The 96602-nt window shown below is 70.6% G+C and carries 78 protein-coding genes and 1 pseudogene; 39 read left to right on the top strand and 40 right to left on the bottom strand.

Features of this window, described 5'->3' with window-relative positions; genetic code table 11:
* Window positions 1–145: 145 nt before the first annotated feature.
* Window positions 146–1231 (bottom strand): alcohol dehydrogenase catalytic domain-containing protein, encoded by a 1086-nt coding sequence (locus ACFOYY_RS03130; RefSeq protein WP_386187599.1) that lies wholly within the window; start codon window positions 1229–1231, stop codon window positions 146–148.
* 14 nt (window positions 1232–1245) lie between these two features.
* Entirely contained in the window at window positions 1246–1440 is a 195-nt protein-coding gene (locus ACFOYY_RS03125) for a ferredoxin (protein ID WP_352015137.1), read from the bottom strand.
* 235 nt (window positions 1441–1675) lie between these two features.
* Between ACFOYY_RS03125 and ACFOYY_RS03120 the strand changes: the two genes are divergently transcribed.
* Window positions 1676–2308 carry a class I SAM-dependent methyltransferase gene (locus ACFOYY_RS03120; RefSeq protein ID WP_352015208.1) on the top strand — a complete coding sequence of 211 codons (633 nt, stop codon included), beginning with the start codon at window positions 1676–1678 and terminating at the stop codon, window positions 2306–2308.
* Here the strand turns inward: ACFOYY_RS03120 and ACFOYY_RS03115 are convergent.
* The 6 genes from ACFOYY_RS03115 to ACFOYY_RS03090 all read right to left on the bottom strand — a co-directional run bounded on the left by ACFOYY_RS03115 (window position 2215) and on the right by ACFOYY_RS03090 (window position 9122).
* Window positions 2215–3105, bottom strand: coding sequence for a hypothetical protein (locus tag ACFOYY_RS03115; protein ID WP_386187596.1), 891 nt, complete (start codon window positions 3103–3105; stop codon window positions 2215–2217). The genes ACFOYY_RS03120 and ACFOYY_RS03115 overlap by 94 nt on opposite strands.
* A gap of 14 nt (window positions 3106–3119) precedes the next feature.
* Entirely contained in the window at window positions 3120–4739 is a 1620-nt protein-coding gene (locus ACFOYY_RS03110; RefSeq protein ID WP_386187593.1) for an FG-GAP repeat domain-containing protein, read from the bottom strand.
* A gap of 44 nt (window positions 4740–4783) precedes the next feature.
* A complete protein-coding gene (locus ACFOYY_RS03105; protein ID WP_386187590.1) occupies window positions 4784–5914 on the bottom strand; it encodes a DUF1702 family protein in 1131 nt (376 codons plus the stop codon).
* Between the two features lie 107 nt (window positions 5915–6021).
* Window positions 6022–7098: a prenyltransferase gene (locus ACFOYY_RS03100; protein ID WP_386187587.1), complete on the bottom strand. Its 1077-nt coding sequence runs from the start codon at window positions 7096–7098 to the stop codon at window positions 6022–6024.
* Between the two features lie 40 nt (window positions 7099–7138).
* Window positions 7139–7852, bottom strand: coding sequence for a class I SAM-dependent methyltransferase (locus tag ACFOYY_RS03095; protein ID WP_352015142.1), 714 nt, complete (start codon window positions 7850–7852; stop codon window positions 7139–7141).
* A 25-nt stretch (window positions 7853–7877) separates the two neighbouring features.
* On the bottom strand, window positions 7878–9122 hold the full coding sequence (locus tag ACFOYY_RS03090; RefSeq protein ID WP_352015143.1) for a glycosyltransferase family 4 protein: 1245 nt from the start codon (window positions 9120–9122) through the stop codon (window positions 7878–7880).
* Between the two features lie 298 nt (window positions 9123–9420).
* On the opposite strand from ACFOYY_RS03090, the gene ACFOYY_RS03085 reads away from it, so the two are divergent.
* A complete protein-coding gene (locus ACFOYY_RS03085; RefSeq protein WP_352015144.1) occupies window positions 9421–10449 on the top strand; it encodes a GDP-mannose 4,6-dehydratase in 1029 nt (342 codons plus the stop codon).
* Window positions 10440–10997 carry an AAA family ATPase gene (locus tag ACFOYY_RS03080; RefSeq protein WP_362780480.1) on the top strand — a complete coding sequence of 186 codons (558 nt, stop codon included), beginning with the start codon at window positions 10440–10442 and terminating at the stop codon, window positions 10995–10997. The genes ACFOYY_RS03085 and ACFOYY_RS03080 overlap by 10 nt, the downstream gene beginning before the upstream one ends.
* 39 nt (window positions 10998–11036) lie before the next feature.
* Here ACFOYY_RS03080 and ACFOYY_RS03075 read toward each other — a convergent pair whose 3' ends face one another.
* The 3 genes from ACFOYY_RS03075 to ACFOYY_RS03065 all read right to left on the bottom strand — a co-directional run bounded on the left by ACFOYY_RS03075 (window position 11037) and on the right by ACFOYY_RS03065 (window position 15653).
* Window positions 11037–11789 (bottom strand): TraR/DksA family transcriptional regulator, encoded by a 753-nt coding sequence (locus ACFOYY_RS03075; RefSeq protein ID WP_386187583.1) that lies wholly within the window; start codon window positions 11787–11789, stop codon window positions 11037–11039.
* Window positions 11790–12087: 298 nt separating this feature from the next.
* Window positions 12088–12453 (bottom strand): hypothetical protein, encoded by a 366-nt coding sequence (locus ACFOYY_RS03070; RefSeq protein ID WP_386187580.1) that lies wholly within the window; start codon window positions 12451–12453, stop codon window positions 12088–12090.
* A 74-nt stretch (window positions 12454–12527) separates the two neighbouring features.
* Window positions 12528–15653, bottom strand: coding sequence for a bifunctional cytochrome P450/NADPH--P450 reductase (locus ACFOYY_RS03065; protein WP_386187577.1), 3126 nt, complete (start codon window positions 15651–15653; stop codon window positions 12528–12530).
* A gap of 75 nt (window positions 15654–15728) precedes the next feature.
* Between ACFOYY_RS03065 and ACFOYY_RS03060 the strand changes: the two genes are divergently transcribed.
* Both ACFOYY_RS03060 and recD2 read left to right on the top strand, forming a co-directional pair.
* Window positions 15729–16295 carry a TetR/AcrR family transcriptional regulator gene (locus ACFOYY_RS03060; RefSeq protein WP_386187574.1) on the top strand — a complete coding sequence of 189 codons (567 nt, stop codon included), beginning with the start codon at window positions 15729–15731 and terminating at the stop codon, window positions 16293–16295.
* Between the two features lie 67 nt (window positions 16296–16362).
* On the top strand, window positions 16363–18537 hold the full coding sequence (gene recD2 / locus ACFOYY_RS03055) for an SF1B family DNA helicase RecD2 (protein ID WP_362780487.1): 2175 nt from the start codon (window positions 16363–16365) through the stop codon (window positions 18535–18537).
* Window positions 18538–18584: 47 nt separating this feature from the next.
* Here recD2 and ACFOYY_RS42500 read toward each other — a convergent pair whose 3' ends face one another.
* The 5 genes from ACFOYY_RS42500 to ACFOYY_RS03030 form a co-directional block, all read right to left on the bottom strand.
* On the bottom strand, window positions 18585–19022 hold the full coding sequence (locus tag ACFOYY_RS42500; RefSeq protein WP_449343608.1) for a cytochrome P450: 438 nt from the start codon (window positions 19020–19022) through the stop codon (window positions 18585–18587).
* An 862-nt stretch (window positions 19023–19884) separates the two neighbouring features.
* The gene (locus ACFOYY_RS03045) at window positions 19885–20877 is read right to left on the bottom strand and encodes an Lrp/AsnC family transcriptional regulator (protein ID WP_352015152.1); all 993 of its coding nucleotides are present in this window, start codon (window positions 20875–20877) and stop codon (window positions 19885–19887) included.
* A 77-nt stretch (window positions 20878–20954) separates the two neighbouring features.
* Window positions 20955–21629, bottom strand: a complete 675-nt coding sequence (locus ACFOYY_RS03040; protein WP_352015153.1) for a FadR/GntR family transcriptional regulator — start codon at window positions 21627–21629, stop codon at window positions 20955–20957.
* A gap of 37 nt (window positions 21630–21666) precedes the next feature.
* Entirely contained in the window at window positions 21667–22701 is a 1035-nt protein-coding gene (locus ACFOYY_RS03035; protein ID WP_362909560.1) for an MBL fold metallo-hydrolase, read from the bottom strand.
* A gap of 118 nt (window positions 22702–22819) precedes the next feature.
* Window positions 22820–23428: a TetR family transcriptional regulator gene (locus tag ACFOYY_RS03030; protein WP_352015209.1), complete on the bottom strand. Its 609-nt coding sequence runs from the start codon at window positions 23426–23428 to the stop codon at window positions 22820–22822.
* 614 nt (window positions 23429–24042) lie between these two features.
* Between ACFOYY_RS03030 and ACFOYY_RS03025 the strand changes: the two genes are divergently transcribed.
* Window positions 24043–24450, top strand: a complete 408-nt coding sequence (locus ACFOYY_RS03025; RefSeq protein WP_352015155.1) for an acyl dehydratase — start codon at window positions 24043–24045, stop codon at window positions 24448–24450.
* A 17-nt stretch (window positions 24451–24467) separates the two neighbouring features.
* On the opposite strand, the gene ACFOYY_RS03020 is transcribed toward ACFOYY_RS03025, so the two are convergent.
* Entirely contained in the window at window positions 24468–26216 is a 1749-nt protein-coding gene (locus ACFOYY_RS03020; RefSeq protein WP_386187564.1) for a hypothetical protein, read from the bottom strand.
* A gap of 280 nt (window positions 26217–26496) precedes the next feature.
* Here ACFOYY_RS03020 and ACFOYY_RS03015 point away from each other — a divergent pair, with 280 nt between their 5' ends.
* The 5 genes from ACFOYY_RS03015 (at window position 26497) to ACFOYY_RS02995 (ending at window position 30445) form a co-directional block, all read left to right on the top strand.
* The gene (locus ACFOYY_RS03015) at window positions 26497–27600 is read left to right on the top strand and encodes an ABC transporter ATP-binding protein (protein WP_386187561.1); all 1104 of its coding nucleotides are present in this window, start codon (window positions 26497–26499) and stop codon (window positions 27598–27600) included.
* Window positions 27593–28255, top strand: coding sequence for an ABC transporter permease (locus ACFOYY_RS03010; protein ID WP_386187558.1), 663 nt, complete (start codon window positions 27593–27595; stop codon window positions 28253–28255). Before ACFOYY_RS03015 ends, ACFOYY_RS03010 begins: the two co-directional genes overlap by 8 nt.
* Window positions 28252–28923: an ABC transporter permease gene (locus tag ACFOYY_RS03005; RefSeq protein ID WP_386187555.1), complete on the top strand. Its 672-nt coding sequence runs from the start codon at window positions 28252–28254 to the stop codon at window positions 28921–28923. Before ACFOYY_RS03010 ends, ACFOYY_RS03005 begins: the two co-directional genes overlap by 4 nt.
* A gap of 38 nt (window positions 28924–28961) precedes the next feature.
* Entirely contained in the window at window positions 28962–29888 is a 927-nt protein-coding gene (locus tag ACFOYY_RS03000) for an ABC transporter substrate-binding protein (RefSeq protein ID WP_386187552.1), read from the top strand.
* A gap of 74 nt (window positions 29889–29962) precedes the next feature.
* Entirely contained in the window at window positions 29963–30445 is a 483-nt protein-coding gene (locus ACFOYY_RS02995) for a flavin reductase family protein (protein WP_352015161.1), read from the top strand.
* A 22-nt stretch (window positions 30446–30467) separates the two neighbouring features.
* On the opposite strand, the gene ACFOYY_RS02990 is transcribed toward ACFOYY_RS02995, so the two are convergent.
* On the bottom strand, window positions 30468–30974 hold the full coding sequence (locus ACFOYY_RS02990) for a MarR family winged helix-turn-helix transcriptional regulator (RefSeq protein ID WP_352015162.1): 507 nt from the start codon (window positions 30972–30974) through the stop codon (window positions 30468–30470).
* Between the two features lie 179 nt (window positions 30975–31153).
* Here ACFOYY_RS02990 and ACFOYY_RS02985 point away from each other — a divergent pair, with 179 nt between their 5' ends.
* The gene (locus ACFOYY_RS02985) at window positions 31154–32413 is read left to right on the top strand and encodes a multidrug effflux MFS transporter (RefSeq protein ID WP_386187547.1); all 1260 of its coding nucleotides are present in this window, start codon (window positions 31154–31156) and stop codon (window positions 32411–32413) included.
* On the opposite strand, the gene sppA is transcribed toward ACFOYY_RS02985, so the two are convergent.
* The 4 genes from sppA to glgB form a co-directional block, all read right to left on the bottom strand.
* The gene (gene sppA, locus ACFOYY_RS02980; RefSeq protein ID WP_386187544.1) at window positions 32382–34082 is read right to left on the bottom strand and encodes a signal peptide peptidase SppA; all 1701 of its coding nucleotides are present in this window, start codon (window positions 34080–34082) and stop codon (window positions 32382–32384) included. The two genes, ACFOYY_RS02985 and sppA, sit on opposite strands and share 32 nt — an antisense overlap.
* A gap of 74 nt (window positions 34083–34156) precedes the next feature.
* The gene (locus tag ACFOYY_RS02975) at window positions 34157–36130 is read right to left on the bottom strand and encodes a S8 family peptidase (protein WP_386187541.1); all 1974 of its coding nucleotides are present in this window, start codon (window positions 36128–36130) and stop codon (window positions 34157–34159) included.
* Window positions 36131–36317: 187 nt separating this feature from the next.
* A complete protein-coding gene (locus ACFOYY_RS02970; protein WP_386187538.1) occupies window positions 36318–37958 on the bottom strand; it encodes a glycosyl hydrolase family 18 protein in 1641 nt (546 codons plus the stop codon).
* 283 nt (window positions 37959–38241) lie between these two features.
* Window positions 38242–40494 (bottom strand): 1,4-alpha-glucan branching protein GlgB, encoded by a 2253-nt coding sequence (gene glgB / locus ACFOYY_RS02965; RefSeq protein WP_386187535.1) that lies wholly within the window; start codon window positions 40492–40494, stop codon window positions 38242–38244.
* 187 nt (window positions 40495–40681) lie between these two features.
* Here glgB and ACFOYY_RS02960 point away from each other — a divergent pair, with 187 nt between their 5' ends.
* Window positions 40682–41422, top strand: a complete 741-nt coding sequence (locus ACFOYY_RS02960) for a DUF4328 domain-containing protein (RefSeq protein ID WP_352015168.1) — start codon at window positions 40682–40684, stop codon at window positions 41420–41422.
* Window positions 41423–41427: 5 nt separating this feature from the next.
* Here ACFOYY_RS02960 and ACFOYY_RS02955 read toward each other — a convergent pair whose 3' ends face one another.
* Window positions 41428–41955 carry a hypothetical protein gene (locus tag ACFOYY_RS02955; RefSeq protein WP_386187531.1) on the bottom strand — a complete coding sequence of 176 codons (528 nt, stop codon included), beginning with the start codon at window positions 41953–41955 and terminating at the stop codon, window positions 41428–41430.
* Between the two features lie 303 nt (window positions 41956–42258).
* Between ACFOYY_RS02955 and ACFOYY_RS02950 the strand changes: the two genes are divergently transcribed.
* Both ACFOYY_RS02950 and ACFOYY_RS02945 read left to right on the top strand, forming a co-directional pair.
* Window positions 42259–43278, top strand: coding sequence for a helix-turn-helix domain-containing protein (locus tag ACFOYY_RS02950; protein ID WP_352015170.1), 1020 nt, complete (start codon window positions 42259–42261; stop codon window positions 43276–43278).
* A 357-nt stretch (window positions 43279–43635) separates the two neighbouring features.
* A complete protein-coding gene (locus ACFOYY_RS02945; protein ID WP_352015171.1) occupies window positions 43636–44055 on the top strand; it encodes a hypothetical protein in 420 nt (139 codons plus the stop codon).
* 185 nt (window positions 44056–44240) lie between these two features.
* On the opposite strand, the gene ACFOYY_RS02940 is transcribed toward ACFOYY_RS02945, so the two are convergent.
* Window positions 44241–44498: an ATP-binding protein gene (locus tag ACFOYY_RS02940; RefSeq protein WP_352015172.1), complete on the bottom strand. Its 258-nt coding sequence runs from the start codon at window positions 44496–44498 to the stop codon at window positions 44241–44243.
* Window positions 44495–45016, bottom strand: a complete 522-nt coding sequence (locus tag ACFOYY_RS02935) for a hypothetical protein (RefSeq protein WP_386187527.1) — start codon at window positions 45014–45016, stop codon at window positions 44495–44497. Before ACFOYY_RS02935 ends, ACFOYY_RS02940 begins: the two co-directional genes overlap by 4 nt.
* 693 nt (window positions 45017–45709) lie before the next feature.
* Here ACFOYY_RS02935 and ACFOYY_RS02930 point away from each other — a divergent pair.
* Window positions 45710–45889: a DUF397 domain-containing protein gene (locus tag ACFOYY_RS02930; protein ID WP_352015174.1), complete on the top strand. Its 180-nt coding sequence runs from the start codon at window positions 45710–45712 to the stop codon at window positions 45887–45889.
* Window positions 45890–45936: 47 nt separating this feature from the next.
* On the opposite strand, the gene ACFOYY_RS02925 is transcribed toward ACFOYY_RS02930, so the two are convergent.
* The 6 genes and pseudogenes from ACFOYY_RS02925 to ACFOYY_RS02900 form a co-directional block, all read right to left on the bottom strand.
* Window positions 45937–47184, bottom strand: a complete 1248-nt coding sequence (locus tag ACFOYY_RS02925; protein ID WP_386187524.1) for a glycosyltransferase — start codon at window positions 47182–47184, stop codon at window positions 45937–45939.
* Between the two features lie 342 nt (window positions 47185–47526).
* Window positions 47527–47682 (bottom strand): annotated as a pseudogene (locus tag ACFOYY_RS02920) (mycothiol transferase); the annotation flags it as partial.
* Entirely contained in the window at window positions 47681–48019 is a 339-nt protein-coding gene (locus ACFOYY_RS02915) for an XRE family transcriptional regulator (protein WP_362780523.1), read from the bottom strand. The gene ACFOYY_RS02915 and the pseudogene ACFOYY_RS02920, both read right to left, overlap by 2 nt.
* Window positions 48016–48216: a type II toxin-antitoxin system RelE/ParE family toxin gene (locus tag ACFOYY_RS02910; protein WP_352015210.1), complete on the bottom strand. Its 201-nt coding sequence runs from the start codon at window positions 48214–48216 to the stop codon at window positions 48016–48018. The genes ACFOYY_RS02915 and ACFOYY_RS02910 overlap by 4 nt, the downstream gene beginning before the upstream one ends.
* A 16-nt stretch (window positions 48217–48232) precedes the next feature.
* Entirely contained in the window at window positions 48233–48739 is a 507-nt protein-coding gene (locus ACFOYY_RS02905) for a DinB family protein (RefSeq protein ID WP_352015177.1), read from the bottom strand.
* Window positions 48740–48871: 132 nt separating this feature from the next.
* Window positions 48872–50386 (bottom strand): alpha/beta hydrolase, encoded by a 1515-nt coding sequence (locus tag ACFOYY_RS02900; RefSeq protein ID WP_386187519.1) that lies wholly within the window; start codon window positions 50384–50386, stop codon window positions 48872–48874.
* A 484-nt stretch (window positions 50387–50870) separates the two neighbouring features.
* Here ACFOYY_RS02900 and ACFOYY_RS02895 point away from each other — a divergent pair, with 484 nt between their 5' ends.
* The 3 genes from ACFOYY_RS02895 (at window position 50871) to ACFOYY_RS02885 (ending at window position 54185) form a co-directional block, all read left to right on the top strand.
* On the top strand, window positions 50871–51140 hold the full coding sequence (locus ACFOYY_RS02895; RefSeq protein WP_352015179.1) for a hypothetical protein: 270 nt from the start codon (window positions 50871–50873) through the stop codon (window positions 51138–51140).
* The gene (locus ACFOYY_RS02890; protein ID WP_362780529.1) at window positions 51133–51768 is read left to right on the top strand and encodes a DUF6879 family protein; all 636 of its coding nucleotides are present in this window, start codon (window positions 51133–51135) and stop codon (window positions 51766–51768) included. The genes ACFOYY_RS02895 and ACFOYY_RS02890 overlap by 8 nt, the downstream gene beginning before the upstream one ends.
* A 77-nt stretch (window positions 51769–51845) precedes the next feature.
* Window positions 51846–54185, top strand: a complete 2340-nt coding sequence (locus ACFOYY_RS02885) for an ATP-binding protein (protein WP_386187514.1) — start codon at window positions 51846–51848, stop codon at window positions 54183–54185.
* A gap of 57 nt (window positions 54186–54242) precedes the next feature.
* Here ACFOYY_RS02885 and ACFOYY_RS02880 read toward each other — a convergent pair whose 3' ends face one another.
* Window positions 54243–55367: a right-handed parallel beta-helix repeat-containing protein gene (locus ACFOYY_RS02880; RefSeq protein WP_386187511.1), complete on the bottom strand. Its 1125-nt coding sequence runs from the start codon at window positions 55365–55367 to the stop codon at window positions 54243–54245.
* Window positions 55368–56870: 1503 nt separating this feature from the next.
* On the opposite strand from ACFOYY_RS02880, the gene ACFOYY_RS02875 reads away from it, so the two are divergent.
* Window positions 56871–57686 carry an AfsR/SARP family transcriptional regulator gene (locus ACFOYY_RS02875; RefSeq protein ID WP_386187508.1) on the top strand — a complete coding sequence of 272 codons (816 nt, stop codon included), beginning with the start codon at window positions 56871–56873 and terminating at the stop codon, window positions 57684–57686.
* 32 nt (window positions 57687–57718) lie between these two features.
* Here ACFOYY_RS02875 and ACFOYY_RS02870 read toward each other — a convergent pair whose 3' ends face one another.
* Window positions 57719–58717 carry a hypothetical protein gene (locus ACFOYY_RS02870; protein WP_386187505.1) on the bottom strand — a complete coding sequence of 333 codons (999 nt, stop codon included), beginning with the start codon at window positions 58715–58717 and terminating at the stop codon, window positions 57719–57721.
* 105 nt (window positions 58718–58822) lie between these two features.
* On the bottom strand, window positions 58823–59377 hold the full coding sequence (locus ACFOYY_RS02865; RefSeq protein ID WP_386187502.1) for a hypothetical protein: 555 nt from the start codon (window positions 59375–59377) through the stop codon (window positions 58823–58825).
* A 387-nt stretch (window positions 59378–59764) separates the two neighbouring features.
* Between ACFOYY_RS02865 and ACFOYY_RS02860 the strand changes: the two genes are divergently transcribed.
* Window positions 59765–60964, top strand: a complete 1200-nt coding sequence (locus ACFOYY_RS02860; protein WP_386187499.1) for a serine hydrolase domain-containing protein — start codon at window positions 59765–59767, stop codon at window positions 60962–60964.
* A gap of 7 nt (window positions 60965–60971) precedes the next feature.
* Here the strand turns inward: ACFOYY_RS02860 and ACFOYY_RS02855 are convergent, their stop codons facing one another.
* The 3 genes from ACFOYY_RS02855 to ACFOYY_RS02845 are packed head-to-tail and all read right to left on the bottom strand — an operon-like array spanning window position 60972 to window position 66124.
* A complete protein-coding gene (locus ACFOYY_RS02855) occupies window positions 60972–62285 on the bottom strand; it encodes a maltokinase N-terminal cap-like domain-containing protein (RefSeq protein ID WP_362780539.1) in 1314 nt (437 codons plus the stop codon).
* 4 nt (window positions 62286–62289) lie between these two features.
* On the bottom strand, window positions 62290–63993 hold the full coding sequence (gene treS / locus ACFOYY_RS02850) for a maltose alpha-D-glucosyltransferase (protein WP_352015185.1): 1704 nt from the start codon (window positions 63991–63993) through the stop codon (window positions 62290–62292).
* 43 nt (window positions 63994–64036) lie between these two features.
* On the bottom strand, window positions 64037–66124 hold the full coding sequence (locus tag ACFOYY_RS02845; RefSeq protein ID WP_362909524.1) for an alpha-1,4-glucan--maltose-1-phosphate maltosyltransferase: 2088 nt from the start codon (window positions 66122–66124) through the stop codon (window positions 64037–64039).
* Window positions 66125–66490: 366 nt separating this feature from the next.
* Between ACFOYY_RS02845 and glgP the strand changes: the two genes are divergently transcribed.
* The 17 genes from glgP (at window position 66491) to ACFOYY_RS02760 (ending at window position 92593) form a co-directional block, all read left to right on the top strand.
* Window positions 66491–69073, top strand: a complete 2583-nt coding sequence (gene glgP / locus ACFOYY_RS02840; RefSeq protein ID WP_386187494.1) for an alpha-glucan family phosphorylase — start codon at window positions 66491–66493, stop codon at window positions 69071–69073.
* A gap of 740 nt (window positions 69074–69813) precedes the next feature.
* The gene (locus ACFOYY_RS02835) at window positions 69814–71790 is read left to right on the top strand and encodes a M48 family metalloprotease (RefSeq protein ID WP_386187491.1); all 1977 of its coding nucleotides are present in this window, start codon (window positions 69814–69816) and stop codon (window positions 71788–71790) included.
* Between the two features lie 74 nt (window positions 71791–71864).
* Window positions 71865–74024, top strand: coding sequence for an amylo-alpha-1,6-glucosidase (locus ACFOYY_RS02830; protein WP_362780551.1), 2160 nt, complete (start codon window positions 71865–71867; stop codon window positions 74022–74024).
* A gap of 54 nt (window positions 74025–74078) precedes the next feature.
* Complete coding sequence (locus ACFOYY_RS02825) at window positions 74079–75185, top strand: glycosyltransferase family 4 protein (protein WP_386187487.1); 1107 nt, start codon at window positions 74079–74081, stop codon at window positions 75183–75185.
* A gap of 52 nt (window positions 75186–75237) precedes the next feature.
* Window positions 75238–75591, top strand: a complete 354-nt coding sequence (locus tag ACFOYY_RS02820) for a hypothetical protein (RefSeq protein WP_352015191.1) — start codon at window positions 75238–75240, stop codon at window positions 75589–75591.
* A complete protein-coding gene (locus ACFOYY_RS02815) occupies window positions 75588–76835 on the top strand; it encodes a DUF6395 domain-containing protein (RefSeq protein ID WP_362909517.1) in 1248 nt (415 codons plus the stop codon). Before ACFOYY_RS02820 ends, ACFOYY_RS02815 begins: the two co-directional genes overlap by 4 nt.
* Window positions 76832–78421, top strand: a complete 1590-nt coding sequence (locus ACFOYY_RS02810; RefSeq protein ID WP_386187483.1) for a flavin monoamine oxidase family protein — start codon at window positions 76832–76834, stop codon at window positions 78419–78421. The genes ACFOYY_RS02815 and ACFOYY_RS02810 overlap by 4 nt, the downstream gene beginning before the upstream one ends.
* Window positions 78422–78470: 49 nt before the next feature.
* Complete coding sequence (locus tag ACFOYY_RS02805) at window positions 78471–78989, top strand: YbaK/EbsC family protein (protein WP_352015194.1); 519 nt, start codon at window positions 78471–78473, stop codon at window positions 78987–78989.
* A 116-nt stretch (window positions 78990–79105) separates the two neighbouring features.
* A complete protein-coding gene (locus ACFOYY_RS02800; protein WP_386187478.1) occupies window positions 79106–81313 on the top strand; it encodes a serine/threonine-protein kinase in 2208 nt (735 codons plus the stop codon).
* A complete protein-coding gene (locus tag ACFOYY_RS02795; protein WP_386187475.1) occupies window positions 81310–83349 on the top strand; it encodes a serine/threonine-protein kinase in 2040 nt (679 codons plus the stop codon). The genes ACFOYY_RS02800 and ACFOYY_RS02795 overlap by 4 nt, the downstream gene beginning before the upstream one ends.
* 250 nt (window positions 83350–83599) lie before the next feature.
* Window positions 83600–84022 carry a hypothetical protein gene (locus tag ACFOYY_RS02790; protein ID WP_386187472.1) on the top strand — a complete coding sequence of 141 codons (423 nt, stop codon included), beginning with the start codon at window positions 83600–83602 and terminating at the stop codon, window positions 84020–84022.
* A 153-nt stretch (window positions 84023–84175) separates the two neighbouring features.
* Window positions 84176–85744 (top strand): outer membrane protein assembly factor BamB family protein, encoded by a 1569-nt coding sequence (locus ACFOYY_RS02785; protein ID WP_386187469.1) that lies wholly within the window; start codon window positions 84176–84178, stop codon window positions 85742–85744.
* Window positions 85741–86631, top strand: a complete 891-nt coding sequence (locus ACFOYY_RS02780; RefSeq protein ID WP_386187466.1) for a hypothetical protein — start codon at window positions 85741–85743, stop codon at window positions 86629–86631. The genes ACFOYY_RS02785 and ACFOYY_RS02780 overlap by 4 nt, the downstream gene beginning before the upstream one ends.
* The gene (locus ACFOYY_RS02775) at window positions 86616–89090 is read left to right on the top strand and encodes an outer membrane protein assembly factor BamB family protein (protein ID WP_386187463.1); all 2475 of its coding nucleotides are present in this window, start codon (window positions 86616–86618) and stop codon (window positions 89088–89090) included. Before ACFOYY_RS02780 ends, ACFOYY_RS02775 begins: the two co-directional genes overlap by 16 nt.
* Window positions 89091–89247: 157 nt before the next feature.
* Window positions 89248–90543, top strand: a complete 1296-nt coding sequence (locus ACFOYY_RS02770; RefSeq protein ID WP_386187460.1) for a serine/threonine-protein kinase — start codon at window positions 89248–89250, stop codon at window positions 90541–90543.
* Between the two features lie 298 nt (window positions 90544–90841).
* The gene (locus ACFOYY_RS02765) at window positions 90842–91621 is read left to right on the top strand and encodes an electron transfer flavoprotein subunit beta/FixA family protein (RefSeq protein ID WP_362780575.1); all 780 of its coding nucleotides are present in this window, start codon (window positions 90842–90844) and stop codon (window positions 91619–91621) included.
* Window positions 91622–91639: 18 nt separating this feature from the next.
* Complete coding sequence (locus ACFOYY_RS02760) at window positions 91640–92593, top strand: electron transfer flavoprotein subunit alpha/FixB family protein (protein ID WP_362780577.1); 954 nt, start codon at window positions 91640–91642, stop codon at window positions 92591–92593.
* Window positions 92594–92754: 161 nt separating this feature from the next.
* Here the strand turns inward: ACFOYY_RS02760 and ACFOYY_RS02755 are convergent, their stop codons facing one another.
* The 3 genes from ACFOYY_RS02755 to ACFOYY_RS02745 form a co-directional block, all read right to left on the bottom strand.
* On the bottom strand, window positions 92755–93210 hold the full coding sequence (locus ACFOYY_RS02755) for a BP74-related protein (protein WP_352015204.1): 456 nt from the start codon (window positions 93208–93210) through the stop codon (window positions 92755–92757).
* A gap of 196 nt (window positions 93211–93406) precedes the next feature.
* Window positions 93407–94597, bottom strand: coding sequence for an MFS transporter (locus tag ACFOYY_RS02750; protein WP_352015205.1), 1191 nt, complete (start codon window positions 94595–94597; stop codon window positions 93407–93409).
* A gap of 138 nt (window positions 94598–94735) precedes the next feature.
* Entirely contained in the window at window positions 94736–95242 is a 507-nt protein-coding gene (locus ACFOYY_RS02745) for a TetR/AcrR family transcriptional regulator (protein WP_352010178.1), read from the bottom strand.
* A 111-nt stretch (window positions 95243–95353) separates the two neighbouring features.
* Here ACFOYY_RS02745 and ACFOYY_RS02740 point away from each other — a divergent pair, with 111 nt between their 5' ends.
* Window positions 95354–96517: a cysteine desulfurase family protein gene (locus ACFOYY_RS02740; RefSeq protein WP_386187453.1), complete on the top strand. Its 1164-nt coding sequence runs from the start codon at window positions 95354–95356 to the stop codon at window positions 96515–96517.
* Window positions 96518–96602 lie beyond the last annotated feature (85 nt).

Below are 96602 nucleotides of genomic sequence, written 5' to 3'. Positions count from 1 at the left end.
TTTCCCTCGTCACTGCGTCGCTTCGCTCCTGCGTTCCTCAGTCCAAGCACCGACGCGCCCAAGCCGAAACTCCTCACACTTGGCGCCGGTACGGCACAGGACCAAACCCTTCACGGGCGACGCCGGGGGGAGGCGGGGCTGAGAGTCAGTCCATGAGGATGATCTGGCGGAGGGGTTCGCCGGTTTTCAGGGCGGTTATCGCCTCGTTCAGGTCGGCCAGGGAGATTCGGGAGCTGATCAGGCCTTCCAGGTGGAGTTTGCCTGCCTTGTGGAGCTCGGCGAGGAAGGGGAAGTCCCTGCGGACGTCCGCGCCGCCGTACAGGGAGCTGAGGATGTTCTTGCCCTCGAACAACAGGTTGAAGGCGCTCAACGGGACGAGGTCGTCGGAGGCGCCCGCGCCGACCACGATGACGTCGCCGCCGCGGCGGGTCGCCTTCCAGGCGGTCATGATGGTCGCGGAGCCGCCCACGGCCTCGAAGCCGTAGTCGAAGCCCCGTCCACCGGTGATCGTGCGGACGGCGTCGGAGAGCCGGTCGGGGGTGACGGCGTGGGTGGCGCCAAGCTTGAGGGCCAGTTCGTGCTTGGACTCCAGGGGGTCGATCGCCAGGATCGTCGTGGCCCCGCAGACACGGGCGCCCTGCACCACGGACAGGCCGACGCCGCCGCAACCGACCACGGCCACGGTCGAGCCGGGCCTGACGCGGGCGGTGTTGAGCGCCGCGCCGACACCGGTCGTGACGCCGCAGCCGATCAGCGCCGCGATCTCGAAGGGCAGCTCGGGGTCTATCCTGACCGCGCCCTGCCAGGGGACGACGATCTCCTCCGCCCAGGTACCGCATCCGGCCATGCCGTACGCCGGGGTCCCGCCGTCGTAGCGGAAGCGGGCGTTGACGAAGGTGTCCTTCATGTACGTCATGCACAGGAAGGGCTGGCCCGCCAGACAGTTCGAGCAGGTGTCACAGGCCGGGGTCCAGTTGACGACCACGTGGTCGCCGGGGGAGACCGAGGTCACGCGCTCCCCGGTCTCGACGACCACGCCCGCGCCCTCGTGCCCCAGCACGACCGGCAGCGGCATGGGCAGCACTCCGCTGATCACCGAGAGGTCGGAGTGGCAGACGCCGGTCGCCCTGATCCTGACACGGACGTCGGCGGGCCCGACGGGGGCGAGGGTGAGGTCGTCCCGGATGTCGAGACGGTCGTCGCCGACGGCGTGCAGCAACGCACCACGCATGGGGGGAAGCCTTCCTAGTTGCCCTCGATGGAGAGGGCGGCCTTCGGACAGGACCGTACGGCGTGCCGGACACGGTCCTGTGCCTCCGGCGGCGGTTCGGGCAGCAGCACGTGGAGCTGGTCGTCGTCGTCGAGTTCGAAGACCTCGGGGGCGAGTCCGGTGCAGACGGCGTTGGCCTCGCACACCATGTGGTCGACTTTGACCTTCATGTGAACCTCCTACGCGGGGGACAGGTCAGATGAGGGAACCCGTCCCTGGATCAGACCGTAGGGCACGGACGTCGCGTGTGGTCTGTCACGGGGGGTTCTTCGCGGCCCGCTCCGGGGCCTGACGGCGGGCGCGCTGGTTCACGGTGGAAAGTAGAACATGTTGCATAACGGTGGGCAAGGGCCGTGTGGAACGCCGATCGGTCCCCGGTAGCCTGCTGCGGTGAGCGACGTGACCATGCCCGAGGACCTGCTGGACGCCGCGCTCGGCGCCAAGGGGTTCATGCCGCACGCCGAGGGCCTCGCCCTCTTCGAGACGGCCGTCGAGTACGGCCCGCGCGGTCCGATCTGCGAGATCGGCACCTACTGCGGGAAGTCGGCCGTCTACCTCGGGGCGGGGGCAAGGCTGGCCGGTTCCGTGGTCGTCACCGTCGACCACCACCGGGGCTCGGAGGAGATCCAGCCAGGCTGGGAGCACCACGACCCCACGCTGATGGACCCGCGCTTCGGCAGGATGGACTCCCTGCCGACCTTCCGCCACACGATCGCCGCCGCGGGCCTCGAAGAGGAGGTCGTCGCCGTCGTCGGCCGCTCCGAGCGAGTGGCCGCGCTCTGGAGCACCCCGCTGGCGATGCTCTTCATCGACGGCGGCCACTCGCGGGAGCCGGTGACCGGTGACTACGAGGGGTGGGCCCCGCACGTCCTCCAGGGCGGGGCACTGGTCTTCCACGACATCTACCCCGACCCGGCCGAGGGCGGGCAGGAGCCCCACCGCGTCTATCTGCGCGCCCTGGCCTCCGGGGCGTTCAGGGAGGTCAGACGGGAGGGCTCACTGCGGGTCCTGGAGCGTGTCGGCCCCGGCATCGGCTGACCCCGCCGCCCCAGCACGGCCAGACAGGCCCCCCGCAGCGCGCAGACCGCCAGCAGCGCCGCCATGGGCCCGGGGCCGGGCAGCGCCAGGTACAGCACGACGGCGGACAGGCCGAACACGACCTGCTCACGTGGCCGGGACGGCGTCGTGCGCGCCTCGGGCAGCACGAAGCAGGTGTGCAGGACGAACGCCGCGTCCGTCACCGCCAGAAGGCCGTGACCCAAACCGGGACCCAAACCGTGACCCGCGACCAGTCCGGCCAGGGCCACGCCCCCGGCCCAGGCCAGCACCAGCGGCAACCGCCCGGAAGACCGTACGAACGTCATGCCGAGGGCCAGGAGCACCAGCGGCACGAACGACTGCAGGGCCTCCGGCACCCACGCGGTGAACTGGTACGGCGGCGCCATCTCGACCCCGGGGCGCAGCGCCGCGACGGTCACCCCCAGGGCGACCGGGTTCACGAAGGGCGTCCCCGGCCGCCCGGCCCGCAGGATGTGCCTGCTCGCGACCCCCACCAGGGCGGCCAGCGCGATCCCGGCCAGGTGGGCCTGGCCGTACAGGAGCATCGCGCACAGCAGGCTCTCGGCGTAGGACGGCAGCAGGAAGGCGCGGTCGGCCAGGTAGCGGGGTCTGTCGCGGGATGTCCAGGCCCGCACGGTCTCCAGCGCCAGTTCGGCGGTCACGCCGGTGAGGACTCCGACGACCGGTGCCAGGTAGGCCTGCTCGAACCTGAGCAGGAGGTGCCCGGCGAGGGTGACGACGGTCACCGAGACCGCCAGCCGGCGCGAAACGGGCACCCTTGTAGGAGCTGTCATGGGTTCCTCAGTTCCGTCACGCCCTGGGGGGTCAGCAGGAGGTCGTGCCAGCCGGGGTCGAGGGAGACGGTGGCGGTGCGCGGGACGCCGCACTCGTCGCGCCAGGACAGGGCGACGGGCAGGGCCGCCTCACCCGTGTCGGTCTCGCCGAGACCGAGGAGCAACTCTGGGGCGGAGGCGGCGGGGTAGAGCTGCCCGGCGAGTGTGCCGCCGTCCGGCAGCCGCAGTCTGGCCTCCGCCCCGATCGCCGGGCGCGTCACGCCTGCCGCGCCGTGCGCCGTGCCGCAGGGACCGGCGGGCAGGCGGGGACGCAGGCCGACGAAGGGGGCGGTGACACCGTGGTTGCGGTACAGCGTGGCCGGGGTCAGGGGGCCGGAGACCGCGACGTCGAGACGGCCGTCGTCGTCCACGTCGCCGACCGCCAGGGCCGTCGCGTCGCCCCCGGGAGGCACCGGTCCGGCCACGTTCGTGTGACGGCCGTCCGCGCCCGGCGTGAAGAGGGCGACGCCCCCGGGCGCCGCGACCGCGTACATGATCTCGTCGTGGCCGTCGTTGTCGAGGTCGGCGGTCTCGACGTCCCACACCCGTCCGGTACGGCCGAGCCCCAGCTCCCCGGCCCGGTCCTCGTACGGCGCCTCGCCCTCGTGCAGGTGCTCCCGCAGTCCGGGCAGGACCGTGGAGACGAAGACGGGCCCGATCTCGTCGGGGCCCCGCCCGATGAGGATGTCCTGCGCGCCGTCGGCGTCGAGGTCGGTGAAGGCGACCGCCCCGCTGTCCGAGGAGTCCCGGCCCAGGACGGACGACCTCGGCGTGGTCAGGTCCCGGGTGCCCGACGCCACCCGGAAGGCGGCCCTGCCCGGTGCCGACTCGTTGACGAGCAGCGTGTCGGGTCCGAGGCCGTTGGCGAGGTACAGCTCCGGCAGCCCGTCGCCGTCCAGGTCCCGGGTGCCGAGCGCGAGCGTCCCGCCCGTCCGCCCGGCCTCGCCGAACGCCTGCGGCGCCTCGGTGAACGTGCCCGTCCCCGTCCCGAGGTACAGCCGCGCCCCGCCGTCGTGGACGTCCGGCGACGAGCCGCCCAAGGCCGTCCCGGCGGCGAGGACCAGGTCGAGGTGGCCGTCGCCGTCGAAGTCGCCGACGCTCGCGGCGGCCGCGTTCCACGGGCCGGGCCGTACGGCGGGCTCACGGTGGGCGAAGGCGGTGGCGGAGGGGCGGGTCCCGGGAAGGCGGACGAACAGGGAGGGGGAACGGTCCCGGTAGAGGACGACCAGGTCCTGCGCGCCGTCCTCGTCGAGGTCGGCGGGCAGGCATCCGACGGGCACCCCGCGCGGGCCGGGGGCGGTCAGCCTGAACGGCCGGTAGCCGCCGTGGGTGCCCGGCACGGGGGCCACGGTCACCCCGCCGTGACGGGGGTCGGCCAGGCAGACGTCGTCGGAGACGATCTCGCCGTCGAGGTCGAAGAGCGCCACTCCCGTCGCGGAACCACCGAGCCGGTCGGCGGCGAAGGAGAAGACCGGGGTGGTGGGGGAGGGGGCGGGGGGTTCGGCCGTACCGGTCAGCGCCCACCCGACGGCGACGGCCGCCAGCGCCACCAGGGCGGCCGGACGGACCGGGGACACGGCATCGGCCGTGTCCCTGGACGTCGCGCCTGGCCGTACTTCGGTCACGAGCCGCGGTTGCGCCTCGCCCAGGCCTTCCTGACCCCGGCCCGCCATGCCTGGTAGTGGTCGCCGGTGTGCGCGTTGTGCCCGAGGGCGACGAGCGCGGTGTCCGTCCAGCCGCCCGCCTCCTCGACGCCGACCTCGCACAGGGCGAGGACGGCCTCGGCGGTGTGCTCGGGCACGGTCCTTGAGATCAGATGGGCCGAGCAGGCGAAGGCGGCGCCCTGCACGAGGTGGGCGCGGAAGCCGTCCTCGGCCGCCGCGGCGCTGAGCCGTTCCAGCTCGCAGGCCCGCGCGCCGCCCGCGTAGGCGGCGGCGAGCCCGATCCCGCTCCACAGGTCGGCGCGGCGGCCGAGGGGGAACTCGGCCAACCGGAGGACGACGTCCTCGACGCCCGCGCACTCGTGGAACCAGAGCATCCGGCCGACCCCCTGGTCGAAGATCGCCCGCCTGGTCCGGTCGAGCAGGCCCGCCGTACGCTGACGCCCGACCGTCCGGTCGGCGGCGTAGAAGCCCTGGTGGAAGCCGAAGCCGTCGAAGGCCAGCCAGCGCAGCAGGGGGTGGACGGAGTGGATGCCCCACATCGGGCGCATCCGCAGCCGGGCGTATCCCCGGCCCGCACCCAGGTGGATCATGTGCGGGTAGCGCACGCCCTGGCCGCTGAGCAGGTTCCTGAGCCGTTTGCCGCCGGACGCGGTGAGCACGTCGAGGGACGCGCAGGCCATGCCCGCCCCCTCGTAGGCGAAGCCGCGCAGTTCCTCACGCAGGCCGTCGATCCGTTCGGGCTCGCCCGCGATCACCGCGTTGTGCCCGGCGACGCACGCCCGCCCGGCGTTCTCCAGGTGCTCCCTGGCCGGGCCGAGCCGGAAACGCCGCACTCCGAACCCGGTCCGATCGGGGTCCTGCCAGAACAACCCGGGCAGGCCACGCGGCCTGCCCGGTGCCGGATCGCCAAGTGGCAGGGCGGGCGACGGGGCACGGGGCGCAGGGCAGGGAGAGCGGACGGGGACGGTGCGCTCGCCCGTCTCCGGCTCCGGTGCCCCGGGACCGGGCACACCTGGAGGGGGTGCGGCGACCGTCGTCACGCCGCCGTCGCCCCCCGCGATCTCTCCGTCGCCCTCCGTGTCGCTCACGTGCCCGAACGTAGTGAGCCGTCCCCGAGCCTTCAAGCACCGCCTCGGATTCGGGCGAAGAGATTCAGGCGAAGAGATTCGGGGGAGGGGATTCGGACGCGGGGTCGTCAGGCGGGTGAACCGGCGTGGCTGCAGCCGCAGTCCTGGGCCGGGCGGTCGGTGGCCCGGTCTTCCGTGGAGCCGGGCATGGCGCCGGGCATGGCGCCGCGCACGTCCCTGAACAGCCCGGAGGCCGGGGTGAGGCCGTACAGGGCGTCGGCGGCGAGAACCACGGCGGCGGCGGTGTAGGCGGAACGCTCGTGCGGGAACCACTTCTGGTTGGCGAACTGCCAGCCGGTCCAGTAGGAACCGTCCTCGTGCCTGAGGTGCTGCATGTCGGTGAAGATCCGCAGCGCCTCGTCCCGGTCGCCGAGGGCGTCCAGGGTGAGCACCAGCTCGCACGACTCGGCGCCGGTCACCCACGGCTGGTCGGAGACGCAGCGCACGCCGAGGCCGGGTTCGACGAAGACGGCCCACTCGGCGGCGAGCCGCGCCCGCGCGGCGGGACCCCGCACCGCGCCGCCGAGGACCGGGTAGTACCAGTCCATCGAGAAGCGGCTCTTGTCGGCGAACGCCTCGGGGTGGTCGGACAGCACGTGGGCGAGCCGGTCGGCGGCCAGCTCCCAGTCGGGCTGCGGGTCGCCGAGACGTTCGCCGAGCAGCACGCCGCAGCGCAGCCCCTGGTGGATGGAGGCGCAGCCGGTCAGCAGGGCGTAGCCCGCGGGCTCGCCGTCGGAGGCGCGTTCCCAGACGACCTCGCCCCGGGCGGTCTGCAGCCCGACCACGAAGTCCAGCGCGGACCTGACGACGGGCCACATCTCACGGGCGAAGCCGTCGTCCCCGGTGACCAGCAGCTGGTGCCAGACGCCGACCGCGACATAGGCGGCGTGGTTGGACTCCCCGCCCCGCTCGACGGCCAGGCCGCCGACCAGCTTCATCGGCCACGAGCCGTCCGCGCGCTGGTTGCGCACCAGCCAGTCGTAACCCCTGCGCACGGGACCGCTCAGCCCGGCGACGCCCATGGCCATCAGGCACTCGACGTGGTTCCAGGCGTCCACGTGCCCCTCGGGCCAGGGGACGCCGCCGTCGGCCTCCTGCACGGCCGCGATGCTCAGGGCGGTCTCGACGACCAGTTCCCGCCTCATCGGCCGCTCCGGTCGTCTCGGGGCGCGGGGCCGTACCGGGTCACGCGGGCTTCCGCACGTAGAGCACCACGCTCTTGCCGATGAACGGGTTCAGCAGCGTCTCGGCGATCCGGGTGACGGCGGGGCGTTTCATGATGTCCCACACCAGCAGCTCGTGGTAGGCCTTGGCCAGCGGGTGGTCGTCGTTGCCGACACCGACCGCGCACTTGATCCACCAGTACGGCGCGTGCAGTCCGTGGGCGTGGTGGTGGGAGCCGATCTCCATGCCGACGGCCTTCAGCTTCGCGCTCAGCTCGGCGAGGGTGTAGATGCGCACGTGCCCGCCGGGGGCCGTGTGGTAGGCCTCGTCGAGCGCCCAGCAGATCCGTTCCGGCAGGAAACTCGGCACCGTGATCGCGGCGCGGCCGCCGGGCTTGAGCACCCGGAAGATCTCCCGCATGGCGCTCATGTCGTCGGGGATGTGTTCGAGCACCTCGGCGGCGATCACCCGGTCGAAGGTGGCGTCCTCGAAGGGCATCTTCAGCGCGTCGCCGGTCACGGTCTCGCCGACCGCGCCCTCGGGCACCTCGCCCTCCTTCGCCATCGCGGCGAACATGCCCGCGACGCCTTCGAGCTCCTCGGCGTCCATGTCGAAGGCCACCACGTCCGCGCCCCTGCGCAGCACCTCGAAGGCGTGCCGTCCCGCCCCGCAGCCCAGGTCGAGGACACGCAGGCCGGGTCCGACGGGCAGCCGGTCGAAGTCGACGGTCAGCACTTGCCGCTCCTTGTGAAGTGGTCGGTCACCGGGCGTTGTGCGCGGCGATGGCCTCGCGGTAGGCGTCCACGGTGCGCTGGGCGACGACGCGCCAGGTGTAGCGCTCCATGACCCGGTCGTAGCCCCTGCGCCCGACCTCGGCCCGTTCCTCGGGGGAGTCGAGCAGGCGCCGCAGTACGGTGGCCAGCTCCTCGGGGTCTCCGGGGGCGACCTGGACGGCGGCGTCGCCGACGACCTCGGGCAGCGCCCCCGTCCGTGAGGCGACGAGCGGGGTGCCGCAGGCCATGTGCTCGACGGCGGGCAGGGAGAAGCCCTCGTAGAGGGAGGGCACGACCGAGACCTCCGAGGTGGCGATCAGTTCGCCCAGCTCGGTGTCGGAGATGCCGTGCACGAACCTCACCCGCTCACGCAGGGAGAGTTCGGCGACCAGCTTCTCCGTCGGTCCGCCGGGGGTCGGTTTGCTCACCACGGTGAGGTTCACCTCGCGCTCGGTGGCGAGCTTGGCGACCGCCCGCAGCAGGGTGGCGACACCCTTCATGGGGGAGTCGGCGCTGGCGACCGCGACGATCGAGCCAGGCCGTTTGGGCATCTCGGGGCGCGGGTGGAAGTAGCGGGTGTCGACCCCGAGCGGGATGAGCCGCATGTTGGCCTGCGGCACGTTGAAGTCGCGGTGGATGTCGGCCAGCGAGGACTCGCTGACGGTCAGGATCGGGTTCAGCCTGGGGGCGACCCTGGCCTGCATCCTGACGAAGCCGTACCACCTTCTGAGCGTGAGGCGTTTGCGCAGCGGGGCCTCGCTCAGCTCGATCCTGCGGTCGACGCTGATCGGGTGATGGATGGTGCCGACCACGGGGAACAGCTTCTGGATGTCCAGCAGGCCGTAGCCGAGCGTCTGGTTGTCCTGCACCACGTCGAAGTCCCCGACGCGTTTGGCCAGCTCGCGGCGGGCCCGCAGGGTGAAGGTCAGCGGCTCGGGGAACCCGGCGGTCCACATGGTCCCGACTTCGAGAAGGTCGATCCAGTCGCGGTACTCGCCCAGCTTGGGGGTGCGGAAGGGGTCCTCGTCACGGTAGAGGTCCAGGCTGGGGATCTTGTTGAGAACGACCCCTTCGTCCAGTTCGGGGTACGGCTGGCCGGAGAAGACCTCGACGTGGTGCCCGAGGGCGACCAGTTCACGGCTGAGGTGACGCAGGTAAACGCCCTGCCCGCCACAGGTCGGCTTGCTCCGGTACGACAGCAGCGCGACCCGCAGGGAGTCCGCGTCAGGCACGGCAACCCCTTCCTCAGCCTGTCCGGAAGGGGACAGGTACCGTGAAAGATGACCTCAGTATTCGGATCTTACCATTCGGTATCTCTCTTCCACCTAATGTGGAAACGGTGCTAAAGCCACTTCTGTCGCGCGCCAACTGCGGCATCACGCCAACCGAACGACGTTCGGTGGAACGTGTTCTAGGGTACTGGGGCCCTGAGTCGTGCCCGGGGACGGGAGGGGCGATACATTCGCCGTCACACGGCACTCAGCCGAGCGGAAGTCCCACTTCACGAGCTTCACAAGCGAGGAGGACGCCTTGGCCAGGCGCGCGCTGATCACCGGTATCACCGGGCAGGACGGTTCCTATCTGGCCGAGTGCCTGCTCGATCGGGGTTACGAGGTCTGGGGACTCGTCAGGGGACAGGCCAACCCCCGTGTCTCCCGGGTGCGCAGGCTGCTGCGGGACGTCCGCCTCGTCCGGGGCGACCTCCTCGACCAGGGTTCGCTGATCTCCGCCGTTGAGAAGGTCCAGCCCGACGAGGTCTACAACCTGGGTGCCATCTCGTTCGTGCCGATGTCGTGGGAACAGGCCGAGCTGACCGGCGAGGTCACCGGGATGGGCGTGCTGCGCATGCTTGAGGCCATCAGGGTCTGCTCGGGTGTCTCCTCCTCACGCACCCCCGCGGAATCCGGCCAGATCAGGTTCTACCAGGCGTCGTCCTCGGAGATGTTCGGCCAGGTCAGGGAGACTCCGCAGACCGAGATCACCCCCTTCCACCCCCGCTCGCCGTACGGCGTCGCCAAGGCCTACGGCCACTTCCTCACCCAGAACTACCGTGAGTCGTACGGGATGTTCGCGGTCTCGGGGATCCTGTTCAACCACGAGTCCCCGCGTCGGGGCGCCGAGTTCGTGACCCGCAAGGTCTCCCTCGGGGTCGCCCGCATCAAGCTCGGGCTCGCCGACCGGCTCCGCCTGGGCAACCTGGAGGCCCGCCGCGACTGGGGATACGCGGGCGACTACGTGCGGGCGATGCACCTGATGCTGCAGGCGGGCCCGCCGGAGGACTACGTGATCGGCACCGGCCGTACACACACGGTTCGTGAGCTGGTCGAGGCGGCCTTCGCCGCCGCCGGGCTCGACTGGGAGCGGTACGTGGTCACCGACCGTTCCCTGCACCGCCCGGCCGAGGTCGACCTCCTGTGCGCCGACCCGAAGAAGGCCCGTGAACAGCTCGGCTGGGAGCCCTCGGTCTCGTTCGAGGAACTGGTCACGATGATGGTCGAGTCCGACCTGAAACTGCTGTCCGAGGGCGGCGACCCCGAGCAGGACTCCTCATGGCCCTGAGCGAGGAGGCCGGGCGGCGGGCCGTACTGTTGGTCACGGGCATCCAGGCGGCGGGCAAGTCAACGGTGGCGCAGCGACTGGCCGAGCGGCTGCCCCGCTCGGCGCACGTGCGCGGCGACGTGTTCCGCCGCATGGTGGTCGGCGGCAGGGCCGAGATGACTCCCGAACCCTCCGCCGAGGCGCTGGCGCAACTGCGTCTGCGGCACCGGCTGACCGCGGCCACCTGCGACGAGTACTTCGCGGCCGGGTTCACCGTGGTGGCCCAGGACGTCGTGCTGGGCGAGCATCTCGTGGAGATGACCCGGCTTGTCCGCGCCCGTCCCCTGCTGGTGGTCGTGCTCGCCCCAAGGGCCGAGGTCGTCGAGGCGCGTGAGGCCGCGCGGGCCAAGGACGCCTACGTCCACTGGAAGGCCGGTCCGCTCGACGCCGTTCTGCGCGAGCGGACCCCGCGTCTCGGCCTCTGGCTCGACACCTCGGAACAGACCCCCGAGGAGACCGTCGAGGAGATCCTCGCCCGTGCGTGGACCGAGGCCCGCGTCGGCGGCTGAGCTGACCGCCTTCGACGGGCCCCGGTCGCCGGGGCCGGGTCAGCCGTTCTCGTGGCGGCGCTGGCACTGCATGCAGAAGCGCGCCAGCGGACGGGCCTTGAGCCGCTCGAACGGGATGCCGGAGCCGCAGCCGTCGCAGCGGCCGTAGGTCAGCTCGGCGATCTCGCCCAGCGTGGCGCGCAGGACGGAGGCGCTGCGCTCGGCGGAGACGATGTCGGCCAGCAGGGCCGACTTCTCCGAGACCTCGACCGAGTCGTCGCCGACCGCGGCCTCCAGCTCGGAGAGCTGCCTGGTCCACCGCAGGAGCTGGCCTTCGAGCTCCTCACGGATGCTGTCGAGCTGGACGCTGCTGAGGTGGACGTCGGAGATCATGGTGTTCTGGTCCTTTCTGAGGGTCGGGAAGCTCGCCAGGGCCGGCCCCGAGGGGCGGGCGCGCGGGGTTTCGCAGTCGTCGCAGTGCCGGGTGTACGGCACCTGCCGCAGCCGTCGCAGCGCGATGAAGGCCCCGCAGTGCTCGCAGGTGCCGTAGACCCCGAAGTCGAGCCGCTCGATCGCGGCCTCGATCTCCACGACGGTCCGCGCCGCACGGGCGGCACGCCTGGCGGACAGGGAGACGGGCTCCCCCGGGTCCTCCGGGGACGTCGGCTCGCTCCCGGGTTCGGTCTCGTTCTCGGTCATGGCGTCCCGCGCGGCGCCGAGCCGTTCGTGCAGGAGCGCGCGCAGTTCCTCCAGATGCGTCGTGTGACGCTGGTAGTCCTCAAGCAGCCTGCTTGTCGACCTGATGTCGCCCATGGGACATCGACTCCTTGGATGACTCACGGCGGTCGTGGCCGGTCACGGCTGGACACGGTCTCCGCCGGGAAAGCCGGAACTCGAAAGGCAGGGCGGCGCGAAAGCACCGCACGACTGTGGGACCCCGGTCGGCCACCGCTCGACGCGGTCCCCGTCGGGGCAGGAAAGAAGAGAAAAGGGGCAGCGGGCCCCCTCAGGCCGTCGTCGTTGACGCGATCATGGACGTGGACTGCCCGGGGACGGGCCTTCCACGCGTCGTCTCGCCTACGGAGAGCCGGTGGCCTTCAAGAGGGCGCCGTCAGGCGGACGGCGGGCTGCGCGAGGTGACGGCGCGCTGGACGTCGTGTCTGGGCGCGGCGGCGGGGCCGGTCGGGCGCCAGGTGGAGGGCGGCGGCCCGGGGGCCGCGACCGTGGCGCCGACGGCGAGGAGGGAGCGGAGCTGTCCCGGCGTCGGCAGGTGCTCGGTCCCACCGGCGAGCAGTCTCGGCGCGGTGGAGTGACCGGCGGTGTCGGTGCCGGGGACCCAGAAGCCGGTGCCCGCGTCCGCAGGCCTCCAGCCGCCGGACCACGGGGAGGGGGAGACGGCGGCCAGCAGAAGAACGAGAAGCAGACCCACCGCCGTGACCGCGGTGGGCCTGGGTGTGCCCCACCGCGGTTCCCTCATCACCTCGACCATAGTCGACGTTCCGCGAAAGGGCACTTTAGATATGGGGTGGAATGTCCTATCTCACCGCCGGGTCAGGCGAAGACGTCCTGCTGGTACCGGCCCTGGGCCTCCAGCTCGCGCAGCCACGCCTCGCCGTCGCCTCCGGTCCTGTCGTGGTGGATCTCCGCCAGGGCACGCCGTACGGCGGGAGCCATGCGGAGGCCGTCCCCGCAGACGTAGACGTGGGCACCCTGTTCTAGCAGCTCCCACACCCGGTCCGCCTCGGCGGCGACCGCGTCCTGGACGTACTTGAAGGGGTGTCCGTCGAGCGCGGAGAAGGCCGTGTGCACCCGGGTGATCCCGGCCTCCTGCCAGCCGAGCAGTTCGGCGCGGTAGAGCCAGTCGTGCTCGGGGTGGCGGCAGCCGTAGAAGACCTCGGCGGGTCCGGACGCCCCGGTCAGGGCCCGCTCCTCAAGGAAGCCGCGCAGCGGGGCGAAACCGGTGCCGGGGCCGACGAGGATCACCGGCGTCGCCGGGTCGTCCGGCAGCCGGAACGGCGGGCTGGGAACCCGTACGTATCCGTAGAAGACGTCGCCGGGCTCCAGGCCCGCCAGGTAGGCCGAGCACATGCCCCGGTAGGAACCGCCGCCCGACCAGGAGGGGCCCTCGACCAGGCCGACGGTGATCCTGATCCGCCGGGGGTCGGCCAGCGGCGAGGAGGAGACGGAGTAGTAGCGCGGCCTGATCGGCCCGGCCATCTCCAGGAAGGCCGGCAGCGGCAGGGTGATCGCCGGGAGGCGTTCGAGCAGCGTGAGCACCGAGACCCGCTTGGCGAGGATCTCGTCGGCGTAGGAGGCCTCAAGCTCGGTGAGCTGGCCCCTGGTCCAGGGGCACCGGGTGTGCTCGGCCAGGGTCGCCAGGTCGGAGCGGGTGGCCACCTCCTGGAGCTCGGCGAACTCGGTCAGCAGCAGCCCCGCGGTCACCGGGGTGTCGACGGGCAGGTGGGTCGTCCCCCTGGCGCGCAGCCGTACGACCTGGTCGCGGGGGACGTGGAGCTGACGCAGCGCCCACTCGACGAGTTCGGGGGCGTTCTTGGCGAAGACGGCGATGTGGTCGCCTGCCGTGTAGGACGTCCCCTCGGGCAGTTCGGCCACGATCGAGCGCACCCCGGGCCTGGGCAGCTCGCGGGAGAAGTCCCACAGGCCGGTGGGGTCGCCGGTCAGCTCCTCGGCCGAGACCACGGTCAGCGGGACCGCCTGCGGGGAGACGACCGCGGGCCGCACGTCGGCCTCGGTGAGGACGTCCATCTCGTAGCGGGGACCGGCCTTGGCCGCCGACGTGCCGTACTCGGCCGCCAGCGCCGCCCAGAGCCCTGAGGTCCACGCCGAGACGTCGCCGTCGAAGTCGCCGTCGGCGTCCGCCTCACCCCGCTCGACGAGCGGTACGGCTCCCGCCGCGGTGAGCTTGTCGAAGACGCGCCTGGGGAAGGCCTGGTAGGTGGGCCACTGGGTGTTGCCGCAGCCGAGCAGCGCGAAGCGCACCCCGTCCATGGCGGGCAGCCCCTCCAGGGCGTCGAACCGCTGGGCGTTGTCGGGGGCCTTGCCGTTGTAGGTCGAGGTGATCACCACGAGCAGCCCCTCGGAGGGCGGTTCGAGCTCGTCCAGGGTGGTCAGCGTGGTCGCGAAGCCGGAGCGCCCCGCGACCTCGGCCAGCCGTTCCGCGACGTCGGCGGCGGTGCCGAGGTTGGAACCGTACGCCACGGTGAGGCCGACTCCCGTGACGGCCACCTCCACCGGCTGTTCCCGGACGGTCTCCGCCGCCTCCACCGTCTCCGCGGTGCCCCGCTCGTGGGCCCTGCGCTCCCTGACCCGGATGGTGAAGTCCTCGGGCTTGAGGGTGAGCATCTGCTTGATCTTCATCCGGTAGGCGTCCGGGTCGGAGATCGCGAAGCGCTGCAGCACCATGGCCAGGGCCAGCCTGGCCTCGGTCAGCGCGAACTGGCGGCCGATGCAGGCCCGCTCGCCGTTGCCGAAGGGCTTGTAGGCGGCCGGGTGGTGGCCCTTCCTGTTCTCGGGGAGCCAACGGTCGATGTCGAACTCCTCGGGACGCTCCCACACCCCGGGGTGCTTGTGCAGCTGACCGAGCAGGACGACGGCGACATGGTCCTTGGTGATCGGATAGCCGCCGAGCTCGGTGTCCTCGAAGGGCTTGACGGCGAACGCCGGGATCGGGGACCACAGGCGCAGCGTCTCCTCCAGGACGCGCGGGATCACGTCGAGCTTCATGATCGTGTCGTAGGTCGGGACGGTGTCGCCGGGCAGTAGCCGGTCGACCTCGGCGTAGGCCCTGGCCAGCACGTGCGGGTTGCGCAGCAGGTTGTACAGCGCGAACGACAGCAGGCCGCTGGTGGTCTCGTGCCCGGCGATGAGGAAGGTCAGGACCTGGTTGCGGATGTTCTCGTCGGAGAGCCGCTCACCGCTCCGCGGGTCGGCGGCCTTGAGCATCAGGCCGAGCAGGTCCTTGGTGTCGCCCCTGCCGGTGCTCCTGCGCTGCCTGATGACGTCGTCGACCAGGTCCTGCATGACCTGGATGTCGGACCGGTAGGCCGTGTCCTGCCGCTTCTTGAGCTTGGTGACCAGGGGGAGCTGCCGGTTGCGGAGCATCGCCTCGGTCAGCGAGCGGCCCATCGCCTGCAGGAACGGGTGCAGCTCCGGCGACTGGAAGGAGTTGAACCGGTAGTCGAACCCGGTGAGGGAGATCGTGTCCAGGGCCAGCCTGGTCATGTCGTCGGGCACGTTGACCTCGTCGGAGATCGCCCACTTGCCGACCAGGTTCTGCGCGATCTCCAGCATCTGCGGGAAGTAGGCCTTCATCGAGCGCTGGCTGAAGGCGGGCATCAGGATGCGGTGCGCGTGGCCCCAGACCGGCTCGTCGTGGCGGGCGGTGAACAGCCCGTCGCCGCCGAAGTCGCGGACGATGGACAGCGGCGGGTCGATGCCCTTGTAGAAGCGTGTCTCGTCGCACATCTCGGCGACCATGTCGGGGTCGTAGACGAACAGGACCTTGCGGCCGAGCAGTTCGAGCTGGAAGAGGCCTTCCTCGGCGTATTCGGCGGCGAGCTTCCTGAAGTGCTCGTCGGGCGAGTGCGAGGGGATCTGGAGCGTGTTGCCGAGCAGAGGGAGCCCCTGGGGGGAGGGGATGGAACGGGTCACCGACATGGAACTCCTCCTTTACCGGGCGGCCTCCCGGAACCGCCAGCCATACACTGTATGTCTCAAGCTACCATACGGTGTATGGCAGTGAGTGCGCGAAGGGGACAACCCCTGACAACCCAGGAGATATACGCGGCCGTTCTGCGGCTGGTCGACGAAGGCGGGGTCGAGGGCCTGTCCATGCGGAAGCTGGCGGCCGAACTCGACGTCAACCCCATGTCGCTCTACCACCACGTGGAGAACAAGGACGCGCTGCTGCGCGGAGCCTGTACGGCCGTCGCCCTCGGGCTGCGCCTGCCCCCCGACGACGGAACCCCGTGGCGGGAGCAGCTGCGCGCGCTGGCCCACGCCTACCGCTCCATCGCGCTCTCGCACCCGGCCCTGTGGTCCTACGTCAACGCCCACCCCGACCTCGTCGAGCACGAGGGTGGCATGTGGGAGGTCTTCAACCGGGTCCTGGCCGCCGCCGGGGTCCCCGCCGGGGAACTGGTGCGCGTCCGCACGGTGCTCTACACCTTCGTCTCCGGCCTGCTGACCGCTGAGACAGGCGGCCTGCTCGCCGGGCTGGACCCGGATGGGGACGCCGAGACCACCTTCGACGCCGCGATCGACCTCATCCTGGACGCGCTGGAGTCCCGCGCCACCTGAGACTTGTCGCAGTCGCCCGCTAGTGTCCTGGAGAAGAGGTGCCGCACACGATTCCCGGGAGCGCACGGTGACCGTGCTCGCCACAGCGCGCGCGACGGAGCTCGAAGCCTCCGTCGAGCAGCTGGTCTACGTCCGCGACGACGAGTACACCGTCGCGCGGATGAGCGCGGACGACCAGGAGGGCGCCCCGGCGGCCTTCGTCGCCTCGGGGCGCGCCCTGGCCGGCGTGCAGCCGGGCGAGACGCTCAGGCTGACCGGTGAGTGGGACGAGCACCCCCGTCACGGCAGCCGCCTGCTGGTCAGGCGGTGTGAGCGGGTCGTCCCCTCGACCGTGCGCGCGATCAGGCTCTATCTCGGCTCCGGCCTGGTCCGCGGCATCGGGCCCCGCCTGGCCCACGCCATCGTCAGCCACTTCGGCGAGCGGACGCTCACGGTCATCGACACCGAGCCGGAACGCCTCACCGAGGTCGTCAACATCGGCGCGACCCGGCAGGCGCAGATCGTCCAGGCGTGGGCCGAGCAGAAGGCGGTCGCCGAGCTGATGGTCGTCCTGCAGGGCTTCGGGATCAGCCCGCTGCTCGCGGCCAAGATCTACCAGGTCTACGGAAACGACGCCCGCGAGATCCTCACCCGTGATCCGTACCGGCTGATCGGCCAGGTCAGAGGCATCGCCTTCCACACCGCCGACCGGATCGCGCTGCGCTCGGGGGTGCCGGAGAACAGCCCGCGCCGCCTCCAGGCCGCGGTGCTCGACCGCCTGGAGACGGCCGCGGCCCGCGACGGGCACTGCTACCTGCCGCTGACCGTCCTGCTCCCCTCGGCCGCCGCCCTCGTCGAGCAGGAGGAGGAGTCCGTACGGCGGGCCGTCGACGCGCTGGCCGCCGAGCGCGCGGTCGTCGTCGAGGAGTCACCCGCGGGGCCCGGCCTCGTGGTCTACGCCAAGGAGCAGCACGGCCGCGAGGTCGCCTTCGCCACGCACCTGACCAGGCTGCTGCGGGCCGCCTCGACGCTTCCGTTGCGGCCCTTCCCCGACGACGAGAGCCTGCACGAGGACCAGCGGGCCGCGGTGAACCTCGCGCTGACCAGCACCGTCTCGGTCATCACCGGAGGTCCCGGCTGCGGCAAGAGCCATACGGTGCGGGTGATCGCGGCGACCGTGCGGGCGATGGGCGGCGGGGTGACCCTGACCGCGCCGACCGGCAAGGCGGCCAAGCGCCTGTCCGAGCTGACCGGCCTGCCCGCGATGACCGTGCACCGGATGCTCGCCCAGCGGGCGGACCCCGAGGAGGGGACGCTCTTCCAGCGGCTGCCGACGGAGGCCGACCTCATCGTGGTCGACGAGGCGTCGATGCTCGACCTGCAGCTGGCCACCCGCCTGGTGGCGGCCATCCCCTCGGGCGGCCACCTGCTGCTGGTCGGGGACGGGGACCAACTGCCCAGCATCGGGCCGGGCAACGTGCTGGCCGACCTGCTCGGGGTCGAGGAGATCCCACGCGTCCGGCTGACCCACGTCTTCCGGCAGGCCCAGGACAGCGGCATCGTCAGGGCGGCCCATCGGATCAGGTCGGGCCGGCTGCCCGACCTGCCCGGCGGGGGCGGCTTCTGGTTCGAGGAGCTGGACGACCCTGAGCTGGTCGCCGACCGGGTGGTCCACCTGGCCACCGAGGCCATCCCCCGCAAGCAGGGCGTCGGCGGCGACCAGGTCCAGGTGCTGTGCCCGATGCGCAAGGGCGCGACCGGTACGGCCGAGCTGGGCCGAAGCCTTCAGGAGCGGCTCAACCCCGCACGCGAGGGTACGGCCGAGCACTGGTCGGGCCCGTCGGTCTTCCGGGTCGGCGACCGGGTCATGCCGATCCGCAACAACTACGACAAGGGCGTCTTCAACGGGGAGACCGCGACCGTCACGGCGGTGCTCCCGCAGGACCGGGTGCTGGAGCTGCGCACCGGCGACGGGGAGACCGTCCGCTACACCTTCGACGAGCTCGACGAGCTGACCCACTCCTACGCGATCAGCGTGCACCGCTCCCAGGGCAGCGAATATCCCTTCGTGGTCGCGCCCGTCGTGGCCGAGGCCGGGGGAGTGATGCTGCGCAGGGGCCTGCTCTACACCCTGGTCACCCGGGCGAAGGCGTGGGTGGTGCTGGTCGGTCAGCGCGAGGCGCTCGAACTGGCCGTGCGCCGTCTCGGCCTGCGCCGCAACACCGGCCTGACCCTGCGGCTCACGCTGGGCCTGCGCGCCTGAAGGCCCGCGGCGGACCGGTGGGCGGCCGCCGCAGGCGCGGGAGCGGGTCAGGAGAGGGTGACCGGCAGCTCCTTGATGCCGTTGATGAAGTTGGAGCGCAGCCGCCGGGCGGGACCCGCCTGGGTCAGGCCGGGGAAACGCTCGGCGAGGACCTCGAAGAGCACCCGGAGCTCCATCCTGGCCAGATGGTTGCCGAGGCAGAAGTGGGCACCACCCCCGCCGAAGCCGATCTGCGGGTTGGGGGAACGGCCGATGTCGAAGACGTCGGGGTCGGCGAAGACCTCCTCGTCCCGGTTCGCGGAGCCGTAGAACACCACGACCTTGTCGTTCTCCTTGATCTCCTGGTCGCCGATCACCGTGTCGGCGGTGGCCGTACGGCGGAAGAGGTTGACGGGGGAGACCCAGCGGACGATCTCGTCGGCGGCCGGGGCGGCGAGCGCGCGGNCCCCCCGCCACTGCTCGGGATGCTCGAAGAGGGCCAGCATCCCGCCGGAGGCCGCGTTGCGGGTGGTCTCGTTGCCGGCGACGACCAGCAGCAGCACGAAGAGGTCGAACTCGTTCTCGTCGAGGGTCTCCCCGGTGACGTCCGGCAGGAGCAGTTTGGTCGCGATGTCCTCGCGGGGCCGTTCGCGCCGTTCCGCCGCCAGCGCGTTGGCGTAGGCGTACACCTCGGCCGCCGCCGCCTGACCGGCGGAGGGGCCGGAGGAGTACTCGGGGTCGTCGGCCCCGATCATCTGGTTGGACCAGTTGAAGATCTTGTCACGGTCCTCGACGGGCGCGCCGAGCAGCTCGCAGATCACGTAGAGCGGCAGCGGGGCCGCGATGTCACGCACGAAGTCCACCGCCGGGAGCCCGGTGACCTCGTCGAGAAGCTGGTGACAGATGTCGCGGATGTGCTGCTCAAGGGCGTTGATCATGCGCGGGGTGAAGCCCCGGTTGACCAGGGAACGCCGCCGGGTGTGCTCGGGCGGGTCCTGGTTGAGCATCATGAGCCGCTGGAGCTCGCGCTGCTCCTCGGGCATCTCGTCGAAGAGCGCGAGTCTCCTGCTCGACGAGAACAGGTCGGAGCGCCGCGACACGTGCACCACGTCGGCGTGCCTGGTCACCGCCCAGAACGGCGGCCAGTCCCGCTCGGGCTCGCCCTCGTGCAGGTAGACGGGGGCGTTGGCGCGCAGCCAGCGGAACTGGTCGTGGGGTGCGCCGTCGCGCGCGTAGACGTCCTTGTCCACAAGATTGATGTCCATTTGAGTCCCTCCTAGGGCGAACCGTATGCGCATCTTCCCTGCGGCGCGCGTGCCTTCCGGTCTGCGAGAACCGGTGCCCCCGCACCGGTCTGAGGGACCCGGGTCAGCCGATCGGGCCCGCCCAGCGGTCGGCGACGCCGTCCCGCTTGATGATGAAGCCGCGTTTCAGCGGCAGGAGGGTCATCGTCGTCTCGATCGCCCTGATCCCGGTCAGTCCGCCGATCTCCCTGAGGATCTCGTAGAGCTCGGAACGGCCGGGGACGGCCACGTGGGCCACGAGCTGGTGGTCGCCCGCCACCGCCAGGACGTATCTCACCTTCGGCAGCCTGGCCAGGGCGTGGCCGACCGTCTCGACCTCCCGCTCCGCGACCCGCAGCCAGAGCGCGGCCTCGATCGGCAGGCCCAGGTAGGCGGGCTCGATCTCCGCGCGGATGCGCAGGATGCCCCTGCGGAGCAGGGAGTCCAGCCTGCGGCGGGCGGTCGACTCGCTGATCCCGGTGGCCGCCGCGATCTCCGCGTGGGTGGCCCGGCCGTCCGCGGCGACCGCGGCGATGATCCGCTCGTCCTCGGCGGAGGGGGTGTCACCGGCGCGCTGGAAGCGCTCGGGCAGCGGCGTCCACTGTTCGAGGAGTCCCTCGATCTCCTGCGGGGTGAGCACGTCCACGTGCCACTCCTGGGGGGTCTTGAAGTAACGCAGCGCCGGGTAGGTGGTGCTCTCGACCACCCCGTCGATCGAGGGGATGTCCCGGAAGATCAGATCGACCAGGGCGTCGTCGGCCACGCACAGTTCCGCGGTGCAGTCGGCGGAGCCGGAGACCAGCGAGACGAACCGGGTCTGGGGCAGCTCGGCCAGCGCGGCGCCGACGTCGATCACCGAACCGGGCCGGCAGCGCAGCCGCAGGATCGCCGAGCCGATCCGGCGGTCGTCGACCACTCCGACGACGGACAGGACGCCCGCCTCCGTCAGCCGGGTGGCCCGTCTGGCCACGTTGCGGGTCGACTCGTCCAGCACTCTTCCGATGCGGTCCCAGGTGGCGCGTCCGTTCACCTGAAGGGCGGCCACCACCCGTAAGTCGGCTCCATCGAGTGGCTGCATGGGGGGCATCCTCGTCGTCGGGGAATCGTTCCGCCCCAAGAGTACGGCTTTGTGATCTTTTATGATGCGATATCCGCTCAGGCGAGCACGCTACGAAGCCACTCCTCGACTCCGGCGACATGGACCGTGGCCCAGGCGCGCGCGACCTCGGGCTGCCGGGCGGCGATGGCCTCGTAGATCGCGGTGTGCTGCTCACGCGTCCTGGTCAGGGCGTTCTCCCTGGTCAGGGCCCGCCAGAGCCTGGCCCGCGTGGTCGGCCCCGACAGGCTCTCGATGAGGGAGCACAGCACCGAGTTCCCCGAACCCGCCGCGATGCGCCGGTGGAACTCCAGGTCGTTGGCGGTCAGCTGCTCGACGCTCGGGTTCTCGGGCAGCCGGGTGAGGATCTCGTGCAGCTCGGCTATCTCGGCCTCGGTCATCCGGGTGGCGGCCATCGCGGTCGCCTCGGGCTCCAGGATCCGGCGGACCTGGAAGAACTCAAGCGCCGTGTCGTCCTGGTGGAAGTCGACCACGAACGCCATCGCGTCCAGCAGCAGGCGAGGCTCCAGGCTGGTCACGTAGGTGCCGTCGCCCTGCCGTACGTCCAGCACGTTGATCAGCGCCAGGGCGCGGACGGCCTCGCGCAGGGAGTTGCGCGACAGGCCGAGCCGTTCGGCCAGGTCGGCCTCCTTCGGCAGCCTGCCGCCAGGGGGGATCTCGCCCTCCAGGATCATCTGCTTGATCCTGTCGATAGCGGTGTCGGTGACCGCCACGCTTCGTCCTCCCTGGTCACGCTCAGACATCGGATGTCTATGAGTGTACGGTGAAGCGCACCATATCTTCCTTGGGGTCCCCCTCGGCGGTACGGCGGACCCGGCCCCGCACCTCAAGGGCGCGCAGGTGGGCGGCGGCCTCGGCGGCGGCCATGCCGCGCAGCATGGAGGGCAGGTCGTCCCAGGAGCGCTTCCAGGTCATCCGTGAGGCGATCTCCCAGATGGTGAGCGGCTCGCCCGCCTCGGCCAGCAGGGCCACCAGGGAGGTGAGTTTCTCCTCGTGATGCGCGCCGATCGCCCGCGCCCGCTCCGCCGTGTCCTGAAATATCCACTCATGGGCGGGCAGGGCTTCGAGCGGTCCCAGCTCCGCCACCTTCTCCAGCGAGGCCAGGAAGTCCCCGAGCGGGTCCATGTCGGTCCGGTCGTAGGGGTAGACGCCGATGTGCGGGGTGATGCCCGGCAGCACGTGGTCCCCGGTGAAGAGCCGGTCGGCGTCCTCCAGGTGCAGGCAGACGTGACCCGGGGTGTGACCGGGGGTCCAGACGGTGCGGAGCCTGCGCCCGGGAATGTCGATCATGTCGCCGTCGCGCAGCGTCCTGTCCGGTGCGGCGGGGGGCTCGGGACGGTAGGCGGTGGTCACCGCCTCGATCTCGGCCGCGCCGGCTCCCGCCCGGCGCAGCATCCCGGCCCGCTCGGTGCGCTGGGCGTCCTCCTCGGCCTCGCGCATGGTCCCGACCAGCTCGGCGTCGGCCTCGTGCATGGCGATCCAGGCCCCGGACTCCTGCCGCACCTGACCGGCGAGTCCGGCGTGGTCGGCGTGGAAGTGGGTGACGACGACCCCCCTGACCTCGCGGATGTCCATGCCCGTGGCGGCCAGCCCGTCCCGCAGGGCCAGCCAGGCGTCGGGGTGGTTCCAGCCCGCGTCGACCAGCACCGGCCCGGCGGGGGACTCGATCGCGTAGATCAACGTGTATCCGAGGGGGTTGCCGGGGATCGGCACGGGCACGCTCCACACCCCGCCACCGATGTCGGTCGGACGCTGTTCGCTGTAGGGCCTGCGGAGGGATTTCAACGGCGGCGCTCCCTGTCTGTCGGCGTCGTCCCGGCGGCTCCACGGTCCAGGGGGTTCCCGGCGCGTCGCTCTAGAACGTTAGTCTGTTCGCCTCGCCGACAGTAACGCGTGCCGGCCTTCAGGGTGAAGGCGGGGCGGGGAAATCGGCGAGCAGCCGGGTGGCGGTGATCTCCAGATGACGCTGGACCTGGTCGTAGGTCCGCTGCCCCCTGAGCATCGCCAGCAGTTCGTGCACCCAGACACTCGTCAGCGAACCCGCGAGGACGCGCTGCTCCTCGGTCACCGTCCGCGCGTCGGGCTCGTGCCCGGAGACACGCAGCAGCAGGCCGGTCACCCGCTCGGCGAACGGGGTGTCGATCTCCGCCATGATCAGCGAACGGACGAGGGCGTCGGCCAGCTCGGGCTCGCGCATCAGACCCCGGGTCGCGCGCATCAGCACGTCCACGGCACGGCCCGAGGGGGTGGTCGTGGCCGGGGGCCTGCGCTCGACGCTGCCCTCGATCAGGTCGATCTCGTCACTGACGACCGCGACGACCAGGTCCATCTTCGAGGGGAAGTAGCGGTAGAGCGTGCCGAGGGCGACCCCCGCGCGCTCGGCGACGGTGCGCATCTGCATGGCCTCGACGCCGCCGAGGGAGGCCAGGGCCGCGGCGGCCTGGACGATGCGCCTGCGGCGCTGGTGCTGGCTTCTCGCGCGGACACCGCTCGGGTGCGGTTCGCTCTGCATGCCGGATGCCCCCTCGATCGTGGCCGGTCCGGCGCCGCCGGTGGCCGGGGCTCCGCCGGGGCGCGGGGCGACCGGGAGACCCACGGCCGCACGCGGGGTACGCATGAGAACACGTTATCTGACCTTCGCCCGCTCCGGTGGGTTATCTGTCAGTTACAGGGGATCTCTGTCTCCACATGTCACGCGTGTTATGGAGCCCTGTCGTCACCATGGGGCAGGTATGGGGCGGGGTGAAAAATGTAATTGGTTCTACCCCACTGCGCGGAAGTCCTCGGGTACTGGATTTTCGCCCTGGGGAGGGAAAAACCAGCCCGACACATGCGAGCCGTACCCTCCGGAAGGCAGGGGGAAAGGCGGGACCGCCTTCTTCTGGAAGGGTGTGCCGGGGGCGGGACGCGTCGGGTGCGGTCCTTCCCCCACCGACCGGGCCGCCGGGCCGTACGGCGTGGCACGTCGCGGGAGCGCGGTTGTCACGGCGAGGACCCGCGGCCTCGCCGTGCGCCGTGACCCCCGGCGCCGGGAGGACGGTGGTGGTAACTGCCGGAAGGTGTGTGGGCGGTGGCGGCGTCGTGGGCCGCCCACCTGGAGAAGTGGGTATCGGTATGCCGTCGTGTGTGACGTACCGCCAGCAGGATGACGAGTCGGCTCGCAGGTGCGGGCCTCCCGGGAAGGAGGCGGCGTTCGTCGAGGTCGGAACCCTTCTGCCCACCGCCACGATCACGCTGACCTCGACCGCGGGCCTCGCCCCGCCGCACCGTGACCGCCCTGAGGGCGGCCTCCTCGACATCCTGACCACGATGGGCCTCGTCGAGCGGTACGTCACCGACTGGGCGGGACCGGAGGCGCTGGTCCGCGGGATCAACGTCAAGCTCGGCCTTCCCGCCCACGCCGGGGAGACGCTGGCCCTCACCGGGACCGTCATGTCCCGTGAGGGCGAGAGGCTCACGGTGCGGGTCCTGGGACAGATCGGCCTCGGAACACACGTCTCGGGCACCGTCCGTCTCGCCTTCCCCGACCACTGAGGGCGCCGGGCCGGGCGTCAGGGCGTCAGCGGGGTGGGCATCGCGAAGAAGACGAGCATCGCGATCGCCACGCAGACCACGCAGATGACGAAGCCGAACAGCTCCCACGCCCAGTCGTGGCGCTGCCCGCCCCGCCTGGCCTGCCCGCGCCTGCGGCGTGCCCTCCCGCCCAGCCGCGACAGGCGTGTGGCGGGGGCCTTCTCCGAGACGCCGGCGGTCTCGGGTTCTGCGGGGATCTCCCGAGGGGAGTCCGGCACGCCGGAAAGGTCTTCGGGAAGGCCCTCGGGGAGGGGCGCGCGGGCCGGGGCGTCGTCGCCGGGCTGCTCCGCGTGCGCGCCGCGGTGCGCGCCCGTTCTCCTGGCGCTCCGGCCCGGCCTCCTCGCGTGCCTGGCACGGTCCCCGGAGTCCGTGAAGTCCGAGGAGTCCACAGGGGCCTCCGCAGAGGCCTCCACGGTGCCCAGCTCGTCGGTCCGCAGCGGCCAGCCGGCCGGGGCGGGCCGTACGGCCTCCGGTTCGGGGAGGACCGGGGCGGCGGCGTCCAGTTCCTCGGCCCGCAGCGGCCAGCCGGGCAGCGGCGTCACGACCCCGGAGGCCTCGAAGACGGCGAAGTCCTCGGGGGCCGTCTCCCTGGGAGCGGCGGCGACCAGTTTGTCGGAGTGCTGCCTGGGCCTCGGCTCGGGGGTGAACGGCTGGAACAGGTCCTCGGGGGCGCCCTCATGGCGGGTGGCGGGCGCGTCGTCGAGCACGTCCCCCGGGATCGGGGCGGACAGCGGCTTCGCCCCGCGCGGCTTGGGCCGCTGGAGCCTGCGCCGGGGAGTGCGCGGGACGATCTCGTCGAGCGCGCTCAGCACCGAGTCCTTGAGCTTGGGCATCGGCTCGGTCGTCGCCTCGTGCGCGGAGACGACGTCGGGGTCCGGCGGGGAGAAGGGGTCGGGGAAGTTGTCCCGCGCGGGCGCGGCGGGGAAGAAGTCCGCGGGGGAGAAGGGCGGCGGCAGCTCCGGCGTGGCGAAGACGCTGGTGCTGGTCAGGGCGTCGGTGTCGGCCAGCGGCAGCGGCCAGGCGGGCGGCGTCGGCCACAGGGGCCTGAGCGAGACCGGCAGCGCCGGGGTCCGCGTGGGGGAGGCCGGGGGAAGCGCCGGCGCGCCGGGGAGCCCCAGAACGGCCGCGCGCAGTCCGGCGGGCGGGACGGCCCACGGGGCGCGGACGAGCACGTCCCTGATCGGGGCCACACCGAGCGCGCCGAAGGCGTCGGCCAGGTGGGCCGGGACCCTGGCAGAGACCAGGGCGAGCTGGAGGGACTGGGCGAAGCGGCGGCAGGCGCTCACGGTCAGCTCGTCGGCCGTGTCGGCGGCCACGTCGAGCACCCAGGACAGCTCGGCGGTGTCCATCTCGCGCACGCCGGACAGGTACAGCACCTCGCGCTGGTGCGGGCGCAGGTCGTGCAGCACCCGGTCGACGAAGAGGGAGACCGGGTCGGCGCCGGGCAGCGGGGCGGCGTGGACGACGTCCCGCTGGTGGATCTCGCGGCGGGCGAGCGCGTACAGCGCGGCGCGCGGCGGCCGTGCGTCGGAGACGGCACCCGAGGAAGCATGAGTGGAGGCGCCAGAGGAGGTGAGGGTGGCGAAGACGGCCGCCAGCGCCGTGCCCGCGGCCCCCGGATCGCCCAACTGGTCGTGGCAGTAGGCGAACAGCCCGGCGGCGTGTGTGTCATAGAGCTCGGTAATCAGTTCGCCGCGCGAGCGCTGACCGAGGATCGGTTGGTTCACGAGACCGGTTCCTCTGGGGTCGTGGTGAGAAGCGAGGGCGAAAAGCCCGTGGTACGTGTGACTGGAGGGGTCGATGTCCACGATATGGGTAATCGTGGTGAGACGCCGAGATTCTGGGCACTATTGAGTGCTCTTTTGCTCGATATCTCACGATCCCGGATGACTTGGCCGGGGGGACGGGGTCGAATGTCGGAGGGCCACCGTAGGCTGTCGGTCGGACAGATCATGGGGCGGTTGTGGCAGGGGGGCCGCGGCCCTGCCGAGAAGCATGGGGTTGCGCATGATCACATTTGACGGGGTCACCAAACGCTACGCCGACGGGACCGTGGCCGTCGACCGTCTCAGCCTTGAGGCGCCGACGGGCGAGATCACGGTCTTCGTGGGCCCCTCGGGATGCGGCAAGACCACCTCACTCCGCATGATCAACAGGATGATCGACCCGTCGGAGGGCCGTGTCCTCCTCGACGGCGTCGACGTCACGACCATCGACCCACCGGCCCTGCGCCGGGGCATCGGCTACGTCATCCAGCAGGCGGGCCTCTTCCCGCACCGCAAGATCGTCGACAACGTCGCGACGGTGCCCCACCTGCTCGGCTGGAACAGGAAGAAGGCCCGCGACCGCGCGATGGAGCTGCTCGAACGGGTCGGCCTCGACCTCGGGCTCGCCGAGCGCTACCCCTTCCAGCTCTCCGGCGGGCAGCAGCAGCGTGTCGGCGTCGCCCGCGCGCTGGCGGCCGACCCGCCGGTGCTGCTGATGGACGAGCCGTTCAGCGCGGTCGATCCCGTCGTGCGCACCAGCCTGCAGGAGGAACTGCTGCGGCTGCAGGCCGAGCTGAACAAGACCATCGTCTTCGTCACCCACGACATCGACGAGGCCGTCAAACTCGGCGACCGGGTGGCCGTGCTGCGCGTCGGCGGCCACCTCGCCCAGCTCGACGACCCCGCGACCCTCCTGTCCAGGCCCGCCGACGACTTCGTCCGCGAGTTCCTCGGCCGCGACCGGGGCATCAGGCGCCTGTCGTTCGTCCCCGGCCAGGAGGTACGGCTGCGCACCGACCTCACCGCGCCCGCCTCCGCCGAGGTCGCCGGGCTGCGCGCCGCGGCCGGTCCCTGGCTGGCGGTGCTCGACGAGGACGGCAGGCCGCTCGGCTGGGTCAAGGTCGCCGACCTGCCCGCCTCGGGCACGCTCGCCGACGTGCGGCCCGCGCCGTACGGGACGTTCGTCAGGGGGCGCGACTCGCTGCGCGCGGCGCTCGACGCGACACTGCTGTCCCCGTCGGGGTGCGCGATCGCGGTCGACGACGCCGGGCGGGCCGAGGGCGTGGTCACCCGCGAGGCGCTGAACGAGGCGCTCGACCGGGTCGCCGGGGGCGCCCATGCGTGAGGAGCCGCTGGTCCGCTGGGACTGGATCGGGCGTAACTGGCCCTCCATCCAGTCCCTGCTCGAAGATCACATCGTCATGTCGCTGGTGCCGATCGTCGTCGGGCTGCTCGTCGCGCTCCCGCTTGGGCTGGCCTGCGTCCGCTGGCGCGGGATCTACCAGCCGACCATGAGCGTCATGAACGTGACCTACTCGCTTCCCTCACTGGCCGTCTTCGTCATGCTCATCCCGGTCACGGGCCTGGCCACCAGGGCGACGGTCATCGTCCCGCTCGCCTTCTACTCGCTGGCGGTGCTCATCCCGGCGGTGGTCGACGGGCTCGGCTCGGTTCCCGACCACGTGCGCCAGTCCGCGGTCGCCATGGGCTTCACCCCGCTGCGCAGGCTGTTGCTGGTCGAGCTGCCGATCGCGGTCCCGGTGGTGCTGGCCGGGCTGCGCGTGGCCGCGGTCTCCAGCATCAGCCTGGTCAGCGTGGGGGCGCTGGTGGGCAGGGGCGGTCTCGGCTACCTGTTCATCGACGGCTGGCAGCGGCAGTTCTACACCCCGATCATCGTGGGCGTGGTGCTGGTCGTGCTGCTGGCCGCGATCGCCGACGCGCTGCTCGTGCTGGCCCAGCGGCTGCTCACCCCGTGGTCACGGGCGAGGGGGACGACATGAACTGGCTGGTCGACTTCTTCGGCGACCCGGCCAACTGGTCGGGCCCCGACGGCATCCCGGTACGGCTGGCCGAGCACCTGCAGTTCTCCGCGATCGCGCTGCTGCTGGCCATGCTGGTGGCGCTGCCACTCGGGCTGTGGATCGGGCACACCGGCAGGGGGGCGCTGCTGGTCGTGCTGAGCGCCAACGCCGCCCGCGCCCTGCCCACGCTCGGCCTGCTGGTGCTGGTCGTGCTGCTGGCAGGCCTGGGCACCGACCTGCCGGTGCTGATCCCGCTGGTCGCGCTGGCCGTGCCGCCCATCCTCGTCAACACCTACGAGGGCGTCAGGGGTGTCGACCCCGACCTGAGGGACGCCGCGTACGGCATGGGCCTGCGCGGCGGCCAGGTCCTGGGGCGGGTGCTGGTGCCGGTCGCGCTGCCGCTGATCCTGCTGGGCCTGCGGCTCGCGGCGATCCAGGTGGTGGCGACCGCGACCGTGGCCGCCTTCGTCGGACTGGGAGGCCTGGGGCGCTACGTCGTCGACGGGTTCGCCACCAACGACTACCCCCGCACCCTCGCCGGGGCGGTGCTCGTCGCCCTGCTCGCCCTGCTCGTCCAGCTCGTCTTCGTTCTGATCCAGAGACTGGTGGTCTCACCGGGGGTGAGGCGGCGTAACGCCGTACGGTAATGTCACCTTTACCTCCCGCCTTAGAAGGGAAAAGCACGATGAAGCGCCTTTTCAGCACCGTGGTGGTCACCCTCGCCGCGGCGCTCACACTCAGCGCGTGCGGTGGCGGTGATCCGCTCACCAACACCTCCCCGACCCCGGCAGACTCCGGGGCCGCGCCGGCGTCCGGGGGTGGCGGGGGCAAGGTCGTCGTCGGCTCGGCGAACTTCCCGGAGAACGTCCTGCTCGCCGAGATCTACTCCCAGGCCCTTGAGGCCAAGGGAGTCCAGGTCGAGAAGAAGCTCAACATCGGCAGCCGCGAGGTCCTCTACGGGCAGGTCAAGAGCGGCGGCCTGACCATCCTGCCGGAGTACGTCGGCTCGCTGCTCGCCTTCATCGACAAGTCGGCGACCGCCAAGAGCAAGGAAGACGTCGTCGCCGCGCTCAAGGAGAAGCTCCCCGCCGAGCTTGAGATCCTCGAACCCGCCGCGGCGGAGGACAGCGATTCACTGACCGTGACCAGGGAGAACTCCCAGAAGATCGGCCTGGTCACGATCGAGGACCTGTCCAAGATCGCCAAGAACTCCACCGTCGGCGGCCCGCCGGAGTTCCAGGCCCGCCAGGAGAAGGCCCTCAAGGACGTCTACGGCCTGGAGTTCAAGGAGTGGAAGAAGACCGGTGACGCGACCGCCGACGCCATCAAGGACGGCACGATCGAGGTCGGCAACGTCTTCACCACCGACCCCAAGGTGATCATCAACGGCCTGGTGACGCTGCAGGACACCAAGCACGTCTTCGGCGCGGGCAACGTCGCGCCCCTGGTCAACAAGGCCGGGGTGAACGAGACCGTCACCGGCACGCTGAACGCGGTCTCCGCCAAGCTCGACACCGCCGGGCTGCTCGGGCTGATGAAGCGCGTCTCGATCGACAAGGCCGACGCCGCCGCGGTGGCCAAGGACTGGCTGACCCAGAACGGTCTCGCCTGATTCTCGCCGGTCTTCCAGCACGGCCCGTGCCGCCCCGCGGCGCGGGCCGTGCGCCGTTTCGGAATGATTGACCCATGAACGAGTTCGTCGAGGCCATGGGTCAGGTGCCGACCGCTGTGACGGTCGTCACGGTGAAGGACGAGCGCGACGACGTGGGGGCGACCGTCGGCACCTTCACCTCGGTCTCGCTCGATCCGCAGCTGGTCATGGTGAGCATGGACAGCGGCGGCTACCTCAACGAACTGCTGCTGCGTCGTGACCGCTGGGCCGCCAGTGTGCTGTCCGGCGGGCAGAAGGCGATCGCCAGCCGGTTCGCCACCGCCGGCCGTCCCGGCGCCCGGCTCCTGCTGGCCGGAACGCCGCACCACCGGGGCGAGCTGAGCGAGGCACTCGTCGTGGACGGCGGCGTGACCGCCCTGGAGGCCGAGACGATCAAGGTCGTCCCCGCCGGGGACCACACGCTCTTCGTCGCCAGGGTGCTGGCCGTCGACTACGTCACCCCCGGCCTGACCCCTCTCGTACGGCTACGCGCCCGCTACCGCCCGGCCGGCGGCTGAGCCCGCCGTACCGGGGGCGCGTTCAGGGGGCCGTCATGTCGCGCAGGCCCGCCTCCATGACCTTGACCAGCTGGGTGAGCCCCTCGATGATCTGGGCTCGCTGCTGGGCGGTCATGCCGCTGAGGAGGCGCACCTCGACGGCGAGCTGCTGCGGGAACAGCGTGTTCACGACCTCGCTGCCCTCGTCGGTGAGGTGGACCAGGGCGGCCCTGCGGTCGGCGGGGTTGGCGGTGCGGCTGATGTAGCCACGCCGTTCCAGCTTGGCCAGGGTCTTGCTCAGTGCGGCGGGGGAGCGGCTCATCTGCCTGGCGAGCTGCCTGGCGATCGTCGGCTGTTCGGCGTACCGCAGCCGGAGCAGCACGTCCAGCTCGGGGGAGGTCACCGAGGCGCCGGCGAAGAGTGGCTCGATGGCCAGGTCGAGCAGCGCCTGAACCCGTTTCAGCGGGCCGACGACCTCCATCGAGGAGGTGTCGAGGCCTGGATACATCTGCCGCAACCGCTCGTACACCTGCTGGGCGGGGGCTTGCATGAGCCCTCCAATTCGTTAACCTATAAACTACTTATATCCGTTAACTAGTTAACTACCTGTTGCCGATGTCGCCCATCGTAGCGGCGTCACGTTCGCCCGGTGGCGAGAAAGCAGTTCGTGCCATGCCCAAGGACCCCCCTCTCGCCGCCCCCACAGCGACAGACACAGTGACAGACGCAGTGACAGACGCAGCGACCGGTGAACGGCCGCCGGAACACGTCGGACGGCTGCTTGTCGTGCTCGCCGCCCTCGGCGCCGTCGCCCCGCTGGCCACGGACATGTACGTCCCCGGCTTCCCCGGGCTGGTCCGGTCTCTCGGCACGACCGAGTCGTCGGTCCAGCTGTCCATGACGGCCTTCCTCATCGGCCTGGCCGTCGGGCAGATCCTGCTCGGCCCGGTCAGCGACGCCGTCGGCCGCCGTAAGGTCCTGCTCGGCGGCGCGACACTGTTCACGGTGTTCTCGCTGGTCTGCGCGCTGGCCCCGAACGTCGACGTGCTCAACGTCGCCCGCCTGCTCGAAGGCGTCGCGGGGGCGGCGGGCATGGTCGTCGGCCGCGCCGTCCTCACCGACCGCTTCCACGGTACTCCCGAGGCCCCGCGTCACTTCGCGACCCTGTCGGTGATCGTGTCCTTCGCCCCGATCGCCGCCCCGGTGCTCGGCGGAGCCATCCTCGGCGTCGCCTCCTGGCGGGTCGTCTTCGCGGCGCTCGCGGGCTTCGGCGTCCTGCTGGTGCTGGGCGTCCTGGCCTGGGCGCCGGAGAGCCTGCCCGCCTCCCGCAGGCACTCGGGCGGGATCGGCACCACCTTCAGGGCCATCGCCGGGCTGTTCGGCAGGCGCGCCCTCATGGGGTACGTCCTCACCTCCTCCTTCTGCGGCGCGGCCCTGTTCACCTACATTGCGGGCTCGGCGTTCGTGTTCCAGGACGTCTACGGCGTCTCACCCACCCAGTACAGCCTCATCTTCGCCGTCAACGCCCTCGGCATGCTGGTCGGCGGGATCGTCTTCGGGCGGGTCGCCTCCCGGGTCAGGATCAACGCCCTGCTGACCGTGGGCCTGGGCACCGCCCTGGCGGCGACGGCCGTACTGCTCGTGGTGCTCCTCACCACGGGCGGCGGGCTCGTCGTCACCTGGGTCTGCTTCTTCCTGGTCATCGTCGGCTTCGGCCTCGTCCTGCCCGCGAGCACGACCATCGTCCAGGCCCTCGGTCACGACGCCCCGGGAGCCACCTCCGGCCTCCTCGGCGGCACCCAGTTCGTGCTGGGCGCCGCCGCCTCCCCGCTGGCGGGCCTGTTCGGGACGGACAGCCCGACGCCGACGGCCGCGGTCATGCTGGTCGCTCTCGCACTGGCCGCCCTGGCCCTGGCGTTCGCCCGTCCGTGGCAGGGCCACGGAGAGCCGGTACGGCTCAGCGGATCGTCCACGACCCGGGAAGCATGAGCGGCCCGTAGGACGGCAGGCCGAGCTCGGCGGCCAGGTGGGCCAGCGGCCCCCACGACTCAAGGCGCAGCCGCGTCATGGCGGCGGCCTTGTCCTCGCTGGAGTCCGCCGGGCGCAGGCGCTCGATCGGGTTGAGCCGGGGGTAGGCGCGCACCGGGGCGTCCTCGGCCAGACCGCCCTTGCGCCGGGCCAGGGCGAGGGCGTCCTCAAGGCCGCCGAGCACGTCGACGAGCCCGCCCTCGTGGGCGTCGGCGCCCGTCCAGACCCGGCCCCTGGCCAGCTCGTGGACGCGCTCCCGTGACAGGCCGCGCCCCTCGGCCACCTTGTTGACGAAGTCGTCGTAGACCCGGTCGAGCCAGACGTTGATCCGCTCCCACTGGGCCTCGGAGAAGGCGTGCGTCGAGGAGAACATCCCGGCGTTGGCGCCCTCCCCGACCGACTCGGTGGAGACACCGATCTTGTCCAGCAGGCCGCCGATGACGGCCTTGCCGCCGAACACGCCGATGGAGCCGGTGAGCGTGCCAGGCTGGGCCACGATCGCGTCGGCGGACATCGAGACCATGTAGCCGCCGGAGGCCGCGACGTCGCCCATCGAGACGACCACGGGCTTGCCCGCCCTGCGGGTGAGCACGACCTCACGCCAGATGGCGTCGGAGGCCACGTAGGACCCGCCGGGGCTGTCCACCCGGAAGACGACGGCCTTGACGTGCTCGTCGCGCCGGGCGGCGCGCAGCGCGGCGCAGACGGTGTCGGACCCCATCGCCTCGCCGCCGCCCAGGGGGCTGCGTCCGCTGCGGCCCAGCCGGATCGGGCCGCTGCCGTGCACCAGGGCGACCGTCTGGCCGCCCGGCTGCGGGAGCTTGCCCGCGATCGGTCCCTTGGCGTAACGGCCGACGTAGAGCAGCAGGGGCTCCTCGCCCGCGGCCCTGCGCACCTCGTCGTAGACCTCGTCGCGGTAGGCGAGCCGGTCGACGAGCCCGGCCTCGACCGCCTCGGCGCCGATGAACGGCCCCCGGTCGATCAGCTCCCTGACCTTGGCGGGTTCGAGGCCGCGACCCTCGGCGACACCCGCGACGACCTGCTCGACGACCGACTCGGTGATGCGGCCCAGCGACTCGCGGTGGGCGTCGGTCATGCGGTCCTGGGTGAAGGTGTTGGCGGCCGTCTTGTACTCGTGTCGCTGGCCGATCTGGTACTCGACGCCGAGCTTGCCGAGCGCGCCCCGCAGGAAGCGCTGTTCGAGGGAGACGCCGGTCAGCCCGACGTCGCCGGAGGGCTGCAGGTAGACCTTCTCGAAGGCGGTGGCCAGGTAGTAGGGGACGGTGCCCGCGCCGAACTCCCCGAAGGTCTCGGAGAAGGCCACCGTCAGCTTGCCCGCCTCCCTGAGCCGGGTCACCGACCGCCGTAGCTCCTGAACCGTCGCCAGGCCGAGGGGCCGGGTGCCGACCTTGACGATCAGCGCCCTGACCCTGGGGTCCTTCGCCGCGCGCCGCAGACCGGAGAGCACGTCGGCCAGCCGCGTCTTGCGCATGGACAGGATCGCGCCCAGAGGGTCGGCGGGAGGCCCCTCGAAGAGCCCCTCGGTGAGGTCGAGCTCAAGGACAAGCGGAGCGGTCCGCCGCTGCCTGAACCGGTCGACGGTGTCGATGATCACCTTGGTCGCATCCATGCTTGACACCCTAAGCGACGTCTTGGCGACAGGGTCCTGTGGCGGAGAACCTCTCCGAACCGGTGCCGGGGGCGTCAGGTACGGCGGGCGTTGACGTGCCTGCCCAGCAGTGAGGCCGACGCCGAGGGGAACGACCCCCGCAGCCGCCTGACCTCCGCCGTGGTGAGGGCGTCCCCGACCGACGTGGTCTCGTTCACCCTGGCGGTGAGGTTGACGGAGCCGCTGGCCCAGTTCAGCCAGGCCGCCAGCAGTTCGCTCTCGAACACCGTCCGCTTCGTCCGCTTGGCGGGCTTGAGCACCCGGCGGGCGGCGGCCGGGGTCGAGGCCCCGCCCAACTCGGGGAAGACCCTGCTGGCCTTGCCCACCATGCCGAGATAGCACCGGAGCGTCGCGTCCGTCAGCGTGCCCTTGCCCGTGCCGAACTCGGCGGCCCACTTGGCGGCGCTCAGCGTCTTCTTCGATGTCCCGCGCACGCACATCGTGGGCCTGACAGGCGCCGCGACGGCGGGCGGATCGACCGGGTCGGCGGTCACGGTCACGGTGACGGTCACCGTCGGCAGCGGGATCGGGACGGGTGCCTGGGTCGGCCCGACGGGCGGGGTGCCGGGTTCGGGGCTCGGGTCGTCGCCGGGCTCCTCGGGAACGTCGGAGTCTCCCGGGTCTCCGGGGCCGGGATCACCCGGGTCGCCGGGGTTCTGGGTCACCCCGGGGGAGGGGGCGGCGCCGGTGAGCGCGCCGTACAGGTCGAGGCGGGGGACGGCGACCCCGTCGTAGACGATCGGGCGGCCCGCGGCGGTGAGCCTGCCGGTGAGCGCGCCCGCCGAGGCGTCCGCGCCCGTCTCCGCGGCCCGCTGCGCCAGTACGGCCAGCGCCCCGGTGACGTGCGGGGTGGACATCGAGGTCCCGCTGTAGATCTCGGTCCTGCCGCCGGGGACCGAGGAGTCGACGTCGACGCCGGGGGCGAACAGGTCGAGGACGGAGCCGTGGTTCGACCAGTCGGGGACGCGGTCGGCGTCGTCGGTGGCGCCCACGGTCACCGCGCCGGACAGGCAGCCGGGCACCCCGGCGCCGGGGGAGCCCTCGTTCCCGGCCGCGGCCACGGTCGCGACGCCCTTCGCGAGCAGCGCGCCGAGGCGTCCCCTCATCTCCTGGACCTCGGGCTCGCCGTCGCAGGAGGCGCCGTAGAGACCGCCGCCGAGGCTCATGTTGACCGCGACGAGGCCGGGGACGGTGTCCTTCAGCCGCGTGAGGTATTCGAGGGCGAGCAGGAGCGAGGACTCGTAGGCCGTGACGCAGGGCTCACCGGCCCCGCAGTCGTCGACACGGCTGAAGACCTGGAGCGCCACGATGTCCGCCCCCGGAGCGACGGCGTGGGCGATGCCCGCGACGTGGGTGCCGTGCTCGCACAGGTTGACCTGGCCGTCCAGGCAGGCGGGGGCGGCGGCGTCGGCGGCGCGCTCGGAGGTGTCGGACTCCTGCCCGTTCGGGCACAGGGAGCGCACGCCCTCGTCGACGACCGAGAAGCAGGCCTGCCGTACGACCTTGCCCCCCAGGGCGGGGTGGGCGGCGTCGATCCCGGTGTCGACGATCGCGATCGTCGTTCCGCGTCCGTCGGCTCCCTCAGCGTGGGCGCGGTCGGCCCCGACGAGCGTCAGGCCGGAGGCGAGCGAGCTGGGGGAGTAGGTGCGGTCCCTGCGGATGGAGACCACCCGGGGGTCCTTGGCCAGCTCGGCCAGCGACTCACCGGTGCCCTGCACGACGATGAAGGAGGTGTCCTGGGGCTGGAGCACGACGTCGGTCTCCGGCAGCAGCCGTGCCTCGCCCGCGACCTGTTCGGCCTGCGCGGGGACGGCGAGCTCGACGATGGCGCGGGCGCCGTCCTCGTCGGAGACGAGCCCGGCCTCAAGCTTCTCCGGCTCCGGTGTCGTCTGGACCGTTTCCGCCGGTGGCTCCTCGGCGAGGGCCGGTACCGCGGGGGTCCCACAGAAAACGACGCAGAAAACGACGCCGAGCACGATCACCTGGGCCACGAGGGCTCGAAGTCGCACACGTCCTCCGGGGGTAAGGACAGCTCCGGCTGCTGATCATGCGATACGGAGTTTAAATACTGCTTTGTCGCCAGTGAATAGCACGTACCGGATTTGAAGGATCTTCTCAGCCCGAGTTCATCTCGGGGCCGGACATGGCTCGGCCCCCCGCGGCGTGTCGCGCACGGAGGGCCGAGTGTCCGAAATATTACTTGAGGCCGTTGGAGAGCGCGGTGATCAGCTCACCGTTGGGGGTGTCTCCGCTGGTCTCCCAGAAGAACGCGCCACCGAGGCCCTGGCTCTTGGCCCAGGCCATCTTGCTGGTGATGGTGGCGGGGGTGTCGTAGCTCCACCACTGGCCGTTGCAGAAGGCGTAGGCCGTACCGGCGATGGTGCCGTTGGAGGGGCACTTGGTCTTGATGACCTTGTAGTCCTCGATGCCGGCCTCGTAGGTGCCGGGAGCGGCACCGGTGGCGGTGCCACCCGGGGTCGACTGGGTCACGCCGGTCCAGCCACGGCCGTAGAAGCCGATGCCGATGAGCAGCTTGCTGGCGGGGATGCCCTTGCCCTTCAGCTTCTGGATGGCGGCGTCGGTGTTGAAGCCCTCCTTCGGAATGCCCTGGTAGGAGGTCAGGGGCGAGTGCGGAGCCGTCGGGCCCTTGGCGTCCCAGCCACCGAAGAAGTCGTAGGTCATCGGCATGAACCAGTCGAGGTACTGGGTCGCACCGGCGTAGTCGGCGAGGTCGATCTTGCCGCCGTCGGCGCCGTCAGCGGTGATCGCCGCGGTGACCAGGGCGCTGGAGCCGAACTTGGCGCGCAGCGCGGAGACGACCTTCTTGAAGGCGTCGGGGCCGCTGGTGTCGCAGGTCAGGCCACAGGCGTTCGGGTACTCCCAGTCGACGTCGATGCCGTCGAAGACGTCAGCCCAACGCGGGTCCTTGACGACGTTGTAGCAGGAGTCGGCGAAGGCCTGCGGGTTGGCGGCGGCCTGGGTGAAGCCACCGGACCAGGTCCAGCCACCGAAGGAGTAGATGATCTTGAGGTTCGGGTAAGCCTTCTTCAGCTTGCGGAGCTGGTTGAAGTTGCCGCGCAGCGGCTGGTCCCAGGTGTCCCCGACGCCGTCGACGCTCAGGTCGGCGCCGTAGGACTTGTCGTAGTCGGCGTAGGCGTCGCCGATCGCGCAGCGGCCACCGGCGGTGTTGCCGAAGGCGTAGAGCAGGTGGGTCAGCTTCGGCGCGGTGCCGCTGGTGACCAGGTTCTTGACGTGGTAGTTACGGCCGTAGACGCCCCACTCGGTGAAGTAGCCGACGACCTTCTTGTTCCCGGCGGGGCCGGTGGGCGTGATGGTCGGGGTCACGGTGGGGGTGACCGTGGGCGTCACGGTCGGGGTCACGGTCGGCGTGACCGTGGGCGTCACGGTCGGCGTCACGGTGGGGGTGACGGTCGGCGTCACCGTGGGCGTCGGGGTGGCGTCCCCGCCCTCACAAGGCGCGCCGTTCAACTTACAGTTCGTCACACCGGAGACTCCGCCGGGGGATCCGGTGAAGCCGAAACTCACCGTGGCACCCGCGGCCAGCGCACCGTTCCACGACTTGTTCGCGAAGGTGTAGTGGCTGCCGCTCTTGGTCATGTCGGCGTCCCACGCGGACGCGATCGACTTGCCGGCGGGGAGGTCGAACTCGACCTTCCAGCTGGTCAGGGCGGTCGAGCCCGCCTTCACCGTCACGTTGCCCTGGAAGCCGGTGCCCCAGTCGGAGGTGGTGGTGTAGACGGCGGTGGCGGAGGTGGCGGCCGTGGCGCTGCCCATCCCGATCCCCACCGGGACTATCAGCGCTGTGGCTGCGATCAAGGAGCCGATGGTCATTCGTCGCAAGGGTCGCTCCAGGTCAAAGAGTTCCTAGCCCCCGAATTCATAGGAAAGTTTCCTATTAGTTTCCAGAGCGTAGGTTCTCCTTCGTGGGCGGTCAATGGCTCGCTGACCGATATAAGGCGGATTTAAGGTTCACGGAAGCCTTGGCGAACCCGGTCTGAACGGAAAAGGGCCGGTCACACGCTGCGTGACCGGCCAGGCCCGACCGAAAAAATCTTCCTGTGACGTTGACCCGGCGGTTGTCCCGTCGGTCAAGGAACCCTCAGCGGCGGGCGGTCCTCCCGGTGCCCTTCCTCCCGGAGGTCTTCTTCACGGCCTCCCCGGCCGCCTCCGCGACGGGGCTCTCCGCGGCGGGACTCTCCGACGGCGCGTCGTGCCGGAGCCAGACGGCGCCCAGCGGCGGCACGCGCAGCCGCGCCGAGTACGGCAGGCCGTGCCGCTCCTCCTCGGCCGCCTCGACCGCGCCCATGTTGCCCACCCCGCTGCCCGCGTAGTCGTAGGCGTCGGTGTTGAGCGCCTCCTCCCAGGTGCCGGGAAGGGGCAACCCCAGCCGGTAGTCCTCGTGCGGCGCGCCGGAGAGGTTGACCACGCAGGCCAGCACCGAGCCGTCGGAGGCCAGACGCAGGAAGGAGAGAACGTTCCCCTGGGCGTCGTCGGCGTCGATCCAGCGGAAACCGTCCGGGGTGTCGTCCCGGGTCCACAGCGCGGGCGTCTCCCGGTAGATCCGGTTGAGGTCGCGCACCAGCCGCTGCACCCCCTTGTGGCCGTCGAAGTCGAGCACCCACCAGTCGAGACCTCGGACCTCCGACCATTCGGACCCCTGCCCGAACTCGCCGCCCATGAACAGCAGCTGCTTTCCCGGATGGGCCCACATGAAGGCGAAGAGCGCGCGCAGGTTCGCGAACCGTTGCCACTCGTCGCCGGGCATCTTGCCGAGCAGCGACCCCTTGCCGTGCACCACCTCGTCGTGCGACAGCGGCAGCACGAAGTTCTCCGAGAAGGCGTACATCAGGGAGAAGGTCATCTGGTGGTGGTGGTACTGCCGGAAGACTGGCTCGTGCGCCAGATAGGCCAGGGTGTCGTGCATCCAGCCCATGTTCCACTTGAACCCGAAGCCGAGACCGCCCAGGTGCACGGGCCGGGAGACCCCGGGCCACGCGGTCGACTCCTCGGCCACGGTGATGATGCCCGGCTGGTCCCGGTAGACCAGCGAGTTCATCTCCTGCAGGAAGGCCACCGCGTCGAGGTTCTCCCGCCCGCCGTACTCGTTGGGCCGCCACTCGCCCTCGCGCCGCGAGTAGTCCAGGTAGAGCATCGAGGCGACCGCGTCCACCCGCAGCCCGTCCACGTGGAACTCGCGCAGCCAGTACAGCGCGTTGGCGACCAGGAAGTTGCGCACCTCCCTGCGGCCGAAGTCGAAGACGTAGGTGCCCCAGTCGGGGTGCTCGCCCCTGGTCGGGTCGGCGTGCTCGTAGAGCGCGGTGCCGTCGAACCTGGCCAGCGCCCAGTCGTCCATCGGGAAGTGCGCGGGCACCCAGTCGACCAGCACCCCGACGCCCGCCGCGTGCAGGCTGTCCACCAGGTACCGGAAGTCGTCCGGGCCGCCGAAGCGGGACGTGGGCGCGTAGTAGGAGGTCACCTGGTAACCCCACGAGCCGCCGAACGGATGCTCGGCGACCGGCAGGAACTCCACGTGCGTGAACCCCATGTCCACCACGTACTCGACCAGTTCGACGGCCAGGTCCCGGTAGGACAGGCCGGGCCGCCACGAGCCGAGGTGCACCTCGTAGACGCTCATCGGCTCCTTCAGCGCGTCCGCCGCCGCGCGCCCGCGCAACCACTCCTCGTCGTGCCACTCGTAGGAGGAGCGCTCGACGACCGAGGCCGTGGCGGGCGGGACCTCGGTGCGCCTGGCCATCGGGTCGGCCTTGGCCCGCCACACGCTGTCGGCGCCGAGCACGTTGAACTTGTAGCGCTCGCCCTCGCCGAGGCCGGGGACGAACACCTCCCAGACCCCGGACCTGCCCAGCGAGCGCATCGGGTGGGCGGTGCCGTCCCAGTGGTTGAAGTCGCCGATCACCTGGACGCCCCGCGCGTTCGGCGCCCAGACGGCGAAGGCCGTACCCTCGACGTCCTCGTGCCGCATGACCCGCGCACCGAGCACCTCCCACAGCCGCTCGTGGCGCCCCTCGCCGATCAGGTGCAGGTCCACCTCGCCCAGCGTCGGCCAGTGCCGGTAGGGATCGGCCATCTCGTACGGCTCCGCGCCCGGATAGGTGACCAGGAACCGGTAGTCGGGGATCTTGTCAAGACCGGGAATCGTCACCGCGAAGACGCCGTGGGCCAGGTGCTCCATGTCATGGGTGTGATCGTCCACGACGACCTGGACCTTCTCCGCCAGCGGCCGCAGCGTCCTGACGGTCACGCCACCGGCCCCCGGGTGCGCGCCGAGGATCGAGTGCGGATCGTGGTGCGCTCCGCCCGCGAGCCGCTCCAGGTCCAAGTCCGCGTTCATGGATCACTCCCGTAGATCGGTATCCCCTAACCCTGCCCTACTCGGGCGTTACGACCCATGCCCTTGTCCGCTATCACCATGCGTGTCGCGAAAATGTGCGGATATGCGATGAGGAAAATCCTGTATGTCGCCATCACGTGGTGCGGAATACTGGCCGTCGGTTCCGTTGATCACCTGGAGGGCGGCGATGCGCGGTGACACGGCCGGGGCACCCGTTCCCGCACGCCCTCATCACTGGCCGCTGCCCGCGGAGACGGCCTTCCCTCCGCCGCCCCGCCCGCTGCGGCCGGTCAGAGGGCTCGCGACGGCCGTACTGACCCTGCTCGGCCTCGACACCCTCGTGGGGGCCGCCTGGGCGGTGGCGGCCGACCCCCTGGCCACCGTCGTCGAGGTCGTGGGTGAGGGCGCCCTCCCGCTGCTGTCGAACTCCGCGTTCCTGGTCGCCCTGACGGCCTCCAGAGCCTTGGTCAGGGCAGGTCTGGTCGTCGTCTTCCTGGTCTGGCTGGTACGGGCGCGCCTGAACGCCGAGTCCCTCACCCGGGTCCCGCACCGCTGGTTCAAGATCTTCATCGTGCTCGGGTGGGCGCTGCCGGTCGTCGGGTGGTGGATCCCCAAACAGATCGTGGACGACGTCTGGGCCGCCTCCCGCCCCGGCGGCGTGCGGGGGGAGAGCATCGGCAGGCAGCCGCACTCCTGGCTGGTGTGGGCCTGGTGGATCGCGTGGCTGCTGGCCTTCTGGGTGGTCCCGCTGTCGTCCGTCGCGCTGCTGAGCCTCGCCGGGCGCCCGCCCGAGGAGGTGGGCGCGCTCGTCGGGTTCGGCCTCGACCCGTTCACCTGGATCCCCACACTGCTGGCCGCCGCCCTGCTGGCCATCGTCGTGGTACGGATCACCCGCTTCCAGGAGGCACGGGTCGCGGCCGGAGGCTGACGGGCTCAGTGACCGCCGGTCCCACGGGCCGACGGGGCGGGGCTCTGGCAGGACCCCCGGATGAAGGCCTCGCCGTCGGCGAACTCCGCCCCCGGCTCCGGGTGTCCGAGGTTCGCCGCGTACGGCCTCGCGGGTTCCCCCGAGGTCGCCAGGCGGCGGGTCAGCCACTGCGCGAACCGTCCGTGGGCGGTGACCACCGCCGCGAAGGCCACCGCCAGCGCCGCGAGCACCGGCAGCCGCTCCTCTTCGGCCAGCAGGATGGACTTGGCGTCGGCGAACCCGGTCCTGGCCGAGGTCCAGCCGGTGACCAGCACGGTCACCCACCTGCCGCCGCGCCTGATGCCCGGACGCGCGGTCGCGGTGATCGCGGCCGGTACGGCGAGCACGACGAAGACGACGGTGATCATCACCGTCGCCACCAGGGTGAAGGAGGTGTCCACGCCCACGGCGACCGCGACCCCGCGCATCAGCAGCCGGGCCGCGAGGCCTCCCAGAACTCCCGCGACCAGCGCCCCCACCGCCGCCGCTAACACCACACGACCTCGAACTACATCCCCATATCGCATTTAAATGGATTTAGAGGGATTTTCCCGGCAGGGCAATCCCGAAAACGAATCCGGAACCTCCTTGTGACCCACCTGTTTGGAACGGTTCACAATCCCCGGCGCCGAAGACGTGTCAACCGCCCGGCGTGCCGATCGCAGCCGGTGGGCGGGCCGTCGAGGCGGCGAACATATGACTGCTACCCATGAGAAATTGACATGATCGAGTAACCATGGACAATCAACACCGTTTTGCTCATCGGTAAAGATCAACTGTGGAAGCCGGGGAGAGAGATGGCGCGAAGGAAGACGCCCCTGGAAGGCGACGGGCCGACCATGCGTTTCGCCGTCAGGCTGAGGGAGGCCCGCGAGAGGTCGGGACTCACGCTGCGCCGGTTGGCGGAGATCTCGGGGTACTCGCACAGCACTCTGTCCATCGCGGAGAGCGGCAGACGGCTGCCGACATGGGAGGTGGCCGCCGCGTTCGTCCAGGCGTGCGGCTCCCAGGACCTCGAACGGTGGCGCGGCTGGTGGGACGCCGCCTTCGAACACGAGGCGGCCCAGCCGGCTCCCGTCCCGGACGCCACGGCGAGCGCCGGACCGGAACCCGTCACCGGCCTTCCGCAGTCGACCGCATCGGACCCGGCCGGGACGGACGACCCGCCCGGCTCAGCGTCGTCGGCTTCCGCCGTACCCGACGCCCCCGTGGCCCGGGCCTCCCAACGACCGGGCCGGGGCGGGCCGCGCTGGTGGCACCTGCTGGTGGCGAGCGTGGCCTCCTCACTCCTGACGGCCACGGGTTTCCTGCTCTTCCCGGTGCTCTTTCCCGGCCACTCCCCGGTACGCGGTCCGGCGACGGCCGTCCAGCCTCCGGCGAACCAGTCCGGGCCGACCTTCCCCCCGGGCCCCGACCCCACCCCGGTGGCGGCGTGCGGCGGTGCCACGCCGGGCTATGGGTGTCACAAGAAGGATCCCGACGCCTCGGGGTGCTGGAAGACCGCGCAACTGGCCGCGGCCTCCACCTTCTCCTACAAGGGCAAGGCGGTGGGCAAGTTGGAGAACTGGTACTCGGCGGAGTGCGGCACCAACTGGGCGGCACTGCGGATGCCCAAGGGGTGGCGGGGCCGGGTCGAGATCGTCACGAAGACGACGCGAGACTGCTACCCCCTGGACTGCGTGAGCTTCTACGACAAGACCCCGCCCCTCTGGTCGAACATGCTGTTCGGCATGAACCGGTCCACCACCGCCCTCGGCTACGTGCGGTTTCCGAACGGGGAGACGAAGGAGTTCGAGGCGGCCACCCCGGGACCCTGACCCGGAGGCGTCGGCCGTACGGCCCGCGCCTGTTCGGTGTGGTTCCCGGTGGAAGCCCGTGTTCTCCTCCGGCATGTTGACACGCCGTTGAGCTGCGACGACACACCGGTTGTTCGTTGCTGTTCATGGATGTCCACCCCGCTGTCCGATCTCTTCCCGCGCCGTCGGCCCGGACGGTACGACAGGGCCAGGCCGGTGCGACCGACCTCCCGGCTTACCACTGCTCGCCTGCTCCGGCGGCACCGTGGCGGCACCGTGAGGCTGTTCCAGAGCACCGGCGTCCCTGCAAACGGATCCCGGTCAGCCGGTGAACGGAACCGGCGGCCGGATCAGGATCGGCATCGGAAGGACTTTCACATGCGTTTCCGACTACTGCGCGTCGCGGTGCCCACCGCCGTCGTGGCGCTCACCCTCGCCACCACCAGCGGGGTCGCCCACGCGGCGACGTCCCACCAGGTCGTCTACCACGCCGACGGCAACTGGGCGGGGGAGGTGTGGTTCAACGCCGGCACGCACAACATGGCCAAGGGCCGCAACTCCTTCACGGTGAAGGACACCTTCTGCGGCGACGGATGGAAAGTGGGAGTGCACTACGAGATCCCCGCGCTCAACATCTACCGCACGTTCATGCTCAACGGTGACTGCTCCGGGGAGAGCAGCTTCTCCGTCGTTTCCTACGACGTGGCGCCCTCCGCGATCCACTGGTGGGGCCTGAAGACGAGCACGACCGAGAACCTGACCACGTACGAGTCGCAGGTGAACGACTACGTCGACTGACGACCACGCCAGGGCCGTGACGGTGCGGGCGGCCGTCGCGGCCGGAGAAGGAGCGGGTGACCCCGGAGTGCCCGAGGCGGCCTGACCAATCGGCGACGGGGGACACGGCCGTGGAGGGACCACCTCCACGGCCGTTTCGCTCATCCGGCCGGGGGCCGGGGACGGGCGGCCAGACGCCAGCGGGCTCAGCCGGTCTTGCCCGGAGGGTCGGGCAGGGGCGTGACGCCGGAGGCGTCGGCGAGGGCGTCCACGATGCTCAGCCCCCTGCCGTGTACGGCCTCGACCTCCAGGTCCAGGTGGCGGGGCCGGTCGGGGCCGTGGTCGGTGACCCGTACGCGCAGCTCCCCGGCCCCCAGCCACAGGGAGAACCTGACCGGGGGCTCGCCGTGGGTGACCGCTTTGGCCGGCAGCTCACCGGTCACCAGGACCACGTCGTCCGTCATGCGCGCCAGCCCCCAGGAGCCAGCACGGTCCCCACGGAGCGGCGCGCCCCGCCGACGATCGACAGGTCGTACGGCAGGTCCCAGCAGGCGGTGCGCAGACCGTCCTGTGTCCGGCGCATCGGGGCTACCGGGGTCGTGGGGATGGAGGGCCCGCGTCCGGTTCCCGTGACCCGGGAAACTCCGGGGGCCGTGACGTCCGGACCGGCCGAGACGGCTCCCGGGAGGCTTGCCGGGACGCCGGCGCGGGGCGGTGCGGTCTGTTCGGCGGCGCGCATCAGGCGGCACAGCTCGTCCGCCGAACCGGCGCACACGACCAGGGACTCCAGAGTCGGCCAGACGGCGGCGTAGAAGCACCGGGTGGCCACGCCGTACCAGACGGCCCAGGCGGGCTCGATCTGGTCCGGCTGCTCGGCGCCGGCCCGGTTGGCGGGGTCCCACCTGCGGACCCGGGGCTGGGAGAAGGGCTCACCACGCCGGTGCCGCCCACCGAGCCGCACCCACGTCTCCCTCCAGATCACGCCCCTCCCTCGGGCACGGCACGCTCCCGGCGTATGGCGCGCCTCCGGGGAAGGCCGTCTCCCCGGGGGAGACGACTCCGGGAAGCGGAGCGTTTCCGAGGGCGACGGTCCTGGGGATCGGAGTGCTCGTGGGAGAGGCGGTCCTGGGGAACGGGGCGTTCTCGGGGGAGAGCGTGGTCGCGTCCTCGGAGAATGTCGAGGACCGGAAAGCCGTCTCCTCATTTCCTTTACGCGGAAGTGACATCCCCCTGCCCGGCGAACATCCGTCCGCTCCGTCCCGGCAATGCGTTTTCCGACCCTCGACGTGCATTTTTCACCCCTTTGATCCGGACATATCCGGAGGTTTCTATGGTGGTGGTGTGAGGGGCGCACTACATGCATGACAAGGTCTCTCATAGGAGCTTCTTCGCGTCCCCGCCCGCTTCGCAGGGTGCCCCTGACCGGCTATGTTGAGCACGAAAAGCCGAACCACATCGTGGCCACAGTTTGTACTGCGCTGTGCTGAAACTGTGCTGGTGTGCTGACGCTGTAACAATCCCCTGGCGGACGGAGGAGAAATGTCCGTGATATCCAAGGCCGATCCTTCGGCCAAGCCTCTGGTCATCCGGGGCGAGCCCGGCATCACCGAGGAGCAGGTGGACAAGGCCGTCGCCGCCCGACTGTGGACCTGAGCGACGAGCTGAAGACCACGGCTTGACGCAAGGCCACCAAGACGGCTCCGGCCAGGGGAACTGTCTTGAGGTGGCTCCGTTGTCGGGTGGTCGGGTGGGGATCCGTGACACCGAGGTGCCCGATCAGGCGCCGTTCGTGGTGAGTGCGAGTGTGTGGGACGCCTTCGTCGACGGCGCCAAGAAGGGTGAGTTCGACTTCTGACGGTGAGCCTGAGTGAGGCCGCCACCATCCGTGTGACCTCTGAGAAGTCAGCCCGCGGGCAGCGCGGACCCGCTCCGGCCGATCATGTCGAGCAGGAGCCTCGCGGCCCGCTCCGCCCCGTCGGTACGGACCGTCCCGGCCACGACGGCCGCGCGGGCACCGGTCTGGGGGGCCAGGGCGATCCTGAGCGCGGCCGACAGCGAATCGGCGGTCGGCGTCGGACCGTCGTGTTCCGCGCCGATGCCCAGTTCGGTCACCCGGCTCGCCCAGTACGGCTGGTCCGCGACCTGAGGCACGATCACCTGCGGCGCTCCGGCACGGGCCGTCGTCGTCGTGGTGCCCGCGCCGCCGTGGTGCACGACGGCGGCCACCCGGCTGAACAGCGCCTGCTGGTTGACCTCGCCGACGACGAAGCAGTCGTCCCGGTCGTCGATCGCGGTCAGGTCGGCCCAGCCGCTTCCGAGCAGGACACGGCGACCCAGCACCCGAACCGCCTCGATGACGGCCCGCGAGATCTCCTGGGCGCTCGCGCCCCGCATCGGCATACTGCCGAAGCCCACGTACACCGGCTTGTCCCCGGCGGCCAGGAACGCCTCCAGGCCGGCAGGAAGCGGGCGCTCGTCCGGCCTGATCCACGCGCCGGTCTGCGTCACGTCGAGCTCCGGCGTCTCCTGCCAGGGACCCAGGACCGGGTCGGTCGCCAGGAACGGGCGGCCGGTGAAGACATGGTCGCGGATGCCGTCCACCGGGGGCAGGCCGACCGACGCCCGATGGTTGTTGATCGTCTCGCCGAACAACGCGTCCTTGTGCTCGGCGTCGAGGGCCCACAGTTCCCGGTTGCCGGTCACCCCCTCGGGGACCACCTGGCCCGGCCAGGGACGAGGCGCGTGATGCGGCGACGGCAGGTAGGAGGGGGAGAGGGAGGCGAACACGTAGGGCGCACCCAGCTTCTCGGCCGCCGCCCGCGCACCGGCCACGGCGGGGAAGGAACCGGTCGCCACCACCGCGGCGCGGTCGCCGGCCGCCTCGACGACCGTCTCGTAGGCCATGGCGGTCAGCTCGGCGGCGATACCGGACAGGCCCGCCTTCGCCTTGTCGGGGATCGCCCCCGTCGCCAGCGCGCGGATCGGCCAGCCGAGAGGACTCATCGGCACGCCGACATCGTCCAGCAACTCCGCGAAGTCCGGCGGCGCGCACACCCGCACCTCGGCGCCGAGCGCCCGTAGCCGCACCGCCAGCCCCGTCATCGGCTCGACGTCCCCGCGTGATCCGTAGGTCACCAACACAACGCGCATTCACGGCCCCCGATGTCCGTACGTTCCGGTGTCGAAGGGGGATTGTGCGGCACAACCGGGGCCTTGTGGCAAGTCCCCCCATGCGCTATAGCTTGGTAGTGGCAGGAGATGTACATCCCTCTTGCCCTTTTAGTCGTTTCGCCGCCCGGCAGGTGACCTCTCCGCCTCGGGAGACGACTTCGGCATCCGCAGCCCGGCAGCCCATGGACGACCTGGGACCGTCCACGTCAAGGCGGTGCGGCGAAAGCCGGTGCTCGCACCGGAGGGGACATCGCGCCACCGGGAGACCGGCTCTCAACCACCGGTCCTTTCCGGCTTACCTGGTCTGTCCCCTGGAGAAGGTCACTCGCCGTCGAGGCGTTCGCGGAGCAGGTCGGCGTGGCCGTTGTGGCGGGCGTACTCCTCGATCACGTGGACGAGGATCCAGCGGTGCGAGAGCCCTGCCGCTCTCCGATGGTGCCCAGCGCCTTCACCAACGGCTGGGTGAACGGGTCGGTCAGGCGACGGTGTGTTCGGCGTCGCCGAAGTCCGCCACCACGCGGAGACGCCCGCCCAGAGCTTCGATGTGGGAACGCAGGGTCGCGACCTCGACGCGGTCGATGTCTCCGTGTTCGATGGCCGAAACCCTTGGGCTTGAGACCCCCATGACGGCGGCCACGTCGCGTTGGGTCAGGTCCGGCTCATGCCTGATCTCCATGAGCCGGTACGCTCTGATCTCCGCCGCGAGCCGGTCCATCGCGGCAGACTTCTCGGCGTCGGACCGTACCGTCAGCCCGGCGGCCTGACGCTGCTCCCTGGCCCGTCGCCTCACTTCGTTCCAGCTGACCGCGCTCATTCGTACTCCCTGCTGGCCAACTCCGGCAGGTGTTCGGCATATCGCTTTTCCGCCGGCGGCACGTTCGTGTCATACCAACGCTGCCGGTTACCGGCCTTGTCACCCGCGACCAACAGCACTGCCCGTCGGACCGGATCGAACGCGAACAGGATGCGAATCTCACTCCCCTTCGACGAACCTGGCCGCGGCTCCTTGATGACAGAGAGAAGTGGGCTACTCGCCGACGGCGCCGTCGAGGCGTTCGCGGAGCAGGTCGGCGTGGCCGTTGTGGCGGGCGTACTCCTCGATCATGTGGACGAGGATCCAGCGGTGCGAGACGTCCTGGCCGTGACGCTGCTGCCTGCCGACGGCGTCGAGCGGCACCCGGGCCGAGATCTCGCGCGCCACCTCGATCTCGGCCCGCCAGATGGCGAAGGCCTCCTCCACGGAGGCGGTGTCCACGTCGTTGAAGTCGGAGTCGGGGTCCTCGGCCTTGCTGTAGAGAAGCGGGACGTCCTCGCCGTCCAGCACCCGGCGGAACCAGACGCGTTCCACATGGGCCATGTGACGAACCAGGCCGAGCAACGACAGGGACGACGGCGGCACGGAACGCTCACGGAGCCGTTCCTCGGGCAGGCCGGCGCACTTGACGGCCAGAGTCTCGCGGTGCCAGTCGAGCCAGCTGTCCAGCATGGCGCGTTCGTCGGCGATGAAAGCGGGGGAAACGCGGTCGTCGGTCATGACTCGTGGTCCTCTCATCTTGATCGGCCCTGATCACCGTCGCCCAGCCTCTCACGGAGGTCCGACAACCTCTCAACACCTTTTCGTACGGCGGGGCCCGCCGTACGAAAAGGGCTCCGCCGTACGGCAGGGTCAGCGGAGGCGGGTGACCGGCAGGGGAGGGATGGCCTTCAGACAGGAGCGGTCACCGGTCGAGCCGGTGCGGATGAAGGCCGTCGCCAGTCTGGCCGCGCAACCGGTCTCCTCCCAGGTCGGGACATGTCCCGAGGAGGGAACCTCCACGAAGGTGCTCACCGGGAACTGCTCCGCGGCCCGGCGCCCCTGGGAGACGGGGGTGTTGGTGTCGAGCTCACCGGAGAGCACGAGCACCGGGACGCGGGGCGCGGTGCCGTGGCCCGCGGGCCGGTCGGTACGGGGCCATTTGAGGCACAGGTCGGCGCCGTCCATCACGGCCTCGGTCCAGCCACGCGCGCTGAACGGCCCGAACCGTCCCTCGGCCCGTCGCAGCGCCCCGGCGAAGACGGCGGTACGGTCCGCGACGGTGGCCCGCCGGTCCCACACGGTCGGATAGTCGTTGCAGACGATCGACAGGGCCTGGGCCCTGGTGGCCCGCTTCTCCGGCGGCTGGGAGGCGAGTCCCTCGGCGAGCTGCCCGGCCAGGGCGACGAGCGGGGCCGTGTCACCGGAGACCGCCCGCGAGACCACGGCCGGCAGCTCGGACCAGACCCGCGGGGTGCCGTTGCCGCTCGCCACGTAGAAGTGGATCAGGGCGAGCATGTGCTCGTCGAGCAGCAGGGTACGGCGACGCCCTGAGACCTCGATCTCGAAGGGAATGGGGCGTTCCCGCAGGCGGGCGGCCAGCCGTTCGAGGTTGGCGACCGCCTTCTCACCCTGGCAGGCGCCGTCGCTGCGCGCGCACAGCCGCAGCAGGACCCGTTCGACCGCCCGCGCGTTCGGACGGCCCAGCGGGTCGAAGCGCAGGGGATAGGCCCCGGACAGGACGACGCTGCGGGTGTGCTCCGGGTGCCGGAAGGCGTAGACGGTGCTCAGATAGGTGCCGTAGGACACGCCGTACAGATCGACCCTGTCGACGCCGAGGCGTGAGCGGACGGCGTCCAGGTCGTCGGCCAGCTCCGCCGAGGTGTAGGCCCGTGCCCGCTCCCCGAGCCGCCGTCCGCACGCCTCGACCTCGTCGATCTGCCGCTCTCTGGGGAGCAGGTCGTAGTCCGCGGGGACACCGCAGTCGACCGGCTCCGATCCGCCGGTGCCGCGCGGGTCGACCAGGAGCAGGTCGTGGTCGTCGCGCAGGGCGGTCATGTCCTCGGCGAAGCGTTCCGCGTAGGCGATCGCCGGTTCGCCGGGACCGCCGCTGACCACCATGACCGTTCCCGCCGGGGGACGGCCGACGTCGGTGCGCGGCAGCAGCGCGTAGGCGATCCGGTTCGTGCCCGCTGAGGGGTCGGCGCGGACCAGCGGCACCGTGATCTCTCCGCAGCGGGCCGCCGTTCCCTTCACGACCGGGCAGGGGACGTCGGAGACCGCCACGGCCGTGGGGCGTGATCCGCCCGCCAGGGCAGGCAGTACGGGCGTCACGGCGGCCAGGGCGGCGCCGATCATGAGGGCGATGGGGATATGTCGCTTCGCCACGGGCCTCTCCTGTTTGTGAGCGATGGAAGAGCCCGTCGATCCTCACGGCGACGCCGTACCCGGCGACATCCCACCAGCGCCTCTCTTCTCGTGGTGCTGGCTGTACTCGGGATGACGGCGCCCGCGAGTGCCGGAAGCGGCTTTTCGGAGGCCGATATCTCGGGCGTGCCGTTCTTGGTGTCTTCGGCGTCCGGTGTCTGCCGGAAACGGTGCCCAAAGGGGGTGACGTCGGAATACGAGACCATGATCGTTTGCGGGAAAAAGGCTTTCTGTGGAGACAATCCCCAGGTCAGGGGTGTCCATGGCCTCTCGGCTGGGTTGGGTGATTGCCGGTTATTGGTCTGCTTTCATCCTGTTTAGGGCTAGCCGTTTGTTTTTTGGGTGATGTTCGGCGGCGAAGGCGAACTTTCCATTGTTCCGGGAGGCCGTCTCGCATATGCTCCGTGCAAGTCACACGTACGGCCAAGCCGACTGGGAGGCAGGCATGGCTCGTTCCTGGGAGGCTGACCCGTCCGCGTTGTTCCAACGGCGCCTGGGGAAGTCGGCCAAGGAGCTTGACCGTTCCGACGGTCGAGACGAGTGCCCCGACATCTGGCAGCTGGACAACGGTGACATCGCGGTGATCGGCAGAGATCTCACCGCCGTCTACGAGCCGCGTCTGCCGGAAGGCGTCTCCCTCGCTCCGGACGAGCGACTGGTCGTCATCCCCGGCATCATGCTCAGCGTCGCGAAACCGGACATCGCCGATGTCTGACCTCCGCGCTCCCCATCTCATCCCCGCCCAGGGCGAAAGGCTCGTCAGAGAGGCCTACCGGCGCGACTTCCGGCAGCGGGAGGCGGTCCTCCGCAACCGTGACTCCTGGAAGCTCGAACGGCGCCAGCACTTCGAGGAGCAGGCCGTTCCCAGCTACGACGCCTTCCGCCGGGGTGACTGGGACGAGTCGATGCGGCTGCTCGAAGAGCGCACGGACAGCCTGCTCGCCATGACGCGTGAGGACGAGCTCCGCAACTCCTTCTTCCACCGGGTGCGGGTCGTCGAGACGCCGCTCACGCCGTACATGCGCTGGGAGCTGCGCTCGCTGCGGATGCGCGCGGAGTGCGGCGAGCGGATCCGGGTGGTCGGCGCCGAGGCGGTCGCGGCCTTTGAACGCGGCGGCCCGCTTCCCGAGGTGGTCGTCCTCGGCGGCCGGACTCTCTACCGTGTCCTCTACACCGAGGGCGGTGTCCCCGACGGCGCGTTCCGCTACACCACTCCCCACCTCGTCAGGGGTTGGGAGGACTACATCAGAGGCCTCTACGAGACGGGCGAGGACGTCAGGTCCTATGTCGACCGGGAGCTCACCTCCCTCTCCTCGTCCACGGTCGGGTCGAAAACGGAGTAGCCGTCAAAAAGCACAGAGAAGATGAAGAACACCCCGGCGGTTCGTACTCCGAACTGTCGGGGTCCTCACGTGACGTCGTGCAGGCCAGGAACGTCAGCGGGGGAGTGCACTTCCACGACCACGGCGGCAGGAACAGGGGCGCCTCCCCGGCTCCGGTGCCGCGCCAGCTTCCCGCGGACGTGCGAGGGTTCGTCAACCGCGTCGAGGAGTTCGAACGGCTGAACGCGGTCCTGACCGGTGAGGACGGCGACCCCAGGGTCATCTCGGTGTGCGTGATCGCCGGGACGGCCGGTGTCGGCAAGACCTCGCTCGCGTTGCGCTGGGCCCACCAGATCCAGGAGCGCTTCCCCGACGGGCAGCTCTACGTCAACCTGCGCGGCTACGACCCCGGAGAGCCGGTAACCGCCTACGACGCGCTGCACCGGTTCCTGGTCGCCCTCGGCGTCCGCGCCCACTCGGTGCCGCAGGACCTCGACGCCGCCGCCGCGCTCTACCGCTCACTGCTGGCCGGCCGCAGGATGCTGATCGTCCTCGACAACGCGGCCATGGTGAGCCAGGTCCGCCCCCTGCTGCCCGGCAGCGCGGGCTGCCTGGTCGTCGTCACCAGCCGCAGCCGTCTGTCGATCCTCGCCGTACGCGACGGGGCGCACCGCCTGACGCTGGGCACGCTCCCCGAGCCGGAGGCGGTCGCCCTGCTGCGGGCCGTCACCGCCGGATACCGTCCTGAGGACGACGAGAGCAAGCTCACCGAGCTGGCCAGACTGTGCGCCCGGCTGCCGCTGGCCCTGCGGATCGCCGCGGAACGAGCCGTCAGCTACCCCCACATGCGGCTGGACGACCTGATCGCCGACCTGCGTGACGAGTCCGCCCTGTGGGACGCGCTGAGCACCGGGGACGACGAGGAGGCCGGGGCCGTACGGACGGTGTTCGCGTGGTCCTACCGCGCGCTGCCCGACCAGGTCGCCCGGCTCTTCCGGTTACTCGGTCTGCACCCGGGCCCCGAGTTCGGGCTGCACGCCGCCGCCGCGCTCGGCGGGCTGACCCCGAGCAGGACACGGCAGCTGCTGGACTCCCTGGTCGGCGCCCACCTGCTCGAACAGACGACGCCGGGCCGCTACCAGTTCCACGACCTGCTGCGCGCCTACGCCGCCGACCAGGCGCAGCGGGACGGCTCCTACGACGACCGGCAGGCCGCGCTCCGCCGCGTCCTGGAGTGGTACCTGCACACCGCCGACGCCGCCCAGAACTGGATCGGCCCCGCCGAGAACCGGATACGGCTCACACCTCCCATGGAGGGTGTGCGACCGCTGACCTTCGCCGACTACGACACGGCCGTCGACTGGTCGGAACGCGAGCACGCCAACCTCCTGCAGGTCGCCAGGACCGCTATCTCCGCCGGATACGACGAGCTGACCTGGCAGCTGGCGGTCGTGCTGGCCAACAGCCAGCCGCCCTCGGCGCCGGTCGCCGACTGGCTGGAGGTCGGCAGACTCGGCCTGGCCGCGACGGAACGGCTCGGCGACCTGCCCGCCCGGGCACGGCTGCTCACCGAGTTCGGCATCGGCTACGTCCGGATCAACCGCCTGGACGACAGCCTGGAGAGCCACCGCCAGGCGCTGGCGATCTGGACCGAGGTGGACGACCGGCTCGGCCAGGCCCACTCGCTCAACCTCATCGGGCTGGTCAACCTCCGCAGGAGGCGGTTGGACGAGGCGGCGCAGCACTTCGAGCGGGCCGTCGCCGCCTTCAGGGAGCAGGGTTCGGCGCACTGGGAGGCCACCACCCTGGCCAACCTCGCCAGCACCCACTACCACGCCGGACGGCTCACCGAGGCGGAGCAGGCCGTACGGCGCGCACTGGAGATGCACCGCTTCCTTGAGAGCAAACGCGGCGAGGGCAACGCGCTGCGCCTGTTCAGTGACGTCCTGCGTGAACGGGGCGAGGTAGAACAGGCGCTGGCCACGGCGAACGAGGCGGTCGAGATCGCCCTCGTGCTCAGGAACAACCGGCTTGAGGGCTTCTGGCTCATCGCCCTTGGCAACGCCCAGCGGGCGGCCGGGCAGTTCGTCGACGCGCTGGCCTCCTTCCAGCGCTCGGCCACGCTCCACCGGCGCCTCGGGGACCGCAGCCGGGAGGCACTGGCCTGGTACGGCACCGGCGAGACCTTCTACGCGCTCGACCGGCACGGGGAGGCGGCCGACTTCCACCGCCAGGCCGCCTCGATCCACCACATGCTCGGCGACACCTGGCACGAGGCCCTGGACCTCGACGCCCTCGGCGCGTCCCTGGTGGAGGAGGACCCCGAGGCGGCCAGACGGCACTGGACGAAGGCGCTCGGCCTGCTCGCCGACTACGACGACCCCCGCGCGGCCGGGATCCGCCACCGGATCGAGCGACGGATCACCTCGGACGGCTGAACGGCTCCCGCCGTGTCCCGGCGGGAGCCGCCTCAAGCGTCAAGGTCGAAGGCGGGGTCAGGCGCAGGTGAGGCCGGACTTGGGCTTGGGGCCGCACGGACCCCGGTTGCCGCCGCCGTCCGTCACCGAGCCGGGCCTGGCCCAGATGAGGAAGCCGCCGTTGGCCAGGCCGCCGTTGCGCGCCACGGTGAGGGCGGCCTGCGTGAGGGTGCCGGTGAACAGGTGCAGGCCACCGCGGACGGTGTTGCCGCCCAGGTCGGTGAGCTTGCGGGGGGTCATGCCGTTGGCGAAGAAGATGTTGTCGGCCACCGGGTCGGGGTTGACCCCGGCGAGGTTCTGGTTGACCAGCAGGCCGACCGTCTTGTTGCTGTGGAAGACGTTGTTCTTCACGGTCGTGAGGGCGAAGCCGCCGGTGCTCAGCAGTCCGACGGAGTTGTTCATGAAGACGTTGCCGTCGAAGGTGGTCCGCTGCCCGCCCTTGACCTCAAGGGCGGTGTCGGCGTTCCTGAAGAGGTTGTCCTGGAAGACGTCCTCACCCGCGTCGGCGGCGACGGTCACCGGGAAGTTGTCGAAGACCGTCCCGTTGTAGACGCCGCCGGACCTGGCGGTCGTCAGCCTCCCTTCGCTCAGCGTGCTCGACGCCACCGTGACCTCGGGGGAGTCCTGGACGCTGACCTCCCCGTGCACGACGCACTGCTCGACCGTCGCCGTGGACTTCAGCACCGTCAGGCCCGTCAGGAGGCACAGGGCCGGGTTGCTGCCCGCCACGGTCAGGGTCGCGTCCTGCACCCGGGTCGCCCCCGCGGTGACCTGCACGTCGGAGAGCGTCGCCTCCACGGTGCCGCCGGTGGTGCCCGGCTGCACGGTCACCGCCTCCCCGCCCGTTCCCACGATCTTGCCGTTCTTCACGGTCACGCCCGAGGCCCGCAGGGTGAGGCCGGTCGCGGTGAGGACGTGCCCGCCCAGGTCGAGGGTCACGCCGTCGGTCGCGATGGTCAGCCCGCCGCCGGCGCACACCAGGTCGGCGGTCAGGGCGGCGTCCGCGGTCAGTGTGTCGCCGCAGTTCACCGCGGCCGCGCTCGCCTGCGCCGGTACGGCCCCGACTCCGGCGACCAGCAGGGCGCACGCCAGCAGCGTCCCCGATCCGGATAAGATTCCCTTTGTTTTCCTTCCGTGATCCATGTTCGATTCTCCAGACTCCCGATGAGTTTTCCCGTGTTTTTCCCGAGCCGATGAGAAGGTTTTTTCGGCCGGAAGGATCACCGACAAGATTGCCCCTCCCACGGCGATCACGGAAGTCAGTGAATTGGTCCGTCAGGGTTTGTGGATTCAATCCGTTCCGGGAGTGGCGCGCGTGGCGTGTGTTATGTCACGAGGACTATGGGGCGGCCGAAACACCTGGTGCGTCGCGGGGCTGTACGGGTGGTGAGGGTGGGACCGGATTCACCCTATGGGGTGGGCGGCGCGCTCCCGTTCATCGGTTTGTGACGACCCAAAGGGCCTGTCCTGGTGATTTCCATTGATTACGAAAGAGCTATGGGAAATCCTTATGCACGCTCTTCCCGGTCTTCTCCACGGCTTACGGACCCCTTTTTCTTCCTTTTCTTCGGCTTCTCCGGGGGCCTCCGCAAGGACGGCCGTGCCGGGGGCGAACCGTCGTGAACCGTGGGCGGCGAACGGGCTCGGGCCTGCTCCTGATCGACGCTCTCGGCATGAGATCGATCGGTTTGGCGCACGGCCCTGGTCGGATGCCTTTGGCCGGGCCGGGCGTGTACGGCGGAGCCGGTGGACGGTCGGTCGATCCTCGCATGAGAGGTGATTCGGAGCCGGTGCCCCGTCGCCTCCACCACTACGGTGTCGTGGCCGATGGCATGTCACGCTCGTTTTTCTTGATTGGGATGCCGGAGGGGCGGGCCTTGGCGCTCGTTCCGGCCGGTACGGCCGTGCGTGGCCTGTATTCAATTGGTTGAACCAACTCCCATTCCGGTTGGGTTTCATGCGTATTTGTTCGGCTACTGTCCGCGTTATTTCTCCGGTTCCGGAAGGTTCTGGTACGGGTTCGGTGTGCAGAGGGCGACGGGGGCTGAAATCTTCCTTCGAAGACGGGAATCATGTGGCACGGTGCCGAGGTCCGGACTGGAATCGTAGAACCGTTCGTCTATCACGGACGGGCATCGAAGATCAAGTGATTTTCTCGGTCGCTCTGCTTGTTTCGGTGGGGAGGGTTGCGGCATGATCCGATTGATCGCTCATCTCTCTTTCTGGTGTTGTCCATTCGTCAAGGATGGCCGAAATCATTGTTCAGGATTTCCGAAAGGCGCGGCTCCTTGTTGCGGACGGATCGACGTCGTTCCACCCGAACAGGAGTGGAACCGCTGGTCGCCCAGAGCCGTGATCGGCCCGCTCACCACTGCCGGGACACGACAGGCTCCGAGGGTTTCCCCTGGTAGGTTGACCCGAAGCGGTCGCCCGCCATGATTTTCGATAATGAGGCCAAATGCTCGATCGATGGTTCCCTGGAAACTCCCCCAGGTGGCTGGGCCGGTTGCCCCTGACGATCAGGCCTGCTGTTTTCCTGGGGTGCTGACGAAGGCGTCGAGAGTCTGTCCGAAAATAAAAACCTGGCGAACAACGGAAGATCATGTAAGTATTTTTGAGGTAGTTTCCCACTGCATCGAGGTGTGCATGACCCTGTTCAGGATGCTTGGTACGGTCGATATAGGAAAGGTTGACGCCCTGCCCGGATCGACGCCTTCTGGAATGCCCAAGGGGCTGCTTCTCACCCTGCTTCTCACCCCGGATTCCTGGGTGACGCGATCGGCCGTCATCGATCTTCTCTGGGAAAGTCCGCCGAAATCCGCGGAGGCGAATCTGCGAACATACGTCTGTGTCGTACGGCGATGGCTTTCCGCTCATTCGCTGGAGCGTCGGCTGACCACCGTTCGGAGCGGGGCCCATCAGTGCGCCGCGTACCGGGTCTCAGCGTCCGGCGAGGACGTGGACGCGTTCGTTTTCACCGAACTGCTGGAGAAGGGACGGCGGCTGCTCCGAACCGGCCACCGGAAGGCGGCGGCCGACACACTGAATCGAGCGGAGTCGCTCTGGCGTGGCACGGCGGGCGCGGACGCCCAGGGTTCCCAACGTCTGCAGGCCAAACTCGGCCTGCTGAACGAACTGCGGCTTGAGGCCTCCAGCCTGCTCAACGAGGCGATGATCCTTCTCGGCGATCTCAGACCGCTCAGCCACCGAATCGAGAACCTGCTCACCGAACATCCGCTCCATGAACGCCTCTGGGCGCAGTTGTTGAGGGTCCGCTATCTCATGGGAGAACCCACCAGAGCTCTGGACACCTACCGGCGAGCGAGTGCGACCCTCAGGGAGGAACTTGACGTGACGCCGGGGCCACTCCTGCAGCGTCTTCACCAGGCGGCGCTCTCTCGCGACGACGAGATGATGAGATTTCCTCGGCGGTTGCCGATCATCGGCGCGGAACAGAACTGATCAGGGCCGGTGCGTCCCGGTGGAGTGCTCTCTCAGCTGGTTCTTCCGAGGCCTTCCAGCCACTGATCCCTGATCCGGCCTGAGCGGTCGCCGAGTATTTCTCGTGCCGTGGCGAGCCGGGCACGGAGCAAGCCGGAGATCCAGCGCAACGTCGTCTCGTTGGACCTTACGACGCGTTGCTGATAATCGGTGTACAACGCCTTTCTGACGCCGACGTAGTTGGTGGACGCCTGACACCTCTCGTCCGCGGTCGCGACCCTTTTCTCGGCCGTTCCCGCGGGTTCGCTCTCCCTGGTCGCCCATCGTCGGTCCAGTCGTGCGTCCGCCGGACGGCCATAGGCGTAACCGGCCACGCGCATGCAGGAACTCCACGCCTTGTCGGCCTCGCGCAGCCTGACATCGGCGTAAGCCTGTTCGGCCGCGTCGGCGGCGAAACTCTCAAGCTGCCTGTCGGCGAAGGGGGCCACGGGGGAGCGTCCGTCCAGGGAGGCCTCTCCACGGTTGAGCAGTCTCTCCACGGCGGCGTTGCACCCGCCGAGGGGAACGCGTTTCCCACCGGCTGTTTCGACGTCTCCGGAGAAAACCGCGCCCTGCAACCCCTCGACCGGGGGGAAGGGGCGCAGGCCACTGGAGGCGGAGGCCTCCTCAAGGAGCTGTCCCGGCGGCCCCGAGTACCCGTACCGGCTCACCTGTTTCGCGCCGAGCCAGCCGAGGAAGGCCGCGTTCCTGGGGTAGAGCACCGGTGTCTGCGTGGGCAGCGTCACTTTCAGCCCGTACTGAGCCATGCACGCCACAAGGAGGGTCCCTCTGGCCCGCTGTACGACGGCGCGCTCCTCGGCACCGAGACCGTAGGAGTCGAGGGGAAGTTCCAGGTCGCGTTCGGAGGTGACGGTGCTCACCGCCACGGGGACGACGGCCTGCTGGGCCGGAGGCTGTTCCGGCGCGCGGACCGTTCCGCAGCCGTTCGCCACAAGGGTGACCGCGACCGCCGTGAAGGCGGTGACAGCGGTTCTGGCACCTGCTTTCGCCACACCTTGACCTTTCTGCGCTGCACTTTCACCGTCTGAAAGCCCCGGGTGCCAGGCCGAGACAACCGCCTTGGCCCGGCACCCGGAAAATGCGATCGACCGGTTCTCCTAGAAAGGAACCTTCGAGCCGTACTGCCAGCCGAGGAGCTCCCCGTAAGCCCAGTCATACGGGTTGACGTGGCCTCGGATGTAGGTCGCCTGGTCCTTCCTGACCGCCGAGGTGTATGGGGCGCTCAGGGATGTGATGGTCCGGTACTGGTTTCCACCCCAGCCGCACCAATGTGCGTTTCCCGAGTTATCCCACCAAGCGGTGGTGAGCTGTTCGTTCACAGCGGGGGCGATGTCTTTGGTCCAGCCATAGGTGACTCCGCTGGACAGGGTGGCGACCTTGACGTAGAGCTCGCTTGACCCGGTGGAGTCGAAGTAGGAACCGGCGAGATTCGTTCCTGCGACACCGAGGGTGTCCGGGTCGCTCACCCCGCCGCTTCCGCAGGTCACCGTGGCCGCGAGCAGCGAGGCGTCCGCGCCGGCCGGGCTGTCGCTCTTGGAAACGACCGCCGGGTCGGAGTCCGAGCCGTTGTCCGCGTACGCGGCGCTCTGAACCCCGGCGACGGTGACGACGGCGAATGCAAGGAGCAGGGCGGCTCCGCGCCTGTAGAACATGGATGTTCTCCTCAAGGGGAGGAATAAAGACGAATTTCACCATAGGCAGGAAACGCATAGGGAATGCACACGACGGTATGTAGTCGATGCGCGACGATGTGAGGTTGAATAACGCGGCGAGAAAGGCGAGAAATTCGCGATCGGCCGGGGTCCGGCATTCGGGATGCGCGTTATTAATTGATTTCGGATGGCTCGCGGACATCGCGGAGGTTCCTGTTCCTGGCTTTCACACCCCGCCGGTCAAGGTCGGCGGAGTGCCGCGAGTCGTCGGAGAACGTGCTCACAGGCCGGGCGGGGCTGGGGCGCGTGGGAAATGTCGGTCGGGGATGGCAGGGTTGGGGTGACGCCGTACCGGTGGGCGGGAGCCCTGAGCGTGGAGGCACGACGATGACAACCTCTCCGTTGCGAGCCGGGTTCGACCGGGTGCGCCAGGCGATGGCCGCGCGTGTCGAGAAAGGCGAGTTGTCCGGCATGGTGCTTCTCGTCGCCCAGGGGGACGAGACGCTCGTCGAGCCGATCGGGGCGACGGCCCTGGGCGGTGACGAGCCGATGCGGCGCGACACGATCTTCCGCGTCGGGTCGATGACGAAGGCGGTCCTGGCCGCGGCGACCATGACCCTGGTCGAGGACGGCACGCTGAGACTGGAGGAACCGGTCGACCGGCTGCTTCCCGAGCTGGCCGGGCGCAGGGTGCTCAGGCGCCTCGACGGCCCGCTCGACGACACCGTCCCCGCCGGACGCCCGATCACGGTGGAGGACCTGCTGACCTTCCGGATGGGATACGGCCTGGTCTTCGGGGTCACGCCGGACTCGCCGTACCCCACGATCGACCTGCCCTATCCCGTCATCGAGGCGGCCCGGGAGCTCGAACTCGTCACCGGCCCGCCCGACCCCCGCACGCCGCACGATCCCGACGAGTGGATGCGACGCTTCGGCACGCTGCCGCTGATGTGCCAGCCGGGGGAGCGCTGGCAGTACAACACCGCCTCCCTCGTGCTCGGTGTGCTGGTCGCCCGCGCCACGGGCATGTCGCTCGGCGATGTGTTCAGGACGCGTCTGTTCGAGCCGCTGGACATGGCCGAGACCGGCTTCCACCTGCCCGCCGAGCACCTCGGCAGGCTTCCGGTCCACTACATGACCGGCCCGACCGGCGAGCTGACGCCGCAGACGCACACCGCCGACGAAGCCTGGACCAGGCCGCCCGCCTTCCCCTCGGGAGCGGCCGGTCTGGTCTCCACCGTGGACGACTACCTGGCCTTCGCCCGCATGCTGCTGGCCGGGGGCGTCCACCAAGGGCGCCGGGTGCTGTCCGAGCGGTCCGTCGAGCTGATCACGACCGACCACCTGACGGCCGGGCAGCGGGCGTCAGGCGACATCGTGCTCGCCGGTCACGGCTGGGGGTACGGCGTGGCCGTCGTCACCGAGCCGGACGAGATCTCCTCGGTCCCCGGCCGTTACGGCTGGGACGGCGGCTACGGCACCTCGTGGTTCAACCACCCCGCCCGCGACCTCGTGGTCATGGCCATGACCCAGACCTCCGACTTCCTGTTCAACGGCTCCCTGGCCGACCTGGGCCGGCTGGAGTGAGAAACCCTCAGCGGTCCGTTTCGAAGGCGGCCATGGGGATGGGCAGCCAGGTGGGGCGGTTACGGGCCTCGTAGACGACCTCGTAGACGGCCTTGCTCAGTTCGAGGGCGCGCAGCAGGACGGTGTCCTGGGGGTGCAGCCTGCCGCCGCCCGCCGCGTAGCCGTCGAGGAAGGACGCGCGGTTCAGCGCGGCCCACTCGGCCGCCCTGGGGCGCAGTGCCGCGGCGTCCGGATTGTCGGCGAGCAGGTGGCGGGCCGCGTACTCGAAGGAGCGCAGCATCCCGGCCACGTCGCGCAGCGGGGACGACAGCGCGCGGCGTTCGGCCAGCGGCTGACCGGGCTCGCCCTCGAAGTCGAGGACGACCCAGTCGGTCGTCGTGCGCATCACCTGGCCGAGGTGGTAGTCGCCGTGGACGCGCTGGACGGGCATCTCGGAGACCACGTCGGCCATCCGCTGGTAGGCGTCCTCGACCACCCGCGCGTGCGCGGCCAGCGCGGGCACCTCGGTGATCGCCTGGGCCAGGCGGCGGCGCTGGTCCTCGACCAGTTGCTTGACGTCCTGGGACTCCAGCACTCCGGTGGGGAAGGCGACGGCCAGCTCACGGTGGACCTCGGCGGTCGCCACGCCCAGCCGGTAGGCCTCGGAGCTGAAGTCGCCCCCCGCGTCCTCCGCCGAGGGGTCGAGTGAGGCGTACAGGTCACGGACACTGGCCAGGGCCAGCGACCAGCCGTCGTTCGCGGTCGCGAGGAACTCCTGGGTCATCGCCAGCGTGGTCGTCTCCCCGTCGAGGTCGGTCTCGATCCACCCGTACGGCCGGGCGATGTGCCCGGCGCCGTGGCGGGCCAGGGCGGTGACGATCTCAAGCTCGGGGTTGACCCCGGGGATGAGGCGGCGGAACAGCTTGCAGATGTAGGTCTCGCCGTACACCAGGGAGGTGTTGGACTGCTCGGCGCTCAGCACCAGACTGCGCAGGGAGGTGTCGATCGAGGCGCCCTCCAGATGGCGGAAGCGCAGGGGGCCCAGGTCGCGGCCCTCGGCCATCCCGGTGAGCAGGGGCCCGGTGAGGTCGGGGTTGTAGACGGCGTCGTAGTAGTCGCCGCCGATCCTGGCGTGGCTGTAGCGGCCTGAGGCGTCGCCGTCCGTGCCGAGCAGGAGCTGGTAGCGGTCGTGGTCCCCGGCCTGGCGCACCGAGATGATCAGATGGCGCAGACCGGGGCTCAGCTCGACGTCGGAGTCGACGCCGAGTTCGTCGATCGGGCGCCCCTTACCGGCGAACCATCGCTGATGGGTGATCCAGCCGGAAAGGAGCTCCGTCAACACGGTCTCACGCCTCCTGGGATGTGGGCGGCAGGGTGAACCAGTAGAACCCATGCCCAGGAAGCGTCAAAAGATACGGAAGTTCGCCAATCGGTGGGAACGGAACTCCACCCATCGTCTCCACCGGCACCGACCCCTCGAAACGGCGCAGGTCGAGCTCGACCGGCTGCGGGAACCGCGACAGGTTGTTCACACACAGGATCCGGTCGTCGCCCAGCTCACGCACGTAGGCCAGGACGCTCGGGTTGGAGGAGTTCAGCTCGGTGTAGGCGCCCAGGCCGAAGACCGGGTGACGCTTGCGGATGTCGATCATGCGCTTGGTCCAGTGCAGGAGGGAGCCGGAGCTCTTCTGCTGGGCCTCGACGTTGATCGCCTGGTAGCCGTAGATGGGGTCCATGATGATCGGCAGGTACAGCCTGCCGGGGTCGCAGCTGGAGAAGCCGGCGTTGCGGTCGGGACTCCACTGCATCGGGGTGCGCACCCCGTCACGGTCGCCGAGCCAGATGTTGTCGCCCATGCCGATCTCGTCGCCGTAGTAGAGCACCGGCGAGCCGGGCAGCGACAGCAGCAACGCGGTGAACAGCTCGATCTGGTTGCGGTCGTTGTCCAGCAGCGGCGCCAGGCGGCGCCGGATGCCGACGTTGGCCCGCATCCGGGGGTCCTTGGCGTACTCGGCGTACATGTAGTCACGCTCGTCGTCGGTGACCATCTCCAGCGTCAGCTCGTCGTGGTTGCGCAGGAAGATGCCCCACTGGCAGTTCTCCGGGATCTTCGGCGTCTGGGCCAGGATCTCCGAGATGGGGTAGCGCGACTCGCGCCGCACGGCCATGAAGATGCGCGGCATGAGCGGGAAGTGGAAGGCCATGTGGCACTCGTCGCCACCGGTCGCGGGGTCGCCGAAGTACTCGACCACGTCCGCGGGCCACTGGTTGGCCTCGGCCAGCAGCACCCGGTCCGGGTAGAGCCGGTCGACCTCGGCCCTGATCCGCTTGAGGTAGGAGTGGGTCCTGGGCAGGTTCTCGCAGTTGGTGCCGTCCTGCTCGAACAGGTACGGCACCGCGTCGAGCCGGAAGCCGTCGATACCGAGGTCGAGCCAGAACCGCAGCACTTCGAGCATCGCGTCCTGCACGTCCGGGTTCTCGTAGTTGAGGTCCGGCTGGTGGGAGAAGAAGCGGTGCCAGTAGTACTGCTGCCGGACCGGGTCGTAGGTCCAGTTCGAGGTCTCGGTGTCGACGAAGATGATCCGGGCGTCCTTGTAGAGCTCGTCGTCGTCGTTCCAGACGTAGAAGTCGCCGAAGGGGCCCTGCGGGTCGTGCCGGGACGCCTGGAACCAGGGGTGGGCGTCACTGGTGTGGTTCATCACCAGGTCGGCGACGACCCGCATGCCGCGCTTGTGGGCCTCGTCCACGAGCTTCACGAAGTCTCCCAGGTCCCCGAACTCGGGCAGGATCTTCATGAAGTCCGCGATGTCGTAGCCGCCGTCGCGCAGCGGGGACTCGTACAGGGGCAGCAGCCACAGGCAGTCGACGCCGAGCCACTGGAGATAGTCCAGCCGTTCGATCAGCCCTCGGATGTCTCCGGTGCCGTCTCCGTTGGAGTCGGCGAACCCCCGGATGAGCACCTCGTAGAAGACGGCGCGCTTGAACCAGTACGGGTCGCGCGGCTTCTCCTCGTCGAAGGTGTTCGGAATTGGCTCAGGTACCTGACTCACCAGTGGACTCCCCGCTGTTTGCCGGTATGCGTACCCGGCCGGCTCACCGCTGGTTCGCCGTGGCACGCAGAGTGAAGATGTGTGCTGAGTGGATATAAGGGTCGAGGCGCACGTAGTTGGACTGCCGCCAGTTGTACGACTCGCCGGAGAGTTCGTCGTCGACGACGAACTCGGCGTTCCAGCCGAGACCCAGGGCGGGCATGTCCAGCGAAACCGTCGCCTCGTGGGTGCGGTGCGGATCGAGGTTGACGACAGTCAGGACCACGTCGCCCATGCCGTGCCGTCGTGTGGCCGTATCGTGGGCGCCGGGCAGCCGCTTGGAGAAGCAGACCACGTCCGGATTGTCGACGCTATGGAACCGTAGGTTACGCAATTCCTGGAGCGCCGGGTGTGCTCTGCGCACCAGATTAAGTTGCGTGATCAGTGGAGCCAGGCTACGGCCCTCTCGCTCGGCACTGGCCCAATCGCGAGGTCTGTACTGATATTTCTCGCTATCTAGGTATTCTTCACTACCAGGGCGAACCGGGACATTTTCCGCAAGTTCATAACCCGAGTACACGCCCCACGTTGGCATGGCCATCGCAGCGATGATGGCTCTAATGCGGAATGCCGCGACTCCCCCGTGTTGCAGGTATTCGTGGAGAATGTCCGGAGTATTGACGAACAGGTTGGGCCGCATGAAGCTCGACGACCCGTGCGAGAGTTCGGTGAGATACTCCTCAAGCTCCTGCCGGGAGTTGCGCCAGGTGAAGTACGTGTAGGACTGGTGGAAGCCCACCTTGCCCAGGGCGTGCATCATCGGCGGCCTGGTGAAGGCCTCGGCGAGGAACAGCACGTCCGGGTCGGTCGAGCCGATGTCGGCGATCAGCCGCTCCCAGAACGCGACCGGCTTGGTGTGCGGGTTGTCCACCCGGAAGATCCGTACGCCGTGGTCCATCCACAGCCGGACCACCCGCTTGACCTCGGCGTAGAGGCCCTCGGGGTCCTTGTCGAAGTTCAGCGGATAGATGTCCTGGTACTTCTTCGGCGGGTTCTCCGCGTACGCGATCGAGCCGTCGGCGCGGACGTTGAACCACTCCGGGTGCTCCCTGACCCACGGATGGTCGGGGGCGCACTGCAGGGCCAGGTCGAGCGCGATCTCCATGCCCAGCTCACGGGCCTTGGCCACGAAGGCGTCGAAGTCCTCGAAGGTGCCCAGGTCGGGATGGATGGCGTCGTGGCCGCCCTCCTCGGAGCCGATCGCCCACGGCGAGCCCGGGTCGTACGGCTCCGGCGTCAGGGTGTTGTTGCGGCCCTTGCGGAAGCTGTGCCCGATGGGGTGGATCGGGGGCAGGTAGACGACGTCGAAGCCCATCTTCGCGACGGCGGGCAGCCGGTTCGCGGCAGTCTTGAAATTTCCGGACTTGGGGGCTGCGTCCGGTTCGACGATCGCCCCTTCCGAACGCGGGAAGAACTCATACCACGAGCCGTAGAGCGCCCTGCGGCGATCGACCCTGACGAGCCGCCGCTGGGAGCGGGTCACCAGCTCACGCAGCGGATGCGCCCGCAGCAGCTCCGCCGTCTCCGGCAACTGGGCGACCGCGAAACGGGCCCTGGGGTCGAGCGCCGTGTCACGCAGCTTGGCCGCGACCGCCTGCAACGCGGCCCGGTGCCCGCACACGTGGGCCGACGCGGTCTTCTTCCCGGTCTTGCCCGACTTCTTCTTCGGCTCCTGGCCCGCCGGCGCGCAGTCCGCGGGCCGTACGGCCTTGGCGGCGCGGTCGAAGAGCCGGGCGCCCTCCTCGCACATCAGCTCGGCGTCCAGGTCACGGGGGATCTTGATGCCCGCGTCGTGCAGCCAGGTCGCCATCGGGTCGCCCCACGCCTCGACGCGGAAACTCCACTCACCCTCCGCGGGCAGCGTCACCTCGACGCCCCAGCGGTCGGTGCCCGGCGCGAGCTCGCGCATCGGCAGCAACGGTCCACGCGCGCCGTCGGGGCTCGTCAGCACGACGCCCGCGGCGACCGCGTCGTGGCCCTCACGGAACACGACGGCGGTGATCTCGAAGGTCTCACCCGCGGCCGCCTTGGCGGGGTAGTTCCCGCACTCGACCGTGGGCTGGATGTCCTGGATGGGAATTCGTCCGATCATCGCGTCTCAAGGTAGCGACGGCACACCCGGTGCCGCCGAAAAAGTCGGCAAGAATAGATCTTCGATTCTCTAAAAGCCCCTGGTCACCGGCTTTGATGCAGGACAATACCCTGCCGTTGCATCGACGGTCGGCCCCCCGGGGGTGGGGCGTCGCGACCCACAGATGCGTGCCCCAATAGTCCATCTTCATGCGCCTAGGTGGAAGAGTGCGGGACCTCTTACTGTTCGGCGAGTTGTTCCCAGGGTGTGGTCTCCCGGTCGATCGACTGCCCTTGGATGTGTTTGGAGCGGATTGATAGTGGTGAGGGGGAGACGCGTGAGTGTCCGGGTCGCCGTCATGGCGCTGAGTAACTAGGGTCTGGCAGCGTGAGAGCAATCCGTAGGTTCACTGTCCGCACCGTCCTTCCCCCGGAGCTGGCCCCCCTCGGCGAGCTTGTCCACAATCTGCGCTGGTCGTGGCACCCCGAAACACTCGATCTGTTCGCCGAGGTCGATCCGGCGACCTGGGAACGCGTCGGTCACGACCCGGTCGCGCTGCTCGGCGCCGTCGAGGCGAGCCGCCTGCGTGAGCTGGCCGCCGACCGCCGCTTCCTCCGGCGGGTCGCCGACGCCGCCGACGACCTCCACGAGTACATGACCGCGCCCCGGTGGTACCAGACCCTCGCCGAGGCACCGCGGGCCATCGCCTACTTCTCCCCCGAGTACGGCATCGCCGCCGCGCTGCCGCAGTACTCGGGCGGTCTGGGCATCCTCGCGGGCGACCACCTCAAGGCGGCCAGCGACCTCGGGGTGCCGATCCTGGCCGTCGGCCTGCTGTACCGCCACGGCTACTTCACCCAGTCGCTCTCCCCCGAGGGGTGGCAGCTGGAGCACTACCCCTCGCTCGATCCGGGCGGCCTGCCGCTGACCCTGCTCAAGGAGCGGGACGGCACCCCGGTCCGGGTCACGGTCAGCCTGCCGGAACAGCGTCCTCTGCACGCCCAGGTGTGGGTGGCCCAGGTCGGCCGGGTCCCGCTGCTGCTGCTCGACTCCGACGTCGCGGAGAACGACAACGCCGCCCGCGACGTCACCGACCGCCTGTACGGCGGCGGCACCGACCACCGCCTGCTCCAGGAACTGCTGCTGGGCATCGGCGGCGTGCGCGCGATCCGGGCCTACTGCCGGGTCGGCGACCACCCCGAGCCCGAGGTCTTCCACACCAACGAGGGGCACGCGGGCTTCCTCGGCCTTGAGCGCATCCGCGAGCTGACCGAGGCCAGGCTCTCCTTCGACGAGGCCCTGGAGGCCGTCAGGGCGGGCACGGTCTTCACCACCCACACCCCGGTCCCCGCCGGGATCGACCGCTTCCCGGCCGAGATGATCGCCCGCCAGTTCGGCGGCGACAACGCCTGGCCAACGGTCCCCGTCGAGCGCATCCTCGAACTCGGTGCCGAGGACGAACCGGGCAAGTTCAACATGGCCGCGATGGGCATGCGCCTGGCCCAGCGGGTCAACGGCGTGTCCGAGCTGCACGGCGAGGTCAGCCGGGAGATGTTCCGCGGCCTGTGGCCCGGCTTCGACGCCGACGACATCCCGATCGGGTCCATCACCAACGGTGTGCACGCGCCCACCTGGGTCGGCCGCGAGATCATGGAACTCGCGGGCAGGGAACTGCCCACCCTGGTCGAGCGAGCCCAGGGCTGGGAGGGCGTCAACAAGATCTCCGACGTGGACGTCTGGGGGATCAGGAACAGGCTCAGGGCCCGCCTGGTCAACGCGGCCAGGGAACGGCTGCGCAGGTCCTGGCTGGCCAGGGGCGCCTCCCGGGCCGAACTCGGCTGGATCGAGGACGCCCTCGACCCCAACGTGCTGACCATCGGCTTCGCGCGCAGGGTGCCCTCGTACAAGCGGCTCACCCTGATGCTGAACGACCAGGAACGCCTGCGCGAACTGCTGCTCAACCCGGAGAAGCCGGTCCAGATCGTGATCGCGGGCAAGGCCCATCCGGCGGACGAGGGCGGCAAGAAACTCATCCAGCAGATCGTGCGCTTCGCCGACAGCGAGGACGTACGGCACCGCATCGTCTTCCTGCCCGACTACGACATGGCCCTGGGCCAGCTCCTCGTGCAGGGCTGTGACGTGTGGATGAACAACCCGCTGCGTCCCCTTGAGGCCTGCGGGACCTCCGGGATGAAGGCCGCGCTGAACGGCGGGCTCAACCTGTCCATCCGCGACGGCTGGTGGGACGAGTGGTTCGACGGCACGAACGGCTGGGCCGTGCCCACCGCGGACGGGGTCGCCGACCCCGACCGCCGCGACGAGCTTGAGGCGCACGCGCTCTACGACCTGATCGACCACGAGGTGGCCGACCGGTTCTACGACAGGGCCTCCGACGGCCTGCCGCTGCGCTGGCTGGAGATGGTCAGGCACACTCTGACCTCGCTCGGCCCCAAGGTCCTGGCGGGCCGGATGCTCCGCGACTACGTGATCGGCCTGTACGCCCCGGCGGCCGGGTCGGCCCGCGCCCTGTCCGCGGACGGCTACGAGCCCGCCAGGCACTTCGCCGCCTGGAAGCTCCGGGTCCACCAGGCCTGGCCGGGGGTCCGGGTCGAGCACGTCGAGGCGACCAACCTGGGGGACACCCCCGAGGTAGGCGCCTCCCTCGAACTGCGGGCGGCCATCGCCCTCGGTGAGCTGCAGCCGTCCGACATCCGGGTCCAGGCCGCCTACGGGCTGGTCGGCCAGCACGACGAGATGGTCGGCCCGTCCTACGCCGACCTGACCCTGGAGACGGAGGCCGACGACGGCAAGGCCGTCTACAGCGGCACGATCCCGCTCGACCGCACCGGCTCCTTCGGATACACCGTCCGGGTCGTGCCGGACCACCCGCTGGTGGCCACGCCCGCCGAACTCGGCCTGATCGCCGTCCCCGAGGAACCGGTCGGCATGACCAACGGCACCCTGCGCTGACCCCGGCGTAACGCCGTCCCCGGCTGTCCCCGGCTGTCCCCGACCGGCCTCGTCCGGCCGGGGATCGCCGAAGTCCGGAAATCCGTCTTTCCCTCCGCAACGCCGCAGCCTGCTGCTTTACTGGCATTACCGGTGTTCGTGGCCCACCGGGCCGCCGCCCGCTCCGGCGGGCGCGGCCGGGCGGGCCCGCGCACCGCTGTGGTTCAGGTCGACTCCGGCCAAGATCTCTCACTGTCGAGACCCTCTCGGAGCACGGGGCCTGCGCAGGGCGCGCCGGCCGTCGGAACACCTCGGCGATGAGCGATCGGTCGTCCCCGCCTTGCTCGCGGGCTCGGTCAGGCCGGTGTTCTCGGTGGTTCTGTACCGCATGCGTTCGACCGGCGGGAGTCAGGCGCGCGGCCAGGTCACGGTGGTACGGGCACGGGCCGGTGAGGAGTCCGTGCCCATCGGCCACAGGGCGGGCGAGGGGACGCTCATCAGGTGTCTCCATGGTGTCTCCGCGTCCGGCCTCCGGCGGAGGGGCGAACGATGACGGAACGGGACGTCGCACGACAGGAAGACACACGGGCACCTGACAGGGCGGACGAGTTCGGGGGGTTCCACCACCTGACGTTCGCGGGTGTGTCCACCGGAGGCCTCCTCCCGCGCGGGGCATGGGAGCGGCTGAGGAAGAAGGGGACCTGCCTCGACCGGGTCCGCCATGCCATCGGGACGGCGGCGGACCGGGGAAGGGGGCTGCCGTGATCGCGGTGCGCGCGCTGCTGGCGCTCGGACTGCTCGCGGGCCCCTGCCTGCTGGGCCTGGTCCTCGTCCTGCTCGACGCGGGCGTCCTCGTCCTGTTCGTGTGGGACGCGCCCGCGCTGGGCAGGCCGTCGCGGGCGGGGACGGTGACGGCGGCGCTCACCGCGATCCCGGCGCTGTGGATCCTGCGCCGCCTGTTCGTCACCGGGGCCGGGGCGCGGCCCGCCCCCGATGGCGTCCTGGTCACCCCCGGCCAGGCGCCCGAGCTGTGGGCCGTGGTCACGGAACTGGCCGGGCGGCTCGGCACCCGCCCGCCCGCGACCCTGCGGCTGACCGCGGAGGTGGACGCCGAGCTGACGGAGGAGACGAGGTTGCTCGGCCTCGTCGGGGGCAGACGGCACCTGCGCCTCGGACTGCCGCTGCTGGCCGGGCTGACGGCCGACGAGCTGCGCGCGGTGCTCTGCCACGAACTGGGTCACCACGCCCCCACCGGGCTCGGCGCGGTCGTCTACCGGGGGCACCTGGCGCTGCGTGCCGTCCTCGACCGGCTCGAACGCCCCCGCACCCCGGACCCCGCCGCGCGCGGCGTCCCGGTCTCCTGGATCCGGTGGCCGCTTTCCGGCTACGCGAGGCTGTACCTCTGGGTCTCCTCCGCCGTCAACCGGCGGCAGGAACTCCAGGCGGACGCGGCCGCGGCGAGGGCCGTCGAGGCCACGGGAGCCGCAGGAGGCACGAGAGGCACAGGAGGCACGGGAGGCACGGTCGCGGCGGAGGCGCTGTGGCGGACCCTGGTTGTGCTGCCGGTGGCGTGGGGCGAGTTCCGTGACCGGTATCTCGACCCCATGTACGTCAGGGGCTACCTGCCCGACGACCCGCCGGCGGTGTTCGCCGCCATGCTCGCCTCGTCCGGCTACCGGGCCGCTATCGAGGGGATGGAACACGCGACGCCGTCCCGGCGGACCTCGCGTCACGACCCCCACCCCAGTGTGGAACGGCGCATGCGGGCCCTGGGCGGGCGCCGGGAACCCGCGGGCCGGGGCCGTACCACCGCCCTGGAGGCCGGGTTCGAGGTGAGGCCGGGGACCGTACGGCACTGCCTGTTCCCCGGGGAGCGGGAGAGGCGGGCCGTACTGCCCTGGCAGGAGTGGGTCGGGCTGACCATGGAGACCCTGGCGACGGAGCCGGTGCGGGGCCTGGTCCGGGCCGCCCGCAGGGTCGGCGGCACCGCGCGGCCCGCGCTGGAGACCGTCCTCGACCTGCTGGCCGACGGCCGGGCGGGACGGCTCGCCGCCTGCCTCGGCCCTCAGGAGGAGCGGAGCGGGAAGGAGACGGCCGGGAGCCTGGCCCGGCTGGAGACCGCGCTGTTCGCGCTGGTCGGCCAGGCCCTGGTGGTGCGGGGGCGGGCCAACTGGGAGACGACATGGACCGGGCCGAGCCGCCTGGCCTGGAGCGAACGGGGCCGGGCGGTCGCGGCGGGCGTCACCGTCGGGGAGATCCACTCCCTGGTGGCGGCGGCCGTCCTCGGCGGCGCCCCCGAGGTGAGGCGGCTGCGGCTGCGGCTTGCCGCGCTCGGGGTCGACCCCGGGACCTGGCTCGGCCACGACGCCGAGGGGACACCCCAGGCGGAGGAGCCCGTCGCGACGGCGGGCGCCCCGGTGGCCGTGGGCGTGGAGAGGGCGCGCAGGAGCCGCAGGAGGCTCACGCTCCGTCTGGCGGGCGCCGCGCTGATCGGCATCCTGTTCCTGGTGACCGCCGTGTCGTCGGTTTCGGACACCCCGGAGGAGCCGGAGGACTCCGAACCCACGGGGGTGTTCGTCACGCCGTGGCGGGAGATCATCCCCGTTCAGCCGTCGCTGTCCCCCCACGTCCCGTCGGAGCCCCCGAGCCCGAGTCCCGCCCCCGGCACGGTCCGGCGCCTGCACGAAATCCTGGAGCAGGAGTTCGCCAGGCGTCACGAAGACGGCACCAAACGGTAGCCCCTCTCCCGGCGACACGCCTGTGAACAGGCAAGACACGCCATGGAAGCGTTCTTTCCCCCGGGGAGGAGGGAATGGGGCAGGAAACGAGGACGTGGACCCCGGAGAGTGCATTGAACGCCTGGACGTTCGAAGGACAGCCCGGAGCACTGGGCGACACCACGGTGACCCTGGTCGAGGGGGGCTCCTTCTGCGTGTGCTCGCGGAGCGGGGACATCATCCAGGGAGGGCCGCAGGGGGTCTACCACGCCGACACCCGGCTGCTGTCCCGCTGGGAGCTGCGGGTGGACGAGTCGCCCGTCGAGCCGCTCAGGGTGCTGGCGGGCGAGCCGTACCACGCGACGTTCGTGGGCAGGGCGGCGCCGCGTCCCGGACGGGTCGAGAGCAGTCTGCTGGTGATCAGGGACCGCTACGTCGGCGGTGGCCTGCGGGAGGACCTGATCCTGCGCAACCTGTCCGACGAACCCGCCGGGTGTGTGCTCGACGTGCACGTCTCCTCCGACGTGGCCGACCTGTTCGAGGTGAAGGCGGGCCGGATCAGGCACGTGACGGACGTGGAGATGACGGCGGACAGGTCGGGGCTGCTGATCTTCTCGGCCACCAGGTCGCGCGGGACGCGGGTGGTCACCGACCCTCCGCCGTTCGCCGTGCCCGGCGTGCTCATCTTCAGGGTCGTCGTGCCCGCGCGCGGCGAGTGGAAGGCGACGTTCCAGGTCAACCCGATCCTGGAGGGGGAGGAGTCACCGGCCTGGTTCTCCACCCACCACCCGCTCGAACACGCCGAGCCCGCCAGGCGCCGCGCCGACTGGGAGCGGCTCAGCCCCTCCTTCACCACGAGCAACCGCGCCCTGGCCCACGTGATCCACCGTTCGCGGGAGGACCTGGGGGCGCTGCGGCTCTTCGAACCGGACCGGCCGGAGGAGCCGCCGACGATCGCGGCGGGCGCGCCCTGGTTCATGACGCTGTTCGGCCGCGACTCGCTGCTGACCTCGTGGATGGCGTTGCCGCTCGACCAGTCGCTCGCCCTGGGCACCCTGCGCCGCCTGGCCAGGCTCCAGGGCAAGGTGGACGACCCGCTCACCGAGGAGGAACCGGGCAAGATCCTGCACGAGCTGCGGTTCGGCGTGCAGACCGGCGCCTCGCCGCACGGCGGTCACGCCTACTACGGCTCGGTCGACTCCACCCCGCTCTTCGTGATGCTCCTGGGTGAACTGCGCAGGTGGGGGGTGCACCAGCAGGCCGTCGAGGAGCTCATGCCGTACGCGGACGACGCCCTCGACTGGATCGTCAGGTGCGCCGACCCGTTCCTCTCCTACCAGCGCAAGACCGACCACGGCCTGGTCAACCAGGGCTGGAAGGACTCCTTCGACGGCGTCAACTTCGCCGACGGCACCCTGGCCCGCGCCCCCATCGCCCTGGCCGAGGTGCAGGGCTACGTCTACGCCGCCTACATCGCCCGCGCCCACTTCGCCCACGAGGTGGGTGACATCGAGCTGGAGAAGGAGTGGAACGCCCGCGCGACCCGGATCAGGGACGCCTTCAACGAGCGTTTCTGGCTGGCCGACCGGGGCTACTACGCCATCGGGCTCGACCACGCGGGACGGCCCATCGACAGCCTCGCCTCCAACATGGGGCACTGCCTGTGGACGGGCATCATCGACGAGGACCGGGCCGCCTCCGTGGCCGAGCACCTGCTCTCCCCGGAGATGTTCACCGGGTACGGCGTGCGCACCCTGGCCTCCAACATGGGCGCCTACAACCCGATGAGCTACCACAACGGCTCCGTGTGGCCGCACGACAACGCCCTGATCGCGGCCGGTCTGATGCGCTACGGCTTCGCCGAGGAGGCCAAGCGGATCACCTTCGGCCTTCTCGACGCGGCCGAGGTCTTCGGCTGGCGGCTGCCCGAGCTGTTCTGCGGCTTCGGCCGCTCCGAATTCTCCTGGCCGGTGCCGTACCCCACCTCCTGCTCGCCGCAGGCGTGGGCGGCGGCGGCCCCCATCCACCTGGTGCGCACCCTGATGCGCCTGGACCCGTGGATCCCCCGGGGCCGGGTGTGGGTCGACCCGGTCGGGCTGGGTAAGCTGCGGATCACCGGGCTCCCCCTGGACGACTCCCGTGTCACCGTCGACGTCGACGGCTCGGAGGTGTCCGTCACCGGCCTCTCCGAAGGCGTCACCCTGATCAACGAGCCGCGCCGCCCGACGGCGGCCGCCCTGCGCTACGCCCCCTGAGGTTCCACTCAAGTCGGATTCCGGCGGGCCGGACGGCCGTAGGTGAGGTTGAGAATGATCGCCACAACCGCTGTTTCCCGACGACGCGACGCGATGCGCGTCGTCATGGTCGCGCCCCCCTGGTACGACGTCCCGCCCCTGGGCTACGGGGGCATCGAGGCGATGCTCGCCGAGCTGGTCTCCGGGCTGTCCCGCAGGGGGCACGACGTCACCCTGATCGGGGCGGGCAGGGCGCGGACGGGGGCCAGGTTCCTGCCCACCTACGACCCGGCGCCTTCGGAGCGGATCGGCGAGCCGATGCCCGAGGTGCTGCACGCGGCCAAGGCGTACGCGCTGGCCCTGGACATCGACGCCGACATCGTCCACGACCACTCGCTGGCCGGGCCGCTGAGCGCGGCGGCCAGGGCGGTGCCGACGCTGGTCACCTGCCACGGGGAGATCGAGGGCGAGCTGGGCGAGTACTACCGGGTGCTCGGCCCGGCCGTGTCGATGGTCGCGATCTCCGAGGCGCAACGGCGGCTGGCCCCCGACCTCAACTGGGCCGGGGTCGTCCACAACGCCGTCGAGACGGCCTCCTTCCCCTTCCAGGAGCGCAAGGAGGACTGGGTGCTGTGGCTGGGCAGGCTCAACGCGGACAAGGGGGCGCACATCGCCATCGACGTGGCCAGGGAGGCGGGCCGCAGGATCGTGCTGGCGGGCAAGCTCACCGAGCCCGCGGAACACGACTACTTCGAGCGGGAGATCAAGCCGAGACTCGGCCCCGACGCCGAGTACGTCGGGCAGGCCGACGCCGACCGCAAGCGGGAACTGCTGGCCGCGGCCCGTTGCCTGCTCTTCCCCATCCTGTGGGAGGAGCCGTTCGGCATGGTCATGATCGAGTCCATGGCCTGCGGCACCCCCGTCGTCGCCCTGAAACGGGGGGCGGTTCCCGAGGTGGTCGCCGACGGCGTCACCGGATTCGTCAGGGAGGAGGCCGAGGAACTCGCCGAGGCCGTCGAGGCGGCCGGCGGGCTGGACCCGCACGCCTGCCGGGCCCACGTCGCGGGCAACTTCGACGTCGAGGTCATGACCGCCGGGTACGAGCGGATCTACCGGCAGGTCATCGCCGCCCCGGGGGAACCCGCCGGAGGAACCAGGGATCTGGCGCTGCCCGTCACCTGAAGCGTCGAAGAGCGTCCTGGTAGATCGTGTTTTGCCGGTATCGTGCCGGGTTATGGTGCGCTTAAGGAAGCGCGCGCTGCTGCCCGCATGGCTGCGGCGCGCGGTGCTCGGCTGGTTCGACGCGCGGTACATCTCCAGGGCCGACCACCGGCAGGACATCAAGGACGCGCTCTGGGAGGTCCAGACGCTGGGCCGGGAGGTCACCGCGCTGCGGGCCGAGGTCGACAGGCTCAGGGCACAGGTGGCCAAGGCCACCCCGGAACAGGCGCAGGTGCGGCGCTGGGACGACGCGCACCGGCTGGCGCAGGAGACCGCGGCCGCCATGGAGCACGTCCTGCAGAACGAGGTCCTGCTCTGGCAGGCCGCCGACCAGGCGCTGGGCCGCCGTGGGGCGGGTGCTCCATGAGGGTGACCTGGACCACCGAGGGCGACGTCATGCGCCTGGCCTTCCGGCTGGACGCCGAGGACGAGATCACCGGCCTCTGCGCCGACGGCCAGCCGTTGAGGATGGCCACGAACTCCTGCCGGGTCGAGCTGCCGCGCACTCCCGGCGAGGTCCACCCCGACCTGCGGGCGCTGGCGGCCTGGACGATCGTCGCGCCGTGGACGCGCCGTACGGTCACCTTCGACGAGCCGATCTCACCGGTTCTGGCCGAGGCCCTCGCCGACGGCTGGGGGGTCGAGGCGGGGCCGGTCGGCGGGACGCCGCGCTCGGGGAGCAGGCTCGCGGTCTCCTACAGCGGAGGCGCGGACTCGGTCGCCGTGGCCGCGATGCTGCCCGAGGCGCCGTTCGTGCACTTCCAGCGGGTCTCCCACCCGCGCGTGCCCAACCGCTGGACCCACTACCGCTCCGACGTCCTGGCCCGCCTCGCCGAGAAGACGGGCAGGGAGCTGACCGTGGTCCGCTCCGACCTGGAGTTCACCCTCGCCGAGCCCCGCCCCGGTTATCCCGAGCACCACGCGGTGGCCGCCGGGGCGCTGCTGCTGGCCGACGAACTCGACCTGGGCGGTCTCGCCTTCGGTTACGAGCTGGGGTCGCGCTGGCTCGGGGGGGACCGCTACCTGCTCAGATACACTCCCGACAACCCGATGTGGGCGCCGCACGGCGCCTGGGGCAGGGCGTTCGCCGCCGCCGGGGTGCACATCGTGCTCCCGGTCGGCGGGGTGAGTGAGGCGGTCACCATGCGCCTGGCCCTGAACTCCTCCCTGCGCGAGCAGGTCCGCTGGTGCCTTCGGGGCGTCGAGGGACCCTGCGGGACCTGCGGGAAGTGCCTCTACAAGGAGCTCATCCAGGCCGCCGTGGAACGCCGCCCGCTGCGCACCGCGGTCGGCCCCAAGCGCCCCGTCGCCCGCAAGTGGCAGGAGCCCCCGCCGTACGGCGGGCAGGAGATGATCGAGTACGGCTGCGCCAGGGTCCCCGGCGTCGAGGGCACCGTCTTCGGCAGGGCCGCCGGGTTCCTCGGCGCGACCGAGGCCTCGACCGCCTGGCTCGACCGCTGCTACCCCCCGGCCGTCGAGGAGATCCCCGAGCCGTGGCGCAAACAGGTCCACGACTTCATGGCGGCCGAGGTGGGCTTCATGAGTGAGGACGAGGCACGCCGCGTCGAGAGCTGGGGGACGACCCGGGGGACGGCTCAGGGAACACGATGAGCGATCGGGAGGCCCAGGGGACCCGGGGGACGCTGACCCGCAGGGCGCTGCTGGTCGGCGTCGGGGCCGCGGGCGGGGCGGGCGCCATGTTCGCGGCCATGGGCGCGCTGGGCCTGGCCCCCGGCTCCCACGAGACCCGGCCCGAGGACTACGTCCCGCCCCGGGCCTCCGACTTCTCCCTCAGCGGCAGGGGCGCGGCGAAGGTGGTCGTCCTCGGTGCCGGGGTCGCCGGGCTGACCTGCGCCTACGAGCTGGGCAAGGCGGGCTACGACTGCACCCTCCTCGACGCCGCGGACCGGGTCGGCGGGCGGAACCTCACGTTGCGCCGGGGCGACCGGCTGACCGAGAACGGCGGGCAGGCCCAGACGGCGGACTTCCAGGAGGGGACCTACTTCAACGCCGGGCCGGGCCGTATCGCGCCGTGGATGGTCACCATGGACTACTGCCGCGAGCTGGGCGTGCCCATCGAGACGTTCGTCAACAACAACGCCTCCGCCTACGTCTACACCCACGGCATGAAGGCCCCCGTCAGGGCCAGGACCGCCCGCGCCGACATGTACGGCTACGTCGCCGAACTGCTGGCGAAGGCGAGCCACGCGGGCGCGCTCAACCGCAGGCTGACCAGGGACGACAGGGAACGGCTCGGCGAGTTCCTGCGCCGTTTCGGCGACCTGGGCCCCGACCTGTCCTACCGGGGCTCGACCCGCAGGGGCTTCACCGTCTACCCCGGGGTCGACGACGGGGTCCCGCTCGGCGCCCCGGGCTCACTGGCCGAGGTCTTCGCCGCGGGCATGGGCAGGGCGATCACCATGGACTTCGGCTACGACCAGGCCGTGCCCATGTTCCAGCCGGTCGGCGGCATGGACGCGATCGTGACCGCGCTCACCCGCGCGGTCGGCCGGGACCGGATCATGACGGGCGCCCGTGTCACGGGCCTGAAGAACCTGCCCGACGGCGTCGAGGTGACCCACACCGGAGGCACGGTCCGCGCCGACTACTGCGTCGCGACACTGCCGCCGCACCTGATGGCCCGCCTCCCGCACAATCTGGGCGCCCAGGTCACCGCCGCGCTGCGCACCCCGGTCCCGGTCGCCGCCGGGAAGATCGGCCTTGAGTACGGCAGGCGCTGGTGGGAGATCGACGAACGCATCTACGGCGGCGTCACCGAGACGGACCTGGACATCACTCACATCTGGTACCCCTCGCACGGTTACCACTCCGCGTCCGGCCTGATCGTCGGCTACTACAACACCGAGGAGAACGCCGAGCTGTACGGCAGGCTCCCCCACGCCGGGCGCCGGGCCCGCGCGCTCACCCAGGGCAAGAAGATCCACGGCGAGAGGTACCGCGCGGACCTGCGCTCCAGCGTCTCCATCGCCTGGCACAGGCAACCGCACATCGAGGGCGGCTGGGTCCGCTGGCCCTCCTACGAGGGGGCCTTCGCCCTGCTGCGGCGCCCCGCCGGGCGGGTCTACTTCGCCGGAGACTGGCTCACCCACCTGGTGGCCTGGCAGGCGGGGGCGATGGAGTCGGCCAGGCGTGCGGTGACCGAGCTGCACACCCGGGTCGTACGGGCCCCGGCCTGATTCGCCGTACAGTCTCAGGAACGACGCGGTGAGTGGTTGGGAGAAGGCTGTGAGGATCGGAACACTTGACTGGGTGCCCGCCGGGGAGCGGCCCGACCTGCTCGCCGAGCCGGTCGCGCGGGCCGTGACCGGCCAGGACGTCGAGGTCGCGGAGATCGACCCGGACCTCGCCGACACGGCGGCCTTCTGCGAGCGTTACGGCGTCGGCATGGGCGAGTCGGCCAACTGCGTGATCGTGGCCGCCAAGCGCGCGGGCGAGGTCCGCTACGCCGCGTGCATGGTGCTCGCCACCACCAGGGCCGACGTCAACGGCGTGGTCAGGCGGCACCTGGACGCCAGGAAGATCTCCTTCGCCCCGCAGGACGACGCCGTCGGCCTGACCGGGATGGAGTACGGCGGCATCACCCCGCTCGGCCTGCCCGAGGACTGGCCGGTGCTGGTGGACGAGGCGGTCGCGGCCCATCCGGGGGTGGTGATCGGCAGCGGTGTGCGCAGGTCGAAGCTGGCGGTCTCCGGCGCCCTGCTGGCCGGTCTGAAGACCGCCCAGGTGATCGGCCTGGCGAACTGACGCCGAAAAGAGATTGAGTGTTACCCCGGTTTGGGAAACCGTGGAGATCTGGCACACGTTATCCCATCAGAGAATATGGCCTGATGGTTCATCTCATGGGCGGGGTTTAAGCCGGTATGGTTTTTCATGCCATGAATCAGGACGACCGACTGGGCCCGTACCGACTGCTCCGGCGGCTCGGTGAAGGCGGCATGGGCGTTGTCCACCTCGCGGCCGACCCCCACGGGCGGCAGGTCGCGGTGAAGGTCCTGCGCTCGGAGGTCGCGGGCGACGACGTGGCCCGCCGCAGGCTCTCCCGCGAGGTCGAGACCATGCGGCGGGTGCGCAGCGAGCACATCGCCGAGGTCCTCGACGCCGACGTGACAGGACACCGCCCCTACATCGTGACCCGCTACGTGCCGGGTCAGCCGTTGGACGACCACGTCAAGCAGGAAGGTCCGATGGACCTGCCCGCGCTGCTCAAGGTCGCCTACGGGGTGGCCTCCGCGCTGGCGTCCGTGCACTCCGTCGGGGTGATCCACCGCGACCTCAAGCCCGGCAACGTGCTCATCCTGAACGGCAGGCCGGTCCTCATCGACTTCGGCATCGCGCAGGCCGTGGACGCGACCCGGCTGACCCAGACCGGCATGTTCATCGGCACGCCCGGCTACCTCGCCCCCGAGATCATCGAGGGGCACGAGGCGGGACCCGAGGTGGACGTGCACGCCTGGGCGGGCACGATGGTCTTCGCGGCCACCGGCCAGCCGCCCTTCGGCAAGGGCACGCTGGAGATGATCTTCTACAACATCACCGCGGGCCGGGCGAACGTGGACGCGGTCCCCGAGGCGCTGCGGCCCGTGCTGCGCGCCGCCCTCCAGCGCGACCCCGCCAGGCGTCCCAGGGCGGCGGAGCTCGCCGCCCAGATCGAACGGCTGATGTCGGCCTCCGGACGTCCCAGCCCGCCGGACGAGGTGCCCACGGTCACCGGCTTCGAGGGCCGCACGACGGACCTCGGGCAGCCGACCGGGCCGTACGTGCCGACGGGACTCGGCGCCACTCCCGGCGGCGCTCCGGGCGTGGCCCCCGGCCAGACGACGGGTCAGGCGACGGGGCCCTACGTGCCCACCGGCCCGGGTTTCCGGTCCGGTCCCGTCGCGGACCCCGGGCAGCCGACCGGCCCCTACGTGCCCACGGGCCTGGGTTCCCGCCCCGGTGACGTCGCGGCGCCCGGTCGTACGGGGGAGCGAACCGACCCCGGTGACGTGCCGACCCCGGTCGCCTCGCGTCCCGGCACGTCCATGCCGTGGCCGCCCGCCCCGGTCTCGACGCCGCCCGACTACGTCTCGCTGCTCGGCGAGCAGCAGCAGGGGCCCGACCCGTGGCCGACCCGCAGGGTGACGCCGGAGGAGTTGCGTCAGGCGGCCGCCCAGCCGGTCTCGCAGCCGATGCCGCAGCAGGCCTTCCAGGAGCAGCCGGGGACGAGGGGCCTGCCGGCGAGGCCCGGTGGCGACGGCGACATCCCGACCCAGCGGGTCCGGCCCCACGAGCTCGAACAACTGCGCAACCAGGCGCAGCGGCAGTACCCCCAGGGGCAGGCGGCCTTCGAGCGGGCTCCCCAGCCGGGCGGGCACCCCGCGCACCCGGGCGCCGCGGGCCCGCAGCCCTACCAGGCGACACGGGTGCAGTCCTACCCGCCCGCCGAGGAACGCCAGGAGTGGCGTCCCACCGCCTCCTCCGCTCCGCGGGGCTCCGCGGTTTACGGCGTCGCGAGCGCGCTGCTGATGGTCGCCGTGACGGCCGTCGCCGTCCTGGCGCCCGTCCTGACCGCCGTCGTCGCGATCCCGCTGGTGATCCTGCTGCGCGCCGCCGACATCGCCCAGCCCGAGTTCAACGGCCGCAGGCAGGCTTCCGAGGGGGCCGCCGACGTCCTGCGGGTGCTCGGCAGGCCCGCCGCCCTGGCGAAGTCCGCGGGCATCACCCTCGCGCTCGTGCCGTACGGCCTCATCCTCGGCCTGCCGGTGACGTTGCTGCTGTCGGTGCTGGTCAGGAGCCTGCCGCAGACCGCCGCGCTCAGCTGGGGTGCGGCTGTGGCGCTGTGGACGATCTGCGCAGGTCCTGGAGTCGAGGGCCCCAGGAGGCAGATGCGACGTACGCTGGCATCACTGCTGCCTTCGCGCGGCGCGGCCACGGCCGTGGCCGCGGTGCTGGGAGCGGTCGCCGCACTGGCGCTCCTGTTCGCGATCGGCACCTTCAGGGGAGGGACGTCGCGGGTGCAATGGGCGCCGGTCGACGTCGGAACGGTGGTGGGGGAACTGCGCAATCTACGGGACAGGGCGACACGATGACGACGGGAGAGACGCAGGCACCGGAGCGGCTCGGGCCGTACCGGCTGCTCAGGCAGATCGGCGAGGGCGGCATGGGGGTCGTCCACCTGGGGCTCGACGAGGACGGCCGCGAGGTGGCGGTCAAGGTCCTGCACCCGCACGTCGCGGCCGACCTCAAGGCCCGCGACCGGCTCACCCGCGAGGTCGAGACCATGCGGCGGGTGCGCAGCGCGCAGGTGGCCGAGGTGCTCGACGCCGAACTGACCGGCGCGCAGCCGTACATCGTGACCCGCTTCGCGCCGGGCCGCACGCTTGAGGAGATCGTCCTCGCGGAGGGGCCGCTGGCCCCGCACGAGGTCATCAAGCTCGCCCGCGGCCTGTGCGCGGCGCTGGTGGCGATCCACGCGGCCGACGTCGTGCACCGTGACCTCAAGCCGTCGAACGTGATGATGGTCGACGGAGAGCCGCTGGTCATCGACTTCGGCATCGCGCACCTGGTCAACGCGACCCGGCTGACCCAGACCGGCATGTTCGTCGGCACGCCCGGCTATCTCGCCCCGGAGATCATCAGGGATTCCGAGATCACCCAGGCCGCCGACGTGCACGCGCTGGCCTCGACGGTCTTCTTCGGCGCGACCGGCAAGCCGCCGTTCGGCACCGGGAGCTTCGAGGTCGTCTGCTTCAACATCATGGAGGGCCGGGCCAACGTCGACCAGGCCCCGGTCTGGCTGCGCGGCTGGCTCAGGCAGGCCCTGGCGGTCGACCCCAAGGCCAGGCCGAGCGCGCACGCGCTGCTGCGGATGGCACGCGACCTCGACCCGACGGTCACCGCCTTCCACGAGGCCGCGCCGCCGCAGGCCAACGACGGCGGCACCAGGGTGTTCAGCGCGGACGGCACCCGGGTGCTGGACGGTCCGCCGCCGGTCGTGCCGTCCCCCACCGCGCCGTCTTCCACGTCTTCCGCTTCGTCTTCCACGTCGCCTTCCGCGTCGCGGCCTCAGGTCCCGCCTCCGGCGAACGGCACCAGGGCGCTGCCGCAGGACGGGACCTACTCCGACCTGCTGCCCCCGGTCGAGTACGCCAAGCCGGAGCGGCGCGAGCGCAGGCCGCGTGAGGAGCCGCCCGAGCACCAGGCCGGGCGTTCCACGGCCGGGTCGCCGCCGCCGTACGTCCCGGCCACACCGCCGCCGCCCTACGTGCCGGCTCCGCTCTCCGTGCAGCGCAGGGTCGCGCCGCCGCCCCCCTACCCCGACCAGCGGGTCGCCGGATACCCGGCGCCGCAGCCGGTGGGGCAGGGCGCGCCGTTCGCCCCGCCCCAGCACGAGCCCAGGCCGTACGTCCCGCCGCCCGCGCCGCAGCCCCTGCCCGGGGAGCAGCGTCCCCGCTACCGCACCGGGCATCCGCTGGCCGCGGCGCTGCTGCTGGCGATCCTGGTCGGCCTGGCCTGCGTGCTGCCCGTGGTGGTGAGCGCCTTCGCGCTGGTCGCCGTGCTTTGCCTGCGGGTCGGGGAGTACCTCTTCGGAGACCTGGCCCAGCGTCGCTCCGTGCGCGGCAACAGCGCCGCCGACCCGTTGCTCGCGCTGGTCGGCACCCCGTGGGCGTTGATCAAGGCGTTCCTCGCGACGCTGGTCACGGCTCCGCTGGCCGCGATGTTCGGCATGTGCGTCTGGGGCGCGCTGACGTTCATCGGGCACATGAAGACCGACCCGGCGGCGGCCTACGCGGCCGGGGCGTTCGTGGCGGGGCTGTTCGTGCTGCCCGGCGGGGGCAAGCCGCGCAGAGCGGTCTCCCGCGCTCTGACCGGGGTGATCCGCAGCCCGGGGGCGGCGATGGTGACCACGATCATCCTGGGCACGCTCGCGTTCTTCGTGGTGATGGGCGCGCTGACGCTGATCCCGTCCTTCGTCCCGTGGGACCAGCCGTCGAGCGTCGTCAAGCAGGTGACGCGGGCCTGGCAGGTCAAGGTGGAGAACGGGCAGATGGGAGCGATCGACCTCGTCCGAGGCCTGTTCAACGACCTGATGGACAGCCTCGGCCTCGGGTTCGTCTCCTTCTAGACGGAGGGTCCAAGCCGCCGGGATCCTGAACGACGAAGGGCGTGGGTGTCCTCCGGACCCCACGCCCTTCGGCTTTGCCCCGGTCGTTGCCAGGGCACCGTTTCACCCTCCTGCCCGGCGCCGGTCCGTCAGGTTTCCGCGGCGTGTGCGGTTTCGCAGCCGGAAGAAGAACAAAAGGCGGGCCGATAATCGTCGGCGGTGTAACCATGACGGCGGCGGGGGAGATGAGATAGAAGGACTGGGAGGGCGCGTGAACGTTGCCGATCTGGCAAATCAGGTGACACCTTATGTGGTGGCGGCGATAGGCGCCTACGGAGGCGCGGTGCTGGCCAAGACGCAGGATCTGGCCGCCGACGAGTCGGTGAATCTCGGGCGCAGGCTGCTGCGGCGTTTCGTCAAGCGTGAGGAAAGCCGCGATCGCATCGAGTTCGCCGTTCAGGATCTCGCGGACGAGCCGGAGGACGAGGACGCCCTGGCCGCACTCCGTGGTCAGTTGAAGAGGGCTCTCGCCGCCGATCCCGAACTGGCCGGGGACGTGGCGAGGTTGCTGCGGGCCGCCTCCGCCTCCACTCCGGTGGTGAACAGCGGTGGCCAGGTCGTCGCTGGAAGCTCGATCTCCGGGGACAACGTTCAGATCGGATCGGCACGGGACGTCAACCTCCATCGACGCTGATTCGCCGGGAGGTCAAGTGGACATGGCTTCCTGAAGATGTACTTCGTAATCGGGAAGTGGCGCGTTCGTGAATCATGGGTGTGGCTTGCCCTGCTGTTCCTGCCCTACCTGGTGATTCCTTCTTCGCTTCCTCCGGTGCCTTTCCGCGTTCCCGTGGAAAATGGAGGCGCGGCCGTTCCCGGCGGTATTCGCTCGCTGCTGTGGAAGGTGAAGATCCCGGAGGACCTGTCCAACACCGTCTTCGTCGGTGACGTGCTGGTCGTGACACACGGAGATCAGATCGAAGGCAGAGAAGCCGACACAGGGCGTCTCCTGTGGTCCTTCGGCGTGTCGGACTCCAACGGCTACAGCCCGCCGGAGGAGCGCATCGGGGTGACCGGTGACTACGTCGTCGCGGCGATTCCGCGCGACGGGAAGGACAAGACGGACGAAGAGGCCCCCAGGGGCGACGGCCTTCTGACGTTCAACGGACGCACTGGAGCGCTCCTCTGGACGCTCGGGTCCGGATTCCACGGCTCCGACACGCCCATGCCCCCTCTGGTGACCTATCTCGGTGTCGGTGAGGGGAACGTACTGATCCACCTTCCCGCCATCGGTGTGGTGAGAGCCCTCGACGTGGCGGACGGGCGCCGCAGATGGGACTCCCCCCTCCCCTCCGGGTGCCTCGGGCAGACAGGCGGGGCGGACCGGTGGGTCGTCGCGATGCTGATCTCCTGCGGGCGGGAGACCCGTCTGCGTGTGCTGAGCGCCTCCACCGGCAGGTGGCTCTGGGAGCAGGAGGTCTTTCCCCTGGGCGATCCCCTGGTCATGGTCGCCGACGGGGTGGTGGGCCTGGAGAGCGACAACGCGTTGAACGTCTACGACGCCGACGGCCGGCAACTCTACGAGCACGTCGCCGAACACGCCTGTCCGTGCTCTCTCGTCGCCACGGCCACCGGTGTGCTGGTCGTGGGGCAGGACGACTACAGAAACTCCTTGTTGACGGCGATCGTGGACCGGCGATCGGGCCGCGTCATCGAGAGCGAGGACGAGAGCGTCTCCTTCATGGCGGTTCAGGCGCTCGACGGGCGGATCTACGCGACGAGGCGGCTCGGTGAGCTTCAGAGTTCCATCGTCGTGACGGTGGATCCGGTGACGGGAGAGCAGACGCCCGTCGTCGCCTTTCCCGCTCCCGTCAGCCTGCTTGGCATGAGCCGGTACGCGTTGCTGTTCGCCTCCGTGTCCACCTCGTCGCTGGCCGCTTACACGACGGTTCCGCCGTCGGCAGACCCCGGCGCCACGGCGCGCGGAGGCGTCGGTCGTGAGAGGTGGCGTGACGCGTGTGCCCTGATCCCGGCCTCCACGCTGAGGGCCGAGTTCCCGGAGGCTCACTACACTCCTGTCGCCCGGCCGGGGCCGCCGGAACTCGCCCTGGACACGCCCGTCGGCTGCGACCTGGTTCCCGGCGACGCGAGGCATCCCGTCATCACGATCGACATCAGATGGGCGGGAACGGACAAGGACGAGACAGAGGACGTTCTTCAGGATCTGATGGCGAGGTTCGACGAGAAAAAACCCATCCCTCTCGGGCATGGCGCGCAGATGTACACCAACAGTGCGGTGCGCGATGTCGCGATCCTACGGGCGGGTGACACGGTGGTCCGCATGGACGGCGCGGGCGGCCACGAAGTCACCGTGAGACTCGCCCGCCAGGTGGTTCGTGGCCTTCGGGCGACGAGATGACCCGTCATCCGCCTGAGACCGAGCCGGTCGAGCAGCCCGCCGCCGCCCCGAGCCTGCACCATGCGACGGTTGGCGGGAACAACGTCCAGATCACGTCCGCCAGGGACGTGACGGTTGTCTCCGAGTCTGCGGGAAGACCCGTCCGGCGGCGTTCACCGGTGTGGCTGTTCGTCGTAGGCGTCGTCCTGGCGGGCGGCGCGGTAGCGTTCGGCGAACGCTCCACTCTGGCCGACGTGGCTCAGGACGCTCTCGGCGCGCCGGTCCTGACCGCCGTCACCACATCGATAGTCAACGTCGGAGACTCCTTCGCGATGCCGGACGAGTTCTCGACCGCCGAGCACGCCCTTCTGCTGCGCGCTCCGAGTTACCGGCAGCTGACGGAGACGCTGTTCCGTCACCATGCGGCTCGGCTGGGGACGATGAACGTGGTCACCGTTCTCCGGGGCCGGCGCCACGGCGCCGTCAGGATCATCGACGTCCGGCCGTACATCGTCAGGTCCGGGCCCCTTCCCACGGGCACCTGTCTCACCATCCCCGCCCAGGGAGGTGGTGAGGAGTACAAGGTCAAGGCGGACCTCGACCACCTGAACCCCAGAGGCGGTCAGTCGAGGTTCCTGCCCAAGAGCATCGATCTGGCATATGGGGAGCGTGTGACGGTCGAGTTCACGGTGCATGCCAAGAACCGCTGGTACGAATGGGGTATCGAGGTGGTTTACGCCTACAAGGACAGTGGGGAGACCGAGAGCGCGTTCTTCCAACAGGCCAACGGACAGCCGTTCAGAGTCACAGGAGAGGCACCGAGGTACTCGGTCGTCTACAACGATCCCAGCAGTCTCGGTGTGGGTTACCGGATCACCGGTAGGAATCAGCCGTGCGGAAGGCGATGAGAACACGGCTGCTGGCGGTCCTTCTGGTGCTGGTCCTGCCCTTGCCCCTGGCGGACGCACCGGCGGCCGCCCAGCCACGAGCGCGTCTCGTCCCTCTCTGGCACAGGGACGTCTCGATCCCGCAGGGGGAGTACGGGTACGCCCTCACGTCGCGTGACTTTCTCGTGTACACCGCACGCGGTGTGCTCGCACTCGGCCTGGACGACGGACGGCCAAGGTGGAGACACCACCTCTCCACGGCGACGGCCGTGGGCTGGAGCATCGCCTCCGGCGTTTTCGTCGTCGACTACTACCAGCCGTTCGCCCAGGAGAACAGGCGGCACCAGCTGATCGCGGTGTCGAGCGTCACCGGAAAGGAACTGTGGCGCAGACGGGGGCTGTCCCTCCCGCCCCGGGGACGGAGGTCGGCGGCCCTGCAGGACCGCTCGCCGGTCTTCCTCACCAGGAAGTCGGAGAAAGGAGGGCTGATCGCCGTTTCGCCGGGCACGGCGCGTGATCTGTGGAGCTTCCGCCCTCCCGCCGGGTGCGACGTCTCCCAATCGGCGGTTCGTGCCGCCGACGTGGTGCTCCTCCTCACCTGTGGCCGGTCGTCGCGCATGCTTCTCCTGGACGTGGCCACCGGTGCGACGCGCCGGTCGGTCCGGCTTCCCGCGGGGGCGGTCTCGGACTTCCAGGTCGCCGATCACGTGATCGCGCTCTTCGGTGACGGTGCGATGACCTTGTACGACGACGAGGGGCGGGCGGTGCTCCGGCGCGGGGAGTGCTGGCCGCGATGCGCGATGACGTACGAACAGGGCCTCGTGCTGACGACCTACCACAGTGGTGAGGAGGATGTCATGGAGGCGGCCTCCTGGCCCGGAGGCGCCCCTGTGTGGCAGGTGAGACCGGCGCCGGCGTACACCGGCCTGGTCGAGGGAGGCGTCGGAATCCGGGCGACGGAGGAGGAAGGCCTTCCGGTCGTCGACCTGATCGAGCCCGGGACCGGCGAGGTGACCTCCTACGGCCTTCCGACGCCCGGCAGGCCGCTGGCGTCGGCCGGTGAGCGTCTCTACGCAGGAAGCGTCATGAGCGCGGTGGGGCAGACGCCGAGTGTACGCATCGCGGCCCTGCGACGTGGCCAGGGCGGAGGGACGCCGCTGCTCGCGGGTGTGGACCCGGGCCGCTGGCCGGACGCCTGCGCGCTTTCCCCGGGGAGGACGTTCTCCGCCGGGACGCCCCGGACCACCCTGTCCGGTTACACCATGCCCAGCCCTGTCGCCTGCCGCTACACCGATCGGAACGGCGGCCACCTCGTCGTACGTGTCCTGTGGGTCGCCGACGATCCGGGCGAGGCCGTCGGCACGATCGAGACGCTGCGGGACGTCTACGCGTACAGACCGGTCACCGGCATCGGAGACCAGGCCGTCGCGGACGCGACCCTGCCGAGCACCGTTGTCCTCAGGGCCGGTTTGGTGGTGGTCTCCGTCGTGTCGGGTGACATCTCCGTGCGGCGCCGGCTGACGGAACTCTCCGGATCCGTTGCCGACCGGCTGCGCGAAACCGATGTCGTCAGTGAGGCGCGGGCCGTCCCCGCTCCCGCGCCACCACAGCGGTTCAGGCTGCTCCGCCTGCCGGGAACGCGAACGGTGGTGGCCGAGGACGCCACGACCTCCCCCTGGCTGGGCGCCTATCTGTCCGGTGAAGACCTCTACGTCCGAGTGAAGGGAGTCTTCGCCCGGTTTGACGGGACGGTGAGGGCCCTTTCGCCGACCGGTGCCTGGGGGGCCGGGACCACGGAGAGCTACCCGGCGCAGGGCCGGGACCCTGTGACGATCGTGGACACCGCGACGGGGAAGGTCCGCGAGGTGCCGACGGTCAAGGCGCCCATGGGTGTGGTCCGCCCCGTCTGGTCGCCGGACGGACGTCTGCTGTTGACCGCCCGCACCCAGGAGGAGATCACCGGTTTTGTGATCGTCGACGTGGCCACGATGAGTTCCCGGTTCGTCCGCGTCGCCCATGGCGGCCGTTACTCAGGAGGATTCCGCTGGGGGGCGGACTTCAAGACGGTGGCCGTTCAGACCGGGCTCGAACGCGACGAGGAGGACGCCCACCGTGACGTCACGTTCTTCGACCTCCACGGTGCGGTGCGACACCGCTTCAAGAAGGTCGGGAAACTGATGGGAGAGCAGAACTGGATGTCCCCCTCCGGGAGGGTCTTCGCCACCCGTTGCGCCGGGCAAGCCGGTCAGCTCTGCCTCTGGCGAACGGCGGACGGCGCGCAGGCGGCCCGGGTTCCGGTGGATTCAGGCCGTTTCATCGCCTGGTACGGCGAGGACCGCTTCCTCGGCCGGCACACCCTGTCCTCGGGGGAACGGGTGGTCGGGATCACCGACCTTCTCGGCCGGTTGCGCGCTCAGCTCGCCACGACCCCCAAGGGTGAGGAACTGGAACCGGTCGTCGTTTCCCAGGCCGGAGCCTGATCTCCGGACGGTCTCCGTCCGGAAGATGTGAGTTCCGGTAACCGTGATGGAGAAGCCGGGTGTAGGCCCGTGTCCTTTATGGAGGGTTTCTCGGAACCTCTTCGTGCGGGAGCGGCCCGGCTGAGGCACGATGAGGGGACAGGCCGGAAGGAGCCGCATGGGAGCGACCGAGGGTGACCGCCTTGGCCCGTACCACCTGCTGTCCACGCTCGGCGCCGGAGGTTTCGGCGAGGTCCACCTGGCACTCGACCCCGACGGGCGGACGGTCGCGGTAAAGATCCTGCATCCGCACGTCGCGGCCGACGCCACGGCCCTGGCCCGCCTCTCCCGCGAGGTCGAGACCATGCGGCGGGTCCAGGGGCCGCACGTCGCCGAGGTCCTGGACGCCTCCATGGAGGGCGCCCGCCCCTACCTGGTCACCCGCTACGTGCAGGGCCGCCCGCTCAGCGCGCTGATCTCCGCCGAGGGCGCGGTCCCCGGCGACGATCTCGTACGGCTGGCGCACGGCCTGGCGCGGGCGCTGGCGGCCGTACACGCCGCGGGGGTCGTTCACCGCGACCTCAAGCCGGCCAACGTCATCATGGCCGACGGCGAGCCGGTCGTGATCGACTTCGGTATCGCCTCGGCTCTCGACGCCGCCTCCGTCACGGCGTCGGGGACGGTCATCGGCACTCCCGGATACCTGGCGCCCGAGGTCATCGAGGGCGCGGTGGCGGGCCCGGCGGCCGACCTGTTCTCCTTCGGCGCCACACTCGCCCACGCCGCGACGGGACGGCACCCGTACGGCACCGGCCCGGCCTCGGCGGTCGGCTACCGCGTCGTCCACCACGATCCCGACCTTGAGGGGGTTCCCGGCTGGCTTGAGCCGGTGCTGCGCGAGTGCATGCGGCGTGACCCGGCCGCCAGGCCCACGGCGGCGGAGGTGCTCGGACGCCTCGGGGCCGAGGCCCCGGAGGTCGGCGAGCCGCTCGCACGGCCCCGGCGGGCCTTCGCGGTGCCGGGAGTCTCCACAGGTTCCACGGACTCCTCAGGCGGCGGGGCGGTGGAGACCGGGGTGCACGCGCTGACCACCCGGCAGTGGCGTCCGGGGCGGCGCCCGCCGCAGGGCAGGCTCTCGGCTGAGGAGGCCCTGCGGCGCCGCAGGGTCGTGGTGCACCGTCGCTGGGTCGTCGGCACGGGGCTGCTGACCGCGCTGGCGGCGGCGACGGCGCGCGGTCCGCTGCCGGAGCTGTCGCTGCTGTTGCTGACGGCCTACGGCCTGACGGTGCTCGTGGACGGGGGAGTCGCCCTCCTCGCCCGTAAGGACCGGGGCCGGGCGATCGTCGATCTGGCGGGTGGCGCGGGAGCCGTCATACTCTGGGCCGTTCTGGGCACCTTCTTCAGCACCCTTTCACTCGCGCTCGCGTTGGGTACGGTCCTGTTCGTTCTGGTGGCCATCCTCGTGTCGAGCTGAGCTATGGGACCCGGCCACGATTTCCGGAACATAGTTCGGTATGGTGGGGGTGTGTGACTGGTCGGCCAGCCCTGGCCGTCGGCGTCAGCCGTACGACCCGGGTAGGCTACCGATCGGTAACATGGTGCCGGAGGGCAGGGACGGGACATCCCGGCCGTGCCGTCCGCTGCCGTTCCGCCCACGGGGACCCGGCAGTCTTGGCATCGCGTGCACGTACCCCGCGTGCGCGTAGGGAGCATTCGGCGCTAACCGCAGCGACGCGGTGGCGCACGCGAACACGGGAGGTCGGCCACCGGCCATGAACATCGTCGTCTGCGTGAAGCAAGTCCCCGACACGGCGACCGAGCGCAAGCTGCGGTCCGATGACAAGACGATCGACCGCGACGCCGCCGACGGCGTCATCAACGAGCTGTGCGAGTACGCGGTCGAGGAGGCGCTGCGCCTGAAGGAGGCGCACGGGGGTGAGGTGACCGTCCTCACCATGGGCCCCGACAAGGCGAGCGACACCATCCGCAAGGCCCTGGCCATGGGCGCGGACAAGGCGGTCCACCTGGTCGACGACGCGCTGCACGGCTCCGACGCGCTGGGCACCTCCTACGCCCTGGCGCAGACGCTCAGGAAGATCGGGTTCGACCTGGTCGTGCTCGGCTCCGAGTCGACCGACGCCCGTACCGGAGTGCTCGCCGCCATGCTGGCCGAGCGTCTCGGCGTCCCGCAGCTCACCTTCGCCAACAAGGTCGAGGTGGGCAAGGGCACGATCACCGTTCAGCGCGTCACCGACTACGGCTACGACAGGGTCGAGGCCTCGCTGCCCGCCGTCGTCTCCGTCGTCGAGAAGATCAACGAGCCGCGTTACCCCTCTTTCAAGGGCATCATGGCCGCCAAGAAGAAGCCGGTGGAGAAGCTCGGAGTCGCCGACGCCGAGATCGACGCCGCCCAGGTCGGCCTGGCGGGCTCCTGGAGCGAGGTGACCGACTTCGCCGCGGCTCCGCCGCGCGCGGCGGGCACGATCGTCAAGGACGAGGGCGACGGCGGTGTGAAGGCCGCCGACTTCCTCGCGTCGAAGAAGTTCGTCTGAGAACGGGGGTTGCCTGATATGTCTGAGATTCTCGTTCTGGTCGAGCACGTCGAAGGTCAGGTCAAGAAGGTCACGCTGGAACTGCTGACGCTCGCCCGAGGGCTGGGCTCGCCGTCGGCGGTCTGGGCCGGGCCCGGATACTCCGCGGAGGCCCAGGCGAGGCTGGCCGAGCACGGCGCCGAGAAGATCTACGTCGCCGACTCCGCCGAGGTCGCTGACTACGTCGTGGCCCCCAAGGCCGAGCTGCTCGCCCAGCTCGTCTCGGAGAAGGCTCCGGCCGCGGTGCTCGTCGCCGCGACGGCCGAGGCCAAGGAGATCGCGGGCAGGCTGGCCATCAAGATCGACTCCGGTGTGCTGACCGACGCGGTCGGTGTGGGGGACGGCCTCGTGGCCGACCAGTCGATCTTCGGTGGCGGGGTCAACGTCCACTCGCGCGTCACGAAGGGCACCCCGATCATCGCGGTCCGCCCCAACGCCACCCCGGTCGAGGCCGCGGCGGGCGCGGGCGCCGAGGAGCGCGTCTCCGTCACGATCTCCGAGGCCGCCAAGGCCGCCAGGATCGTGGAGCGGGTCAAGGAGGAGAAGGGGGCCCGCCCCGAGCTGACCGAGGCCGCGATCGTGGTCTCCGGTGGCCGTGGCGTGGGCTCGGCGGAGAACTTCTCGGTCATCGAGGGGCTCGCCGACTCCCTCGGCGCCGCCGTCGGCGCCTCCCGCGCCGCGACCGACGCGGGCTGGTACCCGCACCAGTTCCAGGTGGGTCAGACCGGCAAGACCGTCTCCCCGCAGCTCTACATCGCCGCGGGCATCTCCGGCGCCATCCAGCACCGGGCCGGGATGCAGACGGCCAAGACGATCGTCGCCATCAACAAGGACCCCGAGGCGCCGATCTTCGAGCTCGCGGACTACGGCGTCGTGGGTGACCTGCACCAGGTCGTCCCGCAGCTGACCGACGAGATCACCAAGCGCAAGTAGTTCACAGGACCACGGAAAACGGCGTCGCGCCCGGGTGCGGCGCCGTTTCCCGTGTGACCGTCCGGCGGCGGGCCCGCCGCCGGACGGCGCTGTCCTCACTCAGGGAGTCCCCAGGCGTCCCCCGACGGTCTGGACCTCCCGTTCACCACGGGTCGTGTGCCCTACGGCACGGTCACCTCACGCACCAGGTGCGAGCTCCACGGGCACCAGGTGTTGCCGGGAAGGAACGCGCCGCCCACCTCGGACAGGTGCTCCTCGACGTAGCCGATCGAGGCGTCGCACACCTCGGTCGCGACGTCGAAGAAGTCGACCGTGGCGGGGTCGTAGTGGTAGCTCCAGGACGGGTTGTAGCTTTCGGTGCCGGTGACGATCTTGCCGATGACGCTGCGCCTGTCGGTGGACAGGCCGCTCAGCAGATCCCTGGCGTGCCGGATCTTGGAGGTGTCGGTGAGCTTGAAGACGAACGTGTCGCTGCCGGCGTCGGCGAACTCGAAGTAGGCCACGGGTCCCAGGGAGGCCTTGGAGGCCGGGCCGGTCTGCTGCGCCTGGGCGGTACCGGCCAGGGCGAGCGTCGAGGCCAAGGCGAGTGCGGTGACCACCGGAAGGACGGGTCGCATGAGCATCTCCTGTTCTGACGGATCGTGAATACGACGTACTTGACAGGCAGTGCACTACCAGTCAGAACTGTAGATCAACGATCAACGACACGTACAGAGGATTTTCTGCCTTGATCTCTTATTTGGATGTTGTTCGCATTTAAGACATATATGTCCGGCCTTCCGTGGAATGCGGAAGGCCGGAAAGACGACCTGGTCAGGCGGCCATGGACAGCTCCCGCTCCCGCGTCTCCTCCACGGCGGCCGGTACGGCGGGGCGGGGCAGGAACCGGGCGGCCAGCGCGATCAGCAGCCCCAGGACGACGGCCAGGAAGAGCGCGGTCCTGAGGGTGGTCACATGCGAGACGAACCCGATGATCACCGGGCCGAGCAGCAGTCCCGCGTAGCCCATCGCACCGGTCTGGGCGATGGCCGGACCGGGGTTGGCCGTCGCGCCGCCCGCCAGGGACAGGGCCATCGGGGAGACCGTGGCGACCGCGACGCCGACCAGGAGCATGGCGCCCACGGCGACCGGGGCGGTCGGCGCGCTCAGCACCGCGCCGAAGGTGGCCGCGGTCGCGAGACCCGCGGTGACGATCATGCCTCGGGCGCCGAAGCGGGCCCTGACCCGGTCGCCGGTGAGCCTGCCGAGCAACATGCCCGCCTCGAAGACCGGGTAGCCCAGCGCGGCCACGGCCTCGGCCGCGCCCAGGGTGTCGCGCAGGTACAGACCGTTCCAGTCGGCGATCGTGCCCTCGACCATGAACGCGCAGAAGGCGATCACACCGAGCAGGTAGACCACCGGAGGCATCCGGCGGCGGCCGGCCGCGGCGGCCTTCTCCGACAGGACGGGGTCGGGCAGGTAGGAACGGCTGATGACGACCAGTACGGGAAGGGAGACGAGCGCCACCAGGATCAGGTGGGCGGTGAACGACAGGCCCGCCGCGATGGCCGCCGTGCCGAGGAGGCCCGCGGAGATCGCGCCCACGCACCAGCCCGCGTGCATGCCGTTCATCAGCGGCCTGCCGTAGGCGCGCTCGACCGTCGAGCCCTGCGCGTTCATGGCGACGTCGACCGCGCCGAACGCCATGCCGAACAGCGCCGCGGCGACGAGCAGCAGGGGATAGGTCGGCGCCAGGGCCAGCAGGGCCAGGGTGACCGCGCACAGGGGAGCGCCGACCCGCAGGACGCTCCGGCTGCCAAGCCGTGCCATCACCCCGCGCATCGACTGCATGGTGACCAGCGCGCCCAGCCCCCACACGAGGAGCGTGACGCCGATCGACGCCTCGGACAGGCCGAGTTTGTCGGACAGCGCCGGGATACGCACGGTCATCGACCCACAGAGCAGGCCGGCCAGCACGAATGTGAGAACTGCCCCGGTTCGGGCTGTCCTCAGGTCGCGGGTCATCACTGAATCCCTTCACAAAAGGTTGTTTCAACGGTGAACGAACGGGGACACACGAGTCGGTCGCTTCCGCACGCGGAAGCGACCGCCAGTGTTCTTGGGGGAGCGCGAGCGCCGTGGGCGGCGCGGGAGGCCCGGCCGTCAGGCGGGCAGCAGGGCCAGCAGACGCCGCTTCAGCTCGGCGTGGCGCTCGTCGTCGTAGAGGGCGGGGTCGTGGGTGGCCACGTCCCACAGCCCCTCACAGGCGAGTCGCACGATCTGGGCGGTCGTGGGGTCGGGCTCGGTGTCGAGCCCCTCACGGTGCCAGCGGGCCATCGCCTCACGCAGGGGGGCGAGCAGATAGGGGTTGCCCGAGGCGCCGGTGACCACGGCCCAGCGTCGCAGCCTGCCACTGCGCACGGCGGCGAAGGTGGCGTGCAGATAGTTCTTTGTGTAGGTGTCGTGGCCCTGGGTGGCGACGAGCTGGTCGAAGTCTTCGATCAGCCGCTCGACCATGCCTTTGATCAGGGCTTCCTTGGTGGCGAAGTGGTAGAGCAGCCCGCCCTTGCTGCAGCCCGCGCGCTCGGCGACGGCCGCCAGGGTGAGCGCCTGGGAGCCCTGGTCGCACAGCAGACTCTCCGCCGCGTCCAGCAACTCCTCCCGCCTCATGCAAAGGACTGTACCGTCCGGACGGTACAGTGGTCAAACCGAGGATGGGCTTCCCGCCGGGCACGGATACCCTTGGAAGGGACAAACGATCTGGGGAAGGGAAGTGCGGCAGTGGAGTCCGCCTATCTCGATCACGCGGCGACCACGCCGATGCTTCCCGAAGCGGTAGAGGCGATGACGGCTCAGCTGGGGCGGGTCGGCAACGCGTCGTCACTGCACACCGCGGGCCGCCGTACGCGCCAGGTCGTCGAGGAGGCCCGCGAGAGCATCGCCGAGGCGCTCGGCGCCCGGCCCAGCGAGGTCGTGTTCACCTCGGGCGGTACCGAGGCCGACAACCTCGCCATCAAGGGCCTCTACTGGTCGCGCAGGGCCAAGGGCGCCAACCGCATCCTGATCAGCGCCGTCGAGCACCACGCCGCGCTCGACCCGGCCCACTGGCTCGGCGACCACCAGGGCGCCGTCGTGGAGTCCCTTGAGGTGGACGGGTACGGCAGGGTGCACCCGCACACCCTGCGCGCCGCCATCGAGCGCGACCCCGGCAGCGTCGCCCTGGTCAGCGTCATGTGGGCCAACAACGAGGTCGGCACCATACAGCCCGTCAGGGTGCTCGCCGCGATCGCCCGCGACCACGGCATCCCCTTCCACACCGACGCCGTCCAGGCCATCGGGCAGCTTCCCGTCGTCTTCGCCGACTCGGGGGTCGACGCCCTCACGCTCTCCGGGCACAAGGTCGGCGGCCCGATGGGTACCGGCGCGCTGCTGCTGGCCAGGGGGATCGACCCGGTCCCCGTGCTGCACGGCGGCGGGCAGGAGCGCGACGTGCGCTCCGGCACCCTCGACGCCCCCTCGGTCGCGGGCATGGCCGCCGCGGTACGGCTCGCGGTCGCCCGGCAGGCCGAGACCGCCGCCCGGCTGACCGCGCTCCGCGACGACCTGGTCGCCAGGATCCGCCAGGCCGTACCCGATGTGATCCTCAACGGAGATCCGGCCAACCGGCTCCCCGGCAACGCGCACTTCTCCTTCCCCGGCTGCGAGGGCGACGCGCTGCTCATGCTCCTGGACGCCAAGGGGGTCGAGTGCTCGACGGGCTCGGCGTGCTCGGCGGGCGTCGCCCAGCCCTCCCACGTCCTGCTCGCCATGGGCGCCGACGCGGTCAGGGCACGGGGTTCGCTGCGTTTCACCCTCGGGCACACCTCGACGCCGTCCGATGTGGACAGGGTCACCGGCGTCATCGCGGGCGTCGTCGAGCGCGCCCGCCGGGCGGGCCTGATCTGACGGCGCCGCCCGGCCCGGCGGAGAGGGCTCCCACGCGGGTACGCTCAAGGTGTTATGAGACTTCGCGTGCTTGCCGCCATGTCCG

The sequence above is a fragment of the Streptosporangium jomthongense genome (assembly GCF_042650425.1).
GTDB lineage: Bacteria > Actinomycetota > Actinomycetes > Streptosporangiales > Streptosporangiaceae > Streptosporangium.
This window is presented reverse-complemented; position numbering and strand designations above follow the sequence as displayed.

Coding starts and splice junctions, on each gene's coding strand:
- ACFOYY_RS03000 (WP_386187552.1), top strand. CDS start 28,962: ATGAAGCGCCTTTTCAGCACCGTGGTGGTCACCCTCGCCGCGGCGCTC.
- ACFOYY_RS03080 (WP_362780480.1), top strand. CDS start 10,440: ATGGCCCTGAGCGAGGAGGCCGGGCGGCGGGCCGTACTGTTGGTCACG.
- ACFOYY_RS02940 (WP_352015172.1), bottom strand. CDS start 44,498: ATGACGGACGACGTGGTCCTGGTGACCGGTGAGCTGCCGGCCAAAGCG.
- ACFOYY_RS02845 (WP_362909524.1), bottom strand. CDS start 66,124: ATGATCGGACGAATTCCCATCCAGGACATCCAGCCCACGGTCGAGTGC.
- ACFOYY_RS02915 (WP_362780523.1), bottom strand. CDS start 48,019: ATGAGCGCGGTCAGCTGGAACGAAGTGAGGCGACGGGCCAGGGAGCAG.
- ACFOYY_RS02875 (WP_386187508.1), top strand. CDS start 56,871: ATGACCCTGTTCAGGATGCTTGGTACGGTCGATATAGGAAAGGTTGAC.
- ACFOYY_RS02825 (WP_386187487.1), top strand. CDS start 74,079: ATGATCGCCACAACCGCTGTTTCCCGACGACGCGACGCGATGCGCGTC.
- ACFOYY_RS02960 (WP_352015168.1), top strand. CDS start 40,682: ATGCGCGGTGACACGGCCGGGGCACCCGTTCCCGCACGCCCTCATCAC.
- ACFOYY_RS03015 (WP_386187561.1), top strand. CDS start 26,497: ATGATCACATTTGACGGGGTCACCAAACGCTACGCCGACGGGACCGTG.
- ACFOYY_RS02810 (WP_386187483.1), top strand. CDS start 76,832: ATGAGCGATCGGGAGGCCCAGGGGACCCGGGGGACGCTGACCCGCAGG.
- ACFOYY_RS03100 (WP_386187587.1), bottom strand. CDS start 7,098: ATGAGGCGGGAACTGGTCGTCGAGACCGCCCTGAGCATCGCGGCCGTG.
- ACFOYY_RS02950 (WP_352015170.1), top strand. CDS start 42,259: ATGGCGCGAAGGAAGACGCCCCTGGAAGGCGACGGGCCGACCATGCGT.
- ACFOYY_RS03070 (WP_386187580.1), bottom strand. CDS start 12,453: ATGAGGGAACCGCGGTGGGGCACACCCAGGCCCACCGCGGTCACGGCG.
- ACFOYY_RS03005 (WP_386187555.1), top strand. CDS start 28,252: ATGAACTGGCTGGTCGACTTCTTCGGCGACCCGGCCAACTGGTCGGGC.
- ACFOYY_RS02990 (WP_352015162.1), bottom strand. CDS start 30,974: ATGCAAGCCCCCGCCCAGCAGGTGTACGAGCGGTTGCGGCAGATGTAT.
- sppA (WP_386187544.1), bottom strand. CDS start 34,082: ATGGATGCGACCAAGGTGATCATCGACACCGTCGACCGGTTCAGGCAG.
- ACFOYY_RS02830 (WP_362780551.1), top strand. CDS start 71,865: ATGGGGCAGGAAACGAGGACGTGGACCCCGGAGAGTGCATTGAACGCC.
- ACFOYY_RS02770 (WP_386187460.1), top strand. CDS start 89,248: ATGGGAGCGACCGAGGGTGACCGCCTTGGCCCGTACCACCTGCTGTCC.
- ACFOYY_RS03125 (WP_352015137.1), bottom strand. CDS start 1,440: ATGAAGGTCAAAGTCGACCACATGGTGTGCGAGGCCAACGCCGTCTGC.
- ACFOYY_RS02745 (WP_352010178.1), bottom strand. CDS start 95,242: ATGAGGCGGGAGGAGTTGCTGGACGCGGCGGAGAGTCTGCTGTGCGAC.
- ACFOYY_RS03045 (WP_352015152.1), bottom strand. CDS start 20,877: ATGCAGCCACTCGATGGAGCCGACTTACGGGTGGTGGCCGCCCTTCAG.
- ACFOYY_RS03060 (WP_386187574.1), top strand. CDS start 15,729: ATGGCAGTGAGTGCGCGAAGGGGACAACCCCTGACAACCCAGGAGATA.
- ACFOYY_RS02925 (WP_386187524.1), bottom strand. CDS start 47,184: ATGCGCGTTGTGTTGGTGACCTACGGATCACGCGGGGACGTCGAGCCG.
- ACFOYY_RS02760 (WP_362780577.1), top strand. CDS start 91,640: ATGTCTGAGATTCTCGTTCTGGTCGAGCACGTCGAAGGTCAGGTCAAG.
- ACFOYY_RS02800 (WP_386187478.1), top strand. CDS start 79,106: ATGGTTTTTCATGCCATGAATCAGGACGACCGACTGGGCCCGTACCGA.
- ACFOYY_RS02750 (WP_352015205.1), bottom strand. CDS start 94,597: ATGACCCGCGACCTGAGGACAGCCCGAACCGGGGCAGTTCTCACATTC.
- ACFOYY_RS02755 (WP_352015204.1), bottom strand. CDS start 93,210: ATGCGACCCGTCCTTCCGGTGGTCACCGCACTCGCCTTGGCCTCGACG.
- ACFOYY_RS02905 (WP_352015177.1), bottom strand. CDS start 48,739: ATGACCGACGACCGCGTTTCCCCCGCTTTCATCGCCGACGAACGCGCC.
- ACFOYY_RS02945 (WP_352015171.1), top strand. CDS start 43,636: ATGCGTTTCCGACTACTGCGCGTCGCGGTGCCCACCGCCGTCGTGGCG.
- ACFOYY_RS03130 (WP_386187599.1), bottom strand. CDS start 1,231: ATGCGTGGTGCGTTGCTGCACGCCGTCGGCGACGACCGTCTCGACATC.
- ACFOYY_RS02860 (WP_386187499.1), top strand. CDS start 59,765: ATGACAACCTCTCCGTTGCGAGCCGGGTTCGACCGGGTGCGCCAGGCG.
- ACFOYY_RS02880 (WP_386187511.1), bottom strand. CDS start 55,367: ATGGATCACGGAAGGAAAACAAAGGGAATCTTATCCGGATCGGGGACG.
- ACFOYY_RS03065 (WP_386187577.1), bottom strand. CDS start 15,653: ATGTCGGTGACCCGTTCCATCCCCTCCCCCCAGGGGCTCCCTCTGCTC.
- ACFOYY_RS02865 (WP_386187502.1), bottom strand. CDS start 59,377: ATGTTCTACAGGCGCGGAGCCGCCCTGCTCCTTGCATTCGCCGTCGTC.
- ACFOYY_RS02815 (WP_362909517.1), top strand. CDS start 75,588: ATGAGGGTGACCTGGACCACCGAGGGCGACGTCATGCGCCTGGCCTTC.
- ACFOYY_RS02795 (WP_386187475.1), top strand. CDS start 81,310: ATGACGACGGGAGAGACGCAGGCACCGGAGCGGCTCGGGCCGTACCGG.
- ACFOYY_RS03075 (WP_386187583.1), bottom strand. CDS start 11,789: ATGGGCGACATCAGGTCGACAAGCAGGCTGCTTGAGGACTACCAGCGT.
- ACFOYY_RS03010 (WP_386187558.1), top strand. CDS start 27,593: ATGCGTGAGGAGCCGCTGGTCCGCTGGGACTGGATCGGGCGTAACTGG.
- ACFOYY_RS03030 (WP_352015209.1), bottom strand. CDS start 23,428: ATGCAGAGCGAACCGCACCCGAGCGGTGTCCGCGCGAGAAGCCAGCAC.
- ACFOYY_RS03120 (WP_352015208.1), top strand. CDS start 1,676: ATGCCCGAGGACCTGCTGGACGCCGCGCTCGGCGCCAAGGGGTTCATG.
- ACFOYY_RS02820 (WP_352015191.1), top strand. CDS start 75,238: ATGGTGCGCTTAAGGAAGCGCGCGCTGCTGCCCGCATGGCTGCGGCGC.
- ACFOYY_RS02895 (WP_352015179.1), top strand. CDS start 50,871: ATGGCTCGTTCCTGGGAGGCTGACCCGTCCGCGTTGTTCCAACGGCGC.
- ACFOYY_RS02765 (WP_362780575.1), top strand. CDS start 90,842: ATGAACATCGTCGTCTGCGTGAAGCAAGTCCCCGACACGGCGACCGAG.
- ACFOYY_RS02995 (WP_352015161.1), top strand. CDS start 29,963: ATGAACGAGTTCGTCGAGGCCATGGGTCAGGTGCCGACCGCTGTGACG.
- ACFOYY_RS02890 (WP_362780529.1), top strand. CDS start 51,133: ATGTCTGACCTCCGCGCTCCCCATCTCATCCCCGCCCAGGGCGAAAGG.
- glgB (WP_386187535.1), bottom strand. CDS start 40,494: ATGAACGCGGACTTGGACCTGGAGCGGCTCGCGGGCGGAGCGCACCAC.
- ACFOYY_RS02780 (WP_386187466.1), top strand. CDS start 85,741: ATGACCCGTCATCCGCCTGAGACCGAGCCGGTCGAGCAGCCCGCCGCC.